General features: G+C 72.6%; 94 protein-coding genes and 1 pseudogene (1 of these 95 only partly in view). 45 read left to right on the top strand and 50 right to left on the bottom strand.

The features are described 5' to 3' along the window. Positions 1-522: 522 nt before the first annotated feature. The 3 genes from IEZ10_RS05830 to IEZ10_RS39800 all read right to left on the bottom strand — a co-directional run bounded on the left by IEZ10_RS05830 (position 523) and on the right by IEZ10_RS39800 (position 2,705). Entirely contained in the window at positions 523-1,245 is a 723-nt protein-coding gene (locus IEZ10_RS05830; RefSeq protein ID WP_189245412.1) for a hypothetical protein, read from the bottom strand. Positions 1,246-1,323: 78 nt separating this feature from the next. After that, entirely contained in the window at positions 1,324-2,250 is a 927-nt protein-coding gene (locus tag IEZ10_RS05825; protein WP_189245411.1) for a helix-turn-helix domain-containing protein, read from the bottom strand. 323 nt (positions 2,251-2,573) lie between these two features. Next, the gene (locus tag IEZ10_RS39800) at positions 2,574-2,705 is read right to left on the bottom strand and encodes a hypothetical protein (protein ID WP_268246282.1); all 132 of its coding nucleotides are present in this window, start codon (positions 2,703-2,705) and stop codon (positions 2,574-2,576) included. A gap of 643 nt (positions 2,706-3,348) precedes the next feature. On the opposite strand from IEZ10_RS39800, the gene IEZ10_RS05815 reads away from it, so the two are divergent. Beyond that, positions 3,349-3,954 (top strand): DUF1707 SHOCT-like domain-containing protein, encoded by a 606-nt coding sequence (locus IEZ10_RS05815; RefSeq protein ID WP_189245410.1) that lies wholly within the window; start codon positions 3,349-3,351, stop codon positions 3,952-3,954. A 114-nt stretch (positions 3,955-4,068) separates the two neighbouring features. Continuing rightward, the gene (locus IEZ10_RS05810) at positions 4,069-4,329 is read left to right on the top strand and encodes an alpha/beta fold hydrolase (protein WP_189245409.1); all 261 of its coding nucleotides are present in this window, start codon (positions 4,069-4,071) and stop codon (positions 4,327-4,329) included. A 167-nt stretch (positions 4,330-4,496) separates the two neighbouring features. Here IEZ10_RS05810 and IEZ10_RS05805 read toward each other — a convergent pair whose 3' ends face one another. Beyond that, complete coding sequence (locus IEZ10_RS05805) at positions 4,497-5,702, bottom strand: MFS transporter (RefSeq protein WP_189245408.1); 1,206 nt, start codon at positions 5,700-5,702, stop codon at positions 4,497-4,499. 72 nt (positions 5,703-5,774) lie between these two features. Here IEZ10_RS05805 and IEZ10_RS05800 point away from each other — a divergent pair, with 72 nt between their 5' ends. The 3 genes and pseudogenes from IEZ10_RS05800 to IEZ10_RS38715 all read left to right on the top strand — a co-directional run bounded on the left by IEZ10_RS05800 (position 5,775) and on the right by IEZ10_RS38715 (position 7,360). Then, the gene (locus tag IEZ10_RS05800; protein ID WP_189245407.1) at positions 5,775-6,746 is read left to right on the top strand and encodes a GlxA family transcriptional regulator; all 972 of its coding nucleotides are present in this window, start codon (positions 5,775-5,777) and stop codon (positions 6,744-6,746) included. 33 nt (positions 6,747-6,779) lie between these two features. Further along, positions 6,780-6,929, top strand: a pseudogene (locus tag IEZ10_RS40605) (SNIPE associated domain-containing protein); the annotation flags it as partial. 122 nt (positions 6,930-7,051) lie between these two features. Beyond that, complete coding sequence (locus tag IEZ10_RS38715; RefSeq protein WP_229810983.1) at positions 7,052-7,360, top strand: tetratricopeptide repeat protein; 309 nt, start codon at positions 7,052-7,054, stop codon at positions 7,358-7,360. Positions 7,361-7,529: 169 nt separating this feature from the next. Here the strand turns inward: IEZ10_RS38715 and IEZ10_RS05790 are convergent, their stop codons facing one another. From IEZ10_RS05790 to IEZ10_RS05780, 3 genes are all read right to left on the bottom strand, one after another. Then, complete coding sequence (locus IEZ10_RS05790) at positions 7,530-8,522, bottom strand: hypothetical protein (protein WP_189245405.1); 993 nt, start codon at positions 8,520-8,522, stop codon at positions 7,530-7,532. Positions 8,523-9,019: 497 nt separating this feature from the next. Beyond that, entirely contained in the window at positions 9,020-9,496 is a 477-nt protein-coding gene (locus IEZ10_RS05785) for a lamin tail domain-containing protein (protein WP_189245404.1), read from the bottom strand. A gap of 224 nt (positions 9,497-9,720) precedes the next feature. After that, positions 9,721-9,978: a hypothetical protein gene (locus tag IEZ10_RS05780; RefSeq protein WP_189245403.1), complete on the bottom strand. Its 258-nt coding sequence runs from the start codon at positions 9,976-9,978 to the stop codon at positions 9,721-9,723. A gap of 1,045 nt (positions 9,979-11,023) precedes the next feature. Between IEZ10_RS05780 and IEZ10_RS05775 the strand changes: the two genes are divergently transcribed. Beyond that, positions 11,024-11,365: a GIY-YIG nuclease family protein gene (locus tag IEZ10_RS05775; RefSeq protein ID WP_189245402.1), complete on the top strand. Its 342-nt coding sequence runs from the start codon at positions 11,024-11,026 to the stop codon at positions 11,363-11,365. A gap of 140 nt (positions 11,366-11,505) precedes the next feature. Here the strand turns inward: IEZ10_RS05775 and IEZ10_RS05770 are convergent, their stop codons facing one another. Further along, positions 11,506-11,940: a hypothetical protein gene (locus tag IEZ10_RS05770; protein WP_189245401.1), complete on the bottom strand. Its 435-nt coding sequence runs from the start codon at positions 11,938-11,940 to the stop codon at positions 11,506-11,508. 426 nt (positions 11,941-12,366) lie between these two features. Here IEZ10_RS05770 and IEZ10_RS39795 point away from each other — a divergent pair, with 426 nt between their 5' ends. Then, complete coding sequence (locus IEZ10_RS39795) at positions 12,367-12,495, top strand: hypothetical protein (protein WP_268246281.1); 129 nt, start codon at positions 12,367-12,369, stop codon at positions 12,493-12,495. Positions 12,496-12,613: 118 nt separating this feature from the next. Here IEZ10_RS39795 and IEZ10_RS05765 read toward each other — a convergent pair whose 3' ends face one another. Then, the gene (locus IEZ10_RS05765) at positions 12,614-13,273 is read right to left on the bottom strand and encodes a response regulator (protein ID WP_189245400.1); all 660 of its coding nucleotides are present in this window, start codon (positions 13,271-13,273) and stop codon (positions 12,614-12,616) included. Further along, the gene (locus IEZ10_RS05760; RefSeq protein WP_189245399.1) at positions 13,270-14,448 is read right to left on the bottom strand and encodes a sensor histidine kinase; all 1,179 of its coding nucleotides are present in this window, start codon (positions 14,446-14,448) and stop codon (positions 13,270-13,272) included. The genes IEZ10_RS05765 and IEZ10_RS05760 overlap by 4 nt, the downstream gene beginning before the upstream one ends. Positions 14,449-14,585: 137 nt before the next feature. Between IEZ10_RS05760 and IEZ10_RS05755 the strand changes: the two genes are divergently transcribed. After that, a complete protein-coding gene (locus tag IEZ10_RS05755) occupies positions 14,586-15,407 on the top strand; it encodes a CPBP family intramembrane glutamic endopeptidase (RefSeq protein WP_189245398.1) in 822 nt (273 codons plus the stop codon). A 44-nt stretch (positions 15,408-15,451) separates the two neighbouring features. Here the strand turns inward: IEZ10_RS05755 and IEZ10_RS05750 are convergent, their stop codons facing one another. From IEZ10_RS05750 to IEZ10_RS05720, 7 genes are all read right to left on the bottom strand, one after another. Then, positions 15,452-16,354 carry a hypothetical protein gene (locus IEZ10_RS05750; RefSeq protein ID WP_229810982.1) on the bottom strand — a complete coding sequence of 301 codons (903 nt, stop codon included), beginning with the start codon at positions 16,352-16,354 and terminating at the stop codon, positions 15,452-15,454. Positions 16,355-16,359: 5 nt separating this feature from the next. Continuing rightward, on the bottom strand, positions 16,360-18,990 hold the full coding sequence (locus IEZ10_RS05745; RefSeq protein WP_189245396.1) for a DUF7824 domain-containing protein: 2,631 nt from the start codon (positions 18,988-18,990) through the stop codon (positions 16,360-16,362). Between the two features lie 60 nt (positions 18,991-19,050). Next, positions 19,051-19,629: a TetR family transcriptional regulator gene (locus IEZ10_RS05740; RefSeq protein ID WP_189245395.1), complete on the bottom strand. Its 579-nt coding sequence runs from the start codon at positions 19,627-19,629 to the stop codon at positions 19,051-19,053. 58 nt (positions 19,630-19,687) lie between these two features. Further along, complete coding sequence (locus IEZ10_RS05735) at positions 19,688-20,047, bottom strand: DoxX family protein (RefSeq protein WP_189245394.1); 360 nt, start codon at positions 20,045-20,047, stop codon at positions 19,688-19,690. A gap of 238 nt (positions 20,048-20,285) precedes the next feature. Further along, a complete protein-coding gene (locus IEZ10_RS05730; protein WP_189245711.1) occupies positions 20,286-21,152 on the bottom strand; it encodes an alpha/beta hydrolase family protein in 867 nt (288 codons plus the stop codon). 398 nt (positions 21,153-21,550) lie between these two features. Then, the gene (locus IEZ10_RS05725) at positions 21,551-24,349 is read right to left on the bottom strand and encodes a helix-turn-helix transcriptional regulator (RefSeq protein WP_229810981.1); all 2,799 of its coding nucleotides are present in this window, start codon (positions 24,347-24,349) and stop codon (positions 21,551-21,553) included. A gap of 308 nt (positions 24,350-24,657) precedes the next feature. After that, entirely contained in the window at positions 24,658-26,751 is a 2,094-nt protein-coding gene (locus IEZ10_RS05720) for an MMPL family transporter (protein WP_189245393.1), read from the bottom strand. A 75-nt stretch (positions 26,752-26,826) separates the two neighbouring features. On the opposite strand from IEZ10_RS05720, the gene IEZ10_RS05715 reads away from it, so the two are divergent. Continuing rightward, positions 26,827-27,297, top strand: a complete 471-nt coding sequence (locus tag IEZ10_RS05715; protein ID WP_189245392.1) for a MarR family winged helix-turn-helix transcriptional regulator — start codon at positions 26,827-26,829, stop codon at positions 27,295-27,297. A gap of 253 nt (positions 27,298-27,550) precedes the next feature. Here IEZ10_RS05715 and IEZ10_RS05710 read toward each other — a convergent pair whose 3' ends face one another. From IEZ10_RS05710 to IEZ10_RS05665, 10 genes are all read right to left on the bottom strand, one after another. Beyond that, complete coding sequence (locus IEZ10_RS05710) at positions 27,551-28,408, bottom strand: inositol monophosphatase family protein (protein WP_189245391.1); 858 nt, start codon at positions 28,406-28,408, stop codon at positions 27,551-27,553. A gap of 283 nt (positions 28,409-28,691) precedes the next feature. After that, a complete protein-coding gene (locus tag IEZ10_RS05705) occupies positions 28,692-29,342 on the bottom strand; it encodes an HAD family hydrolase (RefSeq protein WP_189245390.1) in 651 nt (216 codons plus the stop codon). 94 nt (positions 29,343-29,436) lie between these two features. Next, on the bottom strand, positions 29,437-29,862 hold the full coding sequence (locus tag IEZ10_RS05700) for an HAD family hydrolase (RefSeq protein ID WP_189245389.1): 426 nt from the start codon (positions 29,860-29,862) through the stop codon (positions 29,437-29,439). Between the two features lie 58 nt (positions 29,863-29,920). Continuing rightward, entirely contained in the window at positions 29,921-30,850 is a 930-nt protein-coding gene (locus IEZ10_RS05695; protein ID WP_189245388.1) for a hypothetical protein, read from the bottom strand. A 408-nt stretch (positions 30,851-31,258) separates the two neighbouring features. Beyond that, on the bottom strand, positions 31,259-32,134 hold the full coding sequence (locus IEZ10_RS05690; RefSeq protein ID WP_189245387.1) for a Stf0 family sulfotransferase: 876 nt from the start codon (positions 32,132-32,134) through the stop codon (positions 31,259-31,261). Between the two features lie 198 nt (positions 32,135-32,332). Continuing rightward, entirely contained in the window at positions 32,333-33,253 is a 921-nt protein-coding gene (locus IEZ10_RS05685) for a hypothetical protein (RefSeq protein WP_189245386.1), read from the bottom strand. Then, positions 33,250-33,795, bottom strand: coding sequence for an RNA polymerase sigma factor (locus IEZ10_RS05680; protein WP_189245385.1), 546 nt, complete (start codon positions 33,793-33,795; stop codon positions 33,250-33,252). The genes IEZ10_RS05685 and IEZ10_RS05680 overlap by 4 nt, the downstream gene beginning before the upstream one ends. Before the next feature lie 218 nt (positions 33,796-34,013). Further along, the gene (locus tag IEZ10_RS05675) at positions 34,014-34,796 is read right to left on the bottom strand and encodes a nucleotidyltransferase domain-containing protein (protein ID WP_189245384.1); all 783 of its coding nucleotides are present in this window, start codon (positions 34,794-34,796) and stop codon (positions 34,014-34,016) included. Next, entirely contained in the window at positions 34,793-35,473 is a 681-nt protein-coding gene (locus tag IEZ10_RS05670) for a nucleotidyltransferase domain-containing protein (protein WP_189245383.1), read from the bottom strand. The genes IEZ10_RS05675 and IEZ10_RS05670 overlap by 4 nt, the downstream gene beginning before the upstream one ends. Then, positions 35,473-35,925: an ASCH domain-containing protein gene (locus IEZ10_RS05665; RefSeq protein WP_189245382.1), complete on the bottom strand. Its 453-nt coding sequence runs from the start codon at positions 35,923-35,925 to the stop codon at positions 35,473-35,475. The genes IEZ10_RS05670 and IEZ10_RS05665 overlap by 1 nt, the downstream gene beginning before the upstream one ends. 148 nt (positions 35,926-36,073) lie before the next feature. Between IEZ10_RS05665 and lepB the strand changes: the two genes are divergently transcribed. Beyond that, a complete protein-coding gene (gene lepB / locus IEZ10_RS05660) occupies positions 36,074-36,601 on the top strand; it encodes a signal peptidase I (RefSeq protein WP_189245381.1) in 528 nt (175 codons plus the stop codon). 25 nt (positions 36,602-36,626) lie between these two features. Here the strand turns inward: lepB and IEZ10_RS05655 are convergent, their stop codons facing one another. The 8 genes from IEZ10_RS05655 to IEZ10_RS05620 form a co-directional block, all read right to left on the bottom strand. Further along, positions 36,627-37,586 (bottom strand): DUF2332 domain-containing protein, encoded by a 960-nt coding sequence (locus tag IEZ10_RS05655; RefSeq protein WP_189245380.1) that lies wholly within the window; start codon positions 37,584-37,586, stop codon positions 36,627-36,629. Between the two features lie 79 nt (positions 37,587-37,665). Next, entirely contained in the window at positions 37,666-38,931 is a 1,266-nt protein-coding gene (locus tag IEZ10_RS05650; protein WP_189245379.1) for a cytochrome P450 family protein, read from the bottom strand. Positions 38,932-39,287: 356 nt separating this feature from the next. Then, positions 39,288-39,746, bottom strand: coding sequence for a hypothetical protein (locus IEZ10_RS05645; protein ID WP_189245378.1), 459 nt, complete (start codon positions 39,744-39,746; stop codon positions 39,288-39,290). A 200-nt stretch (positions 39,747-39,946) separates the two neighbouring features. Then, positions 39,947-41,248 carry a methyltransferase, FxLD system gene (fxlM, locus tag IEZ10_RS38710; protein ID WP_229810980.1) on the bottom strand — a complete coding sequence of 434 codons (1,302 nt, stop codon included), beginning with the start codon at positions 41,246-41,248 and terminating at the stop codon, positions 39,947-39,949. A 93-nt stretch (positions 41,249-41,341) separates the two neighbouring features. Continuing rightward, positions 41,342-42,334 (bottom strand): NAD-dependent epimerase/dehydratase family protein, encoded by a 993-nt coding sequence (locus IEZ10_RS05635; protein WP_189245377.1) that lies wholly within the window; start codon positions 42,332-42,334, stop codon positions 41,342-41,344. A gap of 191 nt (positions 42,335-42,525) precedes the next feature. Next, entirely contained in the window at positions 42,526-44,853 is a 2,328-nt protein-coding gene (locus IEZ10_RS05630; protein WP_189245376.1) for a SulP family inorganic anion transporter, read from the bottom strand. 72 nt (positions 44,854-44,925) lie between these two features. Then, complete coding sequence (locus IEZ10_RS05625; RefSeq protein ID WP_189245375.1) at positions 44,926-46,482, bottom strand: hypothetical protein; 1,557 nt, start codon at positions 46,480-46,482, stop codon at positions 44,926-44,928. Between the two features lie 183 nt (positions 46,483-46,665). Beyond that, a complete protein-coding gene (locus IEZ10_RS05620) occupies positions 46,666-47,232 on the bottom strand; it encodes a YbhB/YbcL family Raf kinase inhibitor-like protein (RefSeq protein ID WP_189245374.1) in 567 nt (188 codons plus the stop codon). Positions 47,233-47,352: 120 nt separating this feature from the next. Between IEZ10_RS05620 and IEZ10_RS05615 the strand changes: the two genes are divergently transcribed. Then, complete coding sequence (locus tag IEZ10_RS05615; protein ID WP_189245373.1) at positions 47,353-50,904, top strand: AfsR/SARP family transcriptional regulator; 3,552 nt, start codon at positions 47,353-47,355, stop codon at positions 50,902-50,904. Here the strand turns inward: IEZ10_RS05615 and IEZ10_RS05610 are convergent. The 4 genes from IEZ10_RS05610 to IEZ10_RS05590 form a co-directional block, all read right to left on the bottom strand. Further along, entirely contained in the window at positions 50,864-51,100 is a 237-nt protein-coding gene (locus tag IEZ10_RS05610) for a hypothetical protein (RefSeq protein ID WP_189245372.1), read from the bottom strand. The two genes, IEZ10_RS05615 and IEZ10_RS05610, sit on opposite strands and share 41 nt — an antisense overlap. Position 51,101: 1 nt before the next feature. Beyond that, a complete protein-coding gene (locus IEZ10_RS38705) occupies positions 51,102-54,575 on the bottom strand; it encodes a DEAD/DEAH box helicase (RefSeq protein ID WP_229810979.1) in 3,474 nt (1,157 codons plus the stop codon). Between the two features lie 234 nt (positions 54,576-54,809). Further along, complete coding sequence (locus IEZ10_RS05595; protein WP_229810978.1) at positions 54,810-55,619, bottom strand: ABC transporter permease; 810 nt, start codon at positions 55,617-55,619, stop codon at positions 54,810-54,812. Then, positions 55,616-56,602 (bottom strand): ATP-binding cassette domain-containing protein, encoded by a 987-nt coding sequence (locus IEZ10_RS05590; RefSeq protein ID WP_189245371.1) that lies wholly within the window; start codon positions 56,600-56,602, stop codon positions 55,616-55,618. Before IEZ10_RS05590 ends, IEZ10_RS05595 begins: the two co-directional genes overlap by 4 nt. Positions 56,603-56,825: 223 nt before the next feature. On the opposite strand from IEZ10_RS05590, the gene IEZ10_RS05585 reads away from it, so the two are divergent. Further along, positions 56,826-57,395, top strand: a complete 570-nt coding sequence (locus IEZ10_RS05585) for a PH domain-containing protein (protein WP_229810977.1) — start codon at positions 56,826-56,828, stop codon at positions 57,393-57,395. Further along, complete coding sequence (locus IEZ10_RS05580; RefSeq protein ID WP_229810976.1) at positions 57,392-59,203, top strand: PH domain-containing protein; 1,812 nt, start codon at positions 57,392-57,394, stop codon at positions 59,201-59,203. Before IEZ10_RS05585 ends, IEZ10_RS05580 begins: the two co-directional genes overlap by 4 nt. 67 nt (positions 59,204-59,270) lie before the next feature. Here the strand turns inward: IEZ10_RS05580 and sepH are convergent, their stop codons facing one another. After that, the gene (sepH, locus tag IEZ10_RS05575) at positions 59,271-60,956 is read right to left on the bottom strand and encodes a septation protein SepH (RefSeq protein WP_189245370.1); all 1,686 of its coding nucleotides are present in this window, start codon (positions 60,954-60,956) and stop codon (positions 59,271-59,273) included. A gap of 574 nt (positions 60,957-61,530) precedes the next feature. Here sepH and IEZ10_RS05570 point away from each other — a divergent pair. Beyond that, entirely contained in the window at positions 61,531-62,799 is a 1,269-nt protein-coding gene (locus tag IEZ10_RS05570; RefSeq protein WP_189245369.1) for a hypothetical protein, read from the top strand. Between the two features lie 144 nt (positions 62,800-62,943). Here IEZ10_RS05570 and IEZ10_RS05565 read toward each other — a convergent pair whose 3' ends face one another. Further along, positions 62,944-64,260: a D-arabinono-1,4-lactone oxidase gene (locus tag IEZ10_RS05565; RefSeq protein ID WP_189245368.1), complete on the bottom strand. Its 1,317-nt coding sequence runs from the start codon at positions 64,258-64,260 to the stop codon at positions 62,944-62,946. 86 nt (positions 64,261-64,346) lie between these two features. After that, positions 64,347-65,543 (bottom strand): MFS transporter, encoded by a 1,197-nt coding sequence (locus tag IEZ10_RS05560; RefSeq protein ID WP_189245367.1) that lies wholly within the window; start codon positions 65,541-65,543, stop codon positions 64,347-64,349. Between the two features lie 125 nt (positions 65,544-65,668). Between IEZ10_RS05560 and IEZ10_RS05555 the strand changes: the two genes are divergently transcribed. Next, on the top strand, positions 65,669-66,985 hold the full coding sequence (locus IEZ10_RS05555) for a lytic transglycosylase domain-containing protein (RefSeq protein WP_229810975.1): 1,317 nt from the start codon (positions 65,669-65,671) through the stop codon (positions 66,983-66,985). Positions 66,986-67,064: 79 nt separating this feature from the next. On the opposite strand, the gene IEZ10_RS05550 is transcribed toward IEZ10_RS05555, so the two are convergent. Next, a complete protein-coding gene (locus IEZ10_RS05550; protein ID WP_189245366.1) occupies positions 67,065-68,045 on the bottom strand; it encodes a ferrochelatase in 981 nt (326 codons plus the stop codon). A gap of 240 nt (positions 68,046-68,285) precedes the next feature. On the opposite strand from IEZ10_RS05550, the gene IEZ10_RS05545 reads away from it, so the two are divergent. Both IEZ10_RS05545 and IEZ10_RS05540 read left to right on the top strand, forming a co-directional pair. Then, a complete protein-coding gene (locus IEZ10_RS05545; RefSeq protein ID WP_189245706.1) occupies positions 68,286-70,247 on the top strand; it encodes a S9 family peptidase in 1,962 nt (653 codons plus the stop codon). Between the two features lie 71 nt (positions 70,248-70,318). After that, a complete protein-coding gene (locus tag IEZ10_RS05540; protein ID WP_189245365.1) occupies positions 70,319-71,113 on the top strand; it encodes an inositol monophosphatase family protein in 795 nt (264 codons plus the stop codon). A gap of 168 nt (positions 71,114-71,281) precedes the next feature. Here IEZ10_RS05540 and fliE read toward each other — a convergent pair whose 3' ends face one another. Next, positions 71,282-71,446, bottom strand: a complete 165-nt coding sequence (gene fliE / locus IEZ10_RS05535; RefSeq protein WP_179826976.1) for a flagellar hook-basal body complex protein FliE — start codon at positions 71,444-71,446, stop codon at positions 71,282-71,284. A 219-nt stretch (positions 71,447-71,665) separates the two neighbouring features. On the opposite strand from fliE, the gene IEZ10_RS05530 reads away from it, so the two are divergent. From IEZ10_RS05530 to IEZ10_RS05510, 5 genes are all read left to right on the top strand, one after another. After that, positions 71,666-72,319, top strand: coding sequence for a response regulator transcription factor (locus tag IEZ10_RS05530; protein ID WP_179826978.1), 654 nt, complete (start codon positions 71,666-71,668; stop codon positions 72,317-72,319). An 80-nt stretch (positions 72,320-72,399) separates the two neighbouring features. Beyond that, positions 72,400-73,758: a sensor histidine kinase gene (locus IEZ10_RS05525; protein WP_373287378.1), complete on the top strand. Its 1,359-nt coding sequence runs from the start codon at positions 72,400-72,402 to the stop codon at positions 73,756-73,758. Positions 73,759-74,025: 267 nt separating this feature from the next. Then, positions 74,026-74,325, top strand: coding sequence for a DUF4193 domain-containing protein (locus IEZ10_RS05520; RefSeq protein WP_179826982.1), 300 nt, complete (start codon positions 74,026-74,028; stop codon positions 74,323-74,325). Positions 74,326-74,410: 85 nt separating this feature from the next. Continuing rightward, on the top strand, positions 74,411-75,217 hold the full coding sequence (locus IEZ10_RS05515; protein WP_189245364.1) for a hypothetical protein: 807 nt from the start codon (positions 74,411-74,413) through the stop codon (positions 75,215-75,217). 52 nt (positions 75,218-75,269) lie between these two features. Then, on the top strand, positions 75,270-76,646 hold the full coding sequence (locus tag IEZ10_RS05510; RefSeq protein ID WP_189245363.1) for an alpha,alpha-trehalose-phosphate synthase (UDP-forming): 1,377 nt from the start codon (positions 75,270-75,272) through the stop codon (positions 76,644-76,646). A 126-nt stretch (positions 76,647-76,772) separates the two neighbouring features. Here the strand turns inward: IEZ10_RS05510 and IEZ10_RS05505 are convergent, their stop codons facing one another. Then, the gene (locus IEZ10_RS05505; protein ID WP_189245362.1) at positions 76,773-77,075 is read right to left on the bottom strand and encodes a DUF4235 domain-containing protein; all 303 of its coding nucleotides are present in this window, start codon (positions 77,073-77,075) and stop codon (positions 76,773-76,775) included. 84 nt (positions 77,076-77,159) lie between these two features. Here IEZ10_RS05505 and valS point away from each other — a divergent pair, with 84 nt between their 5' ends. The 7 genes from valS to IEZ10_RS05470 all read left to right on the top strand — a co-directional run bounded on the left by valS (position 77,160) and on the right by IEZ10_RS05470 (position 84,259). Then, positions 77,160-79,745, top strand: a complete 2,586-nt coding sequence (valS, locus tag IEZ10_RS05500; protein ID WP_189245361.1) for a valine--tRNA ligase — start codon at positions 77,160-77,162, stop codon at positions 79,743-79,745. A 292-nt stretch (positions 79,746-80,037) separates the two neighbouring features. After that, on the top strand, positions 80,038-81,327 hold the full coding sequence (locus IEZ10_RS05495) for an AI-2E family transporter (RefSeq protein ID WP_189245360.1): 1,290 nt from the start codon (positions 80,038-80,040) through the stop codon (positions 81,325-81,327). A gap of 11 nt (positions 81,328-81,338) precedes the next feature. Beyond that, positions 81,339-81,893, top strand: a complete 555-nt coding sequence (locus tag IEZ10_RS05490; protein WP_179826990.1) for a PaaI family thioesterase — start codon at positions 81,339-81,341, stop codon at positions 81,891-81,893. Next, positions 81,890-82,333: a dUTP diphosphatase gene (dut, locus tag IEZ10_RS05485; RefSeq protein ID WP_189245359.1), complete on the top strand. Its 444-nt coding sequence runs from the start codon at positions 81,890-81,892 to the stop codon at positions 82,331-82,333. Before IEZ10_RS05490 ends, dut begins: the two co-directional genes overlap by 4 nt. Before the next feature lie 51 nt (positions 82,334-82,384). Then, positions 82,385-83,086: a DUF3710 domain-containing protein gene (locus IEZ10_RS05480; protein WP_229810973.1), complete on the top strand. Its 702-nt coding sequence runs from the start codon at positions 82,385-82,387 to the stop codon at positions 83,084-83,086. A 48-nt stretch (positions 83,087-83,134) separates the two neighbouring features. Further along, positions 83,135-83,527: an OB-fold nucleic acid binding domain-containing protein gene (locus tag IEZ10_RS05475; RefSeq protein ID WP_189245358.1), complete on the top strand. Its 393-nt coding sequence runs from the start codon at positions 83,135-83,137 to the stop codon at positions 83,525-83,527. A 33-nt stretch (positions 83,528-83,560) separates the two neighbouring features. After that, positions 83,561-84,259, top strand: a complete 699-nt coding sequence (locus IEZ10_RS05470) for a DUF3159 domain-containing protein (RefSeq protein ID WP_189245703.1) — start codon at positions 83,561-83,563, stop codon at positions 84,257-84,259. A 527-nt stretch (positions 84,260-84,786) separates the two neighbouring features. On the opposite strand, the gene IEZ10_RS05465 is transcribed toward IEZ10_RS05470, so the two are convergent. Both IEZ10_RS05465 and IEZ10_RS05460 read right to left on the bottom strand, forming a co-directional pair. Next, on the bottom strand, positions 84,787-85,455 hold the full coding sequence (locus IEZ10_RS05465) for a potassium channel family protein (RefSeq protein WP_189245357.1): 669 nt from the start codon (positions 85,453-85,455) through the stop codon (positions 84,787-84,789). Next, positions 85,455-86,120, bottom strand: coding sequence for a potassium channel family protein (locus IEZ10_RS05460; RefSeq protein WP_189245356.1), 666 nt, complete (start codon positions 86,118-86,120; stop codon positions 85,455-85,457). The genes IEZ10_RS05465 and IEZ10_RS05460 overlap by 1 nt, the downstream gene beginning before the upstream one ends. Positions 86,121-86,232: 112 nt before the next feature. Between IEZ10_RS05460 and IEZ10_RS05455 the strand changes: the two genes are divergently transcribed. Together IEZ10_RS05455 and IEZ10_RS05450 are read left to right on the top strand one after the other, a co-directional pair. Then, on the top strand, positions 86,233-88,293 hold the full coding sequence (locus tag IEZ10_RS05455) for an APC family permease (protein ID WP_189245355.1): 2,061 nt from the start codon (positions 86,233-86,235) through the stop codon (positions 88,291-88,293). 70 nt (positions 88,294-88,363) lie between these two features. Further along, a complete protein-coding gene (locus tag IEZ10_RS05450) occupies positions 88,364-89,617 on the top strand; it encodes a class I SAM-dependent RNA methyltransferase (protein WP_189245354.1) in 1,254 nt (417 codons plus the stop codon). Between the two features lie 30 nt (positions 89,618-89,647). Here IEZ10_RS05450 and IEZ10_RS05445 read toward each other — a convergent pair whose 3' ends face one another. Further along, entirely contained in the window at positions 89,648-90,757 is a 1,110-nt protein-coding gene (locus IEZ10_RS05445; protein WP_189245353.1) for a glycoside hydrolase family 18 protein, read from the bottom strand. Between the two features lie 148 nt (positions 90,758-90,905). On the opposite strand from IEZ10_RS05445, the gene IEZ10_RS05440 reads away from it, so the two are divergent. From IEZ10_RS05440 to mug, 6 genes are all read left to right on the top strand, one after another. Then, a complete protein-coding gene (locus IEZ10_RS05440; RefSeq protein ID WP_189245352.1) occupies positions 90,906-91,829 on the top strand; it encodes an LLM class F420-dependent oxidoreductase in 924 nt (307 codons plus the stop codon). 204 nt (positions 91,830-92,033) lie between these two features. Beyond that, a complete protein-coding gene (locus IEZ10_RS05435) occupies positions 92,034-93,521 on the top strand; it encodes a 3' terminal RNA ribose 2'-O-methyltransferase Hen1 (RefSeq protein WP_189245351.1) in 1,488 nt (495 codons plus the stop codon). Positions 93,522-93,526: 5 nt separating this feature from the next. Next, entirely contained in the window at positions 93,527-96,100 is a 2,574-nt protein-coding gene (locus tag IEZ10_RS05430; RefSeq protein ID WP_189245350.1) for a polynucleotide kinase-phosphatase, read from the top strand. A 203-nt stretch (positions 96,101-96,303) separates the two neighbouring features. Beyond that, the gene (locus tag IEZ10_RS05425; protein WP_189245349.1) at positions 96,304-97,461 is read left to right on the top strand and encodes a VLRF1 family aeRF1-type release factor; all 1,158 of its coding nucleotides are present in this window, start codon (positions 96,304-96,306) and stop codon (positions 97,459-97,461) included. A gap of 376 nt (positions 97,462-97,837) precedes the next feature. Next, positions 97,838-99,256 (top strand): sugar porter family MFS transporter, encoded by a 1,419-nt coding sequence (locus tag IEZ10_RS05420; RefSeq protein WP_189245348.1) that lies wholly within the window; start codon positions 97,838-97,840, stop codon positions 99,254-99,256. A 46-nt stretch (positions 99,257-99,302) separates the two neighbouring features. After that, positions 99,303-99,890, top strand: a complete 588-nt coding sequence (gene mug, locus IEZ10_RS05415; protein WP_189245702.1) for a G/U mismatch-specific DNA glycosylase — start codon at positions 99,303-99,305, stop codon at positions 99,888-99,890. 94 nt (positions 99,891-99,984) lie between these two features. On the opposite strand, the gene IEZ10_RS05410 is transcribed toward mug, so the two are convergent. After that, positions 99,985-100,674 carry a DUF1707 SHOCT-like domain-containing protein gene (locus IEZ10_RS05410; RefSeq protein WP_189245347.1) on the bottom strand — a complete coding sequence of 230 codons (690 nt, stop codon included), beginning with the start codon at positions 100,672-100,674 and terminating at the stop codon, positions 99,985-99,987. Positions 100,675-100,681: 7 nt separating this feature from the next. Beyond that, positions 100,682-101,470, bottom strand: coding sequence for a PadR family transcriptional regulator (locus IEZ10_RS05405; RefSeq protein ID WP_189245346.1), 789 nt, complete (start codon positions 101,468-101,470; stop codon positions 100,682-100,684). A gap of 810 nt (positions 101,471-102,280) precedes the next feature. On the opposite strand from IEZ10_RS05405, the gene IEZ10_RS05400 reads away from it, so the two are divergent. The 8 genes from IEZ10_RS05400 to IEZ10_RS05365 all read left to right on the top strand — a co-directional run. Next, positions 102,281-103,009, top strand: a complete 729-nt coding sequence (locus tag IEZ10_RS05400) for a metal-dependent hydrolase (RefSeq protein WP_189245345.1) — start codon at positions 102,281-102,283, stop codon at positions 103,007-103,009. 373 nt (positions 103,010-103,382) lie between these two features. Beyond that, positions 103,383-106,154 (top strand): aconitate hydratase AcnA, encoded by a 2,772-nt coding sequence (gene acnA / locus IEZ10_RS05395; RefSeq protein ID WP_189245344.1) that lies wholly within the window; start codon positions 103,383-103,385, stop codon positions 106,152-106,154. A gap of 293 nt (positions 106,155-106,447) precedes the next feature. Further along, complete coding sequence (locus IEZ10_RS05390) at positions 106,448-107,173, top strand: sulfite exporter TauE/SafE family protein (RefSeq protein ID WP_189245343.1); 726 nt, start codon at positions 106,448-106,450, stop codon at positions 107,171-107,173. Between the two features lie 193 nt (positions 107,174-107,366). Then, a complete protein-coding gene (locus IEZ10_RS05385) occupies positions 107,367-108,488 on the top strand; it encodes a sugar ABC transporter substrate-binding protein (protein ID WP_189245342.1) in 1,122 nt (373 codons plus the stop codon). A gap of 216 nt (positions 108,489-108,704) precedes the next feature. Further along, positions 108,705-109,469, top strand: a complete 765-nt coding sequence (locus IEZ10_RS05380; protein ID WP_189245341.1) for an ATP-binding cassette domain-containing protein — start codon at positions 108,705-108,707, stop codon at positions 109,467-109,469. Further along, positions 109,466-110,713, top strand: coding sequence for a sugar ABC transporter permease (locus tag IEZ10_RS05375; protein WP_189245340.1), 1,248 nt, complete (start codon positions 109,466-109,468; stop codon positions 110,711-110,713). The genes IEZ10_RS05380 and IEZ10_RS05375 overlap by 4 nt, the downstream gene beginning before the upstream one ends. Positions 110,714-110,748: 35 nt before the next feature. Next, positions 110,749-112,086 carry an ROK family transcriptional regulator gene (locus IEZ10_RS05370; protein ID WP_189245339.1) on the top strand — a complete coding sequence of 446 codons (1,338 nt, stop codon included), beginning with the start codon at positions 110,749-110,751 and terminating at the stop codon, positions 112,084-112,086. 559 nt (positions 112,087-112,645) lie between these two features. After that, positions 112,646-115,343, top strand: partial view of an RHS repeat-associated core domain-containing protein gene (locus tag IEZ10_RS05365; protein ID WP_189245338.1) — the start only. Its footprint extends 4,886 nt past the window's final position; only the first 2,698 of its 7,584 coding nucleotides appear in the window; it begins with the start codon at positions 112,646-112,648; its stop codon lies off the right edge, out of view.

Below are 115,343 nucleotides of genomic sequence, written 5' to 3'. Positions count from 1 at the left end.
ATGTTCCACTGTTGCGTGGAGAGCGGCGAAGATGATCTAGGTTTGGCGCAGAAGCAAGGATCTTGGTAGCCATCCCAACCCGTGCCGATCCGCCCCAAGGCTGACACGAAGCTCAGGTACAAACGATCACAGAAGCACAGCGACCCAAGTTGCGGACTGCGTTTAGATCCCTCTCCCCTCTCGCTACGCAGCAGGCTCCGGCAGGAGCCGGGCCTGTCGTTCGTGTCCGACGGGATGGCGATGTCTGTTTACCGTGTGTGGTTGCGTCATGGGGTCGCAGCCCTGCTAGTGCTGCCCCTGCTGTGCATTGTCCTGCTCTCGTTCCCCGCGTGGGTCTCATGGCCCTTCCTGGCGGAGGACAAGCGCAAGACGGTGCTTTCGTTCGTTCGTCAGCTCACCCAGTGGGCTCAGGCAATCGGCGGAGTCAGGAACTAGGCGCGCCTGAACAACGCGAAGTGCCCCGTAGGAAGCCGGGAAGGCAACCTATGGGGCACTTTCGTTCCGCCATGCAGGGCGGGCACCCTACGCGGCGAGCAGATCTAGCGTGTCCTGTACGGCGTCCTGACGGGACGAGAGAAGCTTGCGGGCCTGGTCAAGTGCTTCCCTACGGGATCGAGGGCTGAGACGGGGCAGAACCGTTTCAAGGTCGGTTCCCGTGACTTTGCTCGGGTCTTCCACGGCGACGAGGTACGCGGCGGCCTTCTCGACGTTCGCGGGGCTCACGCGGACGGTGCTTCGCCGCTTCGGGGCAGGGTCCTGGTCCTGGTCGTCGCCCTTCGGTACCTCAGCCGGCTCGCTGGTCATCTCGGGCGTCTCCTCTGCCTCCGCCACGCTCTCAACGTGCCCTGACATGGCCATGTGGAGCAGAACGGCCGCACAGATGGTGGGGACGGCAGCGACCAGCAGAACGAGCCACAGGGACACGCTGAGGGCCTTGAAGGCCACCGCTTCGGCAAGGCCGTTCAACGCGAAGGACAGCACGATTCCCGCTGCCATGTTCCACGCGGCGGTCTTCTTCTGCTCCCGATACTCCCTCGGGATGGCCGACCAGACGCGGGCCGCCATGGTGGCGTACAGCTCGGAAGCAATCGGGAGAGCAGCGGCAAGGTAGGGGTGCCAGCCGATTCCCACCGCGAGGTTCCACTGCCCGATCACGTTGGGCGACAGGGCGGCCAGCAGGCCGACCGCGACGGCCCAGCTCTTTTCGCGCTCGACTCGCTTCGGCAGGATGCTCGTAACGTTCATCGTGGTTCCTTTGGTGCTGTTGGCGGCCATGGGCACGCCAAGGGGAAGCGTGTACACGGTGTCGTCTGGGAGGCGGCGCTATGCCGCGAGAGGGACGGCCCTACGGGTCAGCAGCTCACGAGCCATGGCGACGTGGCGGGCTACGTCAGCGATGGGGCCGGGCTTGCGGGTGCTTCCGGTCACGCACTGCGGGCACCGGCCGGGGGCCGGGACGGGTCGGGCGCAGTCATCGCACTCGGCGCTAGCGGCCTTGGCGGCCTTCGGGGCCGCAGCCACGCGGGCGGGCATCTTGTCCCTGAGCCGGTGAATGATCAGCGCCACGGGCGAGCGAAGCTCATCGGGAAGAGCCGTCGTCAGGACGGTCCGGATCTGCGTCTCGGTAGCGCCACGGTCAAGCCATTCGGCGACCAGGGGAGCAACCTTCGCCAGGTCTCGTCTGCCGATCGTCAGCCGGGGCTCTACGCGCCCCAAACGGCCCATGAGAGCCGCACAGGCGGCCATCTCGTCGTTGTCAGGGCTGGCTTCCTCCCCACCCTTCCCGGTTGTGTCAGCGGGCTTCTGAGCCTCGCTCGTCTCGACCGCAGGGGGGTTGGTTTCTTTCTCCTGGTTCTTTACCCCTTTAGGGGTAGTGCCCGACGCACCGGTGTTCGGCTCACCGGTGTCCGGGGCGTCGGGTTTCGGTGCGACCTGCGGAAACTCGGCATTCTCGCCGGTCTGAGGAGTGTCATAGACGTCCACCACGGTAGACACGCGGCCGGTGTCGCTGCGGACGCGGTTGCGTGTCATGTAGCCGTGTTGGATCAACTCGCGCATGGCTGCCGCGATGGCAGTCTTCCCCTCGGAGTTCTCTGCCGCGAGAGTCCTGATGTCCTGTCGGGTGCCGTCGGGCAGGGACAGGAGGTAGGCCAGCAGCCCTCGGGCCGTGAGGGACAGCCGGCGATCACGGAGCACTTCGTTCCCGATCACGGTGAAGAACGCGCTTCGCTTGCTACGGTGGATACGCACTTGGAACTAGACCTTCCGGTGCCCAGCCCCGGCGTGGTGCCAGCCATGTCGGGGCTTCTTCCTGGTTGAGTCCCTTCCGATGTGTCACCAATGCGTCATCAGAAGGGGGTCCAACGGGGGACAACGGGCCGGAACGGGCCGAACACCGATCTCCCCATCTACCAGGACAAACACCATGGGAGCGGAACGGGCCGGAATGGTCTACAAGCCCTCAGTTTCTTCCCGGCCTACAGGCCGACTCGTCCGCCTTTCCCGCCCCTGACCTGCGGCGGAGTCGTCCTTCAGGGGGCTTGGAACCCCGAGAGGGCACATCGGGGACACATTCAGGTGAGCCAGAGCGCGGCGGTGAAGGCGTTGCCCGGTGCCGTCCGCGCCCGCTCGGAGGCATCCGGGACCAGATGCCCGTACAGGTCCACGGTCGTGGTGATGGACTCGTGCCCCAGCCACCGGGACACCTTGGAGATGGGCGCGCCCTGGGCGGATAGGCGAGCAAAGCGGCGCAGAGCCAGGCCGCGAGCGTGCCGGCCCGTCGGTTGCCCACCCTGGCGAACCGGATGGCGGCAACGGCCGCGCCGGTCGCTCCCGCCGCCGGCGCGAGCACGCCGACCGGGTCGGTGACGAACCCCTCGTGGCCGGCCAGCCGGAACGCGAGCAGAACGGCCACCGCGACGCCTCCGGCGACCCCGGCCAGAACCCGGCCAGAACCCGGCCCGCGGACGGCGTCCGGACGATGGCGGTCATGCTGGTCTTACCCGCGGCCGGTCACGAGCCGAAGCGGCGCCATGCGCCACACTCTGACGTCCGGCAAATCGGGCGTCACGGCCCCTCGTCGTCCCGCCGCCGGGGTTCACCATGCCACGGGGCCGGCTCACCTCGCTGAGCGAGGAGTCGGCGAGCAAGGGTCACGTGGTGGCCGCCATCGATCACACCTACGAGTCGTACGGCACGAGCCTCCCCGGTGGGAGACCGGCCCTGATCCTTCTTCGGTACGCGCCGCGGTGCCTCAGAAAGGTGGAACACTCGCGCGGTGCCGTCTCGTGTTTCCCAACTTGGTCCCTCGACCCCTTGTTGTGATGAATGAGAACTATCGTGACCACCATGGAAAATCCCCCTAAGCGCAGGGACTCCCAGACGTCGCACCTGCGCGCCTCGGACAGCAACAGGGAGCAGGTCGCTGCTCTGCTCGGTGAGGCCCTGAGCACCGGTCAGCTGAGCCACGATGAGTACTCCGAGCGCCTGGACGGCCTCTACCAGGCCAAGACGGTGGGGGAGCTTGAGATCCTCACCCAGGACCTGCAGGTCGAGCGGCACCGTCCGGCCGCGAGCCCGGTGTCCTATGTTCCCGGTGCGAGCTCCGAACCCGAGAACATCGTCGCCATCTTCGGCGGCACTGAGCGCAAGGGCCGCTGGCGGGTACGGCGGCGGACCAGAGCGCTGGCCCTTTTCGGTGGGATGCGGTTCGACCTGACCGGCGCCGAGTTCGAGGCGAAGGAGGTCGAGATCACGATCAACGCGTTCTTCGGCGGGGTCGAGATCATCGTGCCCGAGGGGGTGAAGGTGCACTGCCAGGGCGTAGGCATCTTCGGCGGCTTCGACGTGCCCAGCGCCGCCGGCGCCGACCCGTCGGCGCCGGTGGTCGTGGTGAAGGGCCTGGCGATGTTCGGCGGAGTGAGCGGCAAGGTCAGGCGCCGGCCTGAGCGTTGAGCGGCGCGCCCGGGCGCGCCGCGAAGGCGTCAGCGCTACCCACTCGACGAGGCATGGTGGCGTCACGCGGCGGGGGTGTCCCACGAGCGCGTCTCCAGCCCCGTGGGCAGGGAGATGCGCCAGTCCGCCGCGGTCGCGGCGACCGGCGACCTGCTGCCTCGGCTGTCCGCAGTAGGCGTGCCTACCCTGGTCATTCATGGCGAAGACGATCCGATGATCCGGCCGCGCTCGGCGAAGGAGATCGCCGCCGCCGTTCCCGGTGCCCGCCTTGTCCTCTATCCGGGTATGGGACACGACCTCCCGCGTGAACTCCGGCCCGCCATCGTCGACGAGCTCTGTGCTCTGGCCGGCCGTACGGAGCCGGCGTCCGGCTGAAAAGTGGGAGTGTTCTCCTTCGGCCGCCGCGCTCGGTGTCCGCCGTGTTGGCCTGTGAGCCGTACACCGCCGCTGAGGCCGGTCTGTGAGCCATCCGGCCCGCCGGGCGTTTCCGGTCGGCGAAGGGGAGAGTCGCCTGCTCACTCGCCGGGCCGGACCTGATCCGGCTACGCCAGCGAGTCGGCCGGGACCGGGATCGATCGGCCTGTGGCCTCCTGGGGGTCCCGGCTCAGGCGCCTGATCGGCTTGATCAACAGCAGTGCCGCCACCACGCCGACCGTCACCAGGGCCGACCCCAGGATGAAGGTGCGCGGTTCGACCAGCGTGGTGACCGGACCGGCCATCGCCTGCCCGACCGCCATGCCCGCGACGGACCCGGCCACCTGGTAGGCGTTGACCCGATTCATCACGTCCGGCGCGACCTGCGTCTGCACGCTGGTCGACCACATCACCGACCAGAACGCCCACGCGCATCCCCCGAGCAGGTGCCCGGCCATCAGCAGCGGCAGCGGCAGCCCGAGCGCGACCGTCAGCGGCACCGCCACGTACCCGCTCAGCGCCGTCGCCCCGGCCACCAGCGGCCTGGACGGCCTGAGCCTGATCGCCACCAGCCCGCCCAGTACGGTGCCGAGGCCGAGCGCCGCCATCACCCAGCCGTAGTCGGCCCCGATGACCTGCGACGACAGCGGCACGTACGGACCGACCACCAGAACGCCCCAGAACACCCACACCAGGATGACCGACCACATCCAGCTCCTGGACTTGAACTCCTCCCAGCCCCTGCGCAGGTCGCTCAGCACGTTGGAGGGCTCCGGCTTGGGGACGGTGACCCGGACCAGCAGCAGGCACACCCCGCTGACCATGAACGTCGCGGAGTCCACCGTGTAGACGAAGACCGGCCCGGTGACGACGATGAGGACTCCGGCCAGTGCGGGGCCCGCCAGTTGGGTGACCGCCTCGGCGATCTTCAGCGTCGCGTTGGCCCGCTGCGGGTCCTTGGCGACCAGGGGGACCATGCCGTTGACGCACGGTTCGAACGTCCCGGCGCCTATGCCCGACAGGAACGCCATCGTCAGCAACAGGGTGAGTGACGGAGCACCGTCCAGGAAGGCGATGGCCACACACCCCTGGGTGACGACCCTGAGCATGTCCGCGCCGATCATCAGGCGCCGGGCGCCGATCCGGTCGGCGACGACCCCGCCGAACAACATGACCAGCACGGCCGACGCGGTCCAGATCGCGAGCGTGTAGCCGACGCCCGCGATCCCGTACACTTTCCCGATCGCCAGCGCCGAGGCGACGGGCATCATCGCGTCACCGAGGAGCGAGACCGTGCGGGCTCCGAAATAGAGGGTGAAGTTCCTCGTCCACATAAGCCCTAATTCTGGATTTTTCCAGATCAGAGAACCGGTGTCCTAAATGACATCATTGGGTACATTTGCGCCATGCCCCTGGACTGCCCGGAAACGCCCCCGGCGCCCCTGAACCCGCATCGCGTGGTCGCCCTGGTCGCTCCGAACCAGGAACTCCACCCGGTCACCTCCGCCTCGGCCGTCTTCGGCTACCACGGTCCCGACATCCCCCAGCGCTACGGCTTCAGCCTGTGCGCAGAACATCCGGGCTCCCTTCCCACCACTCTCGGCGTCCCCATCCAGGTGGACAGCGGCCTCGAAGCCCTCGACAATGCCGACACCGTGGTCATCGCGGGCTGGACCTTCACCCTCTCGCCCGCCGTACTTCACGCGGTGGCCCGAGCCCATGCTCGAGGCGCCCGCATCGTCGCCGTCTGCGGTGGAATCTTCATCCCCGCAGCCCTGGGCCTCCTGGACGGCCGCCGCGCCTCCGTCCACTGGGAACTCTCCGCCGAACTCGCCGCCCGCCACCCCCGCGTCATCCCCGACGACACCGTCATCTACGTCGATCACGGTGACGTCGCCACCGCCGGAGCCTCGGCCGCCACCCTCGACCTCTGCCTCCACCAGGTCTTCCAGGAGTACGGCGCGGCCCACGCCATGCGCATCGGCCGCCAGCTCGCCGCCGGTCCGCACCGCGAGGGCTGCCAGCGCCAGTACCCTCCCCTGCCCACCACCGGCCCCATGCCGGACTCCCTGGCCCCCCTGCTTGAATGGCTCCTCTCGCGGCTGCCCGACCAGATCACCGTCGAGGACATGGCCGCCTACTCGGGCGTTTCCCCCCGCACCCTCACCCGCCAGTTCGCCGACCAGCTCGGTGTCCCGCCCGGCCGCTGGCTGCTGGAACGCCGCCTGGCCGCCACCCGTGCCCTGCTGGAGGAGACCGACCTGCCCGTCGAGACCATCGCCACCCGCGTCGGCCTCTCCTCGGCGGTCAACCTCCGCCGCCGCTTCCACACCGCCCTGCGCACCACCCCGGCCGCCTACCGCCGCTCCTTCCGCTGAAGGTCCCAGACCCGCCCGCCGCGCGCGGCCAGCGTGCGCCCGTACAAGCTGCAGTCGGCCGTCGACCGGCTGGAGAAGGCCATAGAGATGATCGTCAAGCTTGACAAGACGATGGACATCCACGTCAGCGGCGACTACCACCGGCTGAGGGCCTACGGGTTGGAGTTGGCCGCCGATTACCTGGCCAAACAGGAGGAGGAGAAGGAGCGCACCCGCGCCGAGCGGGAGCGGCAGCGCGAGGAGGAGGCTGCGCGGCAGGAGTTCGAGCGGATCTGGAGGAGGCGGTCGCCGCCGGAAGGCAAGCGGTGCAGGCCGCCTCCGCCGACGACCCTGACCGGGCCAGGTTCCTGGCCCACCTTGCTGACACGCTGCAGCTGTGGTCCCGGGAGACAGAGGAGCCTGCGTATCTGGAGGAGGCGATCCCTTTCTGGGAACAGGCGTTGGAGATCTTTCCCGCCGATCACCCTGATCGGGCTGCTTACCTGTCCAACCTCGGTGTCGCGCTGGAGATGCGGTACGACCTGGCCGGAGCGTCGGCAGATCGGGAGGAGGCGATCGCCGTCAGGGCGCAGGCGGCGCAGACCGCTGGAGACACGAGAGAAAACGATCTTTAGCTGTACGCCTTCAACGCCGCTTGTACGGCGCGCACGGCCGAGGTGATGCACGGGGTCGCATCGCGGCTCGACTCTGCCCCTGACCGTCGGCATTGACCAGTAGGAACGCCCCGAACCGACCATCGCTCCGGGATGTTCTCGTTGTGTCGACGGCAGCTCTGGATCGGGTTCAGGTGTCTACCTCATAGCGGTACCAATGCCGCGGATCCCCGTCTTCGTGCAGCCACAGTGTCCCATCTCTGCCGATCCTCCCCTGTGCCCAGCCGGTCGGGTGTCGGTCCTCTGGTAGCAGCAGGCACTCGCGTTCCGTCTCGGTGACGGCTCCGCCCTGTCGGCGGGCTCTGCGGATCTCCCAGCGGAAGCCGCCGCTCGCTCGGTGCTGATCGAGGAAGGCAAGCTCAGAACCGGAGACGGCCAAGCCGCTGCACCGCGTGACGGGGTTCGGTGTGATGCTTCGGACACCGTCAGCGTCGATCTCGATCAGCGGAAAGTCGATGTAGGGGCACGCGTGGACCATGTCGCGGCCGACATTCAGCGCATAGCAGTCGCACCAGACGACGCCTGGAGTGTGGGACGGCGCCATCCAGGGCGGACTGCCGTCGCTGTCCCAGCGCGCCAGACCGATCATGCAACCGTAGGAGCGGGTGCCGTCCGGGTTGGGGAACCAGTAGTTCGACTGGTCGAAGTAGCTGGTCCAGATGTTGCCCTGGGCATCTGTCATGAGCTGCTCGATGTCGTCACCGGCGTAGAAGGCTGACCGGGTCTGCCCGCCTCCGTCGATCACCCGGACGTTGTCGGTGAGGTGTAGTTCGCCCTCGGGAATCGGCCCTCGGTGGCGCTCGATGTCGATGCCTACGGGCTCACAGCGGGCAGCGGCCAGCACGATGCCCTCGCCGAGGGTGTCGATGCGGGTGAACCACAGGCCGAGATCTGTCAGTGGAATTTCGCGAATCTCGGCTCCGTCGCAGATGACGGCGGTCGCGTCGTAGCGTGGGGGCGGTCGGAGCGCGGAGAAGTGCGGGATGGGGGTGAAGCCTTGGGCGGGGTCGGCAACCAGGGCGGCGAGCCGGCCGCGGTGGTCGATGGTCGAGGCCAGGACCTCACAACGGGCGTAGCGGTCGGGAAGCGTCGCGTGCAGCGCAAGCCGGCGGTCAGCGACCATGGGCCTTTCTTGTTGTCATCCATCGATGATCGCATACGAGGCGGCATCGAGTCATCGACGCGTGCGACTCCACACTCAAGATCGAATACATGTACCGGCACTGCTTCCCCATGCGAGCCGGGGCCCGGCTGAAGATCGCCGTCCTGGATCGCCGACCTCTACAACGCCCATCGGCGGCACGGCGTCGCCGACAGGCTGTCGCCGATCGTCTACGAGCAACAAGTCATGGCCGCGCGAGCCGCCACCAGGGTGAGGCTTCAGGAAGCCGTCACCGCATAACGGAGTCTCCACGTTTTCAGGGGATAGACGCTCACAGTCCCTGAATTCGATGCATGTGATCGATGGCCGCCGCTCTGACCTGCGCGGATGAATCATCGGCACCCACAGATCCCGGTCCCCGGCACGAGACGTCACAACAGCTTGAGAGGTTGATACTCCCGCCAAGGTGAACAAAAGAAAGCCCTCGCCCGTGGTGGGCGAGGGCTCTCGGCGTACGGCTACAGGCAGTTGACCGACGCGGCCCGGGAGTTGTTGTACGAGCAGGAGTCGATGAGCTTTCCGGATGGGTCGCGGATGTATCCGGTGTCCGCGGCCTGGTTCCAGATGTAAGCGAACGTCCCTCCGGACCGACCCCAGTAGCGGGTGGTCGAGGTGTTCGTGCCCTTGCCGGTCCGCACCGTGACCGTCTTCCCGGCGCCGAGGGTGAACGTACCGAACGTGTAGACGTGATCCGGCGCGGACGTCTTATCGCGGAGGGTCCACCCCTTGAGGTTGATCGCCTTTCGGGTGGTGTTCTTGAGTTGCGCCCACTCGCCGTTCAGGCTGCTGTTCGCCCCGTTGTCCGGCGACCCGGGCGAGTTGTAGTAGATCTTCACGAACTGGACCGCGGGGAGCGCGGCGGCCTGCGCCGGAACAACGGGGACGAACGCCACGGCCAAAGCGGCGGCGGACAGAGCCAGGGAGAGAGAGCGCACCGGTGGATCCTTCAGCATGTGAGATATGCGGCAAATGTGAGACGTCTGGCCTGCGGTGCAGGTTGGCAGGTGAATCCGGTTTTCTGGGCGTACCAGGGCATGACGACGCCCGCGCCGGATCGAGGAGTGAGGGCGTCGACGTAGGTCCGGTACGGGTCCGTGCGGTTCGCGAGGCCTCACACTCCATGGCGTCGAACGCCGAGCCGGGACCTGCCATCGGCTCGTCACGAAGTGGCCGCGAGTGAAGTCACGACCGGGGATGCATCCGGAGCGGGCTCCGGCGTACCTGTCGAGTGAACGGACGACCGCACCAGGCTGCCGATCATGAAGCGCTCGACGATCGCGGTGCTCGTGGCCGTCTGCATGGGGGCGGCGCTGTTCTGGTCGCTCCTATCGCTTTCCTGGTGTTGTTCTATGGGTGCAACGCCGACGATGACCGGCTCGCCGCCTCCCTGGCCACGCTCAGCGTCCTCGACGCTCATCCGGCGAGCGCGACGCCGCTGACGCAACTGCTCTTGAGGCCGTGCAGACGCCTTGCCTCGTCCGATGGTTCACAGGTCCAACCAGATGAGTTGGAACAAGGTCGATTGCTGCTCGACTGCACCAAGGTGACTGATCTGTCCCATGGCGCTGCCTCATGTTAGGGCGTACCGTTCGATTAGAACGAGCGTTCGATGCCGGTGGGCATTGAGAGTGAATGCTCAATTGGCCGCTTCTGGTCATGGCGAGTGAGCCAAGGCATATCGCAGGTAGCAAACGGCTCAGAAACATCACGGGCAAGTCGAATAACGGAGCAGAGAGACATGAACGACGAATTTTTCCCACCCGGATATGTTGCGCCCGATGATCCTGCTGTCCAGCGGGCGATGGAGGTGATTGATGGGCTCCATCCCTCCGAGCAGAGGGAGTTGATCCGTAGCTCATATCGCGCCGCCTTGGCCTATCGGCGAACAGGCGACATTGACCACCTCGAGAGATTCGCTGATAATTTCTTGGAAACCGTTCATTTGCGCGGCATGCCTGCATACGCGGAAGCGCTGAAGAGGCCGCCCCGAGGCCCTCGGGGTCGGGAAGGAACGCTCGACGTCGAAGAGGTGCTCAACCGACTCGCGGAGTAGCCATGGCGGAGCTGCGGCTCCAACCTGAAAGTCAACATGTGCTCACGGAGTGGTGGAACTCGAGTCGTCCGAGGGAAGGCGATCGGGAACTCGTCCATGAGGTATTGCGTACCATTGGCGATGGGACATGGAGCCGAAGGTGGCACTGGAGACAAGACGTGGCCGACGATCGGCAGAATCTCCCGATGGTGATGATCAGGCCGCGAAACAGTCTGGTGGTTTTAATTCGATTCTGGCCCGCTGATGATCCGCCTGAGTTCGAGCTGATCACGATCGTCGACGTGACCGATCCGCCAGAACAAAGTTAAGCTCAGTCTCCTGATCGCGTTGGCGAACGTCTCGTCCATGTCCGTACGCGTCCGCTGGGAGGCCTCCGGAATGAGGCGGTGTTGTAAACCGATCAGTCCAGGTGGCTGTCCTCCAACGGCATGTGTTTGACGGGGCATACGGCCGAGGAGGACGTCCACGATGGAATGCCGGTTCAACTCGCCCCCGGACGTACGCGCTGATCTTCAGCGATGACGCGGTCGGACTTGAGGGACGGCTGCATGCCGCGCTGAACGACCGGCGGGTCGACAAGGTCAACCTCCGCCGGGAGTTCTTCCGCCCCACGCCCGCGGAGGTCAGGAATCTGCTGGAGCAGATCGCGGGCCGACATCTGCTGGAGTATCGAGACGTTCCCGAAGCGCTGGAGTGGCGGCAGTCGATTCACGCGACGGCGGCGGTGGGGGAAGGCGAGGCGCGCGTCTGACGGCATGGGATCCGGGAGCACATCGGGGGCACATGGCGTTGGCTGATCGGCGAACCTGGTGCGGTCCACCGAGAGTTCGAACGCTTCACCTCGCCGTAGGCCGGCCACCTCGCCACGCGAGGCGGCCGGGCCTTTCCACGTCAGGCCGGGATCTGCTTCTCGTACCAGGTGTAGTAGACGTAGGTGCTGCCGGGCCCGGTCATCGTGCCGTAGACCTGCCAGAAGCTGTTGGCGCCGGGCGAGTAGCGGAAGACCTTGTCCCCGGGTCGGGCGTCCACGAACACGCTCGTGGACCCGTCGGCGGACCGGATCCGTGCCTCGATCGTGAATGTCGAGGTGTCCGGGATGTCGAGGCAGATCTCGTACGTGTACGCCGACGGACCGGAGAGGTTGTAGCTACGACCGTCAACCGCCGGCCGCTGGACGTTGGTGGGAACGTAGCTGTTCAGAGCCCGGGTGTACCCGCCCGTGGAGCAGTCGACCTCGGGGGCGGCCGCGGACGCGGGACCGATGCCGGTGAGCGTGGCGCCGAGGACGCCGGTGACGACGGCGAGAACGGAGATGGTGCGCTTCATGCCTCTCCTCATCCGTGTGGTGACCCTCCAGCTAAATAGTTGAAGGATAAACTGATTCTGGTCCGGTTGCCGTATTCGGACAAGTCCGAGCAAGGATTCATGCACTTTCGAGGCAAGCGGGTCACGTTCAGTCCTCGATGTCGGCGGGCGACCACTTGTGACCCTCACGTCCGGGGGTATCAGCGACGACATGGGCTGAAAGCGGAAGGTCGCAGAGGCGGAGTGTCGGCGAAAGCCCGATCGGGGACACTTCGAGATCGGTATCCCTTCGACGGGCGCTGTAATCTTTTCGGCTTTCATTCCTCTCATCAACCCGCTCCACCGTTACGCGATCGACGCGTCAGTCGTCGGCGTATCCGTGCTTCCACGCGCTTGCCGATCTCGGCGGGGCCGGCCGGAGAGGCTTGGACCAACTCGGCCGAGGTCATGGACGGCGCGATCCCGGCCGACGTCGCCGAGCGGGTCACCGCGCCGGTCGCCGACGTGTGGGTCGGCGTGGTCCGCAACCCGGTCTGCCCGTCGGACGGCCGCGTGCCGTGCCGCGACCACCCCTGAGTTTCCCCCTCGGTGCGGAGGCGGCCGTCGCTGGAGCACGGCAAGTCGCGCCTCGTCTCCACGAAACCCATCGCACCAGGAAGAGACGCGTCGGCACGCGGGCGGTGGGGACCGGTCGTCACGGGGAGGGCCGATGGGTCCGCTGCAGGTGCAGGGCGAGCCGTGTGCGGTCGCGGAGACCGTATTTGCGGAGCAGGCTCGTGACGTGGTTCTTCACCGTCCCCTCGGTGATGAGCAGCCGGTCGGCGATCTGCCTGTTCGTGGCCCCGGTCGAGATCAGTCCGGCCACCTGGGCCTCCCTGGCCGACAGCCCCTCCCGATCAGGCAGAGCGCCGGGCAGCGCCCGCGTGGCGGAGCGGCGGATCTCGGCGACCAGCCGGGCGGCCACCGGGGAGGCCAGTACCGTCTCGCCCCGGGCGGCCCGCCGGATGGCGTCGACCAGTTCCGCCGGCGTGCAGTCCTTGAGCAGGTAGCCGACGGCGCCGGCCCGCAACGCGCCGAAGATGTAGTCGTCCTCGTCGAACGTGCTGAGCACGACCGAGGCCACCGCCGGATACCGGTCCGACAGCAGGGTGATCAGCTCGACGCCGTTCATCCTCGGCATCCTGGCGTCCACCAGCGCCACGTCCGGACGGCACCGCCCGGCGGCTCGCAGGGCCTCCTCGCCGTCGGCGGCCTCGCCGACGACCTCGATGCCCTCCTCGATCTCCAGCATCTTGCGCAGCCCCTGGCGGATGAGCTCCTGGTCGTCGGCCAGCAGAACCCTGACGGTGCTCACGGTGCCGCTCCCGGGTGGACGGGCAGTTCCGCGCGTACCTCGAACCCGCCGCCGGGGCGGTCGCCCGTGGTCAGGGCACCGCCCACGGCTCGGGCGCGTTCGGCGAGCGAGCCCAGGCCGAACCCGCCGTGCGCCTCGCGGTCGCGCCCACCGCCGTCGTCGGTGACCGTCAGCACGACACGGTCGTCGTGGAAGGCCAGGCCGCCCCGCACCCGCCGGGCGCCGGAGTGCCGGACGGCGTTGGCCAGACCTTCCTGCAGCACCCGGTAGAGCACGAGTTCCACGTCGGGCTCCAACGGCAGTTCCTCACCCGAGACCTCGAAGGAGACCTTGAGCCCCGTGCCGTCGAACGAGGCGGCCAGCTGTTGCAGCGCCGCGCTGCCGACATGGCCGTCGAGCGCGAGCGGGCGCAGCGCCCGGGCCCAGCGGCGGGCGTCGGCCAGTGCCTGGCGCGTGAGGTCCTTCGCCTGGCGCACCTCGTCCCAGGCGGCGTCGGGACGCCGATGCCGGAACCGTTCCGCGTTCTCCAGACCCATTTTGATCACCGTCAGGTGGTGACCGACGGAGTCGTGCATCTCCGCGCCCATCCGCGCCCGTTCCTGGGCGACCGTCAGCTCCCGGATCCGGGCCAGCAGCCGCTGCGCCTCCTCACGCCTGCGCCGTGCCTCCAGTACCGCCGACGTCATGCCCAGCACGAAGGCGGCGAACACGACGAGGGGTACGGTCTGCGCGACGGCGTCCAGGACTCCGCGCCCGTACACCTTCACGACCGAGAGGAACAGGCCGCAGCACAGGCAGCCGACGATCACGGCGGCCGTCCGCATGCCGTAGACGAACGCCAGGTTGGCGATGGAGATGAGCGGGAGCAGCTGATGGATCTCATCCGAGCCGGCCGGCCCCAGCGTGAACGTCGCCACCAGGAACACCACCGCCGCCGGCCCCCGCCATCCGCGGGTGCGCCGCCACGGCAGCACGAGCCACAGCGCGCCCACCAGCGCCACGTTGGCGCCGAACACCGTGATCCGCGCGATCGAGGGGCCGGGGGATGTTCCGGCGTGTACGGCGTAGGTGAGCGCGGTGGCGGCGAGCACCACCCAGAACACGACGCTCAGCAGCGGCGGCGGACCGGCGTCACGCGGCTGGACCCGGGGAGAGGGCCCGGGAACACGGGGCATCCGGCGACGCGGCACGATACGACCCTAGTTTCCCGCGCCGCCGGTGTGATCCCCCTACAGATCCATGACGAACGTCATGGTCGGTTCCTCCCGCGGGCCGATGCCGCACGACTGCCCGCTCCCTAGCGTGGCGGTTCATGAGAGTCACCCATCCCGTCTGGGCCGTCCTGATCACCGCCGTCGCCATGCTCGCGCAGGTGATCATCGGAACCGCCCCCGTGACGCTGCTCCTCGAACGCGACAACGTCCTCTACCGGCCCCTCGGCATGATCGGCATCACGCTGGCCTCGCTCGGGCTGGTCTACCTCATCCGCCGCCTCGGTCGCCAGCCGTGGCGGGGCGTGGGTCTCAGGGGATCCTGGCGGGCTCCGTTGCACCTGCTGCTGGGCGCACTGGCGGGCACGGCCGCGATGGCCGCGGCGAACGCCCTGTCGGTGGCGGTCGGCGCCGCCGCCTGGCAGCCCTGGGAGATGGTCACGGCCGGGTTGCCGTACCTGCCGCTGATGATCGCGTTCGCCCTGCTCAGCCAGGCTTTTCCCGAGGAGCTGCTGTGGCGGGGGCACCTGTTCGACACCCTGTCCGACCGGTTGACCCCGCCGGTGGTGCTGGCCGTGGTGTCGATCGGCTTCGGCGCGATGCACCTGATCTCCAACAGTCCGGCCGACACCCCCGTCGAGCGACTGCTCTACGTGGGCCAGGCGACCGCGCTCGGCTTCGCCTGCGCGGCCGCGCGAGTCCGTACCGGGGCGCTGTGGGCGGCGGTCGGCGTGCACACCGGCTTTCACATCGCCAACATGCTGCTGCCCACCCGGGACATCGCCTACGGTGTGCAGCTCGTCATCATGGTCGGCACGCTCTGCGTCACCGGGCTGCTCATCCTGGCCGGCCGCCGGCGGGACGGCACGGCGGCCACCGACGGGACCGTACGGACGACGGCCCCGCCCCCCTTCCGGCGGTGACGGAGCGCCAGGCCGGGAGATCAGGCCGGAAGCGTCGCCGCGGATCAGAAGCCGATCAGCTCCGGCGCCTGGGTGACGGACCGCAGCATGCCGGGCAGGACGGTGCGCAGCTCACCGAGCGTCTCGGGCGGCAGGTCGAGACGGACCTCGAAGACGGTCTCGGTCTCCAGCAGGTCAGCCGCCTCAAGCGTCAGCTCCAGCCGGAGCGTCGTGCCGCCCAACGTGATGGAGCGCACCCCCTCACCGGTGCCGCGCATATCTTGGCGCGCCACCCGGTAACCCTCCTGGTAGGACGTCACCAGAAGGTGCTCGGCATCGGGGCCGTCGGCCTGTTCCGTCAGGTAGATCAGGCACCGGCCGTGTTCCTGGTCATGACCGAAGGCGCGGGCGGTCATGGTCGTGGTCGGGCGGTAGGCCAGCTCCCCGGTGATCGGCGACGGAGCCGGCGGCCGGCGGTCACCGAAATGGTCGTACCACCGGTCGTAGCGGTCACCGTACGCGGTGGGCAGCCCGAGGGGAGCGGCGGTCGGCAGCGCGGCCAGCAGCCAGCCGGGCGGCTCCTTACGGGGGAAGACGGTCAACTCCGCCAGCGCCGCCGGCGGCGGCACATCCTCGAACGGCTGCGCGGAGGAGTCGACGCGTCCGGTGTAGCCCCTGCCGCCGGGGGAGAACTCCAGCTCGCAGATGAACCAGGTGCCCGCGCCGTCCCGGTAGGACAGCTCACGTACGCGCTGGAACGGCTCCGCCGTGCCCTCGACGGTGATCTCGCGGCCGTCGCGGGTGACGGCGGTCACCGCGTGCGAGCCGACCTGGGCATGGCGTACGGCCAGCCGCGACCAGCCCGGTGCGGCGGCGGCACGGGCGAGATCGCCGATCTCCATCAGCCTGGCGTGGGCCTCGTCGTTCCGGGAACGCCAGTTCCTGTTCCGCCTGGTCCGCTCGGACATCATGATCATCCTTCCTGATCGGCGCCGGTGCCGACGCTGTTCGTGTCCGCTGTCCCGGGCGCGCCGCCGGTGAACCGGTCGTGCAGCCGGCGGACCTCGCGGAGCAGCCCGCTGTTCCCCTTGCGGGCCGCCATGTCACGCACCTCGGGAATCTCACCGCGGGCACCGCACCACTCGGCGGTCGTGGCGGCGAGCGCGACGAAGTCGGCCAGGCCGTTGCGCGGGCGCTCGCCCGGCGCGGGCAGCAGCACGGGCAGCGCCGCGGCGGCGATCCGCCACACGTGCGCGTGGGCGCCCCGCCCGGCCGCGGCGTCGAGTGCGGCGACCATGTCGATCATCCTGACCTCGCCGCCGGCCAGCAGGAGTCCCACCTGGCGGCCGACCTCGGCCGCGGGCAGCTCGTCGCGCGCGGCGACCTCCAGCAGCACGTCGACGGACCCGGGTGTCCCCGGTTCACCCAGGACGCGGGCGAGCATCACCGAGAACGCCGCCCCGGCCGGTCCTTCGGCTCGCGCGAGATGGCGGATCTGCTCCAGCCTGACGGAGGGGTCGTTCCATGATTGCCTGAGCGCGTACGGCATGAGATGGGCGGCGGCGACCTCACGGTGTGAAGGCAGCGTTGAGGGCCACCATTCGAGGTGCTCAGCCTCGGCCCGGTGCCCGGGGACGCCGAGCATCATGTCGACCAGCGGCAGACCGACGGGTACGGCGGTGGCCGTGGGCACCAGGCGCACGTCGTGGTCATGGCTCCGGTCGTGCCAGTCGTGGTCGCCGTCGCCGCCGTTCTCGCAGGTCCACTCCAGCTCGATCCCGACCTGCGGGCAGGCCCACGCGGCGAGGATCCGGCCCGCCGCGGACGTCAGGCGGGCCGCCCGCTCCGCCGCCTCGGGATCCGGGGTGCGCGGCAGGCGCAGCAGCGCCTGCTGGAGGTCGGCGGCCAGCGGTTCGGCCCCGGTGGCCTCGATGACCTCCAGCCGCCGGACCAGCTCGGCCGCCGCCACGTGCCCCGTGCTGTGGGTGGGCGTGGCCAGCAGCAGCGGTGGGAGGGCGTCCTCCTCGACGGCCCGCAGGACCTCGGCCGCGCGGTGCAGCAGGAGCCGGTGCGGGGCGGCCAGGCTCCCCCTCGGCATGAAACGCCGCCAGGCGTGCGGGATGGGCGCGGTAGCGGTCAGGGAGCGGACGGCGCCCTGGAGCCACTGGCCGGCATGCTCCCAGGGCTCCCGCCGGTAGTTTTGGTCGGCCCACGGCCGGGCGAGCGTCTCGCGCAGTCCGGAGAGCATCGCCGCCGCCGTACCCGCCCGGTCACGGTGGGCGAGCGCGACGAGGCCGGCGAGCGACCGCTCCCAGGTCTGCCATGAATGCGGTCCCTCCCGCCACATCAGCAGATCGAGTTCCTCGACGGACTCGACCGGAGGTTCGAGGGGCCGGGAGCGTTCGGGCGCGGCGGGTGGCGGCGGAGGGGTGAACGCGGGCTCGGCCTCGGCGACCGTGCCGCCCGTGAACACGGCGGCGGCCCGGTGGCCGAGGTGGGGCGGGAGCAGTTCGACGGCCTCACGTATGGTGGCGCGGCCCTCCTCGCCCATGCCGTCCGCGTGGGTGAGGGCCAGCTCGACGGCCTTCTCCTGGAGCTCGGCGAAGTCGGCGGCGAACGCGCGGGCCAGCGGCGCGGCGACCACACCGGCCAGCGCGGGTGTGCGCCGTACGGAACGGTCGAGCCACGACAGCCCGGCGCGTACCAGCTTGCGCTCGGGGCGGAACAGCAGTGACTCCCACGCTTCGGCGAGGTCGTCGGCGGTGAGGCCGTCGCAGTCGCGCAGCCGCCTGGCGGCCGGTTCGGCGACCGGACCGGGGGAGGCGGGCAGCAGGCGCAGGTAGTCACGGGCACGGGACGCCGTCTCGGCGGGCGAGGGGTCGAGCGCCTCGTGCAGGCGGACGAAGAACCGCAGGTCGATGGCCGTGCCGCCGAGCAGGAAGCGGCGCACGCAGCCGTCGATCAGCTCCTCGCGCTTCACCCGCCCCGCGTCGGCGAGGGCCGTCAGCGCGCCCAGCCAGCCCTCGTGCGGGTCCTTCTCCCACTGGAGCACCCGGCCCACGCCCTGGGCCTCGAACAGGCGCGGCAGCAGGTGGTCGAGCAGCGGGTCGGCGCCCAGGTCCGAGGGGACGCGGTCCGCCCAGCCGGCCACCAGCGGGTCGTGCTGCGGCGGCTCGACGCCGGTCTGGCGGAGCAGTGCCAGGGCGAGGGCGACGCCGCGGTCGTCGGAGGCGCGCAGGCGCAGCACGACCCGCTCGGCCAGGTCGGCGCGCCAGGCGGCGGGCCGGTCGGCGAGCACCGCCAGGATCAGGTCCACGTCGTTGTCGGGGCCGGACCACCGCGGCGCGAAGTCGCGCCGATACAGCCAGGACGTCACGGCCGCCGCGCCACCGATGGTGGCGGCGCCCGCCACCCGCAGTGCGGGGCCGTAGTCGACCAGGCCGTCGTCCCAGCGGTCGAACCGGCCCCGCAACTCCTTCAGCAGCTCCGGCAGCCGGGCGGCGACCTCCTTGCGGGCCTCGCCGTCCAGTGTCCTGACCTTCTCCGCGAGCCGGCCGGCGCGCCTTCTCTCGATCAGGTTCCTGATCTCGCCCCAGTGATCCATGGCGGGGAACCTAACCAGCCGCACCGACACTTTCGGCCGGTACGGAGATCGGGGTGACGCCTACGCGGGGACCGCCTCGCCGGGGTCGTCCGGGACGAGGGGCAGGAGGAGCTCGTAGAGGTCGCGAAGCCGGTCGGGGCCGACGGGAGGGAAGACGACGGTCGCGCCGACCGCGAGCAGGTAGGGCAGCAGGGCCGCGGTCCGGGCCTCCTCGTCACCGGCGGCGGCCGGGCGCCACACCCGCTGGAGCGCGGCCAGTCGTGCCTCGTCGAGGCGGGTCTGCACGGCACGCACGTCCGCGTCCCAGGTCGCCCACGCCCGCAGCGCGGTCTCGACCTCGGGCCGGTAGAGGCCGGTGTCGTCGGAGCCGACGAGTTTCGTCAGCTGCGTGAGGACCGTACGGGGGCCGGCCGATTCGCCCACCGCGGAGATGGCGTTCTCCAGCGCTTCAACCGAAAGACGCTCGAAGCGGGCGAGAAGCTCTTTCTTGTACCCGTCGGCGCCGTCGAAGTGATGGTGGAACGACCCCTTCGACAGGTTGAGCCGGGCGGCGATCCGGTCGATCCGGATCCCTGCCGCACCCTCTTCCGCAAGGACTTTCAGGCCCTCGTCCAGCCACCGGTCTCGTGCCGTGCTCACCCGGCGAACATACCACAGGGTATGGAACGGCCCGTGCCCGCCGAGGCGCTCACGAGCGTCACGTCAGGAAGCTGTGGACGCCGGTGGCGACGCAGATCAGCAGCATGCCGACGGCGTTGAGGAAGAGGTTGCGGCCGAAGTCCCGGGCCGCGATGTGCACCGCGATGGCGACGACGAAGTAGAGCACGAGGGCGCCGCAGGTGACGGCGCCGAGATACGGCAGCCAGATGCCGAGGACCAGACCGGCCGCCGCGGCGAACTTCAGCGGCGGCAGTATCCACCAGTGGCGTCGTGGCCACTTCACGCCCTCAAGGCACCGGACGATGAACGGGATGGGCTTGATGCACATGATGGCGTCGCTGACCTGAATGAACGCCAGAAGGACGACCGGCCAGACGGGGTCGGGCAATGCGGACATGTCTCTCCTTAGAAGATCGCTGGACGTACCATACGGTATGGTATGTTCAGCGATCAATGCTCGCCCTGCCATCACCGGAGGTTCGATTCACCTTGTCGCGGATGGTGCGGTCGCCCGGTGGGACCGAGCCCGGTGGTTTCTTCCGTCATGCCCCTCAGCCAAGCCCTCGGGGCCCTGCCGCGCCCGCGAAAAGCGCCGGCGGCCGAAAGGGGGCCGCCGGCGCGGGGGTGCCCGCCGCTCAGGCGTGCGGGCAGGTGTCGCGGTACTCCTGGATCGCCAGGCTCCGGGGAGCCGGGCACAGGAACTGCTCGTAGCGGGTGTCGTCGTCGATGAAGCGCTTCATCCACGAGATCATGTACTTGGCCATCGTGGTGTTCGGGGTCTGCGGGAAGAAGTGCGAGGCGCCGTTGAGCTCCATGTACGCCTTCTCCGACGAGGCCGGGATGCTCGTGTAGAACGGCTCGGAGTGCGTGAGCACCGGGGCGACGGTGTCCGCCTCGCCACCGATGATCATCGTCGGCACCCGGACCTCCGACCAGGTCTTGTCCAGGTTCCACGGGGCGATCGGGATGGCGGCCTGCAGCGACGGCCGGGTGGCGGCCGCCTCCAGGGTGCCGCCGCCGCCCATGGAGTGTCCGGCGACCGCGAGGCGGGTGGCGTCGATCCGCCCGCGGACCGAACTGTTCTGGACCAGGTAGTCCAGCGCGGCCAGCAGCTGGCGGCCGCGGCTGTCGGGCTGGTCGTAGATCGTGTTGGTCTCGATGCCGATCACGACGAAGCCCTGGGAGGCCAGGCGGGGGCCGAGCCAGCTGAGGCTGGCCCAGGTGGCGGTGTAGCCGGGGGAGATGGCGATGGCCCCGAAGGTTCCCTGGCTCGTGTCGGTCGGATAGTAGACGGTTCCGCCGCCGAACCCGCTCACCTGCAGCACCGACACCGAGTACTGCGAGGTGGCGAAGGGACCGCGCGACGCCTCGATGCTCGCCTCGGTGGGAGCCGGCCCGCGCTCGTACGGATTGTCGACGGCGGCGGCGGAGGCGGCAGCGGAGGTGGAGGTGGAGGCGTGGGCGCCGGGGGAGAGCGCCAGGCCGCCGAGGGCCAGGGCCATGACCATGCCGATCACGGTGGCGACCCGGGAGACCCGGGGACGCCGGGCGGGCGCGGGGACGCCGGTCGGGGTGCGGAGCCGGGAGGCGGAGGGCTGGGGGATGCCGGAGGAGGGGGATGTCCGTGGCTGCACGTTCGTGTGCTCCCTGCTGGTCGGGGGGAGGAACCCGGCGCCGCCCGGCCCGCCGGGGCGGGCGGTGGGGAGACGGTGCCGGAGTTCCCGGCGACTGCTTTCCGGGCCATTGTTCGGCCGGTACGGCCTTCGCGCATCGGTGAAATCACGTGCCTTCACCGGGCGATGTCCCGAGGCCCCGATGTCCCGAGGTCCCGATGTCACGAGGTTCTGAGGTCCCGAGGTCCCATCCGGGCCGTCCATGGGATCCGGCCCGGCGACGGGGCTCAGCCCAGCAGGCGTACCAGCTCCACCCGGGATCGGACGCCGAGCCTGGCGAAGATGTTCCGCAGGTGGTGTTCGACCGTACGGGGGCTGAGGACGAGGCGGGCGGCGACCTCGCGGTTGGTGGCGCCCTCGGCGACCATGCGCGCGATCTGCAGCTGCTGGGCGGTCAGGTGACCGGCCCCGGCCGATGCGGTGGGCGGTGCGGGGGCCGGGACGGACTGCCCCGCCGCGCGCAGCTCCGCGCGGGCCTGCTCGGCCCAGAGCCGGGCGCCGAGCCGTTCGAACGTGTCCAGGGCGTCACGCAGGTGCGGCCGGGCGTCCCCGGGGCGGCGCTCCCGGCGCAGCGCTCCGCCGAACAGCAGCTGGGTGCGGGCCGTCTCGAACTCGCACGCCCCCCGGTGGTGCAGGTCGAGGGCGTCCCGGAACAGGGTCTCGGCCCTGCCCGGTACGGCCAGCAGCGCGTGGCACCGCAGCGCCAGCGCCAGGCGGTCGGGGCTGTCGGTGCTGGCCGCCCAGCGGTCGAGTGACCGCAGCGCGGCCCTCGCCCGCTGCCGCTCCCCGGTGCGGGCGGCGGCCTCGATGAAAATGGGGGCGGCCATGACCCGGACGACCACGTGGCCGTTCCGGCGGCCGGCGCCCAGCCGGGCCACCGCCTCCCCGGCGCGGCCCGCCGCCAGGTCCAGGTGGGCCAGCGCCCAGTTGCCCAGCGCCGCCGCCATCCCCAGGCCGTGGGCGTCGGCGAGTTCGAAGGCCGCTTTGGCCCGGATCCCGCAGGTCTCCTCATCCCCCTGGACGGCCGCGATGAGCGCCAGCCACGCGAGGTGGTGGCCTGCGGCGCCGCGCCGTCCCGTCTCCCGGGCCAGGCGCAGCCCCTCCGCCGCGTTGGCGGCGGCCGAGGCGTAGCGGCCGGTCCAGACCTCGGCGTGGATGACCGGCTCCAGCAGGTGCGGCAGCGCCGAGACGGCGCCTCTGCGGCGCGCGCCGTCCACCGAACGGCCCGCGAGTTCGAGGGCGTGCCCGTCCTCCCCGAGCAGCAGGCTGGCGACGCCCGCCCAGGCCAGCATGGCCGGGTCGCGCACCGGCCCGGCCAGCCGCCGCACCCTGCGCAGCGGACCGGCCGCCTCGGCGTGCCGCCCCCGGAAGGAGGCGGACAGCCCGGCCAGGTACTCGAACATCAGGCGCGTGGCCGGGCCGTCGTCGGGACGGCGCAGCCCGGCGGCCCGGCGGGCGATGGCGAGGAACCGCCGGTGGTCCCCGGCGAAGTAGTCCGCGTCGGCGGCGCGGACCAGTGCCCGTACCCCCAGCTCGCGGTCGCGGTCCAGCAGCCATCCGGCCGCCGCCAGGAACCTGTCGTGGGCGCTGCCGGTCTCTCCGCCCAGCAGCTCCAGGGTGCCGCGCAGCAGTTCGGCCCGGCCCCGGGTCTCGGCGGTGACCGTCGCGGTGCGCAGCCGGGCGAGCAATGATCCGGCCAGGTCGGGGCGGCCGGAGTTGGCCGCGTGCCGGGCCGCGGCGGCCAGGCGTGCCGCCCTGACCTCGCCCCGCCCGGTGAGCTCGGCCGCGCGCTCGAAGGCGCGGTAGGGCTCGGGAAGACCGCCGTACGGCTGCGCCGCCCACGCGGCGGCGGCCAGTTCCTCGCCGAGTTCCTCCTGCGGCCCGTCGAGCGCGGCCGCCCGGTGCCAGGCGCGGCGCAGGCGGTGGTGGTCCTGGTCCAGGACGTTCGCCAGCAGGCGGTGGGCGGCGCGGCGGAGGGCGAGGGAGGCGCCGTGGTAGACCACCGGGCGCATCACGGGCTCGGCGAAGCCGTACCGGTGGCAGCCCGGACCGACCGCGGTGACGATGCCGGTCCGTTCGGCGGGTTCCAGCGCCTCGGCGGCGTCCGCCGGCGCGGCGGCGCGCACCAGAGCGGCGGCGTCCAGGTCCGGATCGGCCGCGAGGAGAAGGAGCAGCCACCGGGTGCCCGCGGGCAGGCGGGCCAGCCGGTCGGCGCAGGCCCGCCACAGCCGCCCGTTCCGCGGCGGCGCCTCGGGCGGCGGCGCGGTGCCGGCCAGCTGCGCGGGTGTCAGCGCCGCGGCGGTCTCGGCCAGGGCCAGGGGGTTGCCGGCGGCGATCCGGTCCAGCGCCGCCCACAGCTCCGCCGAGAGCGGCGACGGGACCAGGCCGCCGACCAGCTCCCGGCCCGCCGCCGCGTCGAGGGGAGCCAGCACCCGGACCGGGGCCAGGTCGGAGAGGTCAGCGGCGGCACCCGGTACGGCTCCGCCGCCGAGGGCACGGTGCTGGTGGTGCCGGGCCGCGAACAGCATGGCGATCGGCTCGCCCGACAGCCGACGGGCCACGAAGGCCAGCGCGTCGCGGCTGGCGGCGTCGAGATGGTGGACGTCGTCGACGCAGACGACGAGCGGCCGGTTCCTGGCCGCCGCCGACAGCAGGTCCAGGACGGCGGCGGGCAGGGCGATCCCCGGCGCGGCCCGCCCGTGCTCCAGGGCCCGTCGCAGTACGGTGCCCCGTGCGCCGGGCGGCGGCTCCGGGGAGTCGGTCAGGGGGCGCAGCAGCGCGTGCAGCCCGGCGAACGCCATCGACGTCTCCGCCGCCGCGCCGGCCGCGCGCAGCACGGTGAATCCGTCAGCCAGGGCGACGGCGAGGTCCAGCAGCGCGGTCTTGCCGATCCCGGCCGGGCCCAGCAGCAGCGACGCCCCGCCGCGGCCCTGGCGGGCCTCCTCCAGCAGCCCTCCCAGCTCCTCCCGCTCCGCGTCCCGCCCGCGCAGCGGCGCGGGCCGGGCGGTTCGGGAGGCGGCGGACACGCCATCAGTGTCAACCGGCGATGTCAACTTTGGAAGGGATGGGTGTCAAAAGGCTTCTGTCCGGATCCGCGCCGCCGCCCCCGGCCATGGAGCGGCCGGGAGCGACGAGGACGACGGCGCCGACGGGGACGACGGCACCGACGGCACCGACGGCACCGACGGCACCGACGGCACCGACGGCACCGACGGCACCGACGGCACCGACGGCGCCGACGGGGACGAGAGCGGGGACCGTACGGGCTCCTGGAGGCGGATCCCAGGGTCGCCGGCCCGCGCGGAGCGGCGGCGGGATCACCGGCGGCCGGGTGTCACCTCGGCGCCCCCACCGGTTCCGGGGGCGCCGGCCGTACCTCGGCGCGGCTCAGGCGGCCGGGCCACCAGGCCCGCGGGCCCAGGTCCCGCACCAGCGCCGGGACCAGCAGGGACCGCACCACCAGGGTGTCGAGCAGTACGCCGAAGGCGACGATGAAGGCGAGCTGCGCCAGGAACGCCAGCGGGATCACCACCAGCGCGGCGAAGGTGGCGGCGAGCACGACGCCCGCCGAGGTGATCACCCCGCCGGTGGTGACCAGCCCGCGCAGCACGCCCTCCCGGGCCCCGTGGCGTGCGGTCTCCTCGCGGACCCTGGACATGAGGAAGATGTTGTAGTCCACGCCCAGCGCGACCAGGAAGACGAAGCCGTACAGCGGCACCGACGCGTCGCTGCCGGTGAACCCGAGGATGTGCGTGAAGACCAGCGTGGAGACGCCGAGGGTGGCGAGGAGGTTCAGCGCCACGGTGACCACCAGGAGTACGGGCGTCACCAGCGAGCGCAGCAGGAAGACCAGGATGAGCAGGATGATCGCCAGGACGACCGGGACGATGAGCAGCGTGTCGCTCCGCGCGGTCTCCGTCGTGTCGTACCGCTGGGCGCTGTAACCGCCGACCATGACGCCGTCCTCGCCGTCGAGCGCGGCGCGCAGCCGCTTCACCGTGTCCTGGGCGGCGTCGCCGTCCGGCGCGTCGCGCAGCGTCGCCTCGACCAGGACGCGCCCGTCGACGACCTTGGGGTCGCCGCCCGGCCGGCCGCTCCGGGAAACCGGTTCGGCGCTGGAGACGCCCTCGACGCCGCGGGCCTTCTCCGCCACGGCCGCGGCGCGCCCGGCGGGGGCGACGATGACCGCGGGCTGCCCTGAGCCGCCGGGGAAGTGCTCGCTCAGCGTCGCCTGCGCCGCCACCGACGGCGCGTCGTTCACGAACGTCTCGTCCAGCGGGACGCCCCGGGCGTTGAACCGCGGCGAGAAGAGGGCCAGGACGACGAGGGGCAACAGGGTCGCGATCCACAGTCGGCGCGGATGACGGCCGACCAGGGCGGCCACCCGGCCCCAGATCCCGCGGTTCGCGGTGTCGGCCGGGCGCGGCCTGGCCGGCCACAGCGCGGCGCGGCCCAGCAGGACGAGGACGGCGGGCAGGAAGGTGAGCGCGCTGAGCGCGGCGCACGCGATGCCGATGGCGCCCACCGGGCCGAGCGCGCGGTTGTTGGTCAGGCTGCTGAGCAGCAGCGCGAGCAGTCCCAGGGCCACGGTGGCGGCGCTGGCGACGATTGGCTCGAACGAGCGGCGCAGCGCGACGCGCCCCGCGGCGAAGCGGTCGCCGGTCGCGGCCAGCTCCTCCCGGAAGCGGGCGGTCAGCAGCAGCGCGTAGTCGGTGGCCGCGCCGATGACGAGGATGAACAGGATGCCCTGCACCTGGCCGTCGACCCGGACGATGTCGCGGTCGGCCAGGAAGTACACCACGGCGCAGGCCAGTCCCAGGGCGAACACCGCGCCGATGATGATGACGAACGGCAGCAGCACGCTCCGGTACACCGCCAGCAGGATGACCAGTACGGTGACCAGCGCCACCCCGAGCAGCAGGCCGTCGATCCCCGCGAAGGCGTCGGACAGGTCGGCCCGGGTGGCCGCCGGTCCGGCGAGCCGGGCCCGCAGGCCGTCGACCGCCACCGCCGAACCGATCCGGTCCAGGGCCTCCCCGAGCGAGTCCTCGACGGCGGGGCCGAGCTGGACCACGCCCTGCAGCGCCCGGCCGTCCTCCGATCCGATGGCGGGCGAGGGCGTCCCGGCGACGCCCTCCGTGCCGCGCAGCGCGGCGAGCCTCCGCGTCGCCTCGGCGCTCTGCTCGGAGGTGACGGCCTTGCCGTCCGCGGTCCACACCACGATGAGCGGCTGCGTCTCACCCTCGCGGAACCTCTCCTGGACCTCCAGCACGCGTGTCGACTCCGCGCTCTGGGGCAGGAAGGCGGCCTGGTCGTTGGTGGACACCTCGGTGAGCTTGCCGGCGAAGGGCCCCAGCCCTCCGCCGACGGCCAGCCACACCAGCACCAGCAGCGCCGGGACGAGCCAGCGGATCTGTTTCCGTGCCATGGGACCGCCTCTCCGTGATGTCATGTAACTCAATAATCAAGATACTCAATGATTGAGTTAATGTAGCATGGCGGCATGAACGGCGCTGGTGAAGGGGGCATCGACCGGCTGGCCTTCGCGGTACGGCTGCGCAGGATGACCGCGGAGTTCAACCGCATCGCCCACGAGTTCGCCGGCGAGCACGGACTGCATCCCACCGACGTCCAGGCGCTCATCAAGATCTTCGACGCCCCGGAGCCGATCACTCCCGGCCGGCTGCGGGAGGAGCTCAACCTCACCTCGGGCGCGGTCACCGCCTGCCTCGACCGGCTGGAGCGGGCCGGGCACATCCGCCGGGTCCGCGACGCGCACGACCGGCGCGTGGTCCACCTGCACTACCTCGACGCGGCCAGGGAACTGGCCGGGGCCTTCTTCCGCCCGCTCGGCCGCAGCACGGACAACACGCTGCGGCGGTTCAGCCCGGAGGAACTGCGCACCGTGGCCGCCTTTCTCGACGCCATGAACGAGGAACTCGACACGCTGCGCGCCGCACCGGGCTCCGCCTGACGTCCTCGGGTGAACCGGCCCGGCCCCGGCGGTGCCGGCACTGATGTCTTCGGGCGCGGGGGCCGGAACGGTTGCGGTCAGCCGACGTCTTCGGGCGCGGGGGGCCGGACGGCCCGGCCGGAGACGACGCCCGCCCCGGCCGGCCTCTCAGGGCGCGCGGGCCGGACGGCCGCGTGCCGGCCCGGGTCCACGCCCGCCCCGGCCGGCCGGCCTCTCAGGGCGCGGGCCGGCCCGGGTCCTCGGAAACGCGCGGCTACCGGCCGGGCGGAAGTTGTTCGCCGATGAGCTCCAGCAGCGCGGCGTGCGTCTCGCGGTCGGCCGCCACGACGAGCCCGCCCGCGCCGGTGTGCGGGGGCCGGCCGTCGAAGCCGGTCACCACGCACCCGGCGGCCCGGCACAGCGCTATCCCGGCCGCGAAGTGCACGTTGTCCTCCATACGGCCGTCGGTGACGTAGGCGGCCCGCCGTCCGGCGGCGACCCAGGTCACAGCCAGGGTGGTGGAGACGACGCGCGGGCGGAACCTCTCGGCGAACCCCGGCTCGGCGAGCAGCCGGACCGCCCGGAAACCCGGCTCGTTCGGGAACGGCGGATCGAGGTTGACGTCCACCAGCCGCGATCCGGCCGACGGCGCGAGCGGCTCGTCCACGCCGTCGCGGCGGACGTACGCGCCGGCGCCGCCGGCCCTGTCCGCCCCGTCGCTCTTGTCTGCTCCGCCGGTTCCGTCGGTCCCGCCGGTCCAGAACACCTCGCCGGAGAACGGGTCGGCGCACGCCGCCGCCGTGACGCCGGAACCCGTGCGCAGGGCGACGTTCACCGCGACCAGCATGCTGCGCGCGGCGTAGTTCAGGGTGCCGCACAGGGGATCGACCAGCCACACGCGCTCCGCGTCGTCCCGCCCGGTGCGCCCGCTCTCCTCACCCGTCACGGCGTCGTCCGGCCGTGCCGTACGGATGACGTCGAGGATGGCCCGCTCCGCCTCGATGTCCGCGGCCGTGGCGAAGTCATCGGTGGACTTCTCGAAGCGCGTCAGCGGCCCGCCGTACATGGCGCGCACGACGGCGGCTCCCGCCTGCGCCGCGGTCAGGGCCAGCTCCTCATCGGTGATCGGCATGTGCGCAGGATAGACCGTGATCTTTTCCGCCCCGCGGGTGCCCGCCGTCCGGCGCCGGCGGGCGCCAGGTGAGGCGGGTGGCCGGTGGCCGCGGCGGGGGCTTGGTGAGGCGGTGGCCGGCGGTCGCGGCGGGGCGGGCGGTGCCTGCGAGCCTCCGCCGGGGTGCTTGCGCCGACCTCGCGCGCCGACTTCGCGCGCGGACCCCGCCGGGAACGACGACCTGACAACGCTTCGTCGCTGGAATCGCCGCCGCCCCGATCCGGGGATGGGAACCGGCCGGGTGTCAGAGCCGGTCGAGGAGATCCGGGAGCTTCCGCATGTCGTCGAAGACGATCGTACCGGGGCCTTCGAGCCACTGTGCGGGGGTGAGCCCGCCCGCGTAACCGAAGGCGCGCATGCCGGCCGCGCGGGCCGCCTGGACGCCGTACCGGCTGTCCTCCACCACCACGCACCGGGCGGGCTCGACGCCCATCTCCCGGGCGGCGTACAGGAACAGATCGGGCGCAGGCTTGCCGTGGGCGACCTGCGTCGCGCTGAAGATCCGGCCTTCGAAACGCCGATGGAGGCCGGTGTGGCCGAGGGTGTGGCGCATCTTGTCGTGACTTCCGCTGGAGGCCACGCACGTCGGCAGCGTGATCGCGTCCAGCGCCTCGACGATGCCGTCGACGGCGGTCAGCCCCGCGTCCACCGCCTCCTGGTGCAGGCGCAGGAAGCGCCGCTCGGCCTCGGCCGTCAGCGCCGGTCCCAGCCGGGCCTCGATCAGCTCGTTGATGGACTTGGTGGACCGTCCCACGAACCGTTCGGTCACCTCGGCCTCGCTCAACGGCCAGCCCAGCTCCGAGAGCACGCCGGAGTGCACACGTACCGCGATGGGCTCGCTGTCGACCAGCACGCCGTCGCAGTCGAAAATCACCAGTTCAACCGGTTCGATCACCGGGACAGGCTACTCCTGCCCGTATCGGGCGGGACACCGGCCACCGTACGCGGGCCACCCGGCACCACGCGGCGGACGCGTCCCGCGTGGCCGTTCAGCGGGCGGTCGTCACGGGGACGGCCAGGAGCGCGTCGGCCAGCCGGGGCAACGAGGAGACGACCGAGCCGCCGGCGGCGGCGAGATGCTTGCGGCGGCCGTGCTCGCTCACCACCCCGATCGCCTGGACGCCGGCGTTCCCGGCCGTGTACATGCCCCCGGCCGACCTGCCGACCAGCGTGCAGGCAGGCGGCCGCAGCCCCATGGCCTTCACCGCCTGCCGTACGAGGTCGGTGTACGGACTCTCGGCCGCCCGGAGGTGTTCGCGCCCGAGGACCGGCCCCACCAGGTGGCGCAGACCGTGCGTCTCCAGGTGGGTCTCCATGGCGGCGGAGCAGGTGCCGCCCACCACTGCGACGGCCCTGCCGCCGGCCTGACAGGCCCGCAGCACCTCGTGCGCTCCCGGGGTGGGCGCCGCCGCCACGGCCGCCGCCGTCTTCCGGCTCAGGTGGGCGTGCGGTCCGCGAGCGGGTTCTCGGTGCTCAGGGCGGTGGGGCGAGCCGTACCACCCGGTCGCGTACGGAGCCGTCGAGGTCCGCCTGGAGCAACCCGTTGTCGGCTCCAGGGACACAGCCCATGGAGATCGAGACGTTCGCGGGCGGTCCGTCCGGGTAGCCGAACAGGAGCCGGAACTCGCGGTCGTCCGTGCCTCCGCCTCTCTGACAGGTGTTGTCACTCGGCCGGGTGTCAAGGGAGTTCAGCTCCGCGGCCAGTTCGCGGGCGACCTGTTCGCCGTACTCCCGCCGAGGAGGTCTTCCGGAACCCGAGATCCGGCCGCACACCATGACCGAGACGATCCCCTCGGGCACCATCCGCTCGTCCTGGCCCCGGCGGCCGGTGAAGTCCCCGCAGGGGTCGTCGGAGCGGGTGGGCTTCCAGGCGCCCGTCCGATAGGCGGCGGCGATGTCCGGCCCGACGTACGAGCGGCTGCCGACGGTGCCGTTCGTGGTCGTCGCGCAGGAGTTGACCTCCTCGGCGCTGCCCACCCACAGCGCCCGGCCGTCGGGGTAGGCGAAACGGATGAGGTAGTTCGTCATCGGCCCGCCCATCAATGTGCACGGACCACCGCGGGGCGGGTCGGTCACCGGGAGGTACGCGAGGTCACGGGCCATGACCCCGGCCTGGTCCGCCAGGGTCCTGGTCCCGGCCAGCCGCTCACCGCCCGGGTGCGCGTTGTCCCCGGGGTAGGCGCAGATCAGCGCCCTGACCGGTGAGCCGGGCACGAGCGACTCGTCGGCTCCGTCGATGTCGGCGGCGGCGGGCACCCAGCCGCCGATGCCCTCACCGCCCCACTGTTGCGGGCACGAGGCCGGCACCGGCGGCCCTCCGCTCGCCGATCGCGCGATCTGCACGCCCGCCGCGCACGCCACCACCGCGGCAAGGGCGGCACCGATCCAATGGACGAGTCTCATGACGCTGAGACGTCGGCGCCGTCCGATCGGTTCAGCCGAGCGGTGCCGAGACGATCGTGCGGAACCTTCACATGCTCTCCCCGGGACCATCACATGCCCCTGCTTGGCCTGCCTCTCATGAGGCAGGAACGGGATATGGGACGGCAGCTCGCGCCGGTTCCGGTCAGAACGGACACGACGGGGGAGGACCGGGCGGACCGCGCGGCCTTCCTCGCGGTGATGTCGCTGCCGGCGCTCGCGTTCGCGGACTGGTTCGTGGTGACGACCGTCATCCGCGACGTCCAGTGCGAACGGTACGAGCGCGGCGGCGTCCTGGACTGCGGCGGCTCACCCGCGATGGAGGAGGCGTACACCACCGGACCGCTGCTGACGGTTCCGGTCCTGGCGGTCCAGATGTGGCTGATCGGGTTAGCGATCCGCCGGCTTCGAAGCGGGTCTCGTTCGTCCCTCGGGTGGGGTCGTTCCCGTCGTGGGGGCCGCCGGCGTGCCTGACCCGGCATGGCGGCCGTCGAGTGCCCGTTCCGCTCGGTACCGGGCGATCCAGTCCCGGTTCAGCTCGTCGGCCTGCCGTCGGTACCGGGCGGTGATCGCCTGCCCCGGCGGCGCCTCCAGCCCGAGGAAGCCGAGGACGCGGCGTGTCGTGCCGATCATGTCCTCGTCGAGGTCCTCGTAACGCACCCGGTACGGCCGGACCCCGGCCGAGGAGAACCACGCCTCCCACGCCGCGTCGTGGTCCTCGATCGTCCGGATGAAGCGAGTGATCGCCTCGGCGTCGTAGCAGGGCTCGTGCCCGCCGTCGTCATCGGCGTCACCGCTGATCTCACCGTCGCCACCGATGTACCAGGTCCGCGTCTGCTCCGCCCGCAGCCAGGACACCGCCTGGGCCGGCGTGTCGTCACGCCGCAGGTGGACGAAGGCCGTACGGCCGAACACCCGCTCCAGCAGGGCCAGGTCACCCCCGGCGACATCCGGATGGACCGTTCGGAGCCTGGCGACCAGCGTGTCGAGGGTCCCCCACATCAGCTTCGCCCCGAAGACCCCGTTGCCGCTCCGACCTGCGGCGAGTGCGGCGCGGAGGTAGTCGGCGTGGTCGTACCCGCCGCCGGCCGTACGGCGGAGCCGCCACCGTTCGGCCCACAGCGGCTCGTCGGCCTCCCGGAAGTACGCCTGCGGACGGCCGGCGACGCCGGTGGAGCCGAGCAGGCCGAGCAGCAGGGAGGAGCCGGTCCGGGGAGTGGCGCACACGAAGTAGGAGTCGGAACGGGCAGCGTGGTCCATCGCCATGGCGACACGTAATCGCACGTCCCTACGGCCCGCAAGCCGATTTCGGCGCGGTCGGGGCTCCGCTGCGCTCCGAGTCGTCGGCCGGGGCCGGCCGGTGAGCCGGCCCTGGACGGGACGAGGGGATCGACCGATCCGTGTACGACGCCTCCCGCCGGACGGCCGTCCGTTCTCCGTACGGCCGTCCCTGTACTGCGCCGCCTACCGCGGCCGGGAGTCGACGACGAGGCTGACGGTGTTCCTGTCATGCCCCCCGAACGCTTCGTGGACGTACCAGGTGCCGGGGACGTCCCGCGATCGGATGACGTGTTCTGAGAAGTCCCAGCCCCCGGAGCCAGGTGAGGGTGGCGGAGGAGCCTGGTAGTACGTCTCGACGGTGGTGTGGCGCTGCCGCAGGAGAGCCTCGACCTCGGCGACCGTACGGTTGCGCAGGGTGAGCCCCTCCAGGACCTCGCCGCGCGCGGTCGGGTCACCGGTGATCTCGTATCGTTCACCGGGCCGGGCGGGCCGTCCGAAGACGATGGTGATCGGAAGGCGCAGGCCGACGGGGATGCGCACCCCGGCCTGGCACCACATGTCTCCGCAGCCGGACTCGTCCTCGATCCCCTCGATCCTGACGTTCTTCTCGTCGGTGTCCCGGACCTCGAATCCCCCGTCGGAACCGTAGGTCACGAGCCGCGCGGGGGAGGACACCGAGATCATTTTTCCGGCCAGGCTCGGGGACACGGCCTTCATCTGCAGGTCGACGTTCAGCCCCCGCGCCGTGAAGTCCTGACGGTACCGGCGAGGGTCGGCGTCGGGATCCATGATCCGCACGTCGACGTAGTCGCCGTCCTCGGTGAAGGCCAACGCTCTGGTCGCTCCCATCTGCATCGATCCGACGTCATCCGGTGGCATGACGACCGTCACGGCCAGGGCCGCGCCCGTCACCACGGCGGTGACGGAAACGGCGACGAGCCACCGTCGCGCGGACCACCGCCGTACGGCCGTCCGGGGCGGCCGGGCGGTCTCGTCAATGATCCGCTGCGCGATGACGGGCAGGCTGGAAGCGTCGGGGTGCACCCGCCGCGCCGGATCGTGGGCCTGCAACATCTCCCTGAGCTGTCTGACGTCACTGTTCATGCGGTGCCCCTCCTGTAGGACGGCCGAGGGTCCGCGACGGGCCGGGAGTCCTCGGTGAGCAGGCGCTGCAGGCGTTTGCGTGCGCGGTGCAGCCGCATCGTGGCCGCCGGCCGGGAGCAACCGACGATCTTCGCGGCCTGGCGTAGATCGAGCCCTTCCCAGCACACCAGCAGCACCAGCTCCCGATCACCGTCACTCAGCCGGTTCAGCGCCGCCAGCACGGTGTGGCGAGTGGCGACGGCGACGGAATGGTCCTCTTCGCCGGCGCGCGGGCCCGTGTCCCCGAGCAGCAGGCCGGTGAGCCCGTCCCGCCGCTCCTCCTTCCTGAGCAGGTTCGACATGAGATTGCGGGCGGTGACGTACAGCCAGGGCAGCGGCTCGTCCCGGGGGAGCCGGCCGTATTTCTCCCAGGCGATCCTGAAGGTCTCCGCGGCTATGTCCGGGGCGTCGTCGGGCCCCACTCTGCGCCACGCGTAGCGGAGGACCGACTCGTAGTGTTCATGGAACATACGGGTGAAGTCGGCCTCGTCATGCACGGTCACTCAAACACCGTGTCCTATCGGTATGCGGTGCGTTCTGCACCGTTCATCCGATAGATGTCGTGAGATCGCCCGGACGTCACACCGAAACAGCGGCACCGTCTCACCCGGTCGAATGACGGATTCGCCGACCGTGGCCGAACCCGGGCGAGCCCGCCGGCCTGTGAGCCCGACCTCGCCCGCCCGTGAACCCGGTTCCGTGCCCGCCCGGACCGGTGGTCTCACCCGCCCGTGTGTTCGGTCCCGCTCCCGGCCCGGGTCGCCAGGCGGGCGCGGACGACGAGGTCGTGCAGGAGACCGCCCGCGCCCGGCGCCTCCGGCAGGTGCGAGGCGTCCCGCGCCTCCTCCAGGGCGGCGGTCAGCCGGGCGACGTCGCGTTCCAGCCGCGCGCGGTCCGGGCCGTCCGCGGGCGGCGCCCCGTGCTCCGCGTGCCGCTTGGCGGCCACCAGCTCCGCCAGGTACGGCGGGCCGCCGCCCAGCCGGGTGAGGTCGGCGACGAGTGCGCCGGTGCGCATCAGGTGGATGCCGGTGAGCAGCACCCGGAAGGTGTACAGCAGCGGCTTGAGCTCCCCCGACCGCTCGAACAGGCGCCACTGGGTCCGGGCGAACCCCAGGTAGTGGTGGGCGTGGTGACGGGTCAGGCAGTCCGGGGCGGCGGCGGCCAGCTCCTCGTGCACCGGGGACGTCGCCACCACCAGCGGAGAGAGCAGCTGCTCAAGGACGTAGCCGTTGCGGCGGAGCAGCAGACGGCAGAACTTGGCCAGGTCGTGGGTGACGAGGTCCACCTCGACGCCGTGGCGCGTCCACGAACGGGTGACGGTCTCCTCGGCGGGCCGCAGCCCGACGACGTCCTCCAGCGGCAGCAGGTGCACGCCGCGCAGGTCCACGTCGGAGTCGGCGGACGGGAAACCGTAGAGATGCGCGCCGCTGACCGTGGCGAACGCCAGGGCGTGCGGCTGCTCGGCGGGGATCTCGGCCAGCCAGGCCGGGAGGCGGACGGTCACAACGACGCCCTCCGTACGGTCACCAGGTAGTCCTCGACGGTCCGGCGGTCGGGCGCCTCGGGCAGCGCGTCGCAGGCGCCGAGACGGTCGAGGTCCGCGGCCAGCTCCGCCCGCCAGCGCTCCACCTCCGGCCAGGGGATCTCGCCCCGCCGCAGCGCCAGCAGCCGGTCGCGGTGGGCGCCCACCCGGACCAGCGGCTCGCCCTCGCGGGCCAGGTGCAGGCCGCTGAGCATCAGCCTGATCATGTGCATGGCCTGCTTCCACTTCGGCCGCGCGGGATCGAGCCTGCGGAGCTGCGCCTGGGCGTACCCGGCGAACGTCCGGTGGGCGCGCCGGGACAGGAAGGCGCGGCGGATCGCCAGCAGCTCCTCACCCGCCGGGGTGAGCCGCTCGACGATCGGCGACCACAGGCACTCCAGGACCGTCGGGTTGGCCTCCAGCGCCAGGACGCAGAACCGCTCGACCTCCCAGGAGAACTGCTCGGGCAGCGGCCCCTCGATGTGGGTCGGCGGCTTGTCCAGCCGCCAGAACAGCGGTGCGGGCGCGGCGAAGACCCCGCGCCGGTCCACGTCGGAGTCCTCGGTCTCCAGCCCGTAGGCGCGGGAGCCGGTCACCACCGACAGCACCAGGTGCTCCGGGACGCTGACCGGGCACGCCGCCTGATCCGGACGGACCATCAGGCGGTACGGAGGTCGGTGACGACGCGGAAGCGCTCCAGGACCACCGGGGTGGCGTCGTCCACGGCGAAGGCGGCGTCGCCCAGCGCCGAGCGCATCTCCGGGCCGTGCCAGAACTCCTCGTGGGCCGTACGCCACTGTCCGGCCGTCGTGTGGCCCTCGCCCTCGTCCACCGCGTGGGCGTCGTCCACCTCTCCCAGCGGTACGACGCGTACGCTCGTCACCTCGATGACGGCCACCGGGCGGCCGGCGGAGTCCACCACCGCCGACCGCCCCCCGACCTCGGGCAGCGGCTCGCCCGCCCGCTCGTATTCGACGGCGAGGGAGGTCGTGGCGGTCTTGCGGCCGTCGAGGATCGCCGCGACGAGCGCGTCCCGCAACGGTCCGGGGAAGGCGAACTCGGCCTCGGGCAGGCCGGCGGGGTCCGGCGACCTGCCGGAATCGGACGTCATGGGGAACCAGCCTAATGATCTCCCACCCCGGCGGCGCTCATGGCGGGTTGGAACCCGTGCCCGACAAGGTCCGCGGATCCTTCAGGGTGATGGGACCGTGACCCGCTCCGAGCCGCCGAAGTCGAAGATCGCTGAGCATAATGCTGCGGTGAAACATCATGTGTCGCGCGGGCTGTCCCTGACGCTGGTCCTTTCCTTGCTCGCCGGATGCGGGCTGGCCGACCGGATCGCCGGTCGGAGGGGTTACACCATCAGCAGCGAGTCCATGGAACCCACGCTCCGGAAGGGTAGCCACGTCACGGCGGTCGAGGTGAACCGGGACTACACCCCGAAGCAGGGCGACGTCGTTTTCTTCGCCACTCCCGCGTCATGGGGCGACGGCATCCGCGTCGCCCGGGTGATCGGAGTCCCCGGGGCCACGGTGGCGTGCTGCGACGACGGCGGGCGGATGACCGTGAACGGCCGGCCGCTGGAGGAGCCCTACCTCAAGGAATCTCCGGCCTCACGCCTCGGCTTCGGCCCGGTGACCGTCCCGGCGGGCAGTGTGTGGGTGCAGGGGGACAACCGCCATGTCTCCATCGACTCGCGCAGCTACCTCAGCCGCGACGGAATCGGCCAGGCCACGGTCCCGGTGACCGACGTCGTCGGCGTCGCCGACCTCACCACCGCCGAATAGCCGCCTCGGCCGAGACGGCTGACGGTCAGGGGATGAGCCAGTCGAGCCATTCGCCGTGCGGGCCGGCCAGGGCGAGCGGTTCGCCGTCCAGGGCGGGCAGGAAGGTCAGGCGGTTCCCGGGCAGGCCGCGCGGGAGCCGGGCGAGCACCGACGGCAGCCGGGACGAGCCCTCGTTGGAGACCCAGCGCACCGGCAGGCTCCGCACCGCCGCCACGAACCGGTCGCGTTCGGCCGGCTCCAGGTACGGCAGGAGCGCGCTGTGGAAGACGACCACCGTGGCGTCGCGGGGCGCCTCCGCGACCAGGTCGCCGAGCGCCCCGGCGGCGTCCCCCCGCACCAGGCGCGGCGGATCCTCCCGGGCCAGCCGTACGGCGCCGCGCAGCCGGGCCAGCCGCTCGTCCTGGCCGGGCCAGACCAGGCACTCCAGCCAGCGCGCCGTCTCCTCGTCGCGTACGTCCAGCGGTTCCAGGTCCAGACCCGCCCGCCACACCACCTCCGGCACCCGCGCGGGCACCGGCACCTTCCCGTTCGTCCGGCACGGCAGCTCGACCGGGCTGTCCGGGGGGCCGACGGCGGGCCGGTCGTCGTAGCGGTAGCGGTAGCGGTCCAGGAGGAGGCACAGCCCGGCCGAGGCGCCCACCTCCACCAGGGCCAGCGGGCCGGGCAGGCCCGCGAGCACCGGCAGCAGGCTCGCGCACCGTCCGGCCTCGTTGGTCTGCGTCCTGCGCGTCAGCATCGTCTCGCGCACCCGCTGCCAGTGCCGTACGGTCCACTGACGGAAGGCGGGGAAACCGGCGGACGGCCCGCCGAGGAGGCGGACCGAGGCCAGCAGCAGGTTCGGCTGCCGCTTGACGGGCGGCAGGCCGTCGATCAGTGCCAGCAGTCGCGTGTCGGAGGCGACGCCCCGGGCCAGGTCCTCGTACGCCGGGGAGCGCCCCCGGACCTCCTGCTCGGCGAATCGCCGGTACCACTCGGCCGTGTCCACCCCGGGCACTCCTCCCGCCGGATCGTCTCACGCGCCGGGCCGGCGTGGGCGGGCCGGAGCCGTACCGGAGACGGGCGGGTCAGAGGCGTACCGGGAGGCGGGCCAGGCGCCACGCCCCCGGCAGCGGCTGGCGCTCCAGATCCGCCGGATCGACGGCCAGCGCCAGATCGGGGAAGCGGCGCAGCAACGCCCCCAGCGCCACCTCGGCCTCCTGCCGGGCCAGGGCCGCGCCCAGGCAGTAGTGCAGGCCGTGCCCGAACCCGACGTGGTTCTCCCGGCGGCCGTCCGGCTCGCGGGTGATGTCCAGCCGGTCGGGGTCGGGGAACTCACGCGGGTCGTGGTCGGCAGAGACCAGCACCGCCGTCACCGCCTCGCCCCGGCGTACCGGCATGCCCCCGATCGTCAGGTCCTCGGTCGCGTACCGCATCCGCGTCATCTGGACCGGGCCGTACCGGCGCATCAGCTCGTGCACGGCGCGCGGCATCAGCTCCGGGTCGTCCCGGAGCAGGGCGAGCTGGCCGGGATGGGTGAGCAGGGCGGCGACGCCGTTGCCGATCAGGTGCGCGGTGGTCTCGTGGCCGGCGAGGACGATGGTCAGCACCATCGTCACCATCTCGACGTCGCTCAGCCGGTCGCCGTCCTCGTCGTGGGCGCGGATCAGCCCGGTGAGCAGGTCGTCCTCGGGTTCGGCGCGGCGCCGGACGATCAGCTCCCCGATGTGCGCGACCATCTCCCGCAGCGGCTCCGCCATGGCGCCGGGTTCGGTCGACACCAGGGCCCGTCCCCATGAGCGCCACCGCGGGCGGTCCTCCTCGGGGATGCCCACCAGTTCGCAGATCACGGTGATCGGCAGCGGGTAGGTGAACCGTTCCAGCAGGTCCACGACGCCGTCCTCGGCCGCCGCGGGCAGGCCGTCCAGCAGGCTCTCGGTGATCTCCGCCACGCGAGGCCGCAGCCCGGCGACGCGGCGGGCGGTGAACGCGCGGGAGACGAGCCTGCGCAGCCGCATGTGGTCGGCGCCGTCGGCGTCCAGGACGCTGCCGAGAATGTACTTCGCGTACTCCGGCGGGATGCCGCGGGCCCGAATGATCTGCCGGCGGATGTCGCCCACGTCCATGCCCGGCACGTTCGCCGGGTCGTTGACGAACCGCTGGTCGCTCAGCATCCGCTTGACGTCGTCGTACCGGGTGACGAGCCAGACCGGCGAGGCGGCCCCGGGGAAGAGCGCCCGCACCAGGGGGGCCTCCTCGCGCATCCGCGCGTACCCGCCGAAGGGGTCGGCGAGCAGCCCGGGATCGAGGAGGTCCACCGTCTCGGTGGTGCGGGGATCGGCCGGAGCGCTCATGTCGTCCTCCTCGGGACCCGGATGCTCTTCTGATCCCAGGTTTCCCGTCCGGCGCGTACGGCATGCGCCCGGAGTGCGCGGCGCGTGTCCGTTTCCCGGATGTCGTAGCGTCCGTTTCCCTTCGCGCGGCACAGGCCGTACGGCACACGCCGTACGGCACGGGCGCCGCCGGGTCCCCGGGGCCGCGGCGCAGGTGCCCTCCTCGCGCGCCGCCGGCGTGCCGCGGCGTCCGCTCCCTCCCGTGCGGCGCGGGCGCCGGTTCCCGGGTGCCGCGGTGCGCTCCCCTCCCCGCGCGCCGCGGCACCCGATCACCGGTACGGGCTCCCCGCCGATCAGCGGTACGGTCGCCCCGCCGGTCAGCCGCCCTGGGACCAGACGCCCTCCCAGCCGGAGCAGCGGCCGGTGATCCTGGTGGACGTGCCGCGGCAGACCTTGGCGGAGGCGGTGAGCATGTAGCCGGCGTTCACCCGGAAGGAGAGGATCCGCGACTGGGAGCAGTTCCGGAACGTCTTCGTGTGCCACCGGCCCCGGTCGGAGAGCCACTTGATCTTCAGCCACGAGCAGGTGCGCGCGCCCGCGGCGTCGTAGAGGTCACCGTGGATCCGCAGGCCGGTTCCGGAGCTCCTGACGACGCCGCCGGCCCAGCCCCTGCGGTCGGAGGAGGCGGTGGGGCCCCACTCCCAGGTCTCGGCGGCCTTCGCGGCCGACACCGTGGAGGCGGTCGTGGCGGAGGCGGAGGCCGCCGTGGCGGGCAGGCCGAGCCCGAGGGCGGCGGCCGTCGTGAGGCCGAGCAGCAGGCGGGCGGTGCGATGCATGGGTCTATCTCCTGAAAAAACCGGATTTCTGATGAATCAAGAGATATCCGGGACGGCTTGCAGACGGCTTGCCGCCCCTTGCAACCGCCTGACGCGCTCCACCCCGGCCGGGCCAGGTGGTCCACCCGCGGGCGGCGGGTCAGGAGGGCTAGGAGGGCCGGGAGAGCCGTCATCCCCGCCGCGGCGTCACCGCGTCAGGTTCACCCGCGGGCGGCGGGCCAGGACAGGACGAACGTGGTGTGACGCTTCCGGATCACCAGCCCGTCCCCGGCGGTCGTCCCGGAACCGTCGCCGTCCCCGGCCGGTGGGACGCCCGTGCCCGGCCGGACGCCCACGTCCGGCGGACGGCCGAGGTCCCCCGGGCGCGCGCCGTCCCCGGGGCGCAGGCCGCCCCCGGGGTACACGTCGACGCGCAGGCCCGACGTCGACGGGCGTCCGGCCGCGTCCCACGCCCGCAGGTGGGCGAGGAGGCCGGCGGCGAGCCCCGCCCCGCCGGGCCCGAACGCCCGCACCACCGGCGGTGCGGGAGCCTCCCGAGGGTGGAGCAGGCACAGGCCGCCGTCCTCGACGATCCCCAGGGCCGTCGTGAACCCCCACCGGCCCGGCGTGCCCGCCGCGAGCCACCGGGGCCGGGACTCCGACAGCAGGCACCAGCGCGGCTCGTGCGCGGCCAGCCACAGGCCGAACCCGTCGGCGAGCGCGGCCGGGCCCGCGGCCACCCCGGTGGGAAGCTCGGACACGGGGCCGTCGCCGAGCACCGCCAGGACGTCCCCGGTCTCCCTCGCCCGGGGCAGCGAGACCATGAGCTCCGAGTCGCGGTCCAGCGGCCGGAGCACCTCCGGGCCGGCGAAGGGCCCGCGCAGCCGCATGAATCCGCAGGCCACCACGGAGCGGCTCGCCCAGTGCCCGTCCGTCCGCTCCAGCGCCACCGAGCGCTGCACGCCGTTCAGATCCACCGGGGCGACGATCCGCCCGCCGGGCGCGAGCTGCTCCAGCCAGGCCGGGAAGAGGTCCCACACGCCCACGGTCGCGATCACCCGGTCGTACGGCGCACCCGGGGCGAACCCCTCGGCGCCGTCACCGCAGACCACCTCCACCCCGGGACAGCCCGCCTCCGCCAGGTGGCCCCTGGCGCGCCCGACCAGGTCCGGGTCGATGTCGACGCTGGTGACCCGGCCGCCGGGACCGGCCAGGTGCGCCAGCAGCGCGGCGTTGTAGCCGGTCCCCGCGCCGATCTCCAGCACCCGGTGCCCCGGCTCCACACCGAGCTGCTCCAGCATCAACGCCATGATCGTCGGCTGCGAGGAGGAGCTGACCGGCCGGCCCTCGGCGTCGCGCCGGGTCACGACGGCCTCGTCCCGGTACGCCGCCCCCGGGGGCACCCCCGGCAGGAAGAGGTGCCGGGGCACCGCCCGCAGCGCCCCGGCCACCTCCTCGCCGATCCCGCCGCGCCCGCGCACCCGGGCGACCATCTCCTCGCGCAACGCACGCCAGTCCGCCATCGCCGACCTCCACACCCGCCGGTCCCGCCGCTCGCCGTACATCCGCCCCGCGGACATGTCCCGCGGGGGGCCGCACCCGCTCCGCCCCGAGCTCTATGCCCACTCGGCGAGGATCTCGGCCTCCTTCTCCGGGTCGATGCCGTGGCCGCGGAAGGAGCGCTCCTCCACCGGGATCTCGCGGAGCCAGGCCCAGGTGTCGCGGACGGTCTCGGCGACCGGACGGCAGCGCAGCCCGGCGGCGAGGGCCTTCTCCGACGACGGCAGCCAGACCCCGGCGAACTCCTCGTTGCGCGGCGCCCAGACCGGCAGCTCGGTCCACGGGGCGACGTCCCGGTCGAGCAGGAACTCGTCGTCCACCCAGACCAGCTCCGCGTCCGAGCCCGTCACCGCGCGGCACTCCTCCAGCAGCCCGCGGTAGGTGATGTTGCCCCGCACCCCGCTGACGAAGAAGCGGTCGTTCGTCCCGGCCTCGGCCTGGTCGAGGGTGAACGCGGCGATGTCACGGGCGTCGATGAGCTGCATCGCCATGTCGGGGTCGCCCGGGGCGAGCACCCGCCCGCCGCGGTCGATCCGGGTGAGCCACCACGGCAGGCGGCCGACGTTCTCGTGCGGGCCGATGATGAGGCCGGGTTCGATGATCAGGGCGTTGCCGTCGAAGCCCTGCTCGACCGCGCGCTCGCAGCCCGCCTTGAGGACGCCGTAGTCGCCGTCGTCCCGCCCGGCGTCCGGCGCGCACTCGAACCGGGGCGAGCTCTCGTCGGCCGCCTGCCCCGGCCAGACGGAACAGGCCGAGATGCTGGAGATGAACGCGTAGGTGGCCGCGTGGCCGTTGAGGACGCGCACCGACTCGCCGACGACGCGGGGGACGAACCCGCAGACGTCGACGACGATGTCCCACTCCCGGCCCTCGGCGAGCCGCTCCAGGTCGGAGGTGACCTCCCGGTCACCCTTGATCGCTTCGACGCCGGGTACGTCGACACCGTTCCTGCCCCGGTTGAACGTGGTGACCTCATGTCCGCGCCGCAGCGCCTCTTCGACGATGGCCCGGCCCAGGAAGATCGAGCCGCCGATTACCAGAGTTCTCATGGCCGACCATTGTTCGCCCGCCGTCCGCGGCGTGACCATGGACTTTCACCCTTGGCGCAAGCCGTCCGCTCACAGCGGACCGGCCGCGAGCGGCGGGCTCACGTGTGGCGGGCTCGGCGGGCTCACGCTCGGCGGGCGGCGGGCTCACGTGTGGCGGGCTCGCCGCGCGCCCCGGCTCACATCGCGCCGGCTCACATCACGCCGGCCGCGAGCGGCGGGCGCTCCAGGATGTGGACCTGCGCCGTGCCGATGTCGAAGTAGAGACCCACCAGCTCCAGGCGGCCCTCCCGGACGAGCCGGTCCACCGCCGGGTAGGAGCGCAGGTTGTCGAGCTGCTGGAGCACGTTGGCCCGGCAGAGACGGTCCAGCGGGCCGCCGTCCCCCGGGGACCCGGTGCCCTCGGGGCCGGGAACCTCGTCGTCGGGCGCCTCGGACGGCGCGCCGCTCCCGGCGGCGAACCGGGCCAGGCTGTGGTGGCCGTGCCGCAGCCAGCGGCCGAGCGCGGGCATGCCCTCCGGCGCGTCGCCGCCGAGCAGCGCCGCCATGGCCCCGCAGCCGGAATGCCCGCACACCGTGATGGTGCGGATGCCGAGCGCCTCCGTGGCGTACTCGATCGCCGCGGCCACCGAGTCGTCCGGGGGAGCCGTGCCCCGGCGGGGCACCAGGTTGCCGAGGTTGCGGACGGTGAACAGGTCGCCGGGACCGCTCGCGGTGATCAGGTTCGGCACGATCCGGGAGTCGGCGCAGGTGATGAACAGGTGCGACGGCTCCTGCTTGCGCGCCATCCCCATCATGAACGGGCGGATCAGCGGGGCCGTGCGGCGGTGGAACTCCCGCGCCCCGGCCAGCAGGTCCGGCTGCCCCGAGCCGTCTCCGCCCGCCGCGGCCGCACCGGCCACGGCCCCCGCCGCCCGCACGGACGCGACGGCGAGGTCCGCCGCCGCGGACGACCGGCCGCGCCGCCGGTGGGCCCAGGGCAGCCACCAGCGGTCCGGGGCCGGCGGCGGAGGCTTGGCGGGGAGCACCCGGGCGCCGCTGGCCCCCATCGCGTACCACTCGTCGTGGATCTCGTCGATGTCCACGCTCCCGCCGCCCCGCTCGTGGTCGGTGCGCCAGGCGTGGACCGCCTCGAACGCGGCGTTGTCCATGAAGTCGATGTTGAGGTCCAGGTCGACCGGGACCCCGGCCGGGATGGCGCGCAGCTCCGAGGTGATCCGCGGGACGCCGAGGAAGGTCAGCGAACCCGCGATCGACACGTGCCAGTGCCCGCCCGGCTCGGGGGTGACCCGTACGGTGACCCGGGTCAGTCGGCGCAGCGCCAGCAGCGCGGCGAGCCCGAGCCCGAGCAGCACGCCCTCGGCCAGCCCGACGAGCGCGACGCCCAGCATGGTGGTCACGTACACCGGGATCTCGCCGTGTCCCCGCAGGTTGCGCAGGTGCCCCATGTTGACCATCTGGACACCGATGAACACCAGCAGGGCCGCCAGCGCCTCCATCGGGATCAGCGTGATCGTCCAGCCCAGGCAGAGCGCGAACACCAGGATCCACACGCCGTGCAGGACCGTGGACCAGCGGCTGCGGGCGCCGGCGCGGGCGTTGGTGCTGCTGCGCACGATGACCCCGGCCACCGGCAGGCCGCCCAGCGCGCCGGTGACCATGTTGGCCACGCCCTGCGCGGTGAGCTCCCGGTCCAGGTCGGTGCGCCGGCCGTTGTGCAGCTTGTCGGTCGCCACCGAGCACAGCAGCGACTCCACCCCGGCCAGCAGCGCCACGAGCAGCACCGCGGCGACGATCCCGTGCCAGTCGCCGCGCGGCCAGGCCGGCATGACCCACGTCTCCAGGCTCTTCGACAGGTCGACCCGGGTGACGTCCCAGCCGGACGCCGCGGCGATCGCCGAGGCGACGACCAGGGCGGCCAGCGGCGCCGGGACGAGCCGCAGCCGCTGCGGCAGGTGGCCCCAGCCGACCAGGACCGCGATGGTGATCAGACCGGCGTAGACGGCGTGGTCGTGTATGTCCAGGATCTGCCGGGGCAGCTCGGCGACGTTCTCGATCGCGGAGCGCTGCGGGCTGCCGCCGAGCACGACGTGCAGCTGGGAGAGGGCGATCACCACGCCCACCCCGGCGAGCATGCCGTGCACCACGGCGGGGGAGACCGCCAGCGCCGCCCGGGCGACCCGGAACACCCCCAGCAGGAGCTGCAGGGCGCCCGCGAACAGGGTGATCATGCAGGTGGCGCGCCAGCCGTACGTCGAGACCAGCTCGGCAACCACCAGTGAGAGGCCGGCGGCGGGGCCGCTGACCTGGACGACCGAACCTCCCAGGAGGCCGGCGACCACGCCGCCCACGACGCCCGCGATGAGCCCGGCCGCCAGCGGTGCTCCCGAGGCGACGGCGATGCCCAGCGAAAGGGGCACCGCCACCAGGAACACCACCAGGGAGGCGGGCAGGTCGTACCGCAGCACGGAGGAGACGCCACCCCGTGCGATCGTTTCGTTACTCTTCGTGTCCGTCCCCATGGGACAGACCCTATGCCGCGGGCCTCCGACGGCCGGGCGGTTACCGGAGGCCTTTACGCAGCCGGGAGGAAATCAGCGGTAATAGTCGGGGTGGTCCGGCTGCTGGGCCGCGGCCCGGCGGCTCCGCCGGGAGCCCGTCCGTCCCTGCCCCTCGGGGGCCGCGGCGGGTCCGGCGCCGGGAGCGCCCGGGGCCGGCTCGGGCCAGGCGGCGGGGGACTCCGGGCTCGCCGGGCGGACGGGGTCGTAGCCGTAGCCGCCGGTCGCCTGACCCGGGCCCTGCCGCGGGTCGGCGGCGCGGTCACCGGGGGAGACGCTCCGGGAGGGCGCCGTCGGGGTCGACAGCGCGGGGGTCGGGCCGGTGAGCGCGTCGTCGTCGATGGTGGCCCAGCCGGGGCTCACCTCGTAGGAGCCCGCGGTCGGCGCGCCGTACACCGGCGACTGGTACGAGGAGTACGACGGAGCGGGGTCGTCGAGGATGTCGGCGGTGTTCGCGGCCGGCCAGCCCCCGGACACCGGGGAGGTGGCCCGCGCCCAGGGATTGTCGGAGATGTTCCCGGGCGTCCCCGGCGCGGGGGGCGCGGAGGAGCCCTGCGCCGGGGCGGGCCGGGGCGCGGGGGCCGAGCCGTACGGCTCGGCCGACGGGGCCGGGGAGGGCCCGGCGGGCGCGGCGAGCGGGTTCGGGGACGTGGCGGGGAAACCGCCGCTGGTGGTCGGCCCCATCGGGCGCATCGGCGGCAGCGGGCCGGCGAGCTGGTCTCCGGCCGGGCTCGCGGCGGGCACCGGCCCGGTGGCCGGCGACCGGCCCGCGGCGGGTGCCGGACCGCCGGTCGCGGCGGGGGCGGCGCCGCGCGAGCCGCGCCGGGGGGCGGGGCCGTTCAGCGGGTCGCCCAGCTGGTCGGGATGGCCGGGCCCACCGGTGCCGGGGGTGCGGGTGCGGCCGGAGCCGCGCCGGGAACCGGTCCGGCGTCCCTCGGACGGCGCGCCCGCGGTGGGGGCGGCGAAGGTGACCGTCTTCTGCTCGGCCAGCGCGGCGGACGTCGGGGCGGGCTCGGGCTGGACCGGCCCGACCAGGTCGGCGAGACCGGAGGGCAGGGAGGCGGCGGCGGGCTCGACGGGGGCCGGAGCGGGAGCCGGGACCTGGGGCCGCGACTGCGGCTGGGGCTGGGACTTGCGGTGCGGCAGCGGCACCTGGACGGTCATCGCGTCGGCGTCCGCGCCCGAGGGGGCCTGGCCGCCTGAGGCGGCGCGGCCCGCGGCCGCCGGGTTCTCCAGCGAATCACCGAAGCCGCCGACATCGGCCTGCAGGCGCGTCCAGTAGTCGTCGTCGTAGTCGTCGGCCCCGCCGAAGTCGTTCATGCCGCGCTTGCCGCGGGCGCCGGACGGCCGCGGCCGCGACGGCTTGGGCTCGTCGAACGGCGTCAGATCCGGGGAGTAATGCGTCATCTTCGGCTCGCGCGCGGCGAAGTCGTCGATGGACACGGCCGGAGTCTGCGCCTCCTTCTCCGCCATCTCACGCAGACGCTCCGCAGGGAGCGCGCTCTCCCTGCGGTTCATCGACCGCACGCCCAGTGCCACGACGACGAGCACGAGGAGCACGACGGCGACCAGGATTATTACGACCGCGGTCATTGCACCACCCTCAAGGCCATGGCCTTCCAGCGGCGCCGGTGAGGTCGCGCGGCCATCGACGCGACCTGCCCCCTTGCATCACCTGCGCACGGACATTGGTTCTGATTGTGTCGGACCACTATGAGCGTTGTCACACCCAACGTGAAGAATCGGTAACCATCAATACCTCCGGTGTTCGGCGCATCACTGGATGTGCCCCGCGGTCAGCCTGCCCCAGGCGATCGTCTTCTCCGCGATCGCCTTCAGCGTCCTGCTGAGCGGGGCCCCCTTGCCGAGGTGGATCTTCCCGTTGAGCGCGTAGACGGTGAAACGATAGCTCTGCCCGCGCCGGCACGGCGGGGCGTAGCCCACCTTGCCGCTCGTCGTGCTCCCCTCCACCGCGCCCACCGGGACGCTCTTCTCCGCGACCTCGTTGGTGCGCGGATCGATGTCGAACACCACCCAGTTCACCTCGCCACCGGCACGCGCGTTGTTGTCGGCCACGATCGCGACCGACTTCGTCCCGTCCGGCACCCGTGACCAGCGCAGCGGCGGGTTGCCGGACGATCCCTTGCACGAGTAGTCGGACGGCAGGACCGCGCCGTCCCGGAGGCGGGGACTGGAGACGCTGATCGGCTCCAGTTGCAGCCGATCGGCGGACGCGATGCTGCCCACCATCCCGCAGCCGGAGGAGACGACGACGAGCGCCGCGGCGAGTGCCGTCGGTACGGCCCGCCGCGGGCGGCGCGTAGACGTGTGCGGCTGCCCCATGCCCGATGATGCTACGCGGATCTGGAAGATGCGCAGACCGGATCGCGAGGTTCCATGGCGCGGAAACACCCGGGAATCGGACAGAATCAGAGCATGGAGGGGGTGCGGGTGGACGGGAAAATGACCTTCACCATCCTCGGATCCCTGGAGGTCCGCCGGGGGGACGAGCCGGTGGAGATCTCCGGTTCGCGCCTGCGCGCGCTCCTCGTCCTGCTGCTGCTCGACGCGGGCCGTACGGTCCCGGCCGGCCGCCTGATCGCCGGGATCTGGGACGACCGCCCGCCGGCCGCGGCGGGTAACGCCCTGCAGGCGCTGGTCTCCCGGCTGCGCGCCGCGCTCGCCGCCGAACGCGGGATCGTCGAGGCCGTCGCCTCCGGCTACCGGCTGGCCGTCGAACGCGACCGGGTCGACGCCCACCGGTTCACCCGGCTGACGGCCGAGGGCCGCGCGGCCCTCTCGGCGGGCGCCCCGGCCGAGGCCGCGGCCGTCCTGCGCGCCGCGCTCGGGCTCTGGCGCGGCCCCGCCCTGGCGGACCTGGCGGACCCGGCGGGTGACGACGCCGCGACCGTCGCGACCGCCACGGCCGCCCGGCTGGAGGCCCTCCGCCTGGCCGCCGTCGAGGACCGCGTCGAGGCCGACCTGCTGCTCGGACGGCGGGCGGAGGCCGCCGCCGAACTGCCCGGTCTGATCGCCGCGCATCCGCTGCGCGAGCGGTTCCACGGCCAGCTCATGCGCGCCCTGTACGGCGCGGGCCGCCGGGTGGAGGCCCTGGCCGCCTACGAGGCGGCCAGGGCGGTGTTCGCCCGCGAGCTGGGAGCCGACCCCTCACCCGACCTGGCCGGACTGCACCTGGCCATGCTGCGGGGGGAGTGGGCCGAGAAGCGCGCCGGGCCTCGCCCGGCACGGGTTCCCCCACCCGGCGGGGACTTCCCGCCGGCCGGGCCGCCGCCCGCGGGGATCCCACCGCACGAGGGACACGGGGGAGAGGCGACGACCGGGGCTTCGCCGTCCCCGCTCGCCGGTGGCCCCGCACCCGCTGGTGACTCCGCGTCCGCCGGTGACCCCCCGCTCGCCGGTGACCCCTCGCCCGCCGGTGAACCGGCCGCGAACCGCCCCGGCGGTGCGCGGCCGGGCAACCTGCGGGCCAGGCTCACCAGCTTCGTCGGCCGGGAACGCGAGGTGGCGCGCACCGCCGGTTTCCTCACCCGCCACCGGCTGGTCACCCTGACCGGCCCCGGCGGCGCCGGCAAGACCCGGCTGGCGGTCGAGACGGCAGAAGCGGTGACGGCCGAGGCGACGGCCGGGATGACGGCGGCGGCGGAGGCGGCGGCCGGGATGATGACGGCGGAGACGGCGGCGGCGGAGGCGGCGGACCGGCTGCCCGACGGGGCGTGGCTGGTCGAGCTCGCCCCGGTGGCCGAGCCGTCGGAGGTCCCGCAGGCCGTGCTCTCGGCGCTCGCGGAACTGGAGCTGCGGAACGGCCCCGCGACCGGGATCCCCCAACCCGGCGGTGTCCCGGCGCCCGCCCGCCGCGACCCCGTGACCCGGCTCGTCGCGGCCCTGGCCGGGAGGCGGCTGCTGATCGTCCTGGACAACTGCGAGCACGTGGTCGAGGCGGCCGCGGCGCTCGCCGAGCGGCTGCTCGCCTCCTGCCCCGGGGTGCGGATCCTGGCCACCGGCCGCGAACCGCTGGGCATCACCGGCGAGCTGGCCTGGCCGGTGCCGCCGCTGGACCTGCCGCCGGACGGCGCGGACCCCCGCGAGGCCCTGGCCTATCCCGCCGTCCGCCTGTTCGCCGAGCGCGCCGAGACCGTCCGCCCCGATTACCGCCCCGAGCGGGAGACCGCCGCGATCGTGCGGATCTGCCGCGAGCTCGACGGCATGCCGCTCGCCATCGAGCTCGCGGCGGCCCGGCTGCGCGTGCTGTCCGCCGGGCAGATCGCCCAGCGGCTCGACGACCGCTTCCGGCTGCTGACCGGCGGCAGCCGTACGGCGCTGCCGCGGCACCGGACGCTCCGCGCGGTGGTCGAGTGGAGCTGGGACCTGCTGGACGGCCCGGAACGGCTGCTGGCCCGCCGCCTTTCGGTCTTCGCCGGGGGCGCCGCCCTCGGCTGCGTCGAGCGGGTCTGCGCCGGGGACGGGCTGGCGGAGGCCGACGTGCTCGGCGTGCTGGCCCGGCTGGTGGACAAGTCGCTGGTGGTGGCCGACGAACACGGCGCCGCCGTCCGCTACCGGATGCTGGAGACCGTCCGCGCCTACGCCGCCGAGCGGCTGGCCGAGTCGGGCGAGGAGACCCGCGTACGGCTGGCGCACGCGGTGTTCTTCACCGAGCTGGCCGAGGCGTCCGACCCCGCCCTGCGGGACCGCGGGCAGGTCGCCGCCCTCGCCGGGCTGGCCGCCGAGCACGACGACCTGTCGGCGGCGCTGCGCTGGGCCGTCGAGGAGTCCAGGACCACCCTGGCGTTGCGCCTGGCCGGCGCGCTCGGGTGGTACTGGTGGCTGCGCGGTCACCGGGCCGAGGGGGCCCGCCGCGCCCGCGAGGCGGTCGGGCTGCCCACGGGCGATGAGGACCCCCGGCTGCTAGCCCTGGCCAGGGCCGCCTACGGGTACAACGCGCTGAGCTCCGGTGTCATGCTCGACGCGGCGCGGGCCGCGCTCGACGAGGTGGTACGGCTGGCCCGCGAGGAGCTGCCCCGCCCCTGGCACCCGTCGGTCGCGCTGGCGGGCACGGTCGCCGCGCTGTTCGGCGGCGGGCCCGTCGGTGAGCCCGACTTCGGCGAGATGTTCGCCCACCCCGATCCCTGGGTGGTGCACTCCGCGCATCTGATGCGCGGGGTGGCGCATCTCGGCGCCGGCCGGGTCACGGAGGCCGGGATGGACCTGCGGGCGGCGCTGGACGGCTTCGAGCGGATCGGTGACCGCTGGGGCACCGGCAACGCGCTGGCCGGTCTCGCGGAGCTCGACCTCCTGCACGGCGAGTCCGCGCGGGCGCTGGAGCGGGTGCGCGAGTCCATCCGGCGGATGGAGGAGATCGGCGCGATCGACGAGGTCACCTTCATGCGCGGCCGCCTGGCGGTCGGGCTCCACCTGGAGGGAGAGCGGGCGGCGGCGGAGGAGGCCCTGGAGAAGGGCCTCCTGCGGGCGCTGGAGAGCGGCGACCGCATGACCGCGGTGCCCCAGCTCGTCGCCCGGGGCGACTTCGCCCGCCGGGACGGAGACCTGGAGCGGGCCCGGCTCCACTACGCCGAGGCCGCGGGCCTGCTCGACCGCGAGCCCGTGACGCCGCCGCAGCTGTACGCCGTGCTCGACACGGCGCTGGGACTGCTGGCCGAGCAGGAGGGCGACCTGCCCCGGACCCGGCGGCTGCTGGGCACCGCGCTCGCGAAGGCCGTGGAGAGCCGGGAGACGGCGCTGCTCGTCCCGGTCCTGGTCGGTTTCGCCGGGGCGGCACTGACCGGCGGCGACCCCGGCGCGGCCGCCGTGCTCCTCGGCGGGGCCGCGGCGGCCCGGGGGACCGACGCGGTGGTCGACTTCGACCACGTGCGCGTCACCGAGCGCGCCGTGGCCGCGCTCGGCCGCGAGGAGTTCTCCCGGCGCCACGAACACGGCCGCGCCCTGCCCCGTGAAGAGATCATCGATCTGGCGACCCGAGCTCCCGGTAGGGCTTCCTGAGCAGGTCGACCAGGGGGATGTGCCGTACCCGCACCGCCGGGGGCTCCAGCATCCGCAGCAGCAGGTCCGCGGGGGCGGCCGCGGCCGGCCGCGGCCGCAGGCGGTCCAGCGGGACGCCGGGGGAGTAGAAGGCCGAGGCGGGCTCGCCGAGCTCGCCGAACTCATCGAACTCGCTGAAGGGTTCCGCGGACGCCACGTCAGCTCACCGCCCCGGGGCCGAGGCGGAACAGCTCACGCAGCTGGTCGGTGGACAGCTCGGAGATCCAGTCCTCGCCGGTGCCCACCACGCTCTCGGCGAGCGACCTCTTGCGCTCGATCATCTCGTCGATCCGCTCCTCAAGGGTGTCCACGCAGATGAACTTCCGCACCTGCACATTCCTCGTCTGGCCGATCCGGAAGGCCCGGTCGGTCGCCTGGTCCTCCACCGCGGGGTTCCACCACCGGTCCACGTGGATCACATGGGAGGCGGCGGTCAGGTTGAGGCCCGTCCCGGCCGCCTTGAGCGACAGCAGGAACAACGTCGGCTCGTCACCGCGCTGGAACCGCTCCACCAGCTCCTCCCGCCGGCCCCTGGACAACCCGCCGTGCAGCCACAGCACCGGCCGATCCAGGCGGGCGGCCAGATAGGGGCGCAGCAGGGCGCCGAACTCGGCGTACTGGGTGAAGACGAGGGCGCTGTCGCCCTCGGCGAGGATCTCCCCGGCCAGCTCCTCCAACCGGGCGAGCTTCCCCGACCGCCCGGCCAGTCGCGAGCCGTCCCGCAGCAGATGGGCGGGGTGGTTGCAGATCTGCTTGAGCTTCGTCATCGCGGCCAGCACGTTGCCGCGCCGCTCGATGCCCGCCGAACCGCCGATCCGGCCCATCATGTCGTTCACCACGGCCGTGTACAGCTCCGCCTGCTCCGGGGTGAGGGTGCACCAGACCTTCATCTCCTGCTTCTCCGGCAGGTCCGTGATGATCGACCGGTCGGTCTTGAGCCGCCGCAGCACGAACGGCCCGGTGGCCCGCCGCAGGGCCGCCACGGCGTCCTCGTCGCGCCGGGTCTCGATCGGCTCCTGGTAGCGCTCGCGGAAGCGCCGGGCCGGGCCGAGGAGACCGGGGTTGCAGAACTCCATGATCGACCACAGCTCCGACAGCCGGTTCTCCACAGGGGTGCCGGTCAGCGCCAGCCGGGTGCGCGCCGGGATGGCCCGCACCGCCCGCGACTGCCGCGCCGCGCTGTTCTTGATCGCCTGCGCCTCGTCGCAGATGACCCGCTCCCACCTCAGCGCGGCCAGCGCCCCCAGGTCGCGCAGAGCCGTGCCGTAGGTGGTGATGACGAGGTCGGCGTCCCGTACGGCGGCGGGCAGCTCGTCGTCCCGCCTGCGGGAGCCGCCGTGGTGGACGTACACCCGCAGCGACGGGGCGAACCTGGCCGCCTCCTTCCGCCAGTTGCCGATCAGCGACATCGGGCAGACGAGCAACGTCGGCCCCGGCGCTCCTCCCACGTCCCCGGTGACCTGCCCTTCGGCGTCCCCGGCCGTTCGCTCGCCTCCGGTGACCCGCCCGGCCGGCCCCTCCGCGTTCCGGGCCGCCGGCCCCGACGCCCCTCCCGCGTCGCCGGCCGCCCGTTCGCGCTCGGACAGCAGCAGGGACAGGGCCGACACCGTCTTGCCGAGTCCCATGTCGTCGGCCAGGACACCGCCCAGGCCGAGGCCGGACAGGAAGCTCAGCCACGACAGGCCGCGCTCCTGGTAGGGGCGGAGCGTCCCGCGCAGCGCGCGCGGGGTGGCGACGGGGGTGAGCCGGCGGTCGGCCTCACCCGACAGCAGGTCGCCGAGCGGGCCGTCGGCGTCGACCGCCACCAGCGGCAGATCCCCCTCGCCACCGGCGGCGATCTCGCGGATCATCTCGCCGAGGGTCGTCTCACCGCCGCCTCGCCGCCCGACGACCTCCAGCGCCGCCTTGAGCTGCCGGTCGTCCAGCTCCACCCACCGGCCGCCGACCCGGGCCAGCGGCACCCTCAGCCCGGCCAGCCGCGACAGCTCCTCCTCACCGATCGTGTGACCGCCGACGGCCGCCTCCAGCCGGAAACCCACCCGGTCACTCAGCCCGGCCCGCTCCCGGCCCTCCGTCGCGCGCACGGTCAGCTTCAGGCCGAGGCCCTGACGGCCGGCCCACTCCGGCAGACGCACGACGTGTCCGGCCGCCGCCAGCGCCGGCGCGCCGCCGCGCAGGAAGGAGAACGCCCGCGCCGTGTCGATCTCCATGACGGCCGGCTCGGGATCGCGCAACGCGCCGTGCAGGTCGGGATGGAGGCGCACCGCCCTGGCCAGCTCGGCCCGCAGGACCTCCCAGGGCCGCTCGGGCAGCCAGGACGCCCGCTCTCCCACCCGGATCCGGTCGGCGGGCAGGTGGTCGGGCTCGCCCGCGTCACCGGAGCCCGGACCGCCCTCGCCGCTCGCGCGGCCGGCACCGTGCGTACGGCCCGCGCCGTCCGCGCCGCCGGTCCCCGCGTGCTCCGCGGCCACCGCCGGGGCGAGACCGAACTCCACCTTCCACGGGTCGTCCTCGCCGGCCGGCTCGACCAGCCGGAACCAGGCCCGGACCGGGCCGTCCAGCTCGTGCGCCGCCGCCGACCAGCCGCGCAGGGCGTCGCCGAGCGCCGCCGCCTCGGCGGGCCGCGCGCCGGGCAGCGAGGCGTCCGGCGCCGTCAGCGCGTGCAGCCAGCGGTCGGCCAGCGCCGTTTTACGCCCCGGCCGGGCGCCGACGATCAACCGCTCGGGCAGCGCCGCCCGGGCCGCGCCGTCCACCAGGCCCTCCAACGCCTCCCCCAGCACCTCCGCCGCCGGCCGCTCCCCGGGCAGCGCGCGGCAGACCGGCGGCATGGCGGCGGCGAGGTCACGGAACGCGGCGGCGTCGGCGCCGATGAGCACCGGACGCCAGCGGGCCGCGTGACCACCGTCCTCCTCGACCAGCTGCGGCAGGATCCGGCCGCGCCGTACCAGGCTCCGGGCGTGCTCGGCGACCACGGCGAGGTAACGCAGCGACAGACCCGGCTCCCAGGACGTCTCCTCCGCGTCCCCGGACGCTTCCGGCCCGTCTCCGGGCGTCACGCCCCGGTGCCCGGACGCCGCGCCCCCGTTCCCGGCGGGATCCCCCCCGTTCCCGGGAGTCTCCCGCGGGCCGGAGGCGGTCCCGGAGTCCTCCTCGCCCGGCTGGGGGAGGGCTTCGAGCAGGGCGAGCGCGGCGTCCGGGCGGAGCAGCAGCACCGGTACGAGCCAGGTGGAGATCCGGGGCCCGCGCACCGAGCCCTTCAGGCCGGACTCGGGTGAGGGCAGCGGCCGGGAGGCCGACCCCGGCAGCCGGATCGTCGCCCCGGCCGCCTCGGCCCGCGCCGCGACGGCCGCGACGGTCGCGAGGAGTCCCCCGGAGCCCTCCGTCCCCGGCTCGCCCGCCGCTACGGAGAGACCCCCGATCCCCTCGCCCCCCGGGATCTCTCCGGTCGCTCCGGAGCCCCCGGCGCCGAGCGCGGCGGCCAGCGCGGCGGCGGAGGCGGCGAACGGATGCCGTTCGGGCGCGGCCCCGGAGGACGCGGCGCGCCCCCGGGAAGCGGGGGAGTGGCCCCGGGAGACGTCCTCCCCCCACAGCGCCAGCCGCCCGCCGTACCAGCCACCGTGAACCACCAGCACGCGATCACTCCGTTCCTCGTTCGTCACTCATGCTCTCCCGGAAACCCGCAGCCCGGGAACCGGCAGGGAATCCGCCGGGAACCCGCCGTCCGGGAACCCGCCGGGAATCCGCCGGGGATCCGCCGTGAACCCGCCGGGGATCCGCCGTCCGGGGACCGGCCCCGGCGCCGCCGTCCGTTCCGCCTCCGCGGGGAGCCCGGACCTCCGCGGGGAGGCCCGACCTCCGCGGGGAGGTCAGGCCCGGCCCCGGAAGGCGCGGACCGCCAGCGGGGCGAACACCACGACGAATCCGGCCGACCAGGCCAGCGCGACGAGCGCGGGCGCGGCCACCTCACCGCCGATCAGCAGACCGCGGATGGCGTCGGCCAGATGGGTGACGGGGTTCAGGTCGGCCCAGGTCCGCAGCCAGCCGGGGAAGGTTCGGGGGTCGACCAGCGCGCTGCTGGTGAACGTCAACGGCATCATGATGGAGAAGGCGAACATCTGCACCTTCTCCGGGTTGGCCGCCCTGAGCCCGATCAGCACCGACATCCACGACATGGCCAGCACGACCACCACCAGCAGCGCCAGCGCACCCAGCACGCCGAGCACGCTGGTCTCCACCCGGAACCCCAGGACCATGCCGAAGCCGACGAGCAGCGCGAACGCCCACGCCTGCTTGAGGGTGTCGGCGACGACCCGCCCGGACAGCGGCGCCGTACGGGCGATCGGCAGGCTGCGCAGCCGGTCGAAGACGCCCTTGGTGATGTCGGTGTTCAGGCCGACCGCCGTGGACAGCGTGTAGAACAGGGCGTTCTGCACGAGCAGCCCCGGCAGGGCGAACTGCAGGTAGTCCCCCGTCGATCCCGAGATCGCCCCGCCGAACACGTAGGTGAACAGCAGCAGGAGCATGATGGGCTGGATGCCCAGGTCGATCAGCTCCCACGGGTTGTGCTTGATCTGGACCAGGCTGCGCCAGGCCAGGGTCGCCGTCTGCGTCAGCGCGGCCACCGGGCCGACCCGTCTCGCGGGGGCCGTCGTGGCCGTCATGGTCGCCGTCGTCACGCGAGGGCCCCTTTCTTCTCGGGCTCGGGCTCGGTCTCGGTTCCGGCGGTCTCCTCGGCGGGATGACCGGTCAGGGCCAGGAACACCTCGTCGAGGCTCGACCGGCGCAGCGTCAGCTCGGCCGCGACGACGCCGAGGTCGTCGAGCCGCCGCACGACGGCGGGCACGGCCGCCGGGTCGCGCACGGAGGCCACGGCCCTGCCGCCGGTCAGTGCGGGGGGCTCGCCGATGACGTCGCCGACGACCTGGGAGACCAGCGGCAGGTGGTCGTCGCGGAGCGGCCGGACCTCCAGGACCCGCGCCCCCGTGGTGGCCTTCAGCTCGTCGGGGGTGCCGGAGGCGATCACCTTGCCGTGGTCGAACACCACGATGTCGTCGGCGAGCTGGTCGGCCTCCTCGAGGTACTGGGTGGTGAGCAGCACCGTCACCCCGTCGGCCATCAGGCCCCGCACGACGTCCCACAGCTCGGTGCGGCTGCGCGGGTCGAGACCGGTGGTGGGCTCGTCGAGGAACAGCACCTGGGGCCGCCCGACCAGGCCGGCCGCCAGGTCCAGGCGGCGGCGCATGCCGCCCGAGTACGTCTTGGCCGCGCGTCCCCCGGCGTCCGCGAGGGCGAACCGGTCGAGCAGCTCGCCGGCCCGCAGCCGGGCCTCCGCCCTCCGCAGGCCGAGGAGGCGGCCGATCATCACGAGGTTCTCCACACCGGTGAGCATCTCGTAGACCGCGGCGTACTGGCCCGTCAGGCCGATCATCGACCGCACCTCGTGGGCGTGGTCCACCACATCGAACCCGCCCACCGAGGCGCTGCCCCCGTCGGGGCGGAGCAGCGTCGCCAGGATCCGTACGGCGGTGGTCTTACCGGCGCCGTTCGGCCCCAGCACGCCGAGCAGCCGCCCCTGGGGCACGGCCAGGTCGACCCCGTCCAGCGCCCGAGTCTTCCCGTACAGCTTCACCAGGCCGCTCGCCTGGATGGCATATCGCATGGCCCGCCCTTCTCGTCGTCCCGGAGGGCACCACGATGCACCGGGCCGCTGACATCCCCCTGATCCCGCGTCCGGCAGGGAAAGGGGCCGCTGACATATCGCTGACACGGCCCGCCAGCCCGCCGGCCCGTCGGCGCCGCACGTGCCACCGGCGCCGGACGCCCGCGGCCCCCTCCCGGACGGAGATCCGCCAGGGACGGAGCGACCCCTTAGGCTGGGCGGTGTGAGCGACCGAACCGAGCGGCGCGGTGACACCGCGGGAGCCGGATCCCTCCCCGGACGGGTGCCGCTGCGGCCCCCGGCCAACCCGGTGTCCCGCAAGGCCATCGTGATGTGGCTGCTGGACGGGCTCTTCTGGTCGGTGCTACTGGTCGGCGGCGCCTTCCTCCTGTCCGGGTGGATCGGCGACGGCCGGTGGTCCTGGCTGCCGGAGTGGCTGGCCGACGGCGCCGGATGGCTGCCCGCGCTGACGGCGGTGCTCGTCGTGCCCGCCGCGCTCGCCGAGCCGTTCTGGCGCTACGCCGTGCACCGGTGGGAGCTCAGCGGTGACGTGGTCTACGCCCGCTCGGGGTGGATCGACCGGCAGTGGACGTTCGTGCCGGTCAGCCGCATACAGACGGTCGACAAGAAGCAGGGCACGCTGGAGCGCGTGCTCGGCCTGGCGACGGTGGACATCCGCACCGCCTCGCACGCGGGGTCGTCCACGATCAAGGGCCTCGACTACGGCGTCGCGGCCGCGCTGGCCGAGAGGCTCGCCCAGCGGGCCGAGGAACTGAGGGACGACGCCACGTGACCGGTCTCCCCGGCCCGCCGGACCAGCCCAGGGACCAGCACGCCGACCCCCACGCCGACCCCCACGCCGACCCCCACGCCGACCCCCACGCCGACCCGCTCGCCGGGCCCTCCCCGGAAGGTCCCGGCCCGCGGGACGCGCCGGGACCCCGCGCGTACGGGCCGCCGCCGGTCGGGCCGCCGGTGGGGCTGCCGCCCGCCGGGCCGTCCCTGAGGCTCAGCCCCCGGGTGCTGCTGACCGAGCCGATCCGGACCCTGCCCTCGCTCCTGCTGCCGCTGACCGGCGTCCTGTTCCTCGGCGGGTTCTCGTCCGGTTCGTTCGGCTGGGCGGCCTTCGGCCTGGTCGGGTCGGTCCTGTACGCCGTCGTCCGCTGGGCCACCTTCACCTACCAGGTCATCGGGGACAGGCTGGAGCTCACCCGCGCCCTGATCGGCAGGTCGGTGCGGACCATCCCGCTGGAGCGCATCCGCGGCGTCGACGTCAGCAGCCCGCCGCTGCACCGCCTGCTCGGACTCGCCGTACTGAGGATCGACACCGGTGCCGGCGGGGCCAAGCAGGAGGGCGAGCTCGACGGGGTGACGCTCGTGGAGGCCGAGCGCCTCAAGGCCGCCCTGCTCTGGCACGCCCGTGCGCGGGCGGCGCGCCGCGCCGGGGCCCGGGGGACGGTCGCCGCCCACGGCGGCGGTCCCGCAGGGGCGGCGGTCACCGTCCCCGCCGGGCCGCTCCCGGGCTCTCCGGCGCCCGCCGAGCCGGTGCCCGCCGGGCCGTCGCCGGTCGCGGCCGTCCCGCCGACGCGTCACCGGACCGGGGAGGCGCTCCCCGAGCGGGTGCTGTTCGTGGTGCCCCGCAGGTGGCTGGCCTACGGTCCCCTCTCCGGCTCCTACCTGCTGACCCCGTTCGCGTTCGTGGCGGGCGCGGCCGGCCTGGCGTTCCAGTGGGGTTCCGAGCTGAGGATCGACGGCAGGATCGTGGTCGGCGCCGGGGAGTGGCTGTGGGGTCACCCCCTCCTCCTCGCGGGCGCGCTGGTGGTGCTGGTGCTCGCCATGCCGGTGCTCGGCGCCGCGATGTACGCCGTGTTCAACTGGGATTTCACCCTGCGCGCCAGGGACGGCTACCTCGTCGCCGAGCGCGGCCTGCTGACCCGCAGGAGCGTGTCCCTGGAGCGGCGCAGGGTGCGCGGGTTCGAGCTGGTCGAGGGGCTGGCCGAACGCTGGGCCGGGGTCGCCCGCGCCTGGGCGATCGTGACCGGGCTGGGCGACTCCGGGACCCGGGGGCAGCTGCTGTCCGCGATCCCGCGCCGGACCGCGCTGGACGTGGTGCGCGAGGCGGTCGGCCCGATCCTGACCGGGTTGCGGCCGCACCCGCCGGTCGCGCGCCGCCGCCGCCTGTTCCGGGCGGTCTTCCCCTGGCTGGTGACCGCCGCCTGCGCCGCGGTCGCCGCCCGGGCCTGGCCGCCGCTGTGGTGGGCGGTGGCGGTGGCCCTCGTTCTCGCGGTCCTGGGCGTCCCCCTCGGCCTCGACCGCTACCGCTCCCTGGGCCACACCCACGAGGGAGGGCGGCTGTCGGTCCGCTCGGGGTCCCTGCGCCGCTCGCAGGTGGTGATCGAGGAGCGCGCCGTGGTCGGCTGGACGCTGCGCCAGACGTGGTTCCAGCGGCGCGCCGGCGTGCTGACCGTGGTCGCCGGGGTGGGGGCGGGCAGCGGAGGTTACGCCGCGATCGACGTCGGCGAGGCGCAGGGGGTGGCCTTCGCCGCCGAGGTCACGCCGGCCTGGCTCGCCCCGTTCACCGAGGACGACCCGCCCTCCTGACCAGGCACGGCGAACGGCGAGGCGGGGGTGACCGGACCGGTCACCCCCGCCTCGTCCCGTGTCGCGGTCAGTCCTGGCGCCGGGCGCCGAACATGATCTCGTCCCAGGTCGGCACCGACGCGCGCCGCCCCCTGGCCTTCTTCGCCGGCCGGGCCGGCGCGGGCTTGGGCGAGGCGGGCGGAGCGGGTGGGGCGGGCGGCGGAGCGGGCGGATCCGCGGGCTTCTCGGCCGGCGGCTCCTTCACCGCCGCGCCCGGCCGCGGCTCCTCCTGCGCCGGTTCGGCCCGCGAGCCCCTGTCGAGGCTGACGCGCGCCGCGGGCACCGCTATCGGGGCGTCGGCGACCGGCTCAGATCGGGATTCCTCCTCCTCCACCGGGGCGGCCGGGGCGGGCTCCGCGGGAGCGGCCTCGGATCCGCCGGTTCCGGCGTCCGATGCGGGCTCCGGCTCCGCGGCGGCCTTCGGCTCCTCCGCCGCGGCCGGTCCGCCGGCCGCGGACTCGCCGGCCTCCGCGACCTCGGCTCCGGCGGAGTCGGCTCCGGAGGGGCCGGGCGTGCCGGATCCGGGCGAGGCGAGCCCGGGGACGGCCGTGATCCGCGGGGACTGCGACGCGGGGGCGGGGGCGAAGATCTCCGGTGCGGCGGTCTCCGCGGCGGGCTCGGCGGTGCCGGCTCGCCCGGGTCCCGTCGCCTCCAGGGCCTCCAGGGCCTCCGGGGACTCTGAGGGCTTCGCGGCCTTCGAGGATTCCGCGGGCTCCGCGGGCTCCGCGGGCTTCGTGAGCTCCGCGGTCTTCGCGGGCCCCGTGAGCTCCGTGAGGTCCGCGGGCCTGGGGAGCTCCGGCGGCTCGGCGGGCCGTACCCGGATCACGGGCGTGACCGAGCCGGGCTCGGGCAGCCTGACCGGCTCGTAGGAGTCCGGGGCGCGCAGCGGCGGAACCGTCGGCCTGGGCGGGTCGAACCCGGCCGGGATCGGCGGCATCGGCGGCTGCTCGTACGGCACCGGCTCGGCGCGCGCGGCCGGCGGCTCGGCCTCGTCCGGCTCCGGCGCGTCGTTCCGCACGACCGAGGGGAACGACACCGGAGGCTGGCTCAGCGGCTCGGACGTCAGCGGCGGCACCGGCGCGAGCTTGGCCACGCGCGGCACGAACGGGGTGACCGTCGTGTCCTCGACCGGTTCGGTGTAGTCGCCCGACGACAGGCGCATGGCCTCGTCGTCGTGCGGGGTGATGTGCCGCCTGCGCGGATCGAAGATCCACTCAGCCCGGCGGGTGTGGCCGTTCCATACGAAACCGAGCTTGATCCGCCACAGGTTGTCGTCCCTCTTGGCCGAGTCCCAGTCGATCTCGTCGGCGGGCACGCCGCGACGGGTCAGCCGCTCGGCGACCAGTTCGCCGAGAGTGGGACCGGGAGCGGAGTCGCCCGGCAATCGCACGGCGCAGCGTTGCGCCTGCTGAGCCATGTACTCGCGTTCCTGGAGCACGGGGCCCTCGAACCACCGCACCCGCTCGACCGGGATGCCCGCCGTGGCGGCGATCTCCTCCGCGGTCTCGCCGGCGCGGATCCGGGCCTGGATCTCCTTGGGGCGCAACGGACTCTCCACTTCGATCTCGTACTGGCCGAGACGGGAGAAGTTGCCGCGGACGGCAGCGCGGAGCCGGTCGTCGACGGGCAGCGTGAACCGGGTGCCCCGGCCGGCCGTGGCCAGCACGAGGTAGGTTCCGTCCTCACTCACCGCGACGAGTCGGAGCTCCTGCATGCGAGTCCCTTCGTCGTCGTGCTCAATCTTCCCCCGGACCCATGAGTCTCTCGCGTGTGCCGGTTGCCTGCCAGCACCGTACCCGGCATGTCCGAACATCGCCTTCCTGGATGGGGGTCGCAGCGATGTGACGCCGGTCACATTTGCTCCATTCATCAACTTACAGGCCACCGGGATGGAGCAGCGGGTTTGAAGTGTCCCAACGGATTCTCTCCGATCAGCGAGAGCACCGCCGGGAACTTGGGGCAAGTGCCGGAAGGACGGGCGGAGAACGTGCCGCCCGCCCTCGGACGGGCGCGCCGGCGAGGGGCGCCCGAGGGGCGGGCCGGACCGGCCCGGCCGTCACCGGCGGTGGCGATTATGGCACCCGGTGTGGCGTGAAGCGATGGCGGGCCTGGTTGGCGGGAGAATGTCATCTCCGGCGGACTCCCTCGGGGTCGAGCGACGCGGGGCTCTGTGAATCTGCCTGTCGCACAGGTCACAGGAACAACAGGACACGCGGATGCGTCATTCTTCGGGGGAGCCTTTACGCACCCCTTTACCGAAAGCTCGTGAGAAGGGACTGATTCGGGGAATGGGCGGCGAGCAGAGGTTCGATCTGAGCCTGCCGCAGATCATCGGGGGAGCCCTGGCCACGATGACGGCGGCGGTGGCCGCCTCGTATCTCGGGGTCGCGGGCACGGTCATCGGCGCCGCCGTGATGAGCGTGGGCAGCACGGTCGGCGGCGCCGTCTACACCCATTACCTGAAGCGCACCGGCAGCCACCTGCCGTTCCTGTCCCGGCAGGAGGCCGGCGACGACCCGCCGAAGAAGGTCGAGGGCAACGGGGAGCTGGCGACGGCGGCGCTGGCCACCGTGCGCGAGGCCCCCGCGCGGACGCACGGCGGGGTCTCCGCGGCGCCGTACTCCGTGGCACCGGGCGGCGAGACCTTCGCGGCGCCGTACGGTGAGACCTTCGCGGCGTCGTCCGGTGAGACCCGTGCGTGGCGCTCCGGCGGGTCCGCCGGAGCGGATCCGGACGCCCCGACCTCGATGATGCCGGTCGTCGCGGCCTACGAGGGGACCGGCCCCCGGGGCGGGGCCGGGACCCGGGAGGAGACCGGAGACCCGGACGGCGGCACCGGCGACGCCGGAGACGCCGCCGCGCTGGAGGACCTCGTCGTGCTGGACGTCGATCCCGCCACGGCCGAGATCCCGGCGGCCGCGCCCGGCACGGCGGAGCTGTCCAGGATCACCGCCGAGCTGCCCGCCGCCGTGTCGGTCGCCGTGTCCACGGCCGCGGCCGGTACGGCCGGCCCTCCCGGGAGCACGACCGTCCTGCCCGCCGCCGGGCACCCGGGGGACGCCGGCGGGCCCGGCCGGGCCCGGATCTGGATGCTGGCCGCGACGGCGGTGATCACGTTCGCGGTGAGCATGGGCGTGATCCTGGGCTTCGAGAAGGCCACCGGCCAGCCCGTGGCGAGCACCGTCAAGGGCGAGCGGAGCTCGGGCACGAGCTTCAACCCCGGGCCGGTGGTGCGGCGCGAGGAGGCCCCCCCGGCGCGGGAGCGGGCGCCCAGGCCGTCCGACTCGGCTTCGGAGACGGCCCCGCAGGCGACCCCGGAACCGACCGCGACCCTGGAGCCGGACCGGACCGAGCAGCCGGGGTCCGGCGCCACGCCGGAGCCGACCGCCCCGGTGACCCCGAGCGAGGCGCCGGCCACGAGCCCCACCCAGGTCGAGCCGTCCCCGGCGCCCACCGGGAACCCGACCGGTTCGCCGGCCCCCGCCGAGACGGACGCCCCCGCCCAGGAGGACGTCCAGAACGGTGAGGCCGGGCAGGTCGCCCCGGCCGGGGAGTGACGCCGCGCGGCCGGTCCCCCCACGGGACCGGCCGCGCCCGGCAGGTCCGCCCGCACCGGCCGAGGGCCGCGACCCGCGCCCACGGGCCACCCGCCGCCGAGTCCGCCCGCACCGGCCGGACGACGGCTCGGCCCGGGACGGTTCTCAGCCCAGGACGGTGTCCAGGTAGTCGTTGGCGAACACCCGGCCCGGGTCGAGCGCGTCCCGCAGCGCCCGGAAGTCGGCGAACCGCGGGTAGGCCGAGGACAGGTAGGCCGCGTCCCGGGTGTGCAGCTTGCCCCAGTGCGGGCGGCCGCCGAGCCCGGTCATGATCTCCTCGACCTCCTCGAAGTAGGCCGGGTTGGGCGTCGGCCGATAGACGTGGCAGGCGATGTACGCCGACGGCCTGCCGTACGCGGTGGACAGCCACGCGCTGGAGGGCGGGGTGACCCGGACCTCGATCGGGAAGGTGATCCGCCAGCCGCGCCGCTCGATGAGGTCGCGCGTCTCGCGCAGCGCCCGGCCGAGGTGCTCGCGCGGGATCGCGTACTCCATCTCCAGGAACCGCACCTCCCGCACGGTGGCGAAGATCCGGTAGGAGGCGTCGGTGCGGGTGGAGGCGCTCAGCGCCGCGGCGGAGACCGTGTTGAGCCGGGGGATCAGGCCGGGGAGCCGTGCGCCGAGCGCGCACAGCGCGCCGAAGGCGGTGTTCTCCAGGAACCTCTCGTCCAGCCAGCGCCGGAACCCGCCCGGCGGGTCGGCCGGGCCCGGGACGCGGTTGTTGCGCTTGACCAGGCAGGCGTCGGTGTGCGGCAGCCAGTAGAAGTCCAGGTGGTCGTTCTCCGAGGCCAGCTCGTCGAGCGAGCCGAGGACGGCGCCGAGCGCCATCGGTTGCCGGACGCCGCGCAGCAGGAACGACGGCTCGACCCGGAAGGTGAGCGCGGTCACCACGCCGAGCGCGCCCAGCCCCACCCGGGCCGCGTCGAAGAGGTCCTGCTCGCTCACTCCGTCGCGGATCTTCCCCTGCCCGCCGTCGCGCACGGTGACGATCTCGCCGTCGGCGAGCACCAGCTCCATGGCGGTCACCTGGTCGGCGAGCCCGCCGCTGTGCCGTCCGGTGCCGTGGGTGCCGGTCTGCACCGCCCCGGCCAGGGTCTGGGCGGTGATGTCGCCCATGTTGGCCAGGGCCAGGCCCCTCCGGTGCAGCTCCTCGTTGAACGCGGCGAGCGTCGTCCCGGCCGCGGCCGTCACCTCTCCGTCGCCGGTCTCGCGGATCCCGGTCAGCGCGCCCGGCCGCAGCAGCATCCCGTCGGTCAGGGCCACCCCGGTGAAGGAGTGCCCGGAGCCGACCATGCGCACCCGGCGCCCCGCGGCGGCGGCGTCCCGTACGGCGCGGGCCACCTCCTCCGCCGAGGCGGGGGTGCGGATCTCCGCGGGCGTGGCGGACTGGTTCCCGGCCCAGTTGCGGAATGCCTCGCTCATGCTTCTCGCTCCTCGCCCGCCGGCGGGCGGGCGAGGTCACGCCGCGGCCGCCGGCTCACCTCTCCGACCGTGAACATGAACGATACTCATGATTTTGGCCCGGCGACAGGGGTTCGCAGCCAGGCGGAGCCGGCGGCGCCGATGGCCGCCGCCAGCAGCGCGCAGCCCAGGGGGAACACGTAGGCGTTCGACGCGCCGAACGCGTCGGTGAGCCGCCCGCCCGCCCAGGCCCCGAGCGCCACGCCGAGCCCGATGGAAGTGGAGAGCCAGGCCATGCCCTCGGTCAGCAGGGCGGGCGGCACCAGCCGCTCGACGAGCGAGTAGCCGGTGATGATCGTCGGGGAGATGGCCGTCCCGGCGACGAACAGCGCCACCGCCATCAGCCTCGGGTCGCCGACCAGGGAGAGCGGGACCATCCCGGCCGCGAACACCGCCAGGGCACGGGCGAACCGGCTGTTCAGCGTGATCCTCCACCGCCGCGCGCCGTACCAGAGCCCGGAGAACATGCTCCCGGCGGCGACGGCGGCGAGCAGCAGCCCGGCCGCGGGCTTGACGCCGCGCTCGTCGGCGAACGCCACCGTGATCAGGTCGACCGACCCGAACACCGCGCCCATCGCGCAGAACGCGGCCGACATCAGGGCGACCCCGGGGATCGTGATCGGGCTGCCCGCGCCGTTGCCCGCCGGGCGGACGGGCGGCTCGGTGCCGCGCTGCGCCGCGAAGGCGAGCGTGCCCACGACCGTGCAGACCAGCGCCACCACCAGGCCCGCGTACGGGTTCACCATCGTGGCCAGGGCCGTGACCAGCGCCGGCCCGGCCACGAAGACGACCTCGTCGGCGACGGACTCGAACGAGAAGGCGGCGTGCAGCCGGTCGGTCCCGGCCAGCAGATGCGACCAGCGGGCCCGCACCAGCGAGCCGAGCGACATAGCGGTCGCGCCGGTCGCGACGCCGGTGGCGAACAGGGCCCACCGGGGGACCGCGGGTGCCGCGCAGAGCATCAGGCCGGTCAGCGCGGCGCCGTGCGCCAGCACGAACGGCACGATTACCCTTGCCTGGCCGAACCTGTCCACCAGGCGCCCTGTCAGGGGAGCGGCGACGGCGAAGGAGAGGTTGACGGTGGCGGCGACCGCCCCCGCCATGGCGTAGGAGCCGGTGAGCGTCTGGATGAGCAGCACGACGCCGATGCCGAGCATCGACATGGGCATCCGCCCGACGAAGCCCGCGATGACGAACCCCTTGGCTCCGGGCATGCCGAACAGCCCTCGATACAGCCCGGCCACCGTAGGCTCCCCTCCCCGTTTTTCCGGCGTCGATCGTACCGAGGATTTCTCAGCGGCCCGTCCGGAGGAAAGCCATTTTTCGGACCGTGTCCCACTCCCGGCGTCTTGGAACTAATGTGAGCGCGGTGTCGCATGTTCCCCGGATGGGGGCGTTCGTCGCGGTGCTCGCCGCCGTGGTCGCCCTCGCGGTCGCCGGTGCCGCGGTGTTCCTCGTCACCCGCCCCGCCGAGCCCCTCACCGTCACCGCCGCCGAGTCCGAGGTCCGGGACCTGACCAGCCTGGTCCCGCAGCCCGTGAACCAGCCCGCCGGGGAACAGGTCCAGGTCCAGGCCCAGGGTCAGGACCGGAGCCGGCCGCAGGACCGGGGCCGGACCCCGGAGCCCGGGCCCACCCCGGCCGCCACCGGCGGGCCCGGCATCACCCTCACCCCGCCCCGGCTGCTCGTGGTCTCCCAGACGACGCTGCCCGAGAGGACCAAGGCCGACATCTCCCGCCTCAAGAACGTCCAGAAGATCGACTCCTTCGACGGCGGCGCGGTCAAGATCTCCGGGACGGGCCTCAACCTGCTCGCGGTCGACACCGCCCGCTTCCGCGCCTGGGCGCCGAAGGCCGTGGCCGCCCAGCCCGCGGTGTGGGAGGCGCTGGACCGGGGCGAGCTCGTCGCCGACGGCGGCGCGGCGCAACGGCTCGGCCTGGTTCTCGGCGCGCACTACCAGGTGGACGGCGGCCCGCTGCTGCGGGTCGCGGCCTCGGCCCGGTTCGGCCTGCCCGGCGTGGACGGCCTGGTGGGCGCCGAGACCGGCCGCCGCCTCGGCCTCCTCCCCGGCGTGGTGCTGCTGGTGAACGGCCCGGAGAACACCTCGGCCAAGCTGGGCTCCCTGGTGCGCAGGCTGGCCGGAGGGGGCACGCAGGTGATCACCCTGGGCCGTGCCCGCGCCGCGAGGCCGGCCACCGCCACGCCGGCGACCGGCGAGAACGGCGGCAAGGGCGGAACCGGGACCGCCTCCACCGAGAAGGACTCCGGCGGGGGCGCCTCCGCCGTCCGGCGCGTGCAGGTCGGGCGGCCGGGCAGCTACCTGGATCTGTACCGCAGGGCCGCCGCGGTCTGCCCCGGCCTGTCCTGGACCGTCCTGGCCGCGATCGGCCAGGTGGAGAGCTCGCACGGGCGGAACAACGGGCCCTCCTCGGCCGGCGCCCAGGGGCCGATGCAGTTCATGCCCGCCACCTGGAAGACCTACGGGGTCGACGGCGACGGCGACGGGATCGCCGACATCTGGAGCCCGTACGACGCCGTCCCGGGCGCGGCCAACTACCTGTGCGCCAACGGCGCCGGGCAGGGCGGCAAGAAGCTGGAGAAGGCCGTCTGGTTCTACAACCACTCCTGGGACTACGTCTCCAAGGTCATGTCGATCGCCCAGGCCTACGCCCGCACCTACCCCTGACCCCGGGCCCGCCCGCGAAAGGTCCCGGCCGACGACCGCCGTACGGCGGTCCCGTACGGTCCCGTACGGCGGCCCGCGCCTACCCCGCCTCGCCCGCCGCGGCGGAGCGGCGGAGCGGCGCCGGGCAGCAGCCGGGCGGGCAGTGGGCGGGCTCCGGCTCGGCCAGCAGCTCGCCCACCATCGAGACGAACCGCGGGTGGGTGCCGGCGGTGGCGGCCCTGACCAGCGGCAGGCCGATCTCCTTCGCCGTCTCCGCCGCCTCCACGTCGAGGTCGTAGACGACCTCCATGTGGTCGGAGACGAACCCGATCGGCACCAGCACCGCGGCCGGGGCGTCGAGCACCCGCAGGTGGTCGCAGACGTCGGGCTCCAGCCACGGGATGTGCGGGGCGCCGCTGCGGCTCTGCCACACCAGGTCCCACGGGCGGTCCCCGCCCAGCTCGGCGGTGACCAGGGCGGCCGTCCTGCGCAGCTGCGCCTCGTAGGCGCCGCCGTCCGGCCCGGCGGTCCTGGCCATCGACAGCGGGATGCTGTGGGCGGTGAAGACCAGCCGCGCGGAGTCGCGCAGACCGGCGGGGAGCCGCTCCAGGGCCTCGCGGGTGTGGTCGGCCATCGCCGCGACGAACCCGGGGTGGTCGAAGTAGTGGCGCAGCTTGACGACCTCGGGCGCGCCCTCGACCGCGGCCCTGGCCAGTGCGATGTCGTCGAGGTACTGCCGGCAGGCCGAGTAGGAGCTGTAGGCCGCGGTGACGAAGGCGGCGGCCTTGCGGACGCCGTCGGCGGTCATCCGCCGGAGCGTGTCCTCAAGGTAGGGGTGCCAGTTGCGGTTGCCCCAGTAGACCGGGACGTCGAGCGTCGGCTCGACGGCGGCGATCAGGTCGCGGCACTGCTGGTTGATCGGGCTGGCCCCGCCGAAGCGCTGGTAGTGCGCCTCGACCTCCAGCAGCCGCTCGCGCGGGATCCCCCGGCCCCGCACGACGTTCTCCAGAAACGGCATCACGTCGTCCGGCTTCTCCGGGCCGCCGAACGACACGACGAGAAGTGCGTCGTAAGTCCCCATGGAATTCATCCAACCGCATGCCGGGAAGTCCTTCTGCATGGTCACACCGGGGGATTCGGGTCCGGGCGCGTTCCCGGACGCCTCCCCCGCCCCCACCCGGGAGTCTTCTTCGTCACACTCCGCCTCCCTCCACCTTCCACCCCCTTTCCACCGCGTCCCGCGGGGCGTTCCGCCGGACGAGGGGGTATCCGGTCTCAGCGGCGACGGGAGTAGGTTCGGACCGTGACTCCTTTCAGTGACATGCGTGACTATGTCGGCACTCCCCGGCTGGTGTCCCTCCGCCTCTCTCCCGACGGATCCCGCCTCGCCGGCGTGGTCCAGGCCCTCAACCCCGACGGCAGGTCCTACGGGACGTCCCTGTGGGAGATCCCCCTCGACGGGCGCGCACCGTACCGGCTGACCAGGTCGGTCAAGGGCGAGAGCGGAGCGGAGTTCACCGCCGGGGGCGACCTGCTCTTCGGTTCGCGCCGCCCCGACCCGGCCGTCAAGGACCCCGACGAGGAGGCGCCCGCGCTGTGGCTGCTGCCCGCGGGCGGCGGCGAGGCGCGGCAGGTCGCCTCCCGGCCCGGCGGCGTGGCCGGGTTCGCCACCGGCGGGCCGACGGTGGTCTTCACCGCCGACGTGCTGCCCGGCGACGAGGCCACCGAGGACGAGCGGCGCAAGAGCCGCAAGGACGCCGGGGTCAGCGCGATCCTGCACGAGAGCGCCCCGGTGCGCTACTGGGACCACGACCTCGGCCCCGGCGAGACGCGGCTGTTCGCCGGCGCGCTCGGCGACGACCGGCTGACCGGGGTCAGGGACCTCACCCCGCAGCCGGGCAAGGCCCTGGGCAACGCCTCCTACGACGTGACGCCGGACGGCTCGGCGGTGGTGACCACCTGGGAGGTGCCGCGGCCCGGCGGTGACGTCCACTCCCGGCTCGTCGTGATCGGGACGTCCGGCGACGACGCCCCGCGCGTCCTCGCCGAGGAGGAGGACCACGACTTCGACGGCCCGGTCCGGGTCTCGCCCGACGGCCGGCTGGTCGCCTGCGCCCGCGCCCGCCGCGCCGACGGCGGCAACATCCCCGAGATCACCCTGTGGATCGTCGACCTCGCCACCGGCGAGGGCCACGCCGCCGGCGGCGGCCTGTGGCCGTCCGACGTCGTCTGGGCGCCCGACTCCCGCTCGCTGTACGTCGCCGCCGACCACCAGGGCCGCCGCCCCGTCTTCCGGGTCCCGGCCGACGGGTCGGAGCCGGTCCGGGTCACCGCCGACGACGGCGCCTACCTGTCGCTCGGCGCCGCGCCCGACGGCTCGGTCTACGCACTGCGCAGCGCCGTGGACTCGCCCGCCCGCCCGGTGCGGATCACCCCCGGCGGCGAGATCGAGGAGCTGGCCTCGCCGGTGCCCGTGCCGGAGCTGCCCGGCACCCTGACCGAGGTCACCGCGACCGCCGACGACGGCGCGACGATCCGGGCCTGGCTGGTGCTGCCCCGGGGCGCCTCGGCGGAGAACCCGGCGCCGTTCCTGCTGTGGATCCACGGCGGCCCGCTGTCGAGCTGGAACGACTGGTCCTGGCGGTGGAACCCGTGGATCATGGCGGAGCGCGGCTACGCCGTACTGCTGCCCGACCCGTGCCTGTCCACCGGCTACGGCCCCGAGATGATCCGCCGGGGCTGGGCGAACTGGGGGCCGCGCACCCACGCCGACCTGATGGCGATCACCGACGCCGCGCTGGAGCTGCCCGAGGTCGACGAGACCAGGACGGCGGCCATGGGCGGCTCGTTCGGCGGTTACATGGCCAACTGGGTCGCCGGGCACACCGACCGGTTCGCCGCGATCGTCACCCACGCCTCGCTGTGGCACCTGGACCAGTTCGCCGGCACGACCGACGCGCCGATGTACTGGCAGCGCGAGTTCGGCGCCCTGGGCGGCGAGCTGTACGACGCGCTCTCCCCGCACCTGTCGCTGGAGAAGATCTCCACGCCGATGCTGGTGATCCACGGCGACAAGGACTACCGGGTGCCGATCGCCGAGGGCCTGCGGCTGTGGTGGGACCTGCAGCGTTCCGACGTCGAGTCGAAGTTCCTGTACTTCCCCGACGAGAACCACTGGATCCTCAAGCCCGGCAACGTGGTCGCCTGGTACGAGACGGTCCTCGCCTTCCTGTCGCAGCACGTGCTGGGCCAGGAGTGGAAGCGGCCGGAGTCGCTGGCGTGAGGACGGACGACGGCCCCGGTACGGCGGGCCACAGCGGATGAGCGGTGAGTGAACGAGGAGGGGGGCAGGCCATGGAGACCTTCGTGACGTTCGCCCAGCTGGCCGAGGAGATCGCCCGGGAGGCCGGGGAGATGCTCACGGCCAAGCGGCCGGCCCGGCCGGAGGTGCTGGACACCAAGTCCAGCCCGACCGACGTGGTGACCGCGCTGGACCGGGCCTCGGAGGAGCTGATCCGCACCAGGATCAGGGCCGTCCGGCCCGACGACGCGATCCTCGGCGAGGAGGGCGGCTCGACCGGCGACGGCCGGGTCCGCTGGATCGTCGACCCCATCGACGGGACGGTCAACTTCCTGTACGGCCTGCCCGAGTGGGCGGTCAGCATCGCCGTCGAGGTCGACGGGGAGGTCGTCGCGGGCGCGGTCAACGTCGTGCCCCGGGGCGAGGTCTTCACCGCGGCCAGGGGCGAGGGCGCCTGGCTGGCGGGGGAGCGGCTGCGCTGCAACACCGGCGTGCCGCTGGACCGCGCGCTGATCGCCACCGGGTTCGGCTACGCCGCCGGGCGGCGCAGGGTGCAGGCCGAGGTGCTGGCCGAGGTGCTGCCCGCCGTACGCGACATCCGGCGGGGCGGGTCGGCCGCGTCCGACCTGTGCTCGGTGGCGGCCGGGCGGGTGGACGGCTACTACGAGCGCGGCCCGAAGGCGTGGGACTACTCGGCCGGCGGCCTCGTCGCCGTCGAGGCCGGGGCCAGGATCGGCGGGCTGAACGGCCGACCGCACGGCCCCGGGCTCACGATCTGCGCGGCGCCGGGCCTGTTCGAGGAGCTGCACGACCTGCTGGCGCCGCTGGACCCGGAGCGCGACGCCTGAAAGTCCCGCCCGCCGGACCCGGTGGGAGACGCCTGAAAGTCCCGGCCGCCGCCGGACCCGGTGCGTGACGCTCGAAGCCGTCCGGGTCCGGGACGGACGTGAAGGAGCCCCCGGCCACATCGGCCGGGGGCTCCTTCCACATCGGTGCCGGATCAACGCCGGATCACGTCAGTGCCGGATGTGGACTCCATTGTCCGTCGCCAGGCGGTGGAGATCCTCGATCTCGGCGGTGAAGGTGTCGGCGAGGTATTGATCGCCCGTGGACTCGGCTTCGTGGAGGTTCTTGTACGCCTGGTCGAGGCGGTTTTCGATCGTGGAGGAGAACTCGCCCATCTCACCTTCTTTCTAAGCGGGGATGAAGGACTGGGTCTGCAGGGGACTGGCCTTCAGCCGTACCCACCCCTCGCCTCGCGCTAAACCTCGATGTGGGATACATCACGCACGGTGGTTATCGTGACAACGGGCTTACCGCCGGCTTACGGGGGGAGTGCTCACAATGGGGGGCCGTTCCGGCGGCTTGTTCATCGACGCCAGGGGGAGGGACCAGAAGCCGTGCGGGTGCTTGTGGTGGAGGACGAGCGGGTGCTCGCCGACGCGATCGCGACGGGGCTGCGGCGTGAGGCCATGGCCGTGGACGTGGCCTACGACGGCGCCGCGGCGCTGGAGCGGACCGGCTACATCGACTACGACGTCATCGTCCTGGACCGGGACCTGCCGAAGGTCCACGGGGACGAGGTCTGCCGCCGCCTGGTGGCCGAGCGGACCTCCTCGCGGATCCTGATGCTCACCGCCTCGGGCGACGTCGACGACAAGGTCGAGGGGCTGGGGCTGGGCGCCGACGACTACCTCGCCAAGCCGTTCGTGTTCATCGAGCTGGTCGCCCGGGTGCGGGCGCTGGGCCGCCGCTCGGCTCCGGCGCTGCCGCCGGTCCTGGAGCGCTCCGGCGTCCGCCTGGACCCGGGCAAGCGGCTGGTGACCAGGAACGGCGAGGAGATCTCGCTCACCAAGAAGGAGTTCGCGGTCCTGGAGGAGCTGATGCGCGCCGAGGGCGCCGTGGTCAGCCAGGAGGACCTGCTGGACAAGGCATGGGACGAGAACATCGACCCGTTCACCAACGTGGTGCGCGTCACCATGATGACCCTGAGGAAGAAGCTGGGCGAGCCTCAGGTCATCGAGACGGTGCCCGGGGTGGGATACCGGCTGTGAGCGCCCCGGCAGGCGGCGGAGCCGAGCGCCCCTCGGGCGTCCCGGGGGACGACGCGCGTCTTTCCGCTCCCACCCACCCGATGATCAGCCCCCACTCCGCGCGGGGGGCGCGGCGCGAGGAGGAGACGCCGCAGGCCGGTCCGAGGCGGACCGATCCGGGGCGGACCGATCCAGGGCAGGCCCCGCCGCAGGCAGGTTCCGGGCGGAACGGGCAGGCCCCGCCGCCGCAGGGCCCGCCGGTGTGGGACGGGCCGCCGCCGACCGGCGCCGCCCCGGCGCGCGGTGGCCCGCTGGAGCGGGCGCGGGCGCTCTTCGACCGGATCAGCATCCGCTGGCGCCTCACCATCACCTACGGCCTGCTGTTCTTCCTGGCCGGGATGCTGCTGGTCTTCGTCATCTACATGATGGTCGGCTGGGCCATCAACGAGGCCTGGCCCGGCGTCAGCCTGCCCGACGCGCCGCTGGCCTACGAGCAGCGCTTCCAGCAGGAGTGGCTGTGGTGGAAGCACGCCGCGATCGACGAGGCGCGCGAGGCCCTGCTCAGCCGTACGCTCCTCGCCCTGGTGGGGGTGGGCATCCTGGCGATCGTCATCGGTTACGTCGTCGCCGACCGGGCGCTGCGCCCGATCCAGCAGATGACCGCGACGGCCCGCAGGCTGTCGGGCAGCACGCTGGCCCACGAGCGGATCGCGCTCAAGGGCCCCGACGACGAGCTCAAGGAGCTGGCGGACACCTTCGACGCGATGCTGACCAGGCTCAATGTGGCGTTCGACACACAGCGAAGATTCGTGGCCAACGCCTCTCACGAGCTGCGGACCCCGCTGACGATCAACCGGACCGTCCTGGAGATCGCGCTGGGCGACCCGGAGGCGTCGGAGGACCTCAAGGCGCTGGGCCGCACGCTGCTGGAGGTCAACGCGCGCAACGAGCGCCTGATCGAGGGCCTGTTGCTGCTGGCCCGCAGCGAGCGCGAGCTCAGCGTGCGCAAACCGGTGGACATGCGGGACGTGGCGCGTACCGCCGTCGAGCAGCTCGCCCCGGTGGCCGAGGCGGCCGGCGTGACGGTCTCCACCGAACTCCAGAAGGCCGAAACGGTGGGCGATCCGGTGCTGCTGGAGCGGTGCGTGTCCAACCTCGTGGAGAACGCCATCAAACACAATCTCTCCGACTCCGGCCATTTGTGGGTCAGGGCGGGAATTGTGGAGGGCGTCCTGATTGTTCAGGTGGCCAACACGGGGCCGCACGTCCCCGCGTACGAGGTGAACAGCCTGTTCGAGCCGTTCCGGCGGCTCAACGCCGACCGGGTCGACTCCTCCAAGGGGGCCGGGCTCGGGCTGTCGATCGTGCGCGCGGTCGTGCGGGCTCACGGAGGCGACGTGACCGCCGTCCCCAGGGACGGAGGAGGTCTCGTGGTGACCGTGAGACTCCAGCCACGGTGATCCGGCGGGGGGCGTCTCGCTCACGCCGTACATGTGGTTGGATGTGCCGTCGAACACGGTGGCTCATACCGCCGATGCTGTGGTTTACGCCATATTCGGCTAACCATGGCCATGGGCAGTAGGTACCTCACGTGTGGGGAGGTTCAGTGACCATTCCGACGGGGTACCGATGCAAAGTCTCTTCGTCGGATTGGGCACAAGTCGTGCCTCTCAGACGTTACACGCGCGAACGGCGCAGAAGAGAGATGAGGGGGATGGAGCAAACCGATGGCTACTGATTACGACAGCCCACGCAAGACCGACGACGACCTCAACGAGGACAGTCTTCAGGAACTGCAGGCACGCCGTACGGACAAGTCCTCGGGCAGCATCGACATCGACGAGACCGATCTCGCCGAGTCGCTGGAACTGCCGGGTGCCGACCTGTCCAACGAGGAGCTCTCGCTCCGGGTGATTCCTCGTCAGGCCGACGAGTTCACCTGCGCGCGCTGCTTCCTCGTGCACCACCGCAGCCAGCTCGCCACCGAGAAGAACGGCCAGCAGATCTGCCGGGAGTGCGCGGCCTGACGATCGTTCCGATGGCCTGTCCGAGGTGTGTTCTCCCATGGAAGGGTAAGTGCGCGCCAGGACGGCCTTGAGGAGGTTCCGCGACATGACTTCGAAGAGCGGCAAGACCGGTGGGTCGCCGGAGGACCCCGTGTCCGCGGGGGAGGCCGGCGCACCGGAGCGGGAAGTGGCGGAGATCGTCGGCAGGCTCACCGAGCCTGGTGACATTGAAGGCGCCGAGCGGCGACGGCTGCTCGGCCGCCTGTCCGCGGCGCTGTCCACGGGAGCGAAGAACGCCAAGGCGTCGGGCACGGGCCGGGGACGCTGGCTGGCCGACGTGTTCGTGTCCGTGGCCCCCCGGATCCCCATCCGCGACCTCGCCACCCTCTCCGAGCACCATCACGGGCTCACCGCCGAGGCCCTGGCCGACGACCTGGTCCGCACGGCGGCCAAGGCGACCATGACGGTCGGCGCGATCGGCGGAGCCCTCGCGGCGGCCGAGTTCGCCGCACCGCCCCTTCTGCTCTCCGCCCCCGCCCAGCTCGTGGCCGAGACCCTCGTTGTGGCGGCCATCGAGGTCAAGCTCCTCGCCGAGCTCCACGAGGTGTACGGCGTGCACATCCCCGGCAACGGCGCCCAGCGGGCCGTGGCGTTCGTCAACGCCTGGTCCAAGCAGCGCGGCGTCGACCCCATGGCCCCCGGCTCGGTCACCCTCGCCCTCGGCGCGGCGGCCAAGACCGCCCTGCGCAACCGGCTGATGCGCACGCTCGGCCGCCATCTGACCACCCTCGGACCATTCCTGACCGGCGCCGTGGCCGGCGGCACCCTCAACCGCGCCGCGACCCGCAAGCTCGCCGAGGTCGTACGCGCCGACCTGAGGAGCCGCCACGAGCTCCCTCCCGCTAAGTCATAAAAAGTCCCTAACTGGGTAGTTGTTACAGCAAACCAACTATCTGGAGGATTTTGTGCGGGGCCGCAGCTCGTTTTTGATCGTCGCAAATCGCCTTCCCGTCGATCGGGTGGGGGAGGGGACGTGGCGGCGCAGCCCTGGCGGACTGGTCACCGCGATCGCTCCGGTCCTCCAGCGCAGGGAGGGCGCCTGGATCGGCTGGCCCGGATCCCCCGATGAGCGCCTCGACCCCTTCGACCACGACGGCATGCACCTCATCCCCGTGCCGCTGTCGGCGTCGGAGGTCGAGCTCTACTACGAGGGCTTCTCCAACGCCACGCTGTGGCCCCTCTACCACGACGTGGTCGCCCCCCCGGTCTACTCGCGCGTGCTGTGGGACGCCTACCGCACGGTCAACGAGCGCTTCGCCCGTGCCGCCGCCGAGGAGGCGGCCGAGAACGCGGTCGTGTGGATCCAGGACTACCAGCTCCAGCTGGTCCCCGCCATGCTGCGCGAGCTCCGCCCGGACCTGCGCATCGGCTTCTTCCTGCACATCCCCTTCCCGCCGGGCGAGCTGTTCTACCAGCTCCCCTGGCGGCGGGAGCTGCTGGAGGGACTCCTCGGCGCCGACCTGGTCGGCTTCCAGCGTCCCGGCGGCGCGTCCAACTTCATCCGGCTCTGCCGCCGCCTGCTGGGCCTGCAACACCAGAAGAACGAGATCCACCTGGAGGACGGCCGGGTGGTGCGCGCCGCGGCCTTCCCCATCTCGGTCGACTTCGGCGAGTTCGACTCCCTGGTCCGCCAGCCCCACATCGTGGAGCGCGCCAAAGAGATCCGCTCCGAGCTGGGCGACCCGGAGTGCGTGCTGCTCGGCGTCGACCGGCTCGACTACACCAAGGGCATCGGCCAGCGGCTCAAGGCGTTCGGCGAGCTGCTCCGCGAGGGCTCCATCAAGCCCGGGGAGGCGGCGTTCGTGCAGATCGCCACTCCGAGCCGGGAGCGGGTCGAGGAGTACATGCGGCTGCGCGACTCCATCGAGCTGCAGGTCGGCCGGATCAACGGCGAGCAGGGGGAGCTGGGCATGCAGCCGGTGCAGTACATGCACCAGTCCTACGGCCGCGACGAGCTGGCCGCGCTCTACCTCGCCGCCGACGTCATGGTGGTGACGCCGCTGCGCGACGGGATGAACCTGGTCGCCAAGGAGTACATCTCCTGCCGCCACGACCTGCGCGGCGCACTGGTGCTCAGCGAGTTCGCCGGGGCGGCCGACGAGCTGCGGCAGGCGTTCCTGGTCAACCCCTACGACATCGACGGCCTCAAGCGGGCCATGCTGGCCGCGATGCGGGCCACGCCGCACGACCTGTCGCGGCGGATGCGCTCGCTGCGCCGCCGGATCTCGACCTACGACGTGGACCGCTGGGCGAAGGACTTCCTCGCCGACCTGGAGTCCTGACCCCGGCCCCGGCCCGTCCGCCCCGCCTCGCGCACCCGGCCGCCCGCCGTACGGCGGGCCGGGACGCCCGCGCCCGCCGTACGCATTCCCCGCGGGGAATCCGTACGGCGGGCGCGCGGGGACGGGTCAGGAGACGGCGTCCCGCGCGGTGGCCTTCACGGCCTTCCAGGCGTCGTAGCGCCTCCTGGCGGCGCGGCCCGCGACGATCTGCGCCACCTGCATGCCCACGCCCATCACGATGGCGTAGCCGATCGCCTCGCTGAGGTCGATGTCGAGCGACTCGGTGTCCATCGGGGGCTTCCTGCCGGTCGCCTTCTCCCAGGCGAATCCGATGGCCTTGCGCGCGACGAAGGCCGTCGCCAGGCCCACCAGGCCGCCGATGGCCCGCCACGCCATGTCCTGCTGCTGCTTATCGCTTTTGCCTGGCATGTGCTCCCTGCCTTTGTATCGCTTTGCAGAAGAACACTAACCCTCTCCGTCGCGGGGACGCGTGAAGCCATACCATGGGGAGGCATGACACACCAGCGATCACGCCATGCGGCCATGCCCGGGAAGCCGACTCTCGACGGGCTGGAATCCGTATGGGTAACCCGCTGGGAGGCCGAGGGGACATATCGCTTCGACAGGTCGCGCGGCCGGGAGGAGATCTACTCGATCGACACCCCGCCCCCGACCGTCTCCGGATCCCTGCACGTCGGCCATGTCTTCTCCTACACCCACACCGACGCGATCGCCCGCTTCCAGCGCATGCGCGGCCGCGAGGTCTTCTACCCCATGGGTTGGGACGACAACGGCCTGCCCACCGAGCGCCGGGTGCAGAACCACTTCGGCGTGCGCTGCGACCCCTCCGTCCCCTACGACCCCGCCTTCCGCCCGCCGGCCGACCCCGACCCCAAACGGCAGGTGCCGATCTCGCGCCGCAACTTCATCGAGCTGTGCGAGCGGCTCACCATCGAGGACGAGAAGGCGTTCGAGGAGCTGTGGCGGCGCCTGGGCCTGTCGGTCGACTGGTCGCTGACCTACGCCACCATCGACGGCGGCGCGCGGGCCGCCTCCCAGCGCGGCTTCCTGCGCAACCTCGCCCGCGGCGAGGCCTACCTCGCCGAGGCGCCCACACTGTGGGACGTCACCTTCCGCACGGCCGTCGCCCAGGCCGAGCTGGAGGACCGCGAGCACCCCGGCGCCTTCCACCGGATCGCCTTCACCGCCGCCCCCGGGAGCCCGGCCGCCGGGCAGCGCGTCTGGATCGAGACGACCCGGCCCGAGCTGCTGCCCGCCTGCGTGGCGCTGGTCGCCCACCCCGACGACGAGCGCTACCGCCCGCTGTTCGGCACCACCGTCGTCACGCCGCTGTTCGGCGTCGAGGTGCCGGTGCTGCCCCACCACCTGGCCGAGCCGGGCAAGGGCTCCGGCATCGCGATGGTCTGCACCTTCGGCGACGTCACCGACATCACCTGGTGGCGCGAGCTGAACCTCCCCACCCGCCCGGTCATCGGCCGGGACGGCAGGCTGCTGCCCGAGCCGCCCGCCGGCGTCCCGGCCGGGCCGTACGGCGAGCTGGCCGGCCGGACCGTGCACGGCGCCCGGGAGCGGGTCGTGGAGCTGCTGCGGGCGTCGGGCGAGATGGACGGCGAGCCCCGGCCGGTGAGGCGCCCGGTGAAGTTCTACGAGAAGGGCGACCGCCCGCTGGAGATCGTCACCACCCGCCAGTGGTACATCCGCAACGGCGGGCGCGACGCCGGGCTGCGCGAGGCGCTGCTGGCACGCGGGCGGGAGCTGTCCTGGCATCCGGAGCGGATGAGGGTCCGCTACGAGTCCTGGGTGGAGGGCCTGGCGGGTGACTGGCTGGTCTCCCGGCAGCGGTTCTTCGGCGTGCCGATCCCGGTGTGGTACCCCCTCGACGCCGCGGGCGAGCCCGACCACCTCCGGCCGATCCTGCCGGAGGAGTCCACGCTGCCCATCGACCCCGAGAGCGACGTGCCACCCGGCTACACCGAGGACCAGCGCGGCAAGGCGGGGGGATTCACCGCGGACCCGGACGTCATGGACACCTGGGCCACCTCCTCGCTGAGCCCGCAGATCGCGGGCGGCTGGGGCATCGACGACGAGCTGTTCGCCAAGGTCTTCCCGATGGACCTGCGCCCGCAGGCCCACGAGATCATCCGGACCTGGCTGTTCTCCACCGTGGTCCGCGCGCACCTGGAGCACGGCACCCTGCCCTGGCGCAACGCCGCCATCTCCGGCTGGATCCTCGACCCCGACCGCAAGAAGATGTCCAAGTCGGTGGGCAACGTCGTCACCCCGCTGGGCCTGCTGGAGCAGTACGGCTCCGACGCGGTCCGCTACTGGGCGGCGAGCGGCCGGCCGGGCACCGACACCGCGTTCGACGTCGGGCAGATCAAGGTCGGCCGCCGCCTGGCGATCAAGATCCTGAACGCCTCGAAGTTCATCCTGGGCCTGGGCGAGGCCGGGGACGGGCGGGACGGCGGGCGGGAGGACGGCGGGGCCGCCGAGGTCACCGAGGTCACCGAGGTCACCGAGCCGGTGGACCTGTCGATGCTCGCCCGCCTGTCGCAGGTGGTCGGCGAGGCCACCGAGGCGTTCGAGTCCTACGACTACACCCGCGCGCTGGAGCGGACCGAGCGGTTCTTCTGGGAGTTCTGCGACGACTACCTGGAGCTGGTCAAGAACCGTGCCTACGGCGAGGGCGGCCCCGCCCGCTCGGCCCGCGCGGCGCTGCGCGAGGCCCTCGACGTCCTGCTGCGGCTGTTCGCGCCCTTCCTGCCGTTCGTCACCGAGGAGGTCTGGTCCTGGTGGCGCGAGGGCTCGGTGCACCGGGCGGCCTGGCCCGAGGCCCGCGAGACGGGCGGCCTGCCCGACCTGCTGCCGGCGGTCGCGGCGGTCCTCGGCCGCGTCCGCAAGGCCAAGTCCGACGCCCGGCTCTCGATGCGCGCAGAGGTCTCCCGGCTGACCGTCACCGGCACCCAGGCCGACCTGGTACGGCAGGCCCAGGACGACCTGTGCGGCGCGGGCGCCGTCGAGGAGTTCGTTCTGGAGACCGCCGAGGGCGACCTGACGGTGGAGGTCGTCCTCACCTGAGCCCACGGGAATCTGTCCTCCGCGTCGGGCGGTCCTGCCGTACGGTCGAGGCACGGACAGGTCAGGGCAGGCGAGGGGAGGACGGCGCATGACGCCAGGGTGCGGCAGCTGCAACTGCTACCTCGAGGACAGAGTGATCTCCCGGCCGCCGGGAGAACGCTGATCCGGTGCCCGCGCGAGGGGAGGCCCGGCGTCCCGCCGGGCCTCCCCTTTGCCGTTCCTTGACCCGCCTCTTCCGTCTCCGGGCGTTGACCATGCGCGCCGCAGGCCGTGACGTGACAGTCTGGAATGCGTGATCTCCGACCGGGAACGTCTGACCCATCTGGTGCCACGCACACTGCTCTGGCTGGCGGCCTGGAGCCTGTGTCTGATCATCATCGGCTGGGCCGTCTTCTACTTCTGGCAGTTCATCCTGATGCTGCACATCGTGGTGCTGCCGGTCGCGGTCGCGCTGCTGCTGACGGCGCTGCTGTCCCCCCTCACCAGCAGGTTCCGGGCGTTGGGGATGCGGCCGATCTACGCCACCTGGCTGACCATGCTGATCGCGCTCGCGGTGCTGGCCGGCGTCGGCTGGTTCATCGGGCTGCGGGCCAGCGAAGAGTTCCCCCGGGTGATCGACCAGCTCAGATCCACGATCAAGGACGTGGAGAACTGGCTGTACACCGGGCCGCTGCACCTGCAGCGCAACCAGATCAGCACCTGGATCGACAGCCTCACCGACCAGCTCAGCGCCAGCCGTAACCAGATCACCCAGACGGTCCTCACCGGCGCCACCGTCGCGGTGGAGGTGCTGGCCTCCCTGGTGCTGGTGGTCTTCGTCACCTTCTTCCTGCTCAAGGACGGCGCCCGGATCTGGTCGTGGCTCCTGAAGGCGTTCGGCTCCGTCGCGCCCCGCGTCGACCGGGCCGGACGCGCCGCCTGGACCACGCTGTCGCACTACGTGCACGGCACGGTCGCGGTGGCCGCCGTGCACGGCGTGGTCATGGGCATCGTGCTCGCCGGGATGGGCGTGCCGCTCTGGGCGCCGCTCGCCGTGCTGATCTTCATGGCCAGTTTCATCCCCCTCATCGGCATCCTCTTCGCCGGGGCGGTCGCGGCGCTGGTCACCCTCGGCGCCAAGGGCCTGTTCTACGCCCTGATCTTCGTGGGGATCCTGGTGATCGAGCAGCAGCTGGAGAACCACGTGCTCCAGCCGCTGATCGTCGGCCGGGCGCTCGACTTCCACCCGCTGGCGATCATCCTGGTGCTGGCCGTGGGCGGCGTCGTGGCGGGCATCGCCGGGGCCGCGGTGGCGGTGCCGATCGCCGCGGTGTTCTACCGGGCGCTGCCCGCGCTGACCGGTGACCAACCGGCCCTGCCACCCGCCCCACCGCACGAACCACCCGAGGGGGCCGAGGAGGCCGAGGGGCCGCGGACCCCGCCGGCCGCGTCCGACCCGGCCGGGGACACGCCGGCCGGATCGGACGGCGCGGCCGGGGAGGCCGGATCGTCGGAAAGGACCGTTCCCTCCGGCGCCGAAGGGGCCGCCGGGCCGGTGGGGGAGGATCCGGTGAATGAGGAGTCGCCGCAGCCCAGGCGGTAACGTTCTGCCTCGTGACCCGTTCAGCCCTGACGACCCCTCCGCCCGGAGCGGCCGGCCCCCGGCCGGCCTCCGGCGCCCCCGGCCCCGGTGAGCCGCTCGGCTCCCACTACAGCCGCTGCTTCGGCTGCGGCGACCGGCACCCCACCGGCCTGCACCTGAAGGCCGTCACGCCCGACGGGGAGACGGTGGTCGCCGAGTTCACCGTCGCCGAGGCCCACCAGGGCGCCCCGGGCCTCGCGCACGGCGGCGTGCTCGCCACGGCGATGGACGAGGTCATCGGCATGTCCATCTGGCTGTTCCGCCGCCCCTACGTCACCGCCCGGCTGGAGACCGACTACCTCGCGCCGGTCCCGGTCGGCACCACCCTGCACCTCCGGGCCTGGTGCACCGGGGTGTCGGGCCGGAAGGCGTACCTTGAAGCAGAGGGGCGGATCGGCTCGGCCGACGGACCGGTCGCCGTACGGGCCGCCGCCCTCTTCGTCGAGGTCGGCATGGAGCACTTCGCCGAGCACGGCGACGCCCAGACCCTCCTGGACGAGCATCACGACTACGAGGTGAACCCGTGAGCGAAAAGGTCGAGGTGCTGATCAGCCGCGTCGACGCCGGGCTGCCGCTGCCGGACTACGCCCACCCGGGCGACGCCGGCGCCGACCTGCGCGCGGCCGAGGACGTCGAGCTGCCGCCGGGTGGACGCGCCACCGTGGGCACCGGCGTGGCGATCGCGCTGCCCGACGGCTACGCCGCCTTCGTCCACCCGCGCTCCGGCCTGGCGGCCGAGCACGGCGTGACGATCGTGAACGCGCCCGGCACCGTCGACGCGGGCTACCGTGGCGAGATCAGGGTGACGCTGCTCAACACCGACACCGGGCGGGCCGTACGGCTGCGCAGGGGGGACCGCATCGCGCAGCTGGTGGTCCAGCGGGTCGCCAGGGCGGTGTTCCACGAGGTGGACCGGCTGCCGGGATCGGCGCGCGGCGCGGGGGGCTTCGGCTCCACCGGCCGCTGAGAGCCGGCGGGCCACCGGCCGGTGGCCCGCCGCATCGAGACTTCAAGGAGCGTGAGGAAAGTGTTCGGACGTCGCCGTCGTGAGGAGTCCCCGGCCCCGGCCGAGGAGTTCGCGCGGACCGAGGAGCCCAGGGGGATCACAGGGGGGCCGGCCAGGGAGTCCGGCCCGTGGGACGCCGCCGACGCCTACCCCGACCGGGAGCGGGTCGATCTGGGCGGCCTGCGGCTGCCCGTCGACCAGGGGTTCGAGGTGCAGCTCAACCTCGCCGGCGAGCAGATCGTCGGCGCGGTCATCCTGTTCGAGGAGAGCGCCCTGCAGATACACGCCTTCGCCGCGCCCAAGCGCAACGGCATCTGGGACGAGGTCCGGGCCGAGCTGGCCGCGGGCGTGAAGGCCGCGGGCGGGACCGCCGAGGAGAAGGAGGGGCCGTTCGGCGTCGAGCTGGACGCCCGGGTCCCCGCCGACGGGGTCGCCCAGCCGGTCCGCTACATCGGCGTCGACGGCCCGCGCTGGTTCCTGCGGGCGGTCGTCAGCGGGCGCGCCGCGACGGACGCCGGGGTGGCCGCGACCCTGGAGGACGTGGTCCGCGACATCGTCGTCGTCCGGGGGGACGAGCCGATGGTGCCGAAGGAGCCGATCGAGCTGCGGCTGCCCCCGGAGGCCCGCCAGGCCATGGAGCAGCAGGCCGAGGCCCCGAACGGCCGGGACCTCCGGCCGTTCGAGCGGGGGCCCGAGATCGCCGAGATCCGTTGACCCACCGGATCGCGTACGCTGTTGCAACACGTATGTGAAGGAGAGGTCGTGGGTTCTCAGGAACCGCATAAACAGGGCGGGTTTCGGAGTTTCTTCCGGCGGCTGACCACGAGTCAGGAGGAGCTGGAGGCCGACGAGCTCCAGCAGGACCTCGACCGGCATGGCGCCACCCCCATCGTCTCCTGCGCCGGGCGCCGCAGGTTCTGCGTGACCGGTACACTGCGTACGGTGACGCTGCGGCCCCGTGGGGGTGCCCCGGCGCTGGAGGCGGAGCTCTACGACGGCTCCGACGTGATCGAGCTGATCTGGCTCGGCCGCCGGAAGATCGCCGGGATCGAGCCGGGCCGCATGGTCCTGGCCGAGGGGCTGGTCAGCGTGCAGGACGGCCGCAAGGTGATGTTCAACCCGCGCTACGAGCTGCGTCCCGCGGGCGGTGCGTGACCCATCGACGAGCACGGAGCGGTGAACCAGAAGATGACCACCCCTGACCCCTCCGCCGGGGCCGCGAAGCAGGGCCCGGCGGCGTCCGCGGAGGCCACCGCGCACGACACCGTCGAGGCGGCGATCCGCGTCCAGCTCGCCAAGGCGTTCGGCGGGGCGCGGGGCGTCGTCGAAGCGGCCGTGCCCACGATCGTCTTCACCCTGACCTGGGTCGTCACCTCCGACCTGCGGCAGTCGCTGACCATCAGCATCGCGGCGGCGGTGGTGCTGCTCGTGGTGCGGCTGGCGCAGCGCTCGACGCCGCAGTTCGTCGTCAACAGCCTCATCGGCATCGGGATCGGCGCGTTCTTCGCCTCCCGCACCGGTGAGGCCCGCGACGTCTACCTCCCGGGCATCCTCTACAACGCGGGATACGCCGTGGCGATGCTGCTGTCCATCGTCACCCGGTGGCCCGTGGTGGGCTTCCTGATCGGGTCGGTCACCGGCGACCCGACCGGCTGGCGCGCCGACCCGGCGGTGGTGCGGCTCTGCTCCAGGCTCACCTGGCTGCTGCTGGCCCCGTGCGTGATCCGGGTGGCCGTGCAGCTGCCGGTCTACCTCATCGGCGGCAACGACGCCGTGGCCGAGCTGGGCATCCTCAAGATCGCCATGGGCTGGCCGCTGCAGATCGCCGGACTCGCCGCGATGGTGTGGCTGCTGACCAGGGGCCGGACCCCGGTCCGTCCCACGTAGTTCATGGCGACGCTGCGCGTCGCGGCTCGGGGGCTTGAGCCCGGTGTCTTCCCTCGTCGTTCGCTCGCTGCGCTCGCTCTCTCCTCGGTCCAGACACCGGCGCCCCCTCGCTGTGTTCATGGCGACGCTGCGCGTCGCGGCTCGGGGGCTCAAGCCCGGTGTCTTCCCTCGTCGTTCGCTCGCTGCGCTCGCTCCCTCCTCAGTCCAGACACCGGCGCCCCCTCGCGGGCTCATGGCGACGCTGCGCGTCGCGGCTCGGGGGCTTGAGCCCGGTGTCTTCCCTCGTCGTTCGCTCGCTGCGCTCGCTCTCTCCTCAGTCCAGACACCGGCGCCCCCTCGCGGGCTCATGGCGACGCTGCGCGTCGCGGCTCGGGGGCTGGTGTCCGGTGTCTTCCCTCGTCACTCCGTCGCTTCGCTCCTGCGTTCCTCGGTCCAGACACCGGCGCCCCCGAGCGGGCTCCCCGACACGTGGAAACGGCCGCGGTACGGCATCGCCGTACCGCGGCCGTTTCCGCGTGTCGCGCGGCTCAGCCCGCCGGGCGGGGGGACAGCAGCCGGGCCAGCTCCTCCTCGACCTCCTGGTTGGCCACGAACATCAGCTCGTCGCCGGCCTCCAGCGGGTCGTCCTCGCTGGGCACCAGCACCCGGCCCTCGCGCAGGATCGCCACCAGCGCGGTATCGGTGGGCCACGGCACCGACCCGGCCCGGTGGCCGACGACCGGCGCGTCCTCGGGGAGTGTGAGCTCGACCAGGTTGGCCTGGCCCTGGCGGAAGGTCATCAGCCGGACCAGGTCGCCCACGCTCACCGCCTCCTCCACCAGCGCGCTCAGCAGCCGCGGGGTCGAGACGGCGACGTCCACCCCCCACGACTCGTTGAACAGCCACTCGTTCTTGGGGTGGTTGATCCGGGCGACCACGCGGGGCACGCCGTACTCGGTCTTGGCGAGCAGGGAGACGACGAGGTTGACCTTGTCGTCGCCGCTGGCGGCGACGACCACGTGACAGTCGGCCAGACCCGCCTCGTCCAGCGAGGAGATCTCACAGGCGTCGGCGAGCAGCCACTCCGCCCGCGGCACCGTGTCGATCTTGATGGCCTTGGGGTCGATGTCGATGAGCAGGACCTCGTGGCCGTTCTCCAGGAGCTCGGCGGCGATGGACCGGCCGACGGCCCCCGCACCGGCGATGGTGACGCGCATCAGTGCCTCTCCTCCGGAGCCCCGGACAGCACCTTGTTGATGCGGTCCATGTCGTTCCCAGCCGCCATGACGTGCAGGATGTCGCCCTCCTGCAGCACGGTGTCGCTCTTGGGCAGCAGGGTCTCGCCCATCCGGTTGACGAAGGCCGTGCGGGTGCCCGCCTCCGCCTCCAGGTCCCTGATCCTGGTGCCGATCCAGCCCGGGTGGTAGGCCACCTCGGCGAGCACGACGGTCCCGGTGGGGTCGCGCCACAGCGGCTCGGCGCCCTCGGGCAGCACCCGCCGCAGGATCTGGTCGGCGGTCCAGCGGACCGTGGCCACGGTGGGGATGCCCAGCCGCTGGTAGACCTCGGCGCGCCGGGAGTCGTAGATCCGGGCCACCACGTTGTCCACGCCGAACGTCTCGCGGGCGACCCGGGCGGAGATGATGTTGGAGTTGTCGCCGCTGCTCACCGCCACGTAGGCGCCGGCCGACTCGATCCCGGCCTCCTCCAGCACGTCGCGGTCGAAGCCGACGCCGGTCACCCGGCGGCCCCGGAACCCCGCCCGCAGGCGGCGGAACGCCTGGGGGTCCCGGTCGATGATGGCGACCGAGTGGCCGCTGTCCTCCAGGATGTGCGCCAGCGTGGAACCGACACGCCCACACCCCATGATCACGATATGCATGCTCCCCCGCCGGTCGCTTGAGGCGGATCTTGCTCCGAATGTACCTAGCCAGTATGGCCCGGTGGGGGAGTGCCGTGTCGGCGGGGTTTGACAGCGACTAGCATCGGCAGACGTGTCAAAGGTGACGGACCTCGTCAAGCGCCTCTTCATCGGGCGCGCGCTGCGCAGCACGCAGCTGCATGAGCAACTGCTCCCCAAGCGCATCGCGCTGCCGGTTTTCGCCAGTGACGCTCTCTCCTCGGTCGCCTACGCGCCCCAGGAGATCCTCGTCATCCTGTCGATCGCCGGTGTCTCCTTCTACGGCTTCGCCCCCTGGGTCGCCGCCGCGGTGGTCGTGGTGATGCTCACGGTCGTCGCCTCCTACCGGCAGAACGTGCACGCCTACCCCAGCGGCGGCGGCGACTACGAGGTGGCCACCGTCAACCTCGGGCAGAACGCCGGCCTCACCGTGGCCAGTGCGCTCATGGTCGACTACATCCTCACCGTCGCGGTGTCGGTGGCCAACGGCGTCGACTACGTGGGCGCGACGATCCCCTACGTCGCCGAGCACAAGCCGCAGATCGCGATCCTCATCGTCGTGCTGCTGACGATCGTCAACCTCCGCGGCATCCGCGAGTCCGGGGCGGCCTTCGCCATCCCCACCTACACCTTCATGTTCGCCGTCATCGGCCTGGTCCTGTGGGGCGGCTTCCGGCTGCTGGTGCTCGGCGACGAACTGCGGGCGCCCACCGCCGGCTACCAGATCATCGGCGAGCAGTCGAACCTCGCCTCCCTGGCGGCGGTGTTTCTGATCCTGCGGGCGTTCTCCTCCGGCTGCGCCGCCCTCACCGGCGTGGAGGCGATCAGCAACGGCGTGCCCGCCTTCCGCAAGCCCAAGAGCAAGAACGCCGCGACCACGCTGCTGATGATGGGCCTGATCGCGATCACCATGTTCATCGGCATCATCTCGCTCGGCCTGGCCTCCGGCGTCAAGCTCGCCGACCCCGCCACCGCCGCGACCAGCGTGCTCATCGACGGCCGTCCCGCCGGGCCCGGCTACAACCAGCCGCCGATCATCGCCCAGGTCGCCGAGGCCGTGTTCGGCAGCGGATCGGTGTTCTTCATCGTCATCGCCGCCGTCACCGCGCTGATCCTGTTCCTGGCGGCCAACACCGCCTTCAACGGCTTCCCGGTGCTCGGCGCCATCCTGGCCCAGGACCGCTTCCTGCCCCGCCAGCTGCACAACCGGGGCGACCGGCTCGCCTTCTCCAACGGCATCGTCATCCTGGCGGCCGGGGCCTGCCTGCTGCTGTGGGGGTTCCAGGCCGACGTCAGCCGCCTGCTCAACCTCTACATCGTCGGCGTCTTCGTCTCCTTCACCCTCAGCCAGACCGGCATGGTGCGGCACTGGACCCGCCACCTGAGGGGCGAGAGCGAACCGCGGGCGCGCGCCCGGATGCGGCGCTCCCGGGTGATCAACTTCTTCGGCGGCGTCATGACCGGCCTGGTGCTGGTGGTGGTGCTGCTGACCAAGTTCACCCACGGCGCCTGGATCGTCTGCGCGGCCATGCCCGCGCTGTTCCTGATGATGAAGGCCATCCGCCGTCACTACGACAACGTCTCGCAGGAGCTGGCCATCGCCGAGGACACGCAGGTGGACGAGTCGATGCTGCCGGCCCGCAACCACGCCGTCGTCCTGGTCTCCAAGATCCACAAGCCGACGCTGCGGGCCCTCTCCTACGCCCGCGCCACCCGCCCCTCCACCCTGGAGGCCGTCACCGTGGGCGTGGAGGGCGAGGAGGCCAGGGCACTGCAGGAGGAGTGGGAGCGGCGGGGCATCGCCGTACCGCTGAAGACCCTCGACTCGCCCTACCGCGAGATCACCAGGCCGATCCTGGAGTACGTCAAGTCGCTGCGCCGCCGCTCGCCGCGCGACGTGGTGACCGTCTACATCCCCGAGTACGTGGTCGGTCACTGGTGGGAGCACCTGCTGCACAACCAGAGCGCGCTGCGGCTCAAGGGCCGCCTGCTGTTCCAGCCCGGCGTAATGGTGACCAGCGTGCCCTGGCAGCTGCACTCCGCCGACCGCCTCAAGAGCCGCCGCGCCCAGCGGGCCGCCGCCACGGCCGTCCGCCGCCCCTGGCCCGGGGACGTGCCGCAGGGGGTGGATCGCGGCCAGGACACCAAGGCTTAATCTTTCGTATACGTCGTATGCGCTCCGGACCGCGGGGAGGCTCGACAGGAATCTTTGGGGGCATCAGATCATGGCGATCGAACTGACGGTGGGACCCGTCGCCCACGGCGGCTGGTGCGTCGCCCGCCATGACGGCCGGGTGGTCTTCGTCCGCCACGCCCTGCCCGGCGAGCGCGTCATGGCCGAGGTGACCGAGGAGACCACCCGGTTCCTGCGCGCCGACGCGGTCGAGATCCTCCAGCCCTCACCCGACCGGGTGACCCCGCCGTGCCCCTTCGCCGGCCCCGGTCTCTGCGGCGGCTGCGACTGGCAGCACGCCTCCCTCGACGCCCAGCGCCTGCTCAAGACCGAGGTCGTCGCCGAGCAGCTGCGCCGCCTGGCCGGGATCGAGTGGAAGGGCGTCGTCGAGGAGGTCCCCGGCGCCCCCGACGGCCTCGGCTGGCGCACCCGCGTGCAGTTCGCCGTCGACCGCGACGGCGTCGCGGGCCTGCGCCGCCACCGCTCCCACGACATCCAGCCGGTGGACCTCTGCCTGATCGCGCACCCCGAGGTGGAGAACGTCGGCGTCGAGGTGATGAACTGGCGCAACGCCTCCACGGTGGAGGTCATCGCCTCCGGCACCGGCGACCAGGCCGTGGTGATCACCCCCAGGCCGCGCCGTACGGTGGCCGTGCCCGACCTCGACCGGAGCGTCGCCGTCCTCGTCGACGAGGGCAGGGGCCGCACCCGCGCGGTCCACGGCCGCGGCCACGTCGTCGAGCGGGTCGGCGACCGGGACTTCCAGGTCACCGGCAGCGGTTTCTGGCAGATCCACCCCGGCGCCGCCGCCGCGCTGCGGGACGCGGTCATGGAGTTCGCCGTCCCGCAGCCGGGGGAGTGGGCCCTGGACCTCTACTGCGGGGTCGGCCTCTTCGCCGCCGGGCTCGCCGAGGCGGTCGGCGAGGAGGGCGCCGTGTTCGGCGTCGAGTCCGACGCCGCCGCCGTGCGCGACGCCCAGCGCAACCTCCGCGACCTGCCCCAGGCCCGGTTCGCCCGGGGCCGCGTGGAGGACGCCCTCGACCGGTTCGACATCGAGCGCGCCGACATCGTCGTCGTCGACCCGCCCCGGGCCGGCCTCGGCCGCGAGGTCGTCGAGCGCGTCACGGGCCTCGACGCGAGCCGCGTCGTCTACGTCTCGTGCGACCCGGCCACCCTCGCCCGCGACCTCGCCTGGTTCGCCGAGCACCGCTACACCCTGGCCGACCTGCGCGCCTTCGACGCCTTCCCGATGACCCACCACGTGGAGTGCGTCGCCCTCCTGAAACCCGCCGGAAAGGGCGACTGACCCGGGCTTCCGCCGGAAAGCCGGCGGCCCTCACCTCTCGCGGCCGGGGGCGCCGGCCAGGAGGCGGGCCCCGCCGGGGCCGGGGCCGGGAGCGGCCTCCCGGACCGACAGCCAGGCCAGGCCGTTGCGGGCGGTGAAGCCGGTCAGCGTGCGGGTCTCGGCGCCGGTGAGCCCCCGCGGGCCGGTCAGGACCGGCGACAGGGCGATCCTGTCCCAGGCGGCCGGGCGGCCCAGGGACCGGGCGACCTGGGGCTGGGCCGCCCGGACCGCCACCGCGACCGCGCCGAGACGGGCGCGCCCGGCGGGGGTGCGGTCGAGCGGGACCAGGAGGTCGACGGCGCCGATCTCCACACCGGCCAGCCGGGTGGATCTGAGCATCGCCCGGTCACGAGGGGTCAGCCCCGCCGCGGTGGTCGGCAGCGCGACGCCCACCGTGAGGGGACGGCCGCGCGCCGCCGCCTCGCGCTGGAGGGCCGCGATCGCGCGGGCGCGGCGCAGCACGGTCTCCGGGCCGTCCGGCTCGTGCGGCTCGAAGGCGGCGTAGGAGGCTCCCAGCGCGCCGATCGCCCGGCGGTAGGCGGCGGCGAGCCGGTCCGGGTCGGCGCAGGCGGCGGCCGGCTCGCGGCCCGCGGCGCCTCCGAAGACGACGCCCACCTCGCCGCCGGCCGCGCGCATCGGGCCGAGGCGGGAGGTGATCGCGCCGGCCCGTCCGGGCAGGCCCGCCCATCCGGCGGCGCAGCCGTCGCCGACGGCCACCAGGTGGCCGAGGACGACCCACCGGGAGCGCCCGGCCGTGCCGTACGCGGTGAACGACGGATCGCGGGCGACGTCGGCGAAGGGCACGACGCCGGACGGGCGGCCGGTCGGCGGCTCCGGCCGGGAGGACCCCGGCCCGGAGGAGCCCGAACCGGAGGCGCCCGGACCGGAGGGGATCACGCGAGGAGAGGCCCCGCCCCGGGTCAGGCCCTCCGGCCCGGGGCCGCCCGCCCAGGGCCGGTTCACCGGACCCGACGGCAGCAGCCACACCGCGACGCCGGTCCCGGCCAGGAGCGCGGCCGACGCCAGCGCGGTCAGCGGCCGGGGCAGGGTGCCGGGCCCGCCGGAACCGCGGGTGGCGGAGCGGTCTGTCGTGACCGGCATGGGTCCCCCTCCTCGATGCCGCCCGATGGTCGCTCTGCGCGCCGGATCCGCCACCCGGCGCCTCTCAAGGCTCGAACGCTAGCAAGGGCCCGCCGCGCGGGGCGGGCTTTCTGCGGATGCCGTCCGGTGTGCCCGGATAATGGGGGACATGAAGTTGAGGATCTTCACTGAACCGCAGCAGGGCGCCACCTACGAGGAACTGCTGACGGTCGCGCGGACGGCGGAGCGGCTCGGGTTCGACGCGTTCTTCCGGTCGGACCACTACCTGCGGATCGGCGAGGGCGACCCCGGACCGGGCTCCTCCGACGCCTGGGTGACCCTCGCCGGCCTGGCCAGGGACACCTCCACGATCCGGCTCGGCACCCTGGTCAGCCCCGCCACCTTCCGGCTGCCCGGCCCGCTGGCGATCAGCGTGGCCCAGGTGGACCAGATGAGCGGCGGCCGGGTCGAGCTGGGGCTGGGGACGGGCTGGTTCGACGCCGAGCACACCGCCTACGGCATCCCGTTCCCGCCGGTCGGCGAGCGGTTCAGCCGGTTCGAGGAGCAGCTGGAGATCGTCACCGGGCTGTGGTCCACGCCCCCCGGCGAGACCTTCTCCTTCGAGGGCGCCCACTACCGGCTGGCCGACTCCCCGGCCCTGCCCAAGCCGGCGCAGAGCCCGAGACCGCCGATCATCATCGGCGGGTTCGGCGCCACGCGGACCCCGCGGCTGGCCGCGCGGTTCGCCGACGAGTACAACCTGCCGTTCCACGACCTCGGCGACACCGAGCTGGCGTTCGACCGGGTCAGGAAGGCGTGCGAGGCCGCCGGCCGGGACCCGATCGTGCTGTCGGCCGCGCAGACCGTGGCGGTCGGGGCCGACGAGGCCGAGGCCGAGCGCCGGGCGCGGGCCGCCGGGCACGACCTCGCCGCGCTGCGCGCCAACGGGCTGGCGGGCACCCCCGCCGAGGTGGCCGAGAAGATCAGCAGGTTCGCCGAGCTGGGCGCCGAGCGCCTCTATCTGCAGGTCCTGGACCTGTCGGACCTGGACCACCTGGAGCTCATCGCCGCCGAGGTGCTCCCGCACGTCTGACCACCGCGCCGCCCGCCCCGCCCACTCCGCACGGCCGCCGCCTCTCCCCCGTACGGCGGCCGCCCCGCCGGTGGAGCCGCCCCGCACGGCCGCCGCCCCGCTGGTGGGGCCGTCCCGCCCCGCACGGCCGCCGCGCGGGGCCGGCCGGTCCGGGACCGGTTAACCCATGGCTCGGTTCGCCGGGTATGAGGCAGACTGTCGTGGGTGCTGATCACGATCTCCACGACCGCGCGCCCCGCGACCGACCTCGGGTTCCTGCTGCACAAGCACCCCGGCCGGGTCCAGGAGTTCGGCCAGTCGTACGGCGTGGCCCGCGTCTTCTACCCCGAAGCGGACGAGGAGCGCTGCACCGCCGCGCTCATGCTGGACGTCGACCCGGTCCGCCTGGTCCGCTCGCGCGGCCGGTCCACCCCCGACTACGCCCTGGGCCAGTACGTCAACGACCGGCCCTACGCCGCGTCGTCGCTGCTGGCCGTGGCCATGGGGGACGTGTTCCGCACCGCCCGCGCCGGACGCTGCGCCGCCCGCCCCGAGCTGGCCGCCCGGCCGATCCCGCTGGAGATCACGCTGCCCGCCCTGCCCTGCCGGGGCGGGCCGGAGGCGGCCCGCCGGTTCTTCGAGCCGCTGGGCTGGACGGTCGAGGCGGGAGCCGTGCCGCTGGACGAGCGGTTCCCCCGATGGGGCGACTCCCGCTACGTCCGGCTGACGCTGCGCGGCGAGCTGCGTCTGGCCGACGCCCTCAACCAGCTCTACGTGCTGCTGCCGGTGCTGGACGACTCGAAGCACTACTGGATCGCCTCCGACGAGGTCGACAAGCTCATCCGGGCGGGGGAGTCCTGGCTGGCGGCCCACCCCGACCGGAACCTGATCACCCGCCGCTACCTGGGCCGCCGCCGGGCGCTGGAGCGGGCGGCCTTCGCCCGCCTGGCCGAGCTGGGCGACGACGTGGCGGAGGCGCTGGAGCCGCCCGTCGAGGAGGACCCCGCCGGCCCCGCCGTACGCGACGATCCCGGTGCGCCCGGGACGCCCGGCGCCGGCGGGGAGGAGACCGCGCCGGACGCGCCGTCCCGGCGCCCGCTGAACGTCCTGCGCCGGGAGGCGGTGATCGGTGTGCTGGAGGAGTTGGGCGCGCGTACGGTCATCGACCTGGGCTGCGGATCGGGGCAGCTCGTCGGCGCGCTGCTGGAGCGGCCCGCCTTCACCAGGGTCGCCGGTACGGACGTCTCGACGCAGGCGCTGGCCGTCGCCGCCAGGCGGCTCCGGCTCGACCGGATGCCGGAGCGGAGCAGGGAGCGGCTGGAGCTGTTCCAGGGGGCGCTGACCTACACCGACGACCGGTTCGCCGGATACGACGCCGCGGTGCTCATGGAGGTCGTCGAGCACGTGGACCCGTCCCGGCTGGGCGCGCTGGAGCACGTGGTCTTCGGCGCGGCCCGTCCCCGGCACGTGATCGTGACGACGCCGAACGCCGAGTACAACGTCCGCTACGAGTTCCTCGACGGCATGCGCCACCCCGACCACCGCTTCGAGTGGACCCGCGCCGAGTTCCGGGCGTGGGCGCTGGGGGCGGGCGAGCGCAACGGCTACCGGGCGGAGTTCCGGCCGGTCGGCGAGGACGACCCCGAGGCGGGGCCGCCCACCCAGCTGGCGGTGTTCACCCGGGCGGACGAGACGGTACGGGAAGGGGAGTGACCGGGATGACCGAGATCACCGAGAGCGCCGAGAGCACCGGGACCACCGGGAGCGCCGGGATCACCGAGAGCACCGGGACCACCGAGATCGTCGTGCCGGAGATGTCGCTGGTCGTGCTCGTCGGGATCTCCGGCAGCGGCAAGTCGACCTTCGCCCGCCGCCGCTTCGCGCCCACCCAGGTCATCTCCTCCGACTTCTGCCGCGGACTGGTGGCCGACGACGAGAACGACCAGGGCGCCAGCGCCGACGCCTTCGACGTGCTGCACCACATCGTCGGCACCCGCCTGCGGCGCGGCCTGCTGACGGTCGTGGACGCCACGAACGTCCAGCGGGAGGCGCGAGGGAGGCTCGTCGAGCTCGCCAAGGCCCACGACGTGCTCGCCGACGCGATCGTCCTGGACGTGCCGGAGTCGGTCGCGGCCGGGCGCAACGCGGCCAGGCCCGACCGGGACTTCGGGCCCCACGTGATCCGGCGGCAGGCCGGGGACCTGCGCCGGTCGATGCGGGGCCTCTCCCGCGAGGGGTTCCGCCGGGTCCATGTGCTGCGCGGGACCGACGAGATCGAGGCCGCCACGGTCGTCACCGAGCGGGCGTGGACCGACCGGCGGGAGCTGACCGGCCCGTTCGACATCATCGGCGACGTGCACGGCTGCCGCGCCGAGTTGGAGGCGCTGCTGCGCGCCCTCGGCTGGGAGATCCACCCCGACGGCGCCGGCGCGACCCACCCCGGGGGCCGGACGGCGGTCTTCCTCGGCGACCTGGTCGACCGCGGGCCCGACACGCCGGGCGTGCTCCGGCTGGTCATGGGCATGGTCGCCGCCGGGACGGCGCTGTGCGTGTCGGGCAACCACGAGCAGAAGCTCGCCCGCGCCCTCGCCGGCCGCAAGGTCAGGGTCGCCCACGGCCTCGCGGAGTCGCTGGAGCAGCTCGCGGCCGAGCCGGAGGAGTTCCGCACCGCCGCGCTGGCCTTCATGAACGGGCTGATCAGCCACTACCGGCTCGACGGCGGACGGCTCGTCGTCGCGCACGCCGGGCTGAAGGAGGCGTACCACGGCCGTGCCTCGGGGCGGGTGCGCTCCTTCGCGCTGTACGGCGACACCACCGGCGAGACCGACGAGTACGGCCTGCCGGTGCGCTACCCCTGGGCGCGGGAGTACCGGGGCCGGGCCACGGTCGTCTACGGCCACACCCCCGTTCCCGAGCCCGAGTGGGTCAACAACACGATCTGCCTGGACACCGGGGCCGTGTTCGGCGGCCGGCTCACCGCGCTGCGCTACCCCGAGAAGGAGATCGTCTCGGTGCCGGCCGGGAAGACCTGGTACGAGCCGGTCCGGCCGCTCCGGCCGGTGGCCGCCCCCGGCCGCCGCGACCCGGGCACGCTCGCCGCGAGCGACGTCCGGGGCCCCATGCACGTCGAGGTGCGCCACGGCGGCGGCCGTATCAAGGTCCGGGAGGAGAACACGGCCGCGGCGCTGGAGATCATGAGCCGGTTCGCGGTCGATCCGCGCTGGCTGGTCTACCTGCCGCCGACGATGGCGCCGCCGGAGACCTCCGCCCTCGACGGCTGCCTGGAGCACCCGGAGGAGGCGTTCGCGGAGTTCGCCGCGGCCGGGGTCACCCGCGTCGTCTGCCAGGAGAAGCACATGGGGTCGCGGGCGGTCGCCGTGCTCGCCAGGAACGCGGAGGCGGCCGCCGCGCGGTTCGGGGTCTCCGACGGGAGCACGGGGGTCGTGCACACCCGCACCGGCCGGTCTTTCTTCGACGACACCACCGGACTGGTGGACCGGCTCCGGCGGGCGTGCGAGCCGCTCATGGACGAGCTGGGCACCGACTGGCTGGTGCTCGACGGCGAGCTGCTGCCCTGGTCGGCGAAGGCGGAGGGGCTGATCCGCAGCCAGTACGCGTCGGTGGGGGCGGCGGCCCGCGCCGCGCTGCCCGAGGCGGTCGCCGCGCTGGAGGCGGCGGCCGGGCGCGGGTTGGATGTGGGCGATCTGCTGGACCGCACCCGCCGCCGCCTGGATAACGCTGCCCGATTCCGGGACGCCTATGCGCGATACTGCTGGGAAGTGGACGGGCTGGACGGTCTGCGGCTGGCGCCGTTCCAGATCCTGGCCTGCGAGGGCCGCGTCACCGCCCTGGAGCCGCACACCTGGCACCTGGAGACGCTCTCGCGGCTCACCGACCCGCTGATCGCGCCCACCCGGCACGTGTTCGCCGACCTCGCCTCGGACTCCTCCCGGGAGGCGGCCACCGCCTGGTGGTCGGAGCTGACCGCCGCCGGCGGCGAGGGCATGGTGGTCAAGCCGCTGGACGCCCCGGAGGGAAGCCGGACGCAGCCCGGCATCAAGGTGCGCGGCCGGGAGTACCTGCGGATCGTCTACGGCCCCGACTACACCGAGAGCCTTCCGGAACTGCGCCATCGCTTCCTGGGCCGCAAGCGCTCGCTGGCCCTGCGCGAGTACGCCCTGGGCCTGGAGGCGCTCTCCCGGCTGGCCGAGGGCGAGCCGCTGTGGCGGGTCCACGAGCCGGTCTTCGCGGTCCTGGCGCTGGAGTCGGAGCCGGTGGACCCGCGCCTGTAGCCCCCGGGGGACACGTCCGGGCGGCGACGGGCCGCGCCGGGCGGACCCGCGTCCGCGAGCCTCGGGCAGGACGGTGATCCCCCGGTAAAGACCGGGACAGGAGCGGGACATTTCCCCGCTCGTCCGGCGAGTCCTTTCCGTACCGGTCCATAGGCTTGGAGCCCGGATCAGGCATGTGGCCCGGACCGTCGGAGGGGGACGTCGTGAGGTTCGACCGCGCTGCCCTGAGGGAGGTCGTCTCCATCAGCGATGAGCTGGGGGTCCTGTCCTTCTACGTGACCGTGGACCCCCGGGCCGACCCCGGGTCGCGCCCCGCGTGGCGGATCAAGTTCGCCAACGACCTGGGCGAGCTGCGCGGGCGGGCCGAGGCCGACCCCGAGCGGGCGCGGCGCACGGCCGTCCTGAAGCGGCTGGACGGGCTGGAGCGTGACTTCCACGCGCTGCTCGACCCGTCCCGGCCGGGGGTGGGGCGGGTGCTGTTCGCCCCGGTCGGCAGGGACGAGGCGCGGACCTTCTCCTTCCAGCTGCCGGTCGCCGACCAGATGGTGCTGGAGGCGACGGCGTACGTGCGCCCGCTGGTCAACACCGTGGAGACCGCGCCGCCCGCCGGGATCGTCGTGGTGTCCCGGGACGGGACGCGCGTGGTCGACTACCGGTACGGCCAGGCCGAGGACCTCGGCGGCATGCGCTTCGAGATCGACTCCGACGACTGGCGCGACCCCGGCGGCCCCTCGCGCACCGACTATCCCTCGCACGGCACCCCCTACCGCGACAGGTTCGAGAAGAGGGTCGCCGACAACGTCGCCCGCCTGACGCGCGAGGCGGGTCAGCGCGTCGCCGAGGAGGCCGCGAACCGCGGCTGGACCGCGACCGTGGTGCTCGGCGACCCTCCGCTGGGCGAGATCCTGGCCGGGGAGCTGAGCGGCGACGTCATCCAGCTCGGCTCGGTGGCGGAGCCGGGGTCCCCGACGAAGCTGGTCGAGCGGGTGCGGCCGCAGCTGGAGCAGGCCAGGACCCGCCTGGGCGCCCTGCTGGCCGGCCAGGCCAGGGACGGTGCGCTGTCCGGAGGGCGGGGGTCGCTCGGCCTGGCGGACACGCTCGGCGCGCTGAACGACAGCCGGGTGGCGCAGCTCCTGCTGGACGAGTCCCGGGAGTGGAGCGGCAGGTGCGCCGCCGACGGGCTGCTCTACCCGCCGTACGCGACCCCGCCGGGGAATCCGGAGATCACCGAGGAGCCCAGGATGGGCGAGCGCATGATCGAGCGGGCCCTGGACATCGACGCCGAGGTGATCGTCCTGGACGGCGGGGCCGCCGAGGCCCTGGCCGACGTCGACGGGGTCGGGGCGATCCTGCGCTGGTGATCCGCGCCGCGGCCCTGGACATCGACGCCGAGGTGATCGTCCTGGACGGCGGGGCCGCCGAGGCCCTGACCGGCGTCGACGGGGTCGGGGCGATCCTGCGCCGGTGATCCGCGCCGCGGACCCGGGCCGGTCACCGCCCGGTCAACGTGAGAGACTTTCACACGGAGCCCGCCGGGCCGTCCTGGTCCCGTACGCCCGGCCGGTGTCACCGGGTCCGCCGGGCGCCGCCGGGCCGCACGCGGACGAGCCGCGTTCCGCCGGCCCGCGGTGGTGACATCGCCCTTCGCGGTGCCGAGCCCACCCCCCATGACACGAGCGGGTCGATGTCTCTGTGCTGATCTGCGGATACATGTCTTTTTCGGGGGAAAGGACGGTCATGGTCGGTACTACCTCATCAGGGTCATCAAGCACATCCAACGAGAACCTCGGGCACGTCGTCTTCATCACCGCCGCGGCGGCGATCGGCGGGTTCCTCTTCGGCTACGACAGCGCCGTCATCAACGGAGCGGTCACCGGCATCCAGAAACACTTCGGCATCGGCGCGGCCGAGACCGGGGTCGTCGTCGCGATCGCCCTCCTGGGGTCGGCGGTCGGCGCGTGGATCGCCGGGGGGATGGCCGACCGGTGGGGGCGCACCAGGACCATGCAGGTGGCCGCGATCCTGTTCGCGGTGAGCTCCGTCGGCCAGGCGCTGCCGTTCGCCGTGTGGGACCTGGCGCTGTGGCGGGTCCTCGCCGGCGTCGGGATCGGCATGGCGTCGGTGATCGGCCCCGCCTACATCGCCGAGGTCGCCCCGGCCGCCTACCGGGGCCGCCTGGGCTCCTTCCAGCAGCTGGCGATCGTGCTCGGCATCGCCGTATCCCAGCTCGTCAACTACGGGATCGCGCAGTTCGCCGGCGGGAGCGTCAACAACACCCTGTTCGGGCTGCAGGCGTGGCAGTGGATGCTCGGCGCCTGCGTGCTGCCCGCCGCGCTCTACCTGATCTTCGCGTCGATCATTCCCGAGTCGCCGCGGTATCTCATCGCGGCCGGCAAGACGCAGCGCGCCCGCAAGGTCCTCGCCGAGGTGGAGAGCGACGACACCGACCTGGACTCCCGGATCGCGGAGATCAAGAAGTCGCTGCACACCGAGCAGCGGACCCGGCTGCGCGACCTGCGCGGCCCGGCGCTGGGACTGCTGCCGATCGTCTGGATCGGCATCCTGCTGTCGGCCTTCCAGCAGCTGGTCGGCATCAACGTCATCTTCTACTACTCGGCGTCGCTGTGGCAGTCGGTCGGCATCAACCAGAGCAACTCGCTGCTGATCAGCTTCTCCACCTCGATCATCAACATCGTCGGCACGTTCATCGCCATCGCGCTGGTCGACCGGATCGGCCGCAAACCGCTGCTGCTGATCGGCTCCACGGGCATGGCGGTCGCGCTGGCCACCGCCGCGTGGGCGTTCAGCGCGGGCGTGCCGTCCGGTGAGAACGTCACCCTGCCGGCCACGCAGGGCACCGTCGCGCTGGTCGCGGCGCACGTCTTCGTGCTGTTCTTCGCGCTGTCGTGGGGCGTCGTGGTCTGGGTGCTGCTCGGCGAGATGTTCCCCAACCGGCTCCGGGCCGTCGCGCTGTCGGTGGCGGCCACCGCCCAGTGGCTGGCCAACTGGCTGATCACCGTCTCGTTCCCCTCCCTGGCGGAGTGGAACCTGTCGGCCACCTACGTCATCTACGCCTGCTTCGCCGCCCTGTCCTTCGTCTTCGTGATGTTCAAGGTGCGGGAGACCAAGGGGCGCAAGCTCGAGGAGATGGGTTAGGTTCGTGGCCGTGACCCCCGGAGAACCCGCTCCGGCGGCGCGTCCCCTGCCCCCGCGGGGGGACGCGCCGCCGAGGACCTCGCGAAGGACCCCGCCGCCGACCCGGGCCGAGCTTGAGGCCGCCAGGGACCGTACGGTCGACGACGTGCTCGGCCCGTCGCTGGACGTGCTGTTCTGCGGCATCAACCCGGGCCTGTACTCGGCCGCCACCGGCCGCCACTTCGCCCGGCCGGGCAACCGCTTCTGGCCCGCGCTGCACCTGTCGGGGTTCACCCCCCGCCTGCTCGACCCGAGCGAGCAGGCGGAGCTGCCCTCGTACGGCCTGGGCATCACCAACGTCGTGGCGCGGGCCACCGCGCAGGCCGCGGAGCTGACCCCGGAGGAGTTCCGGGCGGGCGGCGAGCGGCTGGTCCGGCTGGTCACCGAGATCCGGCCCCGCGTGCTCGCGGTGGCCGGGGTGACCGCCTACCGCACCGCGTTCGGCGACCCGAAGGCGGCGGTCGGGCCGCAGAACACCGCGATCGGCGGCACGGCCGTGTGGGTGCTGCCCAACCCCAGCGGACTGAACGCCCACTGGCCTCTCGACCGGATCGTGGGGGAGCTGCGCAGGCTGCGGGAGTCGCTGCGCGGGTGAGGGCCCGGAGCCTCACGCCCCGCTTCCTTACGGGCGCCGCGTTCTTCGCGGCGCCCCGGCCGTACGCGTTGCCGTGCGTGCCGCCGACCGCGCGTCAGAAGGGCCGCCGGCGGCCCGGCCGTCGTCCCCGGTGCCCGGCGTGCGGACCCCACGCGTGGTGCTTCCAGGGCCGCGGAGGCCACGCGCCGTCCGCGTGCGGACCCCACGCGCCGCCCTCGCCAGGACCCCACGCGCCGCCCTCGCCAGGACCCCATCCGCCCCGGCCCCCGGAGTGCGGCCCCCACATCATCGGATGGGCCGCCGGGTGCGGGTGCGGGTGCCACCGCCGGTGCCCCCAGGCCCGCGCCCGCCTCCGGTGGACCATCCCCACCACCGCCATCACCAGCCAGACGGTGAGAAGGATCCGGAGCACCCCGAACCCGGCGGCCGCCACCCCGGCCACCAGCATCACGGGAAGGAACACGAACGCCGGCGGCCGGCCGTGGCGGCGCCAGGCGGGGCGCGGGGGGTGGATCCCGCCGGGGTCCCCGTGTCCCGCGTGCTCCGCGTGCTCCGTGAGGCCCTCGTGCCCGCCCTCCGGGCCCGTGCCCCGCCCGCCGTACCCACCGGGCAGGTCGGCGCCGGCCCGGGCCAGTTCGCGGCCGGTGCGCGCGGCCAGCACCAGGTCGACGCGCTCGCCGAACTCCTCCAGGGTCAGCCGGCCCCGCGCGTAGTGCTCGCGCAGGGCCGACACCGCCGCGTCGCGCTCGGCGTCTCCGATGCGGAGATCGTCGTGGGACGTCATCGCCCGATCACTCCTCGTCCCGGTCGCCGTCCGCGAGGATCTGGTACAGCTTGCGACGCGCCTCGACGAGCGTCTGCCGGGCCTGGCGGATCTGGGCGTCGCTGCCGGTCTGCAGGATCTGGGTCAGGGCGAACCCCGCCTGCCGGACGATGTCCATCAGCTCCCAGGTGCTGTCGTCGACCTCGGGGGTCATCTCCTCCCAGGGGGCGCGCAGCTCGTCGGCGTGCTCGGCGACGTAGGCCCGGCCGGCGTCGGTGAGCCGGAAGGACTTGCGGCCGTCGCTCTCCTCCGACAGGACCAGGCCCTCGTCGGCGAGCTGCTGCAGCGCCGGGTAGACCGCGCCGGGGCTGGGCTTCCAGCCTCCCTGGCTGCGCTGGGCGATCTCCTGGATGATCTGGTAGCCGTTGCGCGGCTCCTCCGACAGCAGGGCCAGGATCGCCGCGCGGACGTCACCGCGCTTGGCCTTGCGCCCCCTGCCGAACTGGCCGCGGCCACCGCCGAACGGGCCACCGCCGAACGGCCCGCCGAAGGGGCCGCGCCTGCCGAAGTCCCAGGGGAAGGACCCGCCGGGGAAGGGGCCGCGGTGCCCGCGGTGGCGGTGCTCGTGCGGCCCGCCCTCGTGGGGGCCGTGCCCGTGCGGACCGTGCGGGCCGTGGCCGCCGTGGTGCGGCGCGTCCTGGTGCCAGCCGGTGGCCATCGCCCGTACGGCCTCCCTTGCCGCGCGCTTCATCTCCCGCCGGATCCGTCGCGGGTCGGCGGCCTCCCAGGGGCCGCCCATGGCGTGTGCGGAACTCATGTGCACCTCCGTGCCGATCGTCTTTCGAACGTTCTCGATGCTTCAAAGATATATCGATACTATTCCGTCGACAACCCTCGGGGACGGTGAAGCCCGGCGGAGCGGGCCGCGCACCGCCGCCCATCGCCCGCCGCGGCCGCGGGGATTCGGGCACGACCGGAGAGGGGGTTCGGGGCGGCCGGAGAGGGGGTTCGAGGCCGAGATCGAGGTCATCGGGCAAAAAAGTGAGGTAGATCACCTAATTCTCGGCGGATTTCGGAACAACCACCGAGACCTGGGCGTTACAAATGACATAGACGGGATTCGTTCCGTGTCGGAAGGGCTGGGGGGTGCTTTCGGCACGGAACGGTCCCGTCTGTTGTTTCCAGGGGCAAGGTGAGGGCCCGCCGGGTTTCCCGGCGGGCCCTTCGCCGTTCCGGGCCGCCTCTCCGCCGCTCCCGCCGCCCGATCACCGCCGCCGGCGCCTCGCCTCTCGCCGCCCGATCACCGCCGCCTCCGGCGCCTCGCCTCCTGTCGCGCAGGGTGTTCCGTCCCCGGTGTCTCCCCCGTTTCTGTTGCTTCCCGCCGTTTCCGGCTCCTCCCGGTGATCCGCCTCCCCGGCCCCTTCCGGCCCCTCTCCCTCTCCCGGGCCGGGGCCTGAGCCGTCCTCGTGTGAGTGGACCTCACCGGTACGGCCCGGCGGGTGCCCCGCCGGTAAGACACTGATCACGCCCGGGCGACACGCCAAGGGCGGAAGATGGCACTGTCCGCTCCTTTTGAGAGGCTTTGCCGTACTCTCCCTCTAGTGATCTTGATAGGGGTGTTGGGCCGATGATGGGGCATACGCACGCGCTCACCGGGGCGGTCGCCTGGCTGGGGGTGGCGCCGACGCTGGCCGCGCTGCCGCTGCTCACCGAGTCCTCCCGGTTCGTGGACGCCGGCGTCATGGTGAACGCGCTCACCCCCGCGGAGTTCATCGCCGGGACGCTGGTCTGCGCCGGGGCCGCGATGCTGCCCGACCTGGACCACCCCAGCGCGACGATCGCCCAGACGTTCGGGCCGGTCACCTGGGTGCTGAGCAAGGCCGTGGCGTGGCTGAGCGGCGGCCACCGCAACGCCACCCACTCGCTGGTGTTCGCGGTCGCCGTCGGGTTCGGCGCCCACTACCTGGCCAACACCTACCCCATCGGCCGGGACATCCTGGTCGCGCTGCTCATCGGCCTGGCGATCCGGGCGGTCGGCATCGGCGTCCCGGGCAACAAGGCCGCCTCCGCGATGGTCGACATCGGCCTGACGGCCGGGCTGTTCATCGTGTTCCGCAGCTACCACGTGGGCTACGCCTGGCTCGGGCTGGCGGTCGGGATCGGCAGCCTCATCCACGTCGTGGGGGACTGCTGCACGGAGAAGGGCTGCCCGGTGCTGTGGCCGATACGCGCGCGCTGGGTGCTGCCGTGGAAGATCGGCATCAAGACCGGCCGGGCCTTCGAGCAGAAGTTCCTCGCCCCCCTGCTCTCCGTCATCGTCGTGGGCCTGCTGTGCATGCGGTTCGTCCAGTTCTGAGAACACCACGCCCCGCGAGGGGGCGCCGGTGTCTGGACTGAGGAGAGAGCGAGCGCAGCGAGTGAACGACGAGGGAAGACGCCGGGTCTGAGCCCCCGAGCCGCGACGCGCAGCGTCGCAATGAACACAGCGAGGGAAGACGCCGGGTCTGAGCCCCCGAGCCGCGACGCGCAGCGTCGCCGTGTTAGCAGTTAACTTGATGTCGAGATATCTGACGCGATATCTTGATGTCGAGACATCCGCCGCGGTCCGCGGGCGGTCCCGGGTTAGGTGTACCTAACCGACATGGGCGCTCCGCAGGTGCGGCAGGATTTCAAATGCGCCCTCACAGATGGCGCTTCAAGACCAACAGGGTGACTGAGGGAGGCGAACCGTGTCCACGAACAGCTTCGGCAGCCGTGACACGCTCCGCGTCGGGGACGCGGAATACGAGATCTACCGGCTGAACGCCGTGGAGGGGTCGGGGCGCCTCCCGTACAGCCTGAAGATCCTGCTGGAGAACCTTCTCCGCACCGAGGACGGCGCGAACATCACCGCCGACCACATCCGCGCCCTGGGCCAGTGGGACCCGAAGGCCGCGCCGAGCGTGGAGATCCAGTTCACCCCGGCCCGCGTGATCATGCAGGACTTCACCGGCGTCCCCTGCGTCGTGGACCTCGCCACCATGCGCGAGGCCGTCCGCGACCTCGGCGGCGACCCGGCCCGGATCAACCCGCTCGCCCCGGCCGAGATGGTCATCGACCACTCCGTCATCGTCGACTTCTTCGGCGGTCCCGACTCCTTCCGGCGCAACGTCGAGCGCGAGTACGAGCGCAACCGCGAGCGCTACCAGTTCCTGCGCTGGGGCCAGACCGCCTTCGACGAGTTCAAGGTCGTCCCGCCGGGCACCGGCATCGTGCACCAGGTCAACATCGAGCACCTGGCCCGCGTCGTCATGGTCCGCGACGGCAAGGCCTACCCGGACACCTGCGTCGGCACCGACTCCCACACCACGATGGAGAACGGCATCGGCGTCCTCGGCTGGGGCGTCGGCGGCATCGAGGCCGAGGCCGCGATGCTCGGCCAGCCGATCTCCATGCTGATCCCGCGCGTGGTCGGCTTCAAGCTGACCGGCAAGCTCCCGGCCGGCGCCACCGCCACCGACCTGGTGCTCACCATCACCGAGATGCTGCGCAAGCACGGCGTCGTCGGCAAGTTCGTCGAGTTCTACGGCGAGGGCGTCTCCAGCGTGCCGCTGGCCAACCGCGCCACCATCGGCAACATGAGCCCCGAGTTCGGCTCCACCTGCGCGATCTTCCCGATCGACGGCGAGACGATCAGCTACCTCCGCCTCACCGGCCGTTCCGAGGAGCAGGTCGCCCTCGTCGAGGCCTACGCCAAGGCCCAGGGCATGTGGCTCGACCCCTCCGCCGAGGAGCCGGTCTTCTCCGAGTACCTCGAACTCGACCTGTCCACGGTCGTGCCGTCCATCGCCGGCCCCAAGCGCCCGCAGGACCGCATCGCGCTGTCCGAGGCCAAGAGCGCCTGGCGCGCCGCCGTCAAGGACTACGCCCCGAGCGTCATGGGCCCGGCCGACGAGGCGTCCGAGGAGTCCTTCCCCGCGTCCGACTCCCCGGCGATCTCGCACGGCGGCAACGACGACGTCCCGCACGCCCCCGGGCACAACGGCGACCGTCCCCGCAAGCCGGTCCAGGTCACCCTGTCCGACGGCACGAGCTTCGAGATCGACCACGGCGTGGTGACCATCGCGGCCATCACCAGCTGCACCAACACCTCGAACCCCTACGTCATGATGGGCGCGGCGCTGCTGGCCAAGAACGCGGTCGAGAAGGGCCTGTCCCGCAAGCCGTGGGTCAAGACCTCCCTCGCCCCGGGCTCGCAGGTCGTCACCGGCTACTTCGAGCGCTCCGGCCTCCAGCCGTACCTCGACAAGATCGGCTTCAACCTGGTCGGCTACGGCTGCACCACCTGCATCGGCAACTCCGGTCCGCTGCAGGAGGAGATCTCCGCCGCCATCCAGGAGAACGACCTCGCGGTCACCGCGGTGCTGTCCGGCAACCGCAACTTCGAGGGCCGGATCAACCCCGACGTCAAGATGAACTACCTGGCCTCGCCGCCGCTGGTCGTCGCCTACGCCCTCGCGGGCACCATGGACATCGACCTGAACACCGAGCCGCTGGGCACGGGCGCCGACGGCGAGCCGGTCTTCCTCGCCGACATCTGGCCGTCGCCGGAGGAGGTGTCGGCCGTCGTCGCCTCCTCCATCGACCAGGAGATGTTCCTGCACGACTACGCCGACGTCTTCAAGGGCGACGAGACCTGGCAGTCGCTGCCGATCCCGACCGGCGACACCTTCGAGTGGGACCCGGCCTCGACCTACGTCCGCAAGGCCCCCTACTTCGACGGCATGCCGCGCGACCCGCAGCCGGTGACGGACATCTCCGGCGCCCGGGTCCTCGCCAAGCTGGGCGACTCGGTCACCACCGACCACATCTCCCCGGCCGGCGCCATCAAGGTCGGCACGCCCGCCGCCGAGTACCTGCGCGAGAACGGCGTCGAGGTCAGGGACTTCAACTCCTACGGCTCGCGCCGCGGCAACCACGAGGTGATGATCCGCGGCACCTTCGCCAACATCCGGCTGAAGAACCTGCTGCTCGACGGCGTGGAGGGCGGCTACACCCGCGACTTCACCCTCGAGGGCGGCCCGCAGAGCTTCATCTACGACGCCTCCGTCAACTACCAGGCCGCGGGCGTCCCGCTCGTCGTCCTGGCGGGCAAGGAGTACGGTTCCGGCTCCTCGCGCGACTGGGCGGCCAAGGGCACCGCGCTGCTCGGCGTCCGCGCCGTGATCGCCGAGTCCTACGAGCGCATCCACCGCTCCAACCTGATCGGCATGGGCGTGCTGCCGCTGCAGTTCCCCGAGGGCGAGACGGCCGAGTCCCTCGGCCTGACCGGTGAGGAGACCTTCGACATCACCGGTGTCGAGGCCCTCAACGAGGGCGGCGTCCCGCGGACCGTGACGGTCCGGGCCGACGGCAGGGAGTTCGAGGCGGTCGTGCGCATCGACACCCCCGGAGAGGCCGACTACTACCGCCACGGCGGCATCATGCAGTACGTGCTGCGCTCCCTGCTCGCCAAGAGCTGAGCCAGGGGGGCGCGGGGGCGGTGACGTCGCCCCGCGCCCGCACCGGGGCGACACCCCATACCGAGCCGCCCGGCGGGACACCTCCCGCCGGGCGGCTCGGCGTTTCCCGGGGCTTCGTCACCGGGCGGCTCGACGCGTCCGGGCCCTCACCGGCCGGGCGGCCCGTGGTCCGGCCGCCCCGTGGTCCGGCCGCCCCGTGGTCCGGCCGCCCCGTGGTCCGGCTGTCCCGTGGTTCGGTCACCCCGTGGGAAATTCCTTTTCGGCGACAGGAACCCGGGCTCTACCGTCGCCCCGTGACTCATGAAACTTTCGTCGTCGTCTGCGCGGGCCTGGCGGTCTTCGCCGGAGCGGTCGTGCAGGGGGCGATCGGCTTCGGACTGGGCCTGGTGGCCGCCCCGCTGATCACGCTGCTCGACCCCACGCTCATGCCCGGGGCCGCCCAGGTCGTGAACGCCACGCTGCCGCTGTTCACGCTGGCCGCGGAGTGGCGCAGAGTGGACTGGCGGGGCCTGGGGTTCGCCCTCCTGGGCCGAGTACCCGGCAGCCTCCTGGGCGGCCTGGTCGTCCTTTACGTCTCCACGCGGGCCCTGGGCGTCCTCGTCGGGGCGATGGTGCTGCTCGCGGTCGGCCTGACCGGGCGGGCGGTGGCGGTGCGCCGTACCGGCGGCACCGTCACCGGGGCGGGCTTCATCTCCGGGATCACCGGCACGGCGACCGGGATCGGCGGCCCGCCGATGGCCCTGGTCTACCAGAGCGCCAAGGGCCCGCAGATCCGGGCCACGCTCGCGATGTTCTTCATGATCAGCGCCTGCCAGTCGCTGGCCGTCCTCGCGTTCGTGGACAGGCTCCCGGCGCGGGCGCTCTCCTTCGGGGCGCTGCTGATCCCCTTCCTCGTCGCGGGGTTCGCGGTGTCCAGGCCGCTGCGGCGCTTCCTGGACGGCGGGCGGGTCAGGGCCGCGATCCTCGCGCTGGCCGCCGTCTCCGCGCTCACGCTGATCGTCACCAGCACGCTGGGTTAAGTGCGCGTTTCTGGATTGTTACCGGAGACAACAAACTTTACCGACGAAAGGTCTGGTGCTCTGGCCAACGGCGGAATACGTTGCGGCAAACAACATTCAACGGGATGGCAGGCCGACCCCGGCCGGCCGTACCCGCTGATCCGGCATGCCGTACCCCTACCCCCCGTCCCCATGACGAAAGGACCCGTGCACGATGCGCAAGGGGATCCTCAGCCTGACCGCCGCCGCCGCGCTCCTGACCTTCGGCCTCGCCGCCTGCGGAGACGACGGCGCCACCACCGCCGCCCCGGACGGCGCCGCCTCCTCCGCGGACGCCGGAGCCAAGACCGCCGGCAAGGTCGGCGTCATCCTGCCCGACAGCAAGTCCTCCGCCCGGTGGGAGACGGCAGACCGCAAGTATCTGGAAGAGGCCTTCAAGGCCGCGGGCGTCGCCTACGACATCCAGAACGCCCAGGGCGACAAGACCCAGTTCCAGACCATCGCCGACCAGATGATCACCAACGGCGCGACCGTGCTGATGATCGTCAACCTCGACAGCGGCACCGGCAAGGCCGTGCTGGACAAGGCCAAGTCCCAGGGCGTGGCCACCATCGACTACGACCGCCTCACCCTGGGCGGCGGCGCCGCCTACTACGTCAGCTTCGACAACACCAAGGTCGGCACGCTGCAGGGTGAGGGCCTCGTCAAGTGCCTCACCGAGAAGAAGGCCGACAAGCCGATCGTCGCCGAGCTCAACGGCTCGCCCACCGACAACAACGCCACGCTCTTCAAGAACGGCTACGACGGCGTGCTCAAGCCGAAGTACGACTCCGGCGACTACAAGAAGGGCCCCGACCAGTCGGTGCCCGACTGGGACAACACCCAGGCCGGCACGATCTTCGAGCAGATGCTGACCGAGCAGCCGAAGATCGCCGGCGTGCTCGCCGCCAACGACGGCCTCGGCAACGCCGCCATCACCGTGCTGAAGAAGAACAACCTCAACGGCAAGGTCCCGGTCACCGGTCAGGACGCCACCGTGCAGGGCCTGCAGAACATCCTCGCCGGTGACCAGTGCATGACGGTCTACAAGGCCATCAAGAAGGAGGCCGACGCCGCCTCCCAGCTCGCCATCGCCCTCGCCAAGGGCGAGAAGCCGGCCGCGACCGGCAGCGTCAAGGACACCGAGAGCGGCGCGGACGTCCCGGCCGTCCTGCTGGACCCGCAGGCCATCTACTTCGACAACGTCAAGGACGTCGTGGCGGACGGCTACGTGACCAAGGACGAGCTGTGCACCGGCGACTTCGCCGACAAGTGCACCGAGGCCGGAATCCAGTAACGATGCGCCGGGGTGCGCCCGCCCGCCTCACGGGAGGCGGGCGCACCCCGCCCGGGCGCGGCTCCGCCGTACCCCTCGGCCAGGCGGGCGCCGGCCCGGCGGTGAAAGCCGAACGGCGAACGGCCCGGCGGTGAAAGCCGGACCGCGAACAGCCCGGCGGTGAACGGCCGGGCCTCGAAAGGGCCGCGCGCAACGAGCACAGGGAGAAAAACCCCCATGACCCCCGTACTGGAACTCCGCGGGATCGACAAGAGCTTCGGCCCCGTCCAGGTCCTGCATGACGTCGACTTCTCCGTCCACCCCGGAGAGGTCACCGCGCTGGTCGGCGACAACGGCGCCGGCAAGTCCACCCTCGTCAAGTGCATCGGCGGCATCCACGCCGTCGACTCCGGCGAGTACTTCTTCGACGGCAAGACCGTCCAGATCAACAGCCCCCGCGACGCCGCCGAGCTCGGCATCGAGATCGTCTACCAGGACCTCGCGCTCTGCGACAACCTCGACATCGTCCAGAACATGTTCCTCGGCCGCGAGCACCGGCGCGGCATCGTCCTCGACGAGGACACCATGGAGGAGATGGCCGCCAGGACCCTGGAGAGCCTGTCGGTCAGAACCGTCAAGTCCATCCGCCAGCACGTCTCCAGCCTCTCCGGCGGCCAGCGCCAGACCGTGGCCATCGCCAAGGCCGTGCTCTGGAACAGCAAGGTCGTCATCCTCGACGAGCCGACCGCCGCGCTCGGCGTCGCCCAGACCGCGCAGGTCCTCGAACTGGTCCGCCGCCTGGCCGACCAGGGACTGGCCGTCGTGCTCATCTCGCACAACATGAACGACGTGTTCGCCGTGTCCGACCGGATCGCCGCCCTCTACCTCGGCCGGATGGCCGCGCAGGTCAGGACGTCCGACGTCACCCACGCGCAGGTCGTCGAACTGATCACCTCCGGCCGGAGCGGCGACCTCGGCCTCACCAACGGAGTCAGCGCATGACCGACACGATCGCCTCGCCGCGCGCGACCGAGGCCCCCACCATCAGCGGCAGCGTCCGCGGCTACGCCGAGCGGGTGCGCGGCGGCGACATGGGCGCGCTTCCCGCAGTGTTCGGCCTGGTCGTGCTGTGCACGGTCTTCTCGATCCTGCGGCCCTCCTTCCTCACCCCGGGCAACTTCGCCAACCTCCTCACCCAGGGCGCCGCGATCACCGTCATCGCCATGGGCCTCGTCTTCGTCCTGCTGCTCGGTGAGATCGACCTGTCGGCGGGCTTCGCCAGCGGCGTCTGCGCCTCTGTCCTCGCGATCCTCCTCACCGAGCAGGGCCTGCCCTGGTACGTCGCGGTCGCCGCGGCCATCCTCACCGGCGTGGTGATCGGAGCCGCCCTCGGCACGGTCGTCGCCAAACTCGGCATCCCGTCCTTCGTCGTCACCCTCGCCGCCTTCCTCGGCTTCCAGGGACTCGTCCTGCTGCTGGTCAAGGGCGGCACCAACATCTCCATCCGCGACCAGACGATCGTCGCCATCGCCAACAAGTACCTCCCGCCCGTGCTGGGCTGGGCGCTGCTGGCCCTCGGCGTCGTCGGCTACGCCGCGCTCCAGCTCCTCCGGGCGCGCAAGCGGGCCTCCCGCGGACTGGTCGCCGACCCGATCGCGCTGATCGCCGCCCGGGTGGGCGCCCTCGCCGTGCTCGGCGGCGTCGCCGTCTACATCCTCAACCTGGAACGCAGCCGCAACCCCGCGGTCGTGTCGCTGACCGGTGTGCCGATCGTCGTGCCGATCATCGTGCTCCTGCTGGTGCTGGGGACGTTCGTCCTGCGCCGCACCGCGTACGGCCGCCACCTGTACGCGGTCGGCGGCAACGCCGAGGCCGCGCGCCGGGCCGGCATCAACGTCGACCGGATGAAGATCAGCGCGTTCGTCATCTGCTCCGGCATGGCCGCCGTCGGCGGCATCATCGCCGCCTCCCGCGCCAGCTCCGTCGACCCCAACACCGGCGGCAGCAACGTGCTGCTGTACGCGGTCGGCGCGGCCGTGATCGGCGGCACCAGCCTCTTCGGCGGCAAGGGCCGCGTGCTGGACGCCATTCTCGGCGGCACCGTGGTGGCCGTCATCGAGAACGGCATGGGCCTGATGGGCTACAGCTCCGGCGTCAAGTACGTCGTCACCGGTGCGGTCCTGCTGCTGGCCGCCGGGGTCGACGCCCTGTCACGCAAGAGGGCCGCCGCCACTGGTCTAAGGTGAGCAGCGACCCCGATCCCCCGAAGGAAACCCACGCGATGCGGGCTGGCCCCTCCCAGGAGGAGATCCGGCGCCACAACCTCGGCGCCCTCCTCCGGCACGTCCACCTCGGAGGCCCGACCTCGCGTGCGGAGCTCACCAGCCGGATGGGCCTCAACCGCAGCACCATCATGGCTCTCACCGCCGACCTGACCGCCGCCGGCCTGGTCCGCGAGGAACTGCCCAGGGAGACCGGCCGGGCGGGCCGCCCCTCCCTGGTGGTGCGGCCGGAGTCGGCGCGGGTCTACGTGTTCGCCTTCGACGTGGGCGTCGACCGGCTGGTCGCAGCCCGCGTCGGCCTGGGCGGCGCCATCCTCGACCGCCGCGAGACCGTACGGCGTCGCGGCCCCTTCTCCCTGGAGGAGATCGTCGGGCCGCTCGCCGGCTTCGCCCGGCAGATGCGCCGCAAGACCCGCCCCGACACCGTGTGCGTCGGCGCCGCCGCGGCCTTCTCCGGCGGCGTGAACCGCGGGAACGGCGTCGTGCGGTTCGGGCCCAACATGGGCCCGGCCGAGGACGTGCCGTTCGCCGAGGAGATGACCCGCCGGCTCGCGTTCGGCATGCCGGTCAAGGTCGGCAACGACGCCAACCTCGCCGCCCTCGCCGAGCACTCCCGCGGCGTCGGCGTCGGCTGCCGTGACCTGATCTACCTGCACGGCGACGTCGGCGTCGGCGGCGGCATCATCGTCAACGGCCAGCTCCTCGGCGGCCACGCCGGCTTCGGCGGCGAGATCGGGCACATGGTCGTCAACCCCAAGGGGCGCCTGTGCGGGTGCGGCTCCCTGGGCTGCCTGGAGGCGGAGGTGGGGGAGCGGACGCTGCTGGAGGCGGCGGGCCGGGTGCCGGGCGCCGTATCCGTCGCGACCGGACCGGGCGCCGTCCCTGTAGCGGCCGGACCGGGGGCCGTCTCCATCGCGGCCGGATCGGGGGCCGACGGACACGAGACGCCCCGATCGGGGGCCGACGGTCGTCGTGAGCGCCTGATCGGCCGCGACGCCGTACGGGCCGTGGTCGACGCCGCCGACCGGGGCGACATCGTCGCCCAGGCGGCCCTCAGCCGGGTCGGCGACTGGCTCGGCCTGGGCGTCGCCAACCTCGTCAACGTCTTCAACCCCGAGATGGTCATCTTCGGCGGCATGCTCCGCGAGGTCTACCTCGGCTCCGCCGCCCAGGTCCGCAGCCGCCTCGCCGTCGACGCCCTCTCCGCCTCACGCGAGGGCCTGCGCCTGCGCACCTCCGCCCTCGGCGACGACGCGACCCTGATGGGCGCGGCCGAACTCGCCTTCGCCCCGGTCCTCGCCGACCCCCTGGAAGCCCTGGCCCGCGCGGGCTCCTGATTCCCGTTCCGGCACGTGACCCGTTCGCGCGGGCTGCCGTACGGCACCGCGTGGGCCTGCCGTACGGCGTTGTGGGTACCGGTGTGACGCCGTCACCGTCGCCGTCGGCCGGAGGTGGTCGTACGATCCCAAGACACTCGGGGCTGAAAGTGTCATCCCTTAACGCGTCCTAAGGACCCCCTGTTCACTGGATTTCTTACTCTGTGTGATCATCCATGTGACAATCCTTCGTTCCTGCTTTCTATTTCGTTGTTTTTCTTATCCGCTCCTTATGTAGATCTTGTGGAGCGGATCGTTCCATGTGTACCTTCTGATCGTTTGCTGACTGCTGTCCTCCGAACCGTCGGCCCGCATCCGCGTGGTCACCGTGCGGGGTGGAGAAACGCGATGGCTTTCGCCGTCGCGCGGACTGTTCGGAGAGTGACGGCGTATGCGCCGGAGTTCGTCATGGGCTTCTGCATTCCGTAGGGCGTGTCTGACGGTGATGCTCTTGGTGCTTTCAGCGCCAGGCTTACTTCTGCTTCCAGCATTGCCTGCGACTGCCATCGTCCGGTCGGCAATGGTGACCCAGAACCCAATCGATCCGCCGCGCCAGTCGGTCGGATCGGCCGAAGGCCTCCCATCGCTGGTTGGTTCTGCGGCTACAGAGACTTCGGCGAAGGCCGAACCCATTAAGCAAGACCCCAGGCAGCACAAGGGAGCGCTTCCCGCTGAGAAGCGCTTTGATGCACAAGATGCTGTTCAGGAGGATGGTGCCGCCTCGTGGCATGCGGCCACCGGCGGAGAGGCTGGAGAAACCGCGCTCCTTGCCAGCACCTACTGCTCGGACTACCCGTCCTGGCGGGAGAACACGTGGTACGCCTATAAAACCGTGGTCACCTACAACAGTCGCATATGGATGGCCTTACGTGACTTGGGTAGGACTTCTTTCCCGCCGGGAGGGATCGACCTCGGATGGAGCGATCAGGGTCCATGCTCGTCCACCCTCCCACCGGGAACTCCTGGTTGTTCGCTGTATCCGGCGTGGGTGCAGTATATGCTTTACGACCAGGGCGACCTTGTCTCCAGCGGTGGCCGGGTATGGCGGATGCTGCTGAGCCAGCATTCGTCATCGACGCCGCCGGAGCGTGACTCCGGTTGGGTGTGGGGCGATCAGGGGGTGTGCTCATCAACGCCGCCCCCGCCCCCGCCCCCGTCATTCGACGACCTGTTTCCAGCCGATGAGGCGCTGGTGGAGTCGCGCACTCCTATGCTAAGAGCCGAGGCTCACAGCAATGCCGGCGCTTACGCGCTCAAGTACGAATTCACCGTTTGCGACACCGAGCAGATGACCGGAACCGGTTGCGTCTCCTCGGGGGTGCTGGGTAACGACGTCGACACCTGGAAGGTTCCAGTCGGCAAACTCGCCTGGAGCAAGCAGTACTGGTGGAAGGTCGCCGTCACCGACTCCTCCAACGGTAAGAAGACGACGTCGCCGGTGATCTCCTTCACCACCGGTGTGCGCCAGCCGGTGATCGGTTTCCAATTGGCCGCGCGTGGGGTCAACGGCCAGGAGTTCCACCAACAGGCCGGCAACTACACCACCTCCTCCACTGACCTGTCGGTCGCCACCGCCGGACCGCCGTTGTCGGTGACGCGTTCCTATAACAGCATGGATGCTCGCGTCGACGGGATCTTCGGCGCGGGTTGGTCGAGCCGGTGGGACATGAAGCTCGTCCAGGAGGCGCGCGGAGAACTGGTGACGGTACTGGTCACCGACCCCGGTGGGCGGCGCATACGGTTCGTCGCTAACGGGGACGGCAGTTTTCAGCCGCCGCCGGGGATGTACGCCACCCTTGCCCAGCTCGACGGTGGCTGGAAGCTGATGGACAAGTCGTCCACCACGTACGTGTTCGATGGCCAGGGAAGGTTGACCAAAGTCACCGACAGCCTCGGCCGGTCACAGGATCTGGTGTACGGCACGGGCGGGAGGCTGGAGAAGGTCACCGCACCAGGTGGCCGGTCACTGACCTTCACCTGGAACGGTGCGCATGTGGCGAGCGTGTCCAGCGACCCGGTCGACGGCGCTCCCGTCACCTGGACCTACCACTACGAAGGCGACAAGTTGACGGCGGTGTGCGCCCCGGTCGCCGCTCCCAACTGCACCCGCTACACCTACGACAGCGGCTCTCTGTATCGAGGAAGCGTGCTGGACGCCGAGCCGTACGGTTACTGGCGTCTGGGCGAGGCATCGGGCGCCTCAGCCACGGACCTTGGCTTGGGCGCCGGCAACGCCGTCTATCAAGGGGCCGGGTATGCCAAGCCCGGCGCGCTGGCCGGCTCCCCCGACACCTCGGTGCAGTTCTCCTCCAGCGCGGTGGTGAATTTGCCCGCACTCACCATTCCCCGGATGGGTGAGCACGCCTCGGTCGAGCTGTGGTTCAAGACCGCCCAGTCGGGTGTGCTGATGGCTGCCGGAGACCGGGCGAACGGTAGTGGAGTCGCGTACGGACCCATGCTGTATGTCGGCACCGACGGCAAGCTGCGCGGCTCGTTCGAGGCGGTGGCCGCGCCGATGACGTCAGTGGCGGCGGTCAACGACGACCAGTGGCATCATGTGGCACTCACCGCGGCAGGCGAAAATCAAACGTTGTACCTTGACGGTCTGCAGATCGGGACTTTGACCGCGCAGGCGAAGCTGTGGCGTCCCTACGCCAGCGTCGGTAACGGTGTGGTTCAGGGAAGCGTCTCGCCGTCGGTGCCCGCACCGACGGCGACTCAGGCGTTCCCGTTCCGGGGCCTGATCGATGAGGTGGCCGTTTACGGCAAGCCCCTCACCACCGCCGAGGTCGCACTGCACTACGCCGCGAGAACCGAGGCGCCGCACAAGCTGACGAAGATCACCTTGGCGTCCGGGCGCGTATGGGCCGTCAATGCCTTCGATGCGGGAACCGAACGCATCACCACCCACACCGACCAGAACGGCGGGGCCTGGAAGATCGGCACGCCGGAGTACGCGCCAGCGACGGGGAAGTCAACGGTCACCGTGACAGACCCGAACAACAACCCGCTGAAATACGTTTACGACGCCTGGCGCGGTTATCGAGTGGTCAGCGAGACCGACCAGCTCGGCAAGACCACGAAATACGAATACGACACCGGCGGATTCCCCTCCAAGGTAACTGACCGTAATGGCAATGTCACCATCACTGTTCATAATGAACGAGGAAACCTGATCGGCCGTAACCGGTGCCGGGACGCCCAGACTTGCTTCTGGG

Source organism: Streptosporangium pseudovulgare, from assembly GCF_014648055.1.
Lineage (GTDB): Bacteria > Actinomycetota > Actinomycetes > Streptosporangiales > Streptosporangiaceae > Streptosporangium > Streptosporangium pseudovulgare.
Note: the sequence above shows the minus strand (reverse complement) of the source record. Positions and strands in the feature narration are given on the sequence as shown.

Bases quoted from the DNA above. Each gene is read 5' to 3' on its own strand.
- IEZ10_RS05830 (WP_189245412.1), bottom strand. From the start codon at position 1,245: ATGAACGTTACGAGCATCCTGCCGAAGCGAGTCGAGCGCGAAAAGAGC.
- IEZ10_RS05815 (WP_189245410.1), top strand. From the start codon at position 3,349: ATGGAAAATCCCCCTAAGCGCAGGGACTCCCAGACGTCGCACCTGCGC.
- IEZ10_RS05810 (WP_189245409.1), top strand. From the start codon at position 4,069: ATGCGCCAGTCCGCCGCGGTCGCGGCGACCGGCGACCTGCTGCCTCGG.
- IEZ10_RS05805 (WP_189245408.1), bottom strand. From the start codon at position 5,702: ATGTGGACGAGGAACTTCACCCTCTATTTCGGAGCCCGCACGGTCTCG.
- IEZ10_RS05800 (WP_189245407.1), top strand. From the start codon at position 5,775: ATGCCCCTGGACTGCCCGGAAACGCCCCCGGCGCCCCTGAACCCGCAT.
- IEZ10_RS05790 (WP_189245405.1), bottom strand. From the start codon at position 8,522: ATGGTCGCTGACCGCCGGCTTGCGCTGCACGCGACGCTTCCCGACCGC.
- IEZ10_RS05780 (WP_189245403.1), bottom strand. From the start codon at position 9,978: ATGAGCGTCGAGGACGCTGAGCGTGGCCAGGGAGGCGGCGAGCCGGTC.
- IEZ10_RS05770 (WP_189245401.1), bottom strand. From the start codon at position 11,940: ATGAAGCGCACCATCTCCGTTCTCGCCGTCGTCACCGGCGTCCTCGGC.
- IEZ10_RS39795 (WP_268246281.1), top strand. From the start codon at position 12,367: ATGGACGGCGCGATCCCGGCCGACGTCGCCGAGCGGGTCACCGCGCCG.
- IEZ10_RS05760 (WP_189245399.1), bottom strand. From the start codon at position 14,448: ATGCCCCGTGTTCCCGGGCCCTCTCCCCGGGTCCAGCCGCGTGACGCC.
- IEZ10_RS05755 (WP_189245398.1), top strand. From the start codon at position 14,586: ATGAGAGTCACCCATCCCGTCTGGGCCGTCCTGATCACCGCCGTCGCC.
- IEZ10_RS05750 (WP_229810982.1), bottom strand. From the start codon at position 16,354: ATGTCCGAGCGGACCAGGCGGAACAGGAACTGGCGTTCCCGGAACGAC.
- IEZ10_RS05745 (WP_189245396.1), bottom strand. From the start codon at position 18,990: ATGGATCACTGGGGCGAGATCAGGAACCTGATCGAGAGAAGGCGCGCC.
- IEZ10_RS05735 (WP_189245394.1), bottom strand. From the start codon at position 20,047: ATGTCCGCATTGCCCGACCCCGTCTGGCCGGTCGTCCTTCTGGCGTTC.
- IEZ10_RS05730 (WP_189245711.1), bottom strand. From the start codon at position 21,152: ATGGCCCTGGCCCTCGGCGGCCTGGCGCTCTCCCCCGGCGCCCACGCC.
- IEZ10_RS05720 (WP_189245393.1), bottom strand. From the start codon at position 26,751: ATGGCACGGAAACAGATCCGCTGGCTCGTCCCGGCGCTGCTGGTGCTG.
- IEZ10_RS05715 (WP_189245392.1), top strand. From the start codon at position 26,827: ATGAACGGCGCTGGTGAAGGGGGCATCGACCGGCTGGCCTTCGCGGTA.
- IEZ10_RS05710 (WP_189245391.1), bottom strand. From the start codon at position 28,408: ATGCCGATCACCGATGAGGAGCTGGCCCTGACCGCGGCGCAGGCGGGA.
- IEZ10_RS05695 (WP_189245388.1), bottom strand. From the start codon at position 30,850: ATGAGACTCGTCCATTGGATCGGTGCCGCCCTTGCCGCGGTGGTGGCG.
- IEZ10_RS05690 (WP_189245387.1), bottom strand. From the start codon at position 32,134: ATGGCGATGGACCACGCTGCCCGTTCCGACTCCTACTTCGTGTGCGCC.
- IEZ10_RS05685 (WP_189245386.1), bottom strand. From the start codon at position 33,253: ATGAACAGTGACGTCAGACAGCTCAGGGAGATGTTGCAGGCCCACGAT.
- IEZ10_RS05670 (WP_189245383.1), bottom strand. From the start codon at position 35,473: ATGGTCCGTCCGGATCAGGCGGCGTGCCCGGTCAGCGTCCCGGAGCAC.
- IEZ10_RS05665 (WP_189245382.1), bottom strand. From the start codon at position 35,925: ATGACGTCCGATTCCGGCAGGTCGCCGGACCCCGCCGGCCTGCCCGAG.
- IEZ10_RS05650 (WP_189245379.1), bottom strand. From the start codon at position 38,931: ATGAGCGCTCCGGCCGATCCCCGCACCACCGAGACGGTGGACCTCCTC.
- IEZ10_RS05645 (WP_189245378.1), bottom strand. From the start codon at position 39,746: ATGCATCGCACCGCCCGCCTGCTGCTCGGCCTCACGACGGCCGCCGCC.
- fxlM (WP_229810980.1), bottom strand. From the start codon at position 41,248: ATGGCGGACTGGCGTGCGTTGCGCGAGGAGATGGTCGCCCGGGTGCGC.
- IEZ10_RS05635 (WP_189245377.1), bottom strand. From the start codon at position 42,334: ATGAGAACTCTGGTAATCGGCGGCTCGATCTTCCTGGGCCGGGCCATC.
- IEZ10_RS05630 (WP_189245376.1), bottom strand. From the start codon at position 44,853: ATGGGGACGGACACGAAGAGTAACGAAACGATCGCACGGGGTGGCGTC.
- IEZ10_RS05625 (WP_189245375.1), bottom strand. From the start codon at position 46,482: ATGACCGCGGTCGTAATAATCCTGGTCGCCGTCGTGCTCCTCGTGCTC.
- IEZ10_RS05620 (WP_189245374.1), bottom strand. From the start codon at position 47,232: ATGGGGCAGCCGCACACGTCTACGCGCCGCCCGCGGCGGGCCGTACCG.
- IEZ10_RS05615 (WP_189245373.1), top strand. From the start codon at position 47,353: ATGACCTTCACCATCCTCGGATCCCTGGAGGTCCGCCGGGGGGACGAG.
- IEZ10_RS05590 (WP_189245371.1), bottom strand. From the start codon at position 56,602: ATGCGATATGCCATCCAGGCGAGCGGCCTGGTGAAGCTGTACGGGAAG.
- sepH (WP_189245370.1), bottom strand. From the start codon at position 60,956: ATGCAGGAGCTCCGACTCGTCGCGGTGAGTGAGGACGGAACCTACCTC.
- IEZ10_RS05570 (WP_189245369.1), top strand. From the start codon at position 61,531: ATGGGCGGCGAGCAGAGGTTCGATCTGAGCCTGCCGCAGATCATCGGG.
- IEZ10_RS05565 (WP_189245368.1), bottom strand. From the start codon at position 64,260: ATGAGCGAGGCATTCCGCAACTGGGCCGGGAACCAGTCCGCCACGCCC.
- IEZ10_RS05550 (WP_189245366.1), bottom strand. From the start codon at position 68,045: ATGGGGACTTACGACGCACTTCTCGTCGTGTCGTTCGGCGGCCCGGAG.
- IEZ10_RS05545 (WP_189245706.1), top strand. From the start codon at position 68,286: ATGCGTGACTATGTCGGCACTCCCCGGCTGGTGTCCCTCCGCCTCTCT.
- IEZ10_RS05540 (WP_189245365.1), top strand. From the start codon at position 70,319: ATGGAGACCTTCGTGACGTTCGCCCAGCTGGCCGAGGAGATCGCCCGG.
- fliE (WP_179826976.1), bottom strand. From the start codon at position 71,446: ATGGGCGAGTTCTCCTCCACGATCGAAAACCGCCTCGACCAGGCGTAC.
- IEZ10_RS05525 (WP_373287378.1), top strand. From the start codon at position 72,400: ATGATCAGCCCCCACTCCGCGCGGGGGGCGCGGCGCGAGGAGGAGACG.
- IEZ10_RS05520 (WP_179826982.1), top strand. From the start codon at position 74,026: ATGGCTACTGATTACGACAGCCCACGCAAGACCGACGACGACCTCAAC.
- IEZ10_RS05515 (WP_189245364.1), top strand. From the start codon at position 74,411: ATGACTTCGAAGAGCGGCAAGACCGGTGGGTCGCCGGAGGACCCCGTG.
- IEZ10_RS05505 (WP_189245362.1), bottom strand. From the start codon at position 77,075: ATGCCAGGCAAAAGCGATAAGCAGCAGCAGGACATGGCGTGGCGGGCC.
- valS (WP_189245361.1), top strand. From the start codon at position 77,160: ATGACACACCAGCGATCACGCCATGCGGCCATGCCCGGGAAGCCGACT.
- IEZ10_RS05470 (WP_189245703.1), top strand. From the start codon at position 83,561: ATGACCACCCCTGACCCCTCCGCCGGGGCCGCGAAGCAGGGCCCGGCG.
- IEZ10_RS05465 (WP_189245357.1), bottom strand. From the start codon at position 85,455: ATGCGCGTCACCATCGCCGGTGCGGGGGCCGTCGGCCGGTCCATCGCC.
- IEZ10_RS05460 (WP_189245356.1), bottom strand. From the start codon at position 86,120: ATGCATATCGTGATCATGGGGTGTGGGCGTGTCGGTTCCACGCTGGCG.
- IEZ10_RS05450 (WP_189245354.1), top strand. From the start codon at position 88,364: ATGGCGATCGAACTGACGGTGGGACCCGTCGCCCACGGCGGCTGGTGC.
- IEZ10_RS05445 (WP_189245353.1), bottom strand. From the start codon at position 90,757: ATGCCGGTCACGACAGACCGCTCCGCCACCCGCGGTTCCGGCGGGCCC.
- IEZ10_RS05440 (WP_189245352.1), top strand. From the start codon at position 90,906: ATGAAGTTGAGGATCTTCACTGAACCGCAGCAGGGCGCCACCTACGAG.
- IEZ10_RS05430 (WP_189245350.1), top strand. From the start codon at position 93,527: ATGACCGAGATCACCGAGAGCGCCGAGAGCACCGGGACCACCGGGAGC.
- IEZ10_RS05420 (WP_189245348.1), top strand. From the start codon at position 97,838: ATGGTCGGTACTACCTCATCAGGGTCATCAAGCACATCCAACGAGAAC.
- IEZ10_RS05410 (WP_189245347.1), bottom strand. From the start codon at position 100,674: ATGACGTCCCACGACGATCTCCGCATCGGAGACGCCGAGCGCGACGCG.
- IEZ10_RS05405 (WP_189245346.1), bottom strand. From the start codon at position 101,470: ATGAGTTCCGCACACGCCATGGGCGGCCCCTGGGAGGCCGCCGACCCG.
- IEZ10_RS05400 (WP_189245345.1), top strand. From the start codon at position 102,281: ATGATGGGGCATACGCACGCGCTCACCGGGGCGGTCGCCTGGCTGGGG.
- IEZ10_RS05385 (WP_189245342.1), top strand. From the start codon at position 107,367: ATGCGCAAGGGGATCCTCAGCCTGACCGCCGCCGCCGCGCTCCTGACC.
- IEZ10_RS05380 (WP_189245341.1), top strand. From the start codon at position 108,705: ATGACCCCCGTACTGGAACTCCGCGGGATCGACAAGAGCTTCGGCCCC.
- IEZ10_RS05375 (WP_189245340.1), top strand. From the start codon at position 109,466: ATGACCGACACGATCGCCTCGCCGCGCGCGACCGAGGCCCCCACCATC.
- IEZ10_RS05370 (WP_189245339.1), top strand. From the start codon at position 110,749: ATGCGGGCTGGCCCCTCCCAGGAGGAGATCCGGCGCCACAACCTCGGC.